This window comes from Lysobacter sp. Root667, assembly GCF_001427715.1.
In the GTDB taxonomy this organism is placed as follows: domain Bacteria; phylum Pseudomonadota; class Gammaproteobacteria; order Xanthomonadales; family Xanthomonadaceae; genus Lysobacter.
The window spans coordinates 1-81,454 of sequence record NZ_LMHF01000002.1; the positions used below are offsets into that span (position 1 = coordinate 1).

Annotated in this window: 57 protein-coding genes, 1 tRNA gene, 1 other RNA gene and 2 pseudogenes; 19 read left to right on the forward strand and 42 right to left on the reverse strand. The window is 67.8% G+C overall.

The features are described from left to right. Together ASD78_RS21355 and ASD78_RS02345 are read right to left on the reverse strand one after the other, a co-directional pair. Window positions 1-1,260 (reverse strand): annotated as a pseudogene (locus ASD78_RS21355) (hypothetical protein); the annotation flags it as partial. Further along, on the reverse strand, window positions 1,148-3,481 hold the full coding sequence (locus tag ASD78_RS02345; RefSeq protein WP_056098169.1) for a DUF6531 domain-containing protein: 2,334 nt from the start codon (window positions 3,479-3,481) through the stop codon (window positions 1,148-1,150). The pseudogene ASD78_RS21355 and the gene ASD78_RS02345, both read right to left, overlap by 113 nt. A gap of 533 nt (window positions 3,482-4,014) precedes the next feature. On the opposite strand from ASD78_RS02345, the gene ASD78_RS20435 reads away from it, so the two are divergent. Next, entirely contained in the window at window positions 4,015-4,416 is a 402-nt protein-coding gene (locus tag ASD78_RS20435) for a hypothetical protein (RefSeq protein ID WP_156087548.1), read from the forward strand. Window positions 4,417-4,600: 184 nt separating this feature from the next. Here the strand turns inward: ASD78_RS20435 and ssrA are convergent. Beyond that, window positions 4,601-4,954, reverse strand: a transfer-messenger RNA (tmRNA) gene (gene ssrA / locus ASD78_RS19760). Between the two features lie 165 nt (window positions 4,955-5,119). On the opposite strand from ssrA, the gene ASD78_RS02355 reads away from it, so the two are divergent. Beyond that, a complete protein-coding gene (locus ASD78_RS02355) occupies window positions 5,120-6,169 on the forward strand; it encodes a nitronate monooxygenase (RefSeq protein WP_056098176.1) in 1,050 nt (349 codons plus the stop codon). Between the two features lie 805 nt (window positions 6,170-6,974). Here ASD78_RS02355 and ASD78_RS02360 read toward each other — a convergent pair. Continuing rightward, window positions 6,975-11,402 carry a DEAD/DEAH box helicase gene (locus ASD78_RS02360; protein ID WP_056098179.1) on the reverse strand — a complete coding sequence of 1,476 codons (4,428 nt, stop codon included), beginning with the start codon at window positions 11,400-11,402 and terminating at the stop codon, window positions 6,975-6,977. A 206-nt stretch (window positions 11,403-11,608) separates the two neighbouring features. Then, complete coding sequence (locus ASD78_RS02365) at window positions 11,609-12,031, reverse strand: CBS domain-containing protein (RefSeq protein WP_162250115.1); 423 nt, start codon at window positions 12,029-12,031, stop codon at window positions 11,609-11,611. Window positions 12,032-12,298: 267 nt separating this feature from the next. Between ASD78_RS02365 and ASD78_RS02370 the strand changes: the two genes are divergently transcribed. Beyond that, the gene (locus ASD78_RS02370; RefSeq protein WP_055899439.1) at window positions 12,299-12,478 is read left to right on the forward strand and encodes a hypothetical protein; all 180 of its coding nucleotides are present in this window, start codon (window positions 12,299-12,301) and stop codon (window positions 12,476-12,478) included. A 111-nt stretch (window positions 12,479-12,589) separates the two neighbouring features. Here ASD78_RS02370 and ASD78_RS02375 read toward each other — a convergent pair whose 3' ends face one another. Together ASD78_RS02375 and ASD78_RS02380 are read right to left on the reverse strand one after the other, a co-directional pair. Continuing rightward, entirely contained in the window at window positions 12,590-12,925 is a 336-nt protein-coding gene (locus ASD78_RS02375) for a BON domain-containing protein (protein WP_082575395.1), read from the reverse strand. 142 nt (window positions 12,926-13,067) lie between these two features. After that, window positions 13,068-13,250, reverse strand: coding sequence for a hypothetical protein (locus ASD78_RS02380; protein WP_055899442.1), 183 nt, complete (start codon window positions 13,248-13,250; stop codon window positions 13,068-13,070). Window positions 13,251-13,491: 241 nt separating this feature from the next. On the opposite strand from ASD78_RS02380, the gene ASD78_RS02385 reads away from it, so the two are divergent. Continuing rightward, on the forward strand, window positions 13,492-13,968 hold the full coding sequence (locus ASD78_RS02385; protein ID WP_056098239.1) for an MgtC/SapB family protein: 477 nt from the start codon (window positions 13,492-13,494) through the stop codon (window positions 13,966-13,968). A 3-nt stretch (window positions 13,969-13,971) separates the two neighbouring features. Here ASD78_RS02385 and ligD read toward each other — a convergent pair whose 3' ends face one another. Together ligD and ASD78_RS02395 are read right to left on the reverse strand one after the other, a co-directional pair. Then, window positions 13,972-16,431, reverse strand: coding sequence for a DNA ligase D (ligD, locus tag ASD78_RS02390; RefSeq protein WP_056098181.1), 2,460 nt, complete (start codon window positions 16,429-16,431; stop codon window positions 13,972-13,974). Window positions 16,432-16,467: 36 nt separating this feature from the next. Continuing rightward, on the reverse strand, window positions 16,468-17,376 hold the full coding sequence (locus tag ASD78_RS02395) for a Ku protein (RefSeq protein ID WP_056098183.1): 909 nt from the start codon (window positions 17,374-17,376) through the stop codon (window positions 16,468-16,470). Between the two features lie 206 nt (window positions 17,377-17,582). Here ASD78_RS02395 and ASD78_RS02400 point away from each other — a divergent pair, with 206 nt between their 5' ends. Next, window positions 17,583-18,794 (forward strand): FAD-binding oxidoreductase, encoded by a 1,212-nt coding sequence (locus ASD78_RS02400; RefSeq protein WP_056098185.1) that lies wholly within the window; start codon window positions 17,583-17,585, stop codon window positions 18,792-18,794. 78 nt (window positions 18,795-18,872) lie between these two features. On the opposite strand, the gene ASD78_RS02405 is transcribed toward ASD78_RS02400, so the two are convergent. The 12 genes from ASD78_RS02405 to ASD78_RS02460 all read right to left on the reverse strand — a co-directional run bounded on the left by ASD78_RS02405 (window position 18,873) and on the right by ASD78_RS02460 (window position 31,447). Beyond that, window positions 18,873-19,595, reverse strand: coding sequence for an OmpA family protein (locus tag ASD78_RS02405; protein WP_082559487.1), 723 nt, complete (start codon window positions 19,593-19,595; stop codon window positions 18,873-18,875). 375 nt (window positions 19,596-19,970) lie between these two features. Next, the gene (locus ASD78_RS02410; protein ID WP_235566429.1) at window positions 19,971-21,386 is read right to left on the reverse strand and encodes a wax ester/triacylglycerol synthase family O-acyltransferase; all 1,416 of its coding nucleotides are present in this window, start codon (window positions 21,384-21,386) and stop codon (window positions 19,971-19,973) included. Window positions 21,387-21,576: 190 nt separating this feature from the next. Further along, window positions 21,577-23,007, reverse strand: coding sequence for a deoxyribodipyrimidine photo-lyase (locus ASD78_RS02415; protein WP_056098189.1), 1,431 nt, complete (start codon window positions 23,005-23,007; stop codon window positions 21,577-21,579). Window positions 23,008-23,103: 96 nt separating this feature from the next. Then, complete coding sequence (locus ASD78_RS02420) at window positions 23,104-24,741, reverse strand: S8 family serine peptidase (protein WP_056098190.1); 1,638 nt, start codon at window positions 24,739-24,741, stop codon at window positions 23,104-23,106. A 233-nt stretch (window positions 24,742-24,974) separates the two neighbouring features. Next, window positions 24,975-26,051, reverse strand: a complete 1,077-nt coding sequence (gene alr, locus ASD78_RS02425) for an alanine racemase (RefSeq protein WP_056098192.1) — start codon at window positions 26,049-26,051, stop codon at window positions 24,975-24,977. Window positions 26,052-26,250: 199 nt separating this feature from the next. Continuing rightward, window positions 26,251-27,393: a M23 family metallopeptidase gene (locus tag ASD78_RS02430; RefSeq protein ID WP_056098193.1), complete on the reverse strand. Its 1,143-nt coding sequence runs from the start codon at window positions 27,391-27,393 to the stop codon at window positions 26,251-26,253. A gap of 39 nt (window positions 27,394-27,432) precedes the next feature. Further along, window positions 27,433-27,780, reverse strand: a complete 348-nt coding sequence (locus ASD78_RS02435) for an NIPSNAP family protein (RefSeq protein ID WP_056098195.1) — start codon at window positions 27,778-27,780, stop codon at window positions 27,433-27,435. 320 nt (window positions 27,781-28,100) lie between these two features. Further along, window positions 28,101-28,448, reverse strand: a complete 348-nt coding sequence (locus ASD78_RS02440; RefSeq protein ID WP_056098197.1) for a glycine zipper 2TM domain-containing protein — start codon at window positions 28,446-28,448, stop codon at window positions 28,101-28,103. 332 nt (window positions 28,449-28,780) lie between these two features. Then, window positions 28,781-29,242 (reverse strand): nuclear transport factor 2 family protein, encoded by a 462-nt coding sequence (locus tag ASD78_RS02445; RefSeq protein WP_162250116.1) that lies wholly within the window; start codon window positions 29,240-29,242, stop codon window positions 28,781-28,783. A gap of 95 nt (window positions 29,243-29,337) precedes the next feature. Further along, entirely contained in the window at window positions 29,338-29,814 is a 477-nt protein-coding gene (locus tag ASD78_RS02450) for a GNAT family N-acetyltransferase (protein ID WP_056098201.1), read from the reverse strand. Further along, window positions 29,811-30,404 (reverse strand): hypothetical protein, encoded by a 594-nt coding sequence (locus ASD78_RS02455; protein WP_200944117.1) that lies wholly within the window; start codon window positions 30,402-30,404, stop codon window positions 29,811-29,813. Before ASD78_RS02455 ends, ASD78_RS02450 begins: the two co-directional genes overlap by 4 nt. A 170-nt stretch (window positions 30,405-30,574) precedes the next feature. Then, the gene (locus ASD78_RS02460) at window positions 30,575-31,447 is read right to left on the reverse strand and encodes an MBL fold metallo-hydrolase (RefSeq protein WP_056098203.1); all 873 of its coding nucleotides are present in this window, start codon (window positions 31,445-31,447) and stop codon (window positions 30,575-30,577) included. Between the two features lie 246 nt (window positions 31,448-31,693). Between ASD78_RS02460 and ASD78_RS02465 the strand changes: the two genes are divergently transcribed. Both ASD78_RS02465 and ASD78_RS02470 read left to right on the forward strand, forming a co-directional pair. After that, window positions 31,694-32,839 carry a histidine kinase gene (locus ASD78_RS02465; RefSeq protein WP_162250117.1) on the forward strand — a complete coding sequence of 382 codons (1,146 nt, stop codon included), beginning with the start codon at window positions 31,694-31,696 and terminating at the stop codon, window positions 32,837-32,839. A gap of 10 nt (window positions 32,840-32,849) precedes the next feature. Continuing rightward, window positions 32,850-33,674 carry a LytTR family DNA-binding domain-containing protein gene (locus ASD78_RS02470; protein ID WP_055899475.1) on the forward strand — a complete coding sequence of 275 codons (825 nt, stop codon included), beginning with the start codon at window positions 32,850-32,852 and terminating at the stop codon, window positions 33,672-33,674. 42 nt (window positions 33,675-33,716) lie between these two features. Here ASD78_RS02470 and ASD78_RS02475 read toward each other — a convergent pair whose 3' ends face one another. From ASD78_RS02475 to ASD78_RS02505, 7 genes are all read right to left on the reverse strand, one after another. Further along, the gene (locus ASD78_RS02475) at window positions 33,717-35,129 is read right to left on the reverse strand and encodes a replicative DNA helicase (protein ID WP_055899477.1); all 1,413 of its coding nucleotides are present in this window, start codon (window positions 35,127-35,129) and stop codon (window positions 33,717-33,719) included. 302 nt (window positions 35,130-35,431) lie between these two features. After that, window positions 35,432-35,884: a 50S ribosomal protein L9 gene (rplI, locus tag ASD78_RS02480; RefSeq protein ID WP_055899480.1), complete on the reverse strand. Its 453-nt coding sequence runs from the start codon at window positions 35,882-35,884 to the stop codon at window positions 35,432-35,434. Window positions 35,885-36,073: 189 nt separating this feature from the next. After that, window positions 36,074-36,304 carry a 30S ribosomal protein S18 gene (gene rpsR, locus ASD78_RS02485; protein ID WP_055899483.1) on the reverse strand — a complete coding sequence of 77 codons (231 nt, stop codon included), beginning with the start codon at window positions 36,302-36,304 and terminating at the stop codon, window positions 36,074-36,076. A 26-nt stretch (window positions 36,305-36,330) separates the two neighbouring features. Beyond that, a complete protein-coding gene (rpsF, locus tag ASD78_RS02490) occupies window positions 36,331-36,759 on the reverse strand; it encodes a 30S ribosomal protein S6 (RefSeq protein WP_055899486.1) in 429 nt (142 codons plus the stop codon). Window positions 36,760-37,097: 338 nt separating this feature from the next. Next, window positions 37,098-40,208 carry an efflux RND transporter permease subunit gene (locus tag ASD78_RS02495; RefSeq protein WP_056098208.1) on the reverse strand — a complete coding sequence of 1,037 codons (3,111 nt, stop codon included), beginning with the start codon at window positions 40,206-40,208 and terminating at the stop codon, window positions 37,098-37,100. Window positions 40,209-40,218: 10 nt separating this feature from the next. Then, entirely contained in the window at window positions 40,219-43,722 is a 3,504-nt protein-coding gene (locus ASD78_RS02500) for an efflux RND transporter permease subunit (RefSeq protein ID WP_235566430.1), read from the reverse strand. Between the two features lie 16 nt (window positions 43,723-43,738). Next, window positions 43,739-44,869 carry an efflux RND transporter periplasmic adaptor subunit gene (locus ASD78_RS02505; RefSeq protein ID WP_055899495.1) on the reverse strand — a complete coding sequence of 377 codons (1,131 nt, stop codon included), beginning with the start codon at window positions 44,867-44,869 and terminating at the stop codon, window positions 43,739-43,741. Window positions 44,870-45,190: 321 nt separating this feature from the next. Between ASD78_RS02505 and ASD78_RS02510 the strand changes: the two genes are divergently transcribed. Continuing rightward, entirely contained in the window at window positions 45,191-45,598 is a 408-nt protein-coding gene (locus ASD78_RS02510; RefSeq protein ID WP_055900155.1) for a cytochrome c, read from the forward strand. Between the two features lie 11 nt (window positions 45,599-45,609). Next, entirely contained in the window at window positions 45,610-46,047 is a 438-nt protein-coding gene (locus ASD78_RS02515; RefSeq protein WP_055899498.1) for a cytochrome c, read from the forward strand. A 212-nt stretch (window positions 46,048-46,259) separates the two neighbouring features. Here ASD78_RS02515 and ASD78_RS02520 read toward each other — a convergent pair whose 3' ends face one another. Beyond that, window positions 46,260-47,963 (reverse strand): hypothetical protein, encoded by a 1,704-nt coding sequence (locus tag ASD78_RS02520; RefSeq protein WP_056098212.1) that lies wholly within the window; start codon window positions 47,961-47,963, stop codon window positions 46,260-46,262. A gap of 19 nt (window positions 47,964-47,982) precedes the next feature. Then, window positions 47,983-48,579 carry an NfuA family Fe-S biogenesis protein gene (locus tag ASD78_RS02525; protein ID WP_055899504.1) on the reverse strand — a complete coding sequence of 199 codons (597 nt, stop codon included), beginning with the start codon at window positions 48,577-48,579 and terminating at the stop codon, window positions 47,983-47,985. Window positions 48,580-48,710: 131 nt separating this feature from the next. On the opposite strand from ASD78_RS02525, the gene ASD78_RS02530 reads away from it, so the two are divergent. The 4 genes from ASD78_RS02530 (at window position 48,711) to ASD78_RS02545 (ending at window position 50,935) form a co-directional block, all read left to right on the forward strand. Then, window positions 48,711-49,052, forward strand: a complete 342-nt coding sequence (locus ASD78_RS02530) for a 4a-hydroxytetrahydrobiopterin dehydratase (RefSeq protein ID WP_055899507.1) — start codon at window positions 48,711-48,713, stop codon at window positions 49,050-49,052. Between the two features lie 8 nt (window positions 49,053-49,060). Next, on the forward strand, window positions 49,061-49,498 hold the full coding sequence (locus ASD78_RS02535; RefSeq protein WP_055900158.1) for an energy transducer TonB: 438 nt from the start codon (window positions 49,061-49,063) through the stop codon (window positions 49,496-49,498). Window positions 49,499-49,649: 151 nt separating this feature from the next. Beyond that, window positions 49,650-50,432 carry an energy transducer TonB gene (locus ASD78_RS02540; protein ID WP_056098214.1) on the forward strand — a complete coding sequence of 261 codons (783 nt, stop codon included), beginning with the start codon at window positions 49,650-49,652 and terminating at the stop codon, window positions 50,430-50,432. A gap of 62 nt (window positions 50,433-50,494) precedes the next feature. After that, window positions 50,495-50,935: a hypothetical protein gene (locus ASD78_RS02545; protein WP_056098216.1), complete on the forward strand. Its 441-nt coding sequence runs from the start codon at window positions 50,495-50,497 to the stop codon at window positions 50,933-50,935. 55 nt (window positions 50,936-50,990) lie between these two features. On the opposite strand, the gene ASD78_RS02550 is transcribed toward ASD78_RS02545, so the two are convergent. Beyond that, window positions 50,991-51,950: an RluA family pseudouridine synthase gene (locus ASD78_RS02550; protein WP_055899516.1), complete on the reverse strand. Its 960-nt coding sequence runs from the start codon at window positions 51,948-51,950 to the stop codon at window positions 50,991-50,993. 517 nt (window positions 51,951-52,467) lie between these two features. Here ASD78_RS02550 and rne point away from each other — a divergent pair. Next, entirely contained in the window at window positions 52,468-55,944 is a 3,477-nt protein-coding gene (gene rne / locus ASD78_RS02555; protein WP_056098218.1) for a ribonuclease E, read from the forward strand. A 239-nt stretch (window positions 55,945-56,183) separates the two neighbouring features. On the opposite strand, the gene ASD78_RS02560 is transcribed toward rne, so the two are convergent. After that, window positions 56,184-56,831, reverse strand: coding sequence for a response regulator (locus ASD78_RS02560; RefSeq protein ID WP_055899522.1), 648 nt, complete (start codon window positions 56,829-56,831; stop codon window positions 56,184-56,186). Between the two features lie 143 nt (window positions 56,832-56,974). On the opposite strand from ASD78_RS02560, the gene ASD78_RS02565 reads away from it, so the two are divergent. The 4 genes from ASD78_RS02565 (at window position 56,975) to ASD78_RS02580 (ending at window position 60,895) form a co-directional block, all read left to right on the forward strand. Next, a complete protein-coding gene (locus tag ASD78_RS02565) occupies window positions 56,975-57,880 on the forward strand; it encodes a M28 family peptidase (protein WP_056098220.1) in 906 nt (301 codons plus the stop codon). Window positions 57,881-58,163: 283 nt separating this feature from the next. Beyond that, window positions 58,164-58,967 (forward strand): isocitrate lyase/phosphoenolpyruvate mutase family protein, encoded by an 804-nt coding sequence (locus ASD78_RS02570; RefSeq protein ID WP_056098222.1) that lies wholly within the window; start codon window positions 58,164-58,166, stop codon window positions 58,965-58,967. A gap of 91 nt (window positions 58,968-59,058) precedes the next feature. Beyond that, on the forward strand, window positions 59,059-60,426 hold the full coding sequence (locus tag ASD78_RS02575; protein ID WP_082575399.1) for a phospholipase D-like domain-containing protein: 1,368 nt from the start codon (window positions 59,059-59,061) through the stop codon (window positions 60,424-60,426). Between the two features lie 226 nt (window positions 60,427-60,652). Further along, the gene (locus ASD78_RS02580; protein ID WP_055899531.1) at window positions 60,653-60,895 is read left to right on the forward strand and encodes a hypothetical protein; all 243 of its coding nucleotides are present in this window, start codon (window positions 60,653-60,655) and stop codon (window positions 60,893-60,895) included. 223 nt (window positions 60,896-61,118) lie between these two features. Here the strand turns inward: ASD78_RS02580 and ASD78_RS20440 are convergent, their stop codons facing one another. The 3 genes and pseudogenes from ASD78_RS20440 to ASD78_RS02590 all read right to left on the reverse strand — a co-directional run. Continuing rightward, window positions 61,119-61,883 carry a hypothetical protein gene (locus ASD78_RS20440; protein ID WP_156087549.1) on the reverse strand — a complete coding sequence of 255 codons (765 nt, stop codon included), beginning with the start codon at window positions 61,881-61,883 and terminating at the stop codon, window positions 61,119-61,121. 387 nt (window positions 61,884-62,270) lie between these two features. Beyond that, window positions 62,271-62,360 (reverse strand) — tRNA-Ser (locus ASD78_RS02585). Between the two features lie 172 nt (window positions 62,361-62,532). After that, window positions 62,533-63,411: pseudogene (locus ASD78_RS02590) on the reverse strand (LysR family transcriptional regulator); the annotation flags it as partial. A gap of 118 nt (window positions 63,412-63,529) precedes the next feature. On the opposite strand from ASD78_RS02590, the gene ASD78_RS02595 reads away from it, so the two are divergent. Beyond that, window positions 63,530-64,114 (forward strand): NAD(P)H-dependent oxidoreductase, encoded by a 585-nt coding sequence (locus ASD78_RS02595; RefSeq protein WP_056098226.1) that lies wholly within the window; start codon window positions 63,530-63,532, stop codon window positions 64,112-64,114. A 702-nt stretch (window positions 64,115-64,816) separates the two neighbouring features. On the opposite strand, the gene ASD78_RS02600 is transcribed toward ASD78_RS02595, so the two are convergent. The 7 genes from ASD78_RS02600 to ASD78_RS02630 all read right to left on the reverse strand — a co-directional run bounded on the left by ASD78_RS02600 (window position 64,817) and on the right by ASD78_RS02630 (window position 77,129). Further along, the gene (locus ASD78_RS02600; RefSeq protein WP_056098228.1) at window positions 64,817-68,014 is read right to left on the reverse strand and encodes a discoidin domain-containing protein; all 3,198 of its coding nucleotides are present in this window, start codon (window positions 68,012-68,014) and stop codon (window positions 64,817-64,819) included. Between the two features lie 167 nt (window positions 68,015-68,181). Beyond that, complete coding sequence (locus ASD78_RS02605) at window positions 68,182-69,003, reverse strand: carbohydrate ABC transporter permease (protein WP_056098230.1); 822 nt, start codon at window positions 69,001-69,003, stop codon at window positions 68,182-68,184. Beyond that, window positions 69,003-69,881: a sugar ABC transporter permease gene (locus ASD78_RS02610; RefSeq protein WP_055899546.1), complete on the reverse strand. Its 879-nt coding sequence runs from the start codon at window positions 69,879-69,881 to the stop codon at window positions 69,003-69,005. Before ASD78_RS02610 ends, ASD78_RS02605 begins: the two co-directional genes overlap by 1 nt. Next, window positions 69,878-71,143 (reverse strand): sugar ABC transporter substrate-binding protein, encoded by a 1,266-nt coding sequence (locus ASD78_RS02615; protein ID WP_235566431.1) that lies wholly within the window; start codon window positions 71,141-71,143, stop codon window positions 69,878-69,880. The genes ASD78_RS02610 and ASD78_RS02615 overlap by 4 nt, the downstream gene beginning before the upstream one ends. Window positions 71,144-71,264: 121 nt before the next feature. After that, complete coding sequence (locus tag ASD78_RS02620; protein ID WP_055899549.1) at window positions 71,265-72,911, reverse strand: glucoamylase family protein; 1,647 nt, start codon at window positions 72,909-72,911, stop codon at window positions 71,265-71,267. A 111-nt stretch (window positions 72,912-73,022) separates the two neighbouring features. After that, window positions 73,023-76,028 (reverse strand): TonB-dependent receptor, encoded by a 3,006-nt coding sequence (locus ASD78_RS02625; protein WP_056098233.1) that lies wholly within the window; start codon window positions 76,026-76,028, stop codon window positions 73,023-73,025. Window positions 76,029-76,100: 72 nt separating this feature from the next. After that, the gene (locus tag ASD78_RS02630; RefSeq protein WP_056098235.1) at window positions 76,101-77,129 is read right to left on the reverse strand and encodes a LacI family DNA-binding transcriptional regulator; all 1,029 of its coding nucleotides are present in this window, start codon (window positions 77,127-77,129) and stop codon (window positions 76,101-76,103) included. Between the last annotated feature and the right edge of the window lie 4,325 nt (window positions 77,130-81,454).

Sequence of the window (81,454 nt, forward strand, 5' to 3'; positions counted from 1 at the left end):
CTGGCCGGCGGCGTCATAGCCGTAGTGCAGCGACAGGCCGCCGCTGGCGTTGTCCTGGATCGTCTGGGCACGGTAGTCCAGGTCGAGGCTGCGCGACAAGGTGCGTCCGTTGCCGTAGGTCCAGCCGGTGGCGGGGCCGAACGGCGCGTAGCTGACACCGTTGAGCAGTACGGTGCGCGGGCCCTCGACGGTCAGACCGATCTCGGTGACGCGGCCCAGCGCGTTGCGCACATAGTCGACGACCGCGCCGTCGGGATAGGTGATGGCCTGCAGGCGGCCGGCAGCGGTGTAGGCGTAGCGCGTTACCAGGGCCGAACCGCTGCTGTAAGGCTGCTCCTTGCGCACTACTTGCCCGAAGCGGTCGTAGCAGAAGCGGGTGACGCGGCCTTCGCGGGTGGTGGCGCTGGTCAAACGGCCCTGGGCATAGGTTTCGCCGGTACCGCAGCCGGCGTGCACGGTGTCGTAGCCGTAGGCCACGCTGGGCGGGCCGAACGGCGTTTCGGCCACCAGGGTCAAGCGGCTCAAGGCATCGTAGGCGTAGGTGCGCGGCTGGCTGTCGTTGGCGGCCTGGCGGGTAGCCAGATTGCCGGCGCTGTCGTAGGTGTAGGCGGTGATGCCGGTGTCCGGGCTGGTGAGTGCGGTGACGTCGCCGAAGCCGTTGTAGGCATAGCCGGTGTTCAAACCCTTGGGGTCGGTGACCTGGGTGACCTGATCCAACGCGTCGTACTGGTACAAGGTTTCGGCGGCGATGCCGCCCGGGTCCTGGACAGTGCGCGAGACGCGGTTGAGCGGGTCGAAGTCGTGGTCGACCACGCGGCTGAGCGGGTCGGTGACCAGGTTGGGGTTGCCGTCGGCGTCATAGGTGGTGCCGGTGATGTGGTTGCCGGCGTCCTTGTGCTGCGTCTGCTCGCCCAGGGTGTTGTAGGCGCGGCCGAGCTGGCGGCGCAGCACGGCGCCGCCGTCCTTGGTTTCTTCCTTGGTGCGGTTGCCGGCGGCGTCCAGGGTGTAGTGAATGGTGTTGCCGGCGTTGTCGGCGACGTCGGTCAGGCGCTGGGCGGCGTCGTAGGTGAAGACGACATAGCGACCGTCGGGCTGGGTCAGGCGCTGGACCAGGCCGGTGGGTTCGTAGATCGCGGAGGTGATCCGATCATCCGTTTCGCTGCCGGCATTGGGGCCGCGGACCTTGGTGGCGGTGAGCCAGCCGCGCGGGTGGTACTCGTAGTCGGTGACCACGTCGGACACGTCCTTGACCGACAGCACCCGGCCCTGGGCGTCGTACTGCAGCACCTCGGTCACCTGCCCCAGCGCGTTGGTGGTCTTCCACAGGTCGCCCTTGCGGTGCGGGCAGGTCGTGGGCGCGGACGCGCAGCCGGCGTCGTCGCTGGGGTAGTAGGGTCTTCCACAGGTCGCCCTTGCGGTGCGGGCAGGTCGTGGGCGCGGACGCGCAGCCGGCGTCGTCGCTGGGGTAGTAGGCGTAGGTGGTGACGTCGCTAACGTCCGTGCGTGGGCCGTCGATGGACTTGAGCAGGCCCAGCAGCGGGCAGGTGCTGTTGCTGGCGGCGACGTCGACGGCTTCGCAGTAGGCGTAGGCCGTGGTGCGGGTGGCGTTGGTGGTGGTGTCGCGCACGGTGACCGAGGTCGGCTGCTGGCGTGCGTTGCGGGTGATGCGGGTTTCGCGGTTGCCGACCAACGTCATCAGCACGCGGTTGGTCGCCAGCTCGGTGCGCTGCTCGGTGGTGCGCGCCTGCGCGGTGCCCTGGGCCTCGGTGACGGTGTGCTTGCGCACCGTCAGGCCGGACGGCGTGTCGGTGAGTTCGGCGTACTCGTGCTTGGTGACCGTGCCGTTGCGGTCGGTGACGGTGTCGAGGCGGCGGCGGAAGTCGGTGGACTCGGGGTAGTAGGTGTAGCTGAGGGTGGTGGCACCGTTGTTGACGGAGGCGACCTTCTTCGGGGCGCCGCTAGGCGGGGCCGCGGTGAAGGTATAGGTGTTGGTGCGCTGGAGCGGATTGGTGACGGTGGCCGTGCCCGAGGGGCCGTAGTCCAGCAAGGTCGGGGCGCCCACCAGATCGCCGCGCACGCTGTAGTCCGCACGCGCTTTGGCATCGTAGTCGTAGGTGCTCAGACGGCGGTTGTCTTCGGCCGTGATGCCGGTGAGCAGTGCCGGGAACGACGCCGATGCGTAGTGGTAACGCAGCTGTGCGCCGCCGCTGTAGGTCGCCGTCTCGACCTGCCCGGCCGCGGTATAGGCATAGCTCGCCAGCACGGTGCCGGCGGAACTGATCGACGCGACCGGCGCATTGCCCTTGTTCGAGGCATAGGCGATGTCGAGCGTGCGGCCGCTGCTGTGGGTCAGCGTGGTCAACCGTTGCAGGCTGTCGTAGGCATAGCTCAGCGTGGAGCCGTCGTCGTAGCGCTGCTGCAGCAGGCGGCCGTCGGCATCGAAGCTCAGCACGCGGTCGGCGCGGTACAGCGTCCACTGCGCGCCGGCGGCGACCAGACGATCGCCGCCGCCATCGCTTGCCTCGTAGGCCGCGCCCACAGGCTTGAACGGCGTGTGCACCCCGTTCTCGTCGACCAGACCGTAGTGCAAGGTCGAATTGCCGCTGAGCGGATCGGTGCCGATGGTCAGACGGATGTTGTGCGAGTGCGTCCAACCGTTGCCGAAGCCGCCGCCCGCTGACGAACCGGTGGAGTTGTAGCGGCGCTGGAACGACACCCAGCCCAGGTCGAAGTCGCGCGTGGCCTCGGTCTTGTTACCGCTGCCCGGCTGGCAGTCCTCTTCGTTCGGGCACATGCGCACCGGCGCGCTGGCATAGGTCATCTCCGACCCAGGCACGCCGGCGCAGGCCTGCTTGGCCGCGCTCCAGGCATGCACGGTGATGTTCGGGCACTGGATCGAACGGTTGCGCAAGATCGAGCCGTTCTCGTTCGTGCTGGTGCAATTGCCGGGCGAGCCGACCGCATAGCTGGCCGTGTAGGCGGTGTTCTCGTTCAGGCTCTGCCCATTGTCCCAACTGCTGTCCACCTGCCAGTTCGGCGACACGGTCACGACGGTGGACGCCGGGCAGCCCTGCCCCACGCTTTCCGCATCCAGGCGCTGCGTGATCTGGTCCACGACCATCTGCAAGGTCGCGTTCGGCTGCTGCGGGTCGAGCAGGGTGTGATGGCTCCACTCGCCTACTACCGGCGGCACGCGTTCGAACTCGTACTGGTAGATCGTGCGGTCGTCCAGCACGGTCTGCTGGGTCACTTCGAAACTGAAGGGGCCATAGGGCAGCGAGAAATCATGCAGGCTTTCCATGTCCTGCTGCACGGCGCGCTCGGTGGCGTGCGGGCCGTTGAACGCCCAGTCGCTGACCCAGACCTGCCCGATTTCCTGCGCCGAGGCGGCGCCAGCCAGCAGCGACAAACACCCGAGTGCGACGGCCGCCCAGCGCGTACGCGCGGCGGTGCGGTGGCGGTTCAATCCTTCGTAACCCATACCATCCCTTTTTCGAGTTGTCTGCGCCGGCCTAGCGGACGGCGCGGGTGTTGCCTACGTACGGCACCGGGCCGCACGCACGAATGCATTACACGACGACCCCGTCGCCCGGACTGCGACAGGTTGAGCGCGAAATCGGACAGCGCCGAGACAGGCGCACGACGGACGCGCGACCCGCGGCGAATCGTTGCGATGGGGCCGACGGCGAACGGCCGGCCGATCCACATTCCATATGCATCACTGCTTTGCTCCCCTGTGGGCTGCAGCGGTTCCTTGCGTCGCCGCGCGCGGAAGAGTCCGGGAGCGACGTGAGGCCAGCTTCAAGGAGCGCCGACTGCGCCGTCAAGTGCCGCGCCCAAGCTTCGAACCTGCTTGAAGTGTGCCGGCAGGCCGGAGGCGCCCGGCATCGCAAACGACAGTTGCGTCGGTAACGCCGCTACCGATCGTCGTGTGCCAAAAAGCACCATCGGTAAATAGAAAAGACATTCCGTAAGGCGATTGAGTCTTTCCGGATCAGGATGAAGTGCTTCCGGATGGGCCGGATCGCCTTCCCGATAACGGTCCAGCCCTTCGCGAACAGGTCGAAGGCGTTCGCGAAGGGCGCGCGGGTGTTCCGGAAAGCGGCGGCGGCCTTCGCGAAGCCGATGCGGCCCTTCGCGAATCGCCGCAGCACACTACGGAAGGCTGTCGGCGGCTTCGGTAGTACGGCAATGCCTTACGCGAAGCCGGCGCGGGTTTTCGCGAACCACTGCGGCGCCTTACGCAAAGCCGCCAATGGCTTCGATAATACGGCCAGGCTTTACGCGAAACCGGCGCTGCCCTTCGCGAACCACTGCGGCGCCTTCCGCAAGGCCGCCGACGGCTTCGGTAACCCGGCAAACGCCTTACGCGAAGCCGGCGCTGCCCATCGCGAAGGGGCGAACGCCCTTCGATAAGGCCATCGAGGATCAGCGCCGGTCAACGCGCTTTCCATTAGGCATGGGGCTCCATTAGCCCTTAAGTGAACGGCGCCCGCCCTATCCGCTGAGATTCCCGCAACCGCGGGACTGCATGAAGCAGAAAGGGCCGGAAGCCTTGGTTGGCTTCCGACCCTTTCTGAGCCGTCCTGAGACGGATGTATGGTGGAGGTGGGCGGAATCGAACCGCCGTCCGAAGGCACTCCATCCCCGGCACTACATGCTTAGCGCTCCGTTAGATCTCGCCCCCGGACAGCACGGCGCGCAAAGCGCATCCGGGAACCAGCCTGTTTTGGGTTGACCAGGGATTGACAGGCAACCGTCCCCAGCGATTCCGTGATGATGACCCTACGCTGCGAGCACGGACACAAGCAGTTTCGGGGCTTACGCCTTAAGCGGCGAGAGCGTAGTTGTCGTCGTTGGCAACTAAAAGTTTGCAGCTGGATTTACGAGGAAAGCTACCCCCTCGGCATGCGCCAAGCGATTTTGCAACCCCCGTCGAAGCCAGTGCACCCCCGGGGACAGCTAACGCTGACCCGATCAGTATAGGGACGGCGGGCGCATTCACAAGCGCGGCGACGGCGGCGGTTCATCTGGGCGGCTGCGGCGCGCTCACGGCCGCAGTGCGCCGTCTGTGCCGATAATCCGCAAGATGCCCCCTGCCTTCGCGGACCCCCCAGCCATGACGCTACGCGACCTGCTCGGACTCGATTTCCCGCTGATCCAGGCGCCCATGGCCGGCTCGCAGGGCAGCGCGCTCGCGCTAGCGGTCTGCAATGCCGGCGGGCTGGGCTCGCTGCCGGCGGCGATGCTGAGTCCGGCGAGTTTGCGCGAGGAGCTGACCGCGATCGCGGCGCAGACCGACCGTCCGTACAACGTCAACTTCTTCTGCCACACGCCGCCCGCGGCCGATGCCGATGTCGAGGCGGCTTGGCGCCAGTCGCTGCTGCCCTATTACCGGGAGTTCGGGATCGATCCGGACGCCGGCGGCGCGGCGGTGGGTCGGCGCCCTTTCGATGCCGGGGCGGCGGAGCTGCTGGCGCAGTTCCGGCCGCGCGTGGTCAGTTTCCATTTCGGCCTGCCGGCGCCGGAACTGTTGGAGCGCGTGCGCGCCTGGGGCGCGACGGTGCTGGCCTCGGCGACCACCGTCGAGGAGGCGCGCAGGCTGGAGGCGCACGGCGCCGATGCGGTGATCGCGCAGGGGCTGGAGGCCGGCGGGCACCGCGGGCACTTCCTCGACATGGACCTGAGCCGGCAGCTGAGCACCTTCGCGCTGGTGCCGCAGATCGCGCGCGCGGTACGGGTGCCGGTGATCGCCGCCGGCGGTATCGCCGATGCGGACGGGGTGGCGGCGGCGATGCGTCTGGGCGCGGCCGCGGTGCAGGTCGGCACCGCTTACCTGCTCTGCCCCGAAGCCACCACCAGTGCGGTGCATCGCGCCGCGCTGGGCAGCGAAGCGGCCGCGCATACCGCGCTCACCAACCTGTTTTCCGGGCGCCCGGCGCGCGGCATCGTCAATCGTTTCATGCTGGAGCGCGGGCCGATCAGCGCGTTGGCGCCGCCCTTCCCGCTCGCCGGTGGTGCGCTGGCGCCGATCCGCGCGCATGCCGAGGCACAAGGCAGCGGCGATTTTTCGCCGTTGTGGTCGGGGCAGAATGCGAGCGGCTGCCGTGAGATTCCGGCGGGCGAATTGACGCGGGAGTTGGCGCGGGGGTTCGAGCGCGTAGTTTGAGTCTGCTTCCTGTGGGAGCGGCGTAAGCCGCGATTGCGTGGCCGCGGACAGCGCTAGTCTCCGATCGCTGCTGTCGACATTCTTTTGTGCTATCGCTGCAGAGCAGTTCGCGCGCTTTTCATTGTCGCGGGGGAAAGGCGACGCGTCGATTATGGCGGGTCTGGCGCGCTTCGAGAGTCGCGATGCAGGTGCGGGGTCGCGATCGCGGCTTACGCCGCTCCCACAGGGTGCTTGGGAAGGTGCGTCGTTGGTGGAGGTCGCGGTCGCGGCTTACGCCGCTCCTACAGGGTGGCTTGGGGAGGTGCGTCGTTGGTGGGGGTCGCGGTCGCGGCTTACGCCGCTCCTACAGGGTGCTTGGGAAGGTGCGTCGTTGGTGGGGGTCGCGGTCGCGGCTTACGCCGCTCCCACAGGGTTCTTGGGAAGGTGCGTCGTTGGTGGGGGTCGCGGTCGCGGCTTACGCCGCTCCTACAGGGTGGCTTGGGGAGGTGCGTCGTTGGTGGAGGTCGCGGTCGCGGCTTACGCCGCTTCCACAGGGTGTTGGGAAGGTGCGTCGTTGGTGGGGGTCGCGGTCGCGGCTTACGCCGCTCCTACAGGGTGCTTTGGGAGGTGCGGCGTTGGCGGGGGTTCGTGGTCGCGGCTTACGCCGCTCCTACAGGGTGCTTTGGGGAGGTGCGTCGTTGGTGGGGGTCGCGGTCGCGGCTTACGCCGCTCCTACAGGGGGCTTTGGGGAGGTGCGACGTTGGTGGGGGTTCGTGGTCGCGGCTTACGCCGCTCCTACCCCGGGGCGCGAAATGGGGGTGAAGGCTTAACGCAGCGCTTCGGCCAGGCCCGGGGGATACAGGGCGGTGTCGGGGTCGGCGGCGGTGCCGCGGCGGCGGACCAGGGCCTGGCGTACGCGTTCGGCGTCGGCCGGGGTCACTTCTTCTTCGATCATTTCGACCTTGCCCGCGCTCAGGCAGGCGATCGGCAGGCCGTCGCGGAACAGTAGGCGCGCGCCCGGCAGGCGGGCGACGCGGTCGCCTGCCAGTACGGTGCCGGCCAGGTTGAGCGGGTCCATCGCCGAGACGCAGATCAGTTCGCCGCTGTCGGGGCGCTGGCGTACCTTGCGCAGCGCGCCGATCGCGTCGGGCAGCGCGAACTGTTCGCCCGACATGCCGTCGACGAAGCGGCCGCCGCGGATTTCGCCGCGCGCTTCCCAACGCCGGTACACGCGCAGCAGGTCGCGCCACGGCGGCAGCCAATTGGCTTCGCGCTCGATCAGGCGCCAGAACACCACGCCGTAGCGGTTCAACAGACTGCGCGCGGCGTGTTCGACGGTCTCGGCGTCGATGACCGGCGCGGGCGAGCCGTCGTCGGCCGAACGCGGGGTCAGCGACCAGCGGCCGGCGTCCTGGATGCCGAACATCGGCGTGCGACGGCTGCGGCCGCCGCGCGTGCCTTCGCGCTTGGACGGCGGCACCAGCAGCGCGCGCAGGCCGGCGTAGCTGTCGCAAGTCACGCGCCCGCGCGCGACCAGTTCGCCGAGCGCTTCTTCCAGTTCAGTCTTGAGCAGGTGCGCGCCGCGTTCGAGTTCATCGAAGAAGGAGGCGCCGCGCACGCGCAGGCAGTCGACCACCTTGGCCGCGCGCGAGGACAGCGGCGCCTCGTCGGCGCGGCCGGCGGTCAGCGACGACCACACCGCCAGGTCGCGGCGCGGCAACAGCACGATCGGGGTCTGCCGCACCGAGGGCGCGGCGGCGTTGCTGGCGGCGTCGCTACGCGCCGGGCGCAGCCGCGCCCAGGTCACGCGGCCGGCGCCGCACAGGTCGTCGAGCCAGCCGCTGGCGTAATCGGCGATGCGCGCGCTCAGCAGCTCGCTTTCCCAGGCCGCGGCCGGCGCCTCGTAGCCCTGCAACTGAGTCAGCACCGCCTCGACCGCGTCGCGGCCGCTCATGCGGGTGGCGGCGGACACGCGCTGCCAGTCGAACAGGAAGCGCACGAAGTCGCGCGGCGACACCGGTTCGATCTCGCGGCGCAGACGGCCGACGGTGTAACGGTGGATGCGCGCGAGCAGGTGGCGCTCGCACCACTCCTCGTCGCCGCCTTCGCTGCTCTGGCGGCTGAAGCGGCCGCGCATCACGTAGCCCTCGCTCTCCAGCCGCGCCAGGGCGATCTCCACCGCCACGCTCGGCTGCCGTAACGATGACGCCAAGGCCGGCACCGTGGCCGGGCCCAGGCCGGTCAGGCGCGAGCGCAGCCATTCGGCGAGCACGGCCTCGGCCTCCCAGGCGACGGCGGCGTATTCGGCGGGCACGTCAACTTGCGGCGCCCAGCGCGCCTCGGCGAACAAGGCGCGCGCCTGCGGCAGGGTCTCGGTCGCGATCCACAGCGCAGCTTCGTCGCCGGCGTCGAGGGCGGCCTGCAGCCGGGTCGCGCGGCCGGCCCCGGCCAGGGCCTGCAGCCACGCCAGCCAGCCGTGCGCGCGCGCCTCGCCGTCTTCCACGTAGCTCAAGCCGATCAAGGCTTCGTGCATCTCGTCGGCGTTGCGCGCTTCCGGCCAGGCCTCGGCGCGGACCGCGGCGATGGCTTCCGGATCGAGGCGGCCGAGGTCGTCGGCGCTGTCCGGATCGGTATAGCGGCGGCTCATCACCGCCTGGGTGCGGCGTTCTTCCAGCGGCGCGTCGTCGAGGAAGGCGTAAGGGCGCGCATTGATCGCCTCGGCCGCGATCGGCGACGGGCCGGTGACGTCGCGCGCGATCACCCCGACCTCGCCGCGTTCGAGCCGGCCCAGCAGCCGCAGCCAGCCGGCGGCGTCCATGGCCTCGTACAGGCAGTCGTGCAAGGTCTGCGCGACCAGCGGATGGTCGGGCACCTCGCGCTCGCCGGCCAGGTTCTCGGCGCAGGCGACCTGGTCGGGGAACACGGTCGCGAGCAGGTCTTCGCTCTTCATGCGCTGCAGCTGCGGCGCCACCTTGCGCCCGCCGACGAAGCGCGGCAGCGCCAGCGAGGTGGTCGCGTTCCAGCGCCAGCGCACGCCGAACAGCGGCGCGTCCAGCAGGGCCTGGATCAGCACGTCCTGGGCGCTGGCGCTGTGCAGGTAACGGGCGACTTCGAGCAACGGAAAGCTGTGGCTGGTCGACAGCGACAGCACGATCGCGTCCTCGGTCGCGGCCGCCTGCAGTTCGAAATTGAACTTGCGGCAGAAGCGCTTGCGCAGGGCCAGGCCCCAGGCGCGATTGATGCGGCTGCCGTAGGGCGTATGGATGACCAGCTGGGTGCCGCCGGACTCGTCGAAGAAACGTTCCAGTACCACCGTGTCCTGGGTCGGCACCGCGCCCAGGGCGTAGCGCGTGCGCGCCAGATAGTCGACCAACTGGGTCGCGGCGTCCTCGCCCAGGCCCAGCTCGCGCGCGATCGCGGCAGCGACCTGTGCGTGCACCTGCGCCAGCGTGGCCGGGTCGGGTTCGCCGTGCGCGGCCAGTTGCGCGTCCACCATGCCGCGCAGCCGCGACACGCCCAGCGACAGTTCGTCGCTGCGGCCCGGCGCTTCGCCCAGCCAGAACGGGATGTTCGGCGGCGCGCCCTGCGCGTCCTCGACCCGTACCCGGCCCGGCTCGACGCGCAGGATGCGGTAGCTGGCGTTGCCGAGCTGGAACACGTCGCCGGCCAGGCTTTCGACCGCGAAGTCTTCGTTGACGTTGCCGATGGTGGTCGATTGCGGCTCCAGCAGCACGGCGTAGTCGCCGGTATCGGGGATGGTGCCGCCGGAGGTCACCGCGGTCAGCGCGCCGCCGCGGCGCGCACGCAGGCGCCGGTGCACGGCGTCGCGATGGACGTAGCCGGCGCGTGGGCCGCGCCGGGTGGTGAAGCCCTCGGCGAGCATGCGCACGACTGCGTCGAAATCCGCGCGCGCCAGCCGCGCATACGGCCAGGCCTGGGTCAGGCGCGCGTACAACGCGTCCTCGTCCCACTCGCGCGAAGCGACCTCGGCGACGATCTGCTGCGCCAGCACGTCCAGCGGCGCGACCGGCACTTCCAGCGCGTCGAGTTCGCCGCGGCGCACGCAGTCCAGCAGGGCCGCGCATTCGACCAGATCGTCGCGCGACTGCGGGAACAGCCGGCCCTTGGGCACGCCGCCGACGTGGTGGCCGGCGCGGCCGACGCGCTGCAGGAAGGCGGCGATCGCGCGCGGCGAGCCGAGCTGGCAGACCAGGTCGACGTCGCCGATGTCGATGCCCAGCTCCAGCGACGCGGTCGCGACCAGCACCCGCAACTCGCCGCGCTTGAGCCGTTGTTCGGCATCCAGGCGCAGTTCGCGCGAGAGGCTGCCGTGGTGCGCGGCGACCGCGTCCTTGCCCAGAAGCTCGCCGAGATGGCGGGCGGCGCGTTCGGCCATGCGCCGGGTGTTGACGAAGACCAGGGTGGTGCGGTGTTCGGCGACCAGCCCGGCCAGGCGTACATAGACCTGGTCCCACTGCTCGTTCGACATCACCGCGCTGAGCGGCGACGGCGGCAGTTCCAGGGCCAGATCGCGGCGCTTGTCGTAGCCGATGTCGACGATCTCGCAGTCGGGCCTGCCGTCGGCGGCGATCGCGCCGGCGCCGACCAGGAAGCGCGCGACCTCCTCGATCGGTTTCTGCGTCGCCGACAGGCCGATGCGCGCGATCGGGCGCTCGCACAGGGCCTGCAGGCGTTCCAGGGTCAGGGCCAGATGGCTGCCGCGCTTGCTCGCGGCGACGGCGTGGATTTCGTCGACGATCACCGTGCGCACGGTCGACAGCATGGCGCGGCCAGATTCGGAGCCCATCAGCACGTACAGCGACTCGGGCGTGGTCACCAGCAGGTGCGGCGGTTGCTTGCGCATGCGCGTGCGCTCGCCGGCGGGGGTGTCGCCGGTGCGCACCGCGCTGCGGATACCGGGATCGGGCCGGCCCATGCGCGTGAGCTGCTCGCGGATACCGGCCAGCGGCGCGTCGAGGTTGAGGTGGATGTCGTTGGACAGCGCCTTCAACGGCGAGACGTAGACCACCACGGTCTCGTCGGGCAGCCCGCCCTGCTCGTCGGCCTGGCGCACCAGGGCGTCGATCGCGGCCAGGAACGCGGTCAGGGTCTTACCCGAACCGGTCGGCGCCGCGACCAGGGTATGGCGGCCGGCACGAATCGCCGGCCAGGCCAGAACCTGGGCCTGGGTCGGCGCCGGGAAGGTCGCCGCGAACCAGGCGGCGACGGCGGGATGGAAGGCGGTCAGTGGCATGGCGCGCGGCGCGGTCGCTGCTGCGGGAATCCGGTGGGGGCCGGTTCCGGTATGGGGGCGGCCGGGACGTTTCGGAAGGATAGCGCCGTGGCGGCGGCGGAACGCCGGAGCGGCTGCCGGGGCAGCGTTCAGCGCCGCGCGCCCTGTCCGACGATGTCCCGAGTCTGCCCTGCCCCCGTCTCAGCGACTGCGACTGCGCCGCCCGCTCAGCCGGGCGGCATCGAGACCTCGCGCACCACCTCGGCGGTCGCCCGGCTCTTGCCGGCCAGGGCGATGTCGGCCAGCGAAACGATGCCGGCCAGACAGCCCTCGGAGTCGACCACCGGCACGCGCCGGATCCGCGCGCGCTCCATCAGGTCGATGCAGTCGCGCAGGTCGGCGTCGACGCCGACGGTGCGCGCCGGCGCGGTCATGGCATCGCCGGCGGTGGCGCTGCCGTCGCCGCCGGCCGCGACGACCCGCACGGTGATGTCGCGATCGGTGATCACGCCCATCGGGAACCCGCGCGCATCGAGCACGGGGATTTCGCCGCAGTCGTAGTCGGCCATCATCTGCGCGACCTCGCGCAACGGCGTGGTCACGTAGCACGAAGCCGGGTTGGGGGTCATGTAAGCGCTCACAGTGGCCATGCGGACTCTCCTTCGGTTCTGGTGTGCCGCACTGCCGGCACGGAAATTCAGCAATCGAGATGCTCTGCAATCGAACACCGCAGTGGATCCGGGCCGCCGGCCGGCAGCCCGGTGCGGACGCGGTGCGTAACGCAAGCCGGCCCGATCAACGGCCATGCTGCGCCTGGCCGTGTGTACGGCGCGTCCGCGCCGGCCGTTGTATCCTCGGCCCGGTATGCGTCCTTGACGCGATACGCCCTGCGATGCGACATCAACGGAGAGAACGCCATGACGACCAAGCTGGACAAGCCGCTGCGACGCGAACTGGAAATCGGCGACAAGCTCTACACCCTGACGATCGACGGCCACGGCCTCAAGCTCACCGAGAAAGGACACCGCAAGGGCATCGAACACAGCTGGAACGACATCATCGGCGACGACAAGAACGCTTCGTCTCCGAGCGACTGATCGCCCTGGCCGCGACGGCGACGGTTCCCGCCGTCGCGGCCTTGCGCATCGCGACCGAATCCCGCGATGCCATGCATTACGATGCCGACGCCTGCCGTCGGCGCGTCGACGTCATTTCTTGGCGACCATCAGGCCCTTGGCGTCGACGTTGCGCACGCCCTGCACGTTCTTGGCCACCGCTTTCGCCTTGTTGATCTGGGCCTGGCTGTCGACCTTGCCCGACAGCGAGACCACGCCGTTCATGGTATGGACGTCGATCTTGAGGCCCGACACGTCCTTGGCCGCCAGCAGTTCGGTTTTGACCTTGGTGGTGATCCAAGTGTCGCTTACCGGCTGACTGGACTCGCCGGTCGGCGCGGGTTGCGGGTGTTCCTGGGCAAGTGCCAGCGCCGGCGCGATCGCGATCAGCGCGGCGGCCAGAAGGGAAACATTGAGTTTGCGAATCATGTGCGTGCTCCTGAGGAAGGGATGCCGGCGCGAACGATGCATTCGGGACGCGGCGGACGATTACGGCGATTGCCAGGAGGTGGGCGCCGCGGACGGAGGCACGGCATCGAGGCGCGATGCCGAATGACTCGGTGGCGATGACTCAGTGGTGGCTCTTGCGACCGGAGCCGGACTTCTTGCCGCCGCCGTCCTGCTTGTTGACGGTCGCCCAGGCGCGTTCCTCGGCGGTTTTCTCGGACACGCCTTCCTTGCGATAGCCCTCTTCGATATGTTGGGCCTGACGCTTTTGTTTGTCGGTGTAGGCGGATTTTTCTCCACGGGGCATGGGGGCTCCTCCCGCCGGAACCATCCCGGCGTGAGTGCGACCGTAGTCCGCATGCGGTAAAGGCGACGCCACGATTGTGTTAGCGAGTCCGTGGACACAGCAAAGCGGTCACGATGCGCTCACGAATGCGGCGCTATCACTTCTTTATCGCAGTCAGGGAGCATGCGCGTGCATTGCATTTCGCATCATCGCCACGATCATGAATGCGCCGGCGCGGATGAACGCGCGCGCATCGCCGGGCATGGACATCGCTGAACAGTTCCGCGTCCTGGTCGACACCGCCTACGCGATGGGCCTGGGCGGGCTGATCGGGCTCGATCGCGAGATGAAGAATCGCCCGGCGGGCTTCCGCACCCACATGCTGGTCGCCGGTGCGGCGGCGCTGCTGATCGGCATCGGCCAGCTCGGCCTGACCGATCCGCGCCACCTCGCCAACGATCGGATCGCCGTCGATCCGCTGCGCCTGGTCGAAGCCGTGGTCGCGGGCGTGGCATTCATCGGCGCCGGCACCATCTTCTCGCGCCGCGGCGGCAACGCGGTCGCCTGCATCACCACCGCCGCCTCGCTGCTGATGGTCGCGGTGATCGGCATCGCCGCGGGCTTCGACTACCGCTTGCTGGCGCTGGCCGCCACCCTGCTGACCCTGGCGGTGCTGAGCCTGCTGAACGCGTTCGAACGCCGCATGGCCGCGCGCGCGCCGCGCAAGGACGACGCCTGAGCTTCACAGTTTCGGCAGGCGCTGGCGCGCACTCGCGAAACCTTCCCAGGGATCGGCGCGCAGGCGCGCGGCGCGGCGCTGGGCCTTGGCCAGATCGAAGGCATTGGGCGCGCCGACGCGCGCGAGTTCGTCCCAGCGCAGCGGCATCGCCACCGGCGCGCCGGCGCGCGCGCGCAGCGACCAGCTGGCCACGCTGGTGGCTCCGCGCGCGTTGCGCAGCCAGTCGATGAAGATCCGGCCCTGGCGCTTGGCCTTGGACGCGGTGGCGACGTAGCGCAGCGGCGTGCGCTCGACCATCGCGTCGGCGAAGGCCTCGCAGAAGTGCTTGACCGCGGCCCAGTCCGGGCCGCGCTGGATCGGCACCACTACATGCATGCCCTTGCCGCCCGACAGCCGCGGCCAGCTGCGCAGGCCCAGTTCTTCGAGGCGGTCGCGCACATCGCGCGCGGCGCGCTTGAGCTCGCTCCAGGGCACGTCCTCGTCCGGATCCAGATCGAACACCAGCCGGTCCGGGCGCTCGACGTCGTCGACCTTGGCGCCCCAGGGGTGGAACTCCAGGGTGTTCATCTGCACCAGCGCCAGCACGCCCTCCACGTCGTCAACGTAGACGTAGTCGGCGCGGCCAGACGACTCCTTCAACGCGATCGCATGCACGCCCGCGCCGAGGCTGTCGGCGTGATGCTTCTGGAAGAAGCAGCTGGCGCCGACGCCATCCGGGCAGCGCAGCAGCGAGATCGGTCGCTGCGCCAGCTCCGGCAGCAGCCAGGGCGCGACCGCTTCGTAATAGGCCGCGACCTGAGCCTTGCTGATGCCGTCCTCGGGAAAGACGATGCGTTCGGGATGAGTGAGCTTGGTGGCAGGCATGGCGGCGGAGTCCGAAGGCGGTGTTAGATCGTCGCGCACGCGCAGGAAGCTGGCCTGGCGCACCAGGCCCTCCTTGCCGCGGCCGCGCGAGTGGATGTCGACGGTCAGGCGCGGCGCGACCCAGGTCACGCTGGCGGCGGAGAACGGCACGTGCCCGGGCAGCTTCACGGTCGGCGACCGGCGGCGCAGGGCTTGCAGGCGTTGGGTCAGCGTGCGCAGTTGTTCGTCGCTGAAACCGCTGCCGACGCGCCCGACGTAGCGCAGCCCGCCGCGCTCGGAGGTCGCCAGCAGCAGCGAGCCGAAGCCTTTGCGGCTGCTCTTGGGCGGGGTGTAGCCGACCACGACGAAGCTTTCGTCGGCGACATGCTTGAGCTTGATCCAGTCGCCGCTGCGGCCGCTGCGGCCGCCGCGGTACGGCGCATCGGCGCGCTTGCTGACGATGCCTTCCAAACCCGCATCCAGGGCGGCCTGGAATACCTGCGCGCCGGCGCCGTCGATATGTTCGCTGAAGGCCAGCAGCGGCGTGGGGTCGGCCGCCAGCAGGTCGCGCAGCAGCGCGCGCCGGTCGCGCAGGGCGCAGGCGCGCAGGTCGACGCCGTCCAGGTAGAGCAAATCGAACAAGACCAGGCGCAGATCGTCGTTGTCGCCACGTTCGAGCTCGCGCTGCAGGCGGGCGAAATCGCTGCGACCGTCCGCGTCCAGCGCGACCAGTTCGCCGTCGACGATGAACTGCGCGGCCGGGAGTTCGCCCAGGGCCGCGATCAGGCGCGGCAGGCGTTCGGTCCAGTCGAGCGCGTTGCGCGATTCCAGCCGGACCGCGCCGCGCCGGCCGTATCCGAGCATGCGGTAGCCGTCCCATTTGACCTCGTGCAGCCAGTCCTCGCCCACGGGCGCGGTCGTGCGCAGGGTCGCCAGCTGCAATTCGACCGTGTCCGGCATCGTGGCGACGCGGGCGCCGGCGCAGGCCAGGGCGCGGGTCTTCCAGCGTTTGCCGGCGGTACGCGGAGCGGCCTTGGCGGCAGCCTTTTTCTTAGTCGCGGGCGGCTTCGGCTTGGCTTGGACGCGCGTGCGCACCGGTTTCGCCGATCCCTCGAGCAATCCGTCGGCATCGATGTCGCGCGCGTAACGGTCGGAGCGCTTGATCAATAACCACTGCGGCTGCCGGCCCGAGGGCCGCGTACGCACCAGGGTGTAGCGACCGTGCAGGCGCTCGCCGTCTAGTTCGAACTCGAGCTTGCCGGCGCCGATCTGCTCCAGGGGATCGCCCTCGGCTGACCAGCTTCCGCGATCGAACAGATCGACGTGGCCGGCGCCGTAGTGGCCTTGCGGGATGTCGCCCTCGAAGCTGGCGTAGGCCAGCGGATGGTCTTCGACCTCGACCGCGAGCCGGCGCTCGCCGGCGCGCAGCGAGGGCCCCTTGGGCACGGCCCAGCTCTTGAGCACGCCGTCGACTTCGAGGCGGAAGTCGTAGTGGCGGGCGCGCGCATGATGCAGCTGCACCACGAAGATCGGCGCGCGGCCCCGGCGCGCCTGCGCCTGCGCTTCGGGCTCCGGAGTCTGGCCGAAGCGGCGCTTGCGCGCGTAGTCGCGCAGGCTCACGCGGCCCCCGTGGCGCCGGCGCCCGCCGCGGCCACGTCAGGCCGTCTTCTTGCGCGCCGGACGCCGGGTCGCGCGCTTCTTGGCCGCGGCCTTCTTCGCCGGCGCGGCCTTAGTCGCCTTGGCAGTCTTGGCCGGCGCCTTGCCGCCCTTCTTCTCCAGGCTGCGCTTGAGCAGCTCGGCGAAGTCGATGACGTTGGTGGCGGCGTTCTCGGGCAGCGATTCTTCGGGCTCGCCCTTGCGACGCACGACCTTCTTGGCCTTGACCCGTTGCTCGATGACCTTGTGCAGGCGCTGGCGGAAGTCGTCCTTGTAGCTTTCCGGCTTCCAGTCCGAGCTCATCGACTTGATCAGCTCTTCGGCCATGGCGACCTCGCGGCTGGAGATCTTCCACTTCTCCAACTTGCCCTGCGGCAGCTTGTAGTCTTCCGGGTCCACCAGCTCCTGCGAGAAGCGCAGGATCATCAGCAGCAGCGCGTCGCCCTTGGGCATCACCGCGGCCAGATATTCGCGGGTGCGAATCACCACCCGGCCGATCCCGATCTTGCCGGTGCGGCGCAGCACTTCGCGCAGCAGCACGTAGCCCTTCTCGGCTTTCTTGCCCGGCTCCAGCACGTAGGGTTTTTCGTAGAACTCCGGCCCGATCGCGCCGGCATCGACGAAGCCGTCGATATCCACGGTTTCCTTGTGATCCGGCGCGGCCGCGGCGATGTCGGCCTCCTCGATCACCACGTAACTGCCCTTGTCGTACTCGAAGGCCTTGACGATCTCCTTCCACGGCACCTCCTCGCCGGTTTCGGCGTTGACGCGCTCGTAACGGATGGGCGCCTTGTCGCGACTGTCGAGCATGCGGAAATGCAGGTCGACGCGGCGTTCGCCGGTCATCAGCTTGACCGGGATATTGAGCAGACCGAACGAGAGCGTGCCGGTCCAGATCGGGCGAGCCATGAGGCGTCCTCCGCGAAGGGGACCGCCGCGCGCGTCGAGCGAGCCGGCGGCCGAGGCGGCCTACTGTGCCTCCCTCGCCGTCGAACCCGGGTGAAGCGGATGAACGCCGGCGAACCTGCGCTCACCCTGCCACGACGGCCGATCGGGTGTGCTGTGCCCTGCTTTCCGTCGACGGACCCGCGCATGACCCAGTTCCGCGCATCGCCATGGACCTGAAGAGCGGCTACCCCTATTGGGCCGTGCGCAACGGCCTGATGCATGCGTTTCCGGCCCTGGACGGCGATGCGCGCTGCGACGTGGCGGTGATCGGCGGCGGCATCAGCGGCGCGCTGATCGCCGACGAACTGGCGCGCCACGGTCACGAGGTGATCGTGATCGAGCAGCGCGACGTCGGCTGGGGCAGCACCGCGGCCAGCACGGCGCTACTGCAGTACGAGATCGATACCCACCTGATCGACCTGAGCGAACGCTACGGCGAGGACGCCGCCGCCCTCGCCTACCGCGCCTGCGGCGACGCGGTGATGGCGCTGCGCGAGCGCACGCGCGGCCTGGGCGGGGTCGACTTCGCGCGCGTGGACAGCGTCTATTGCGCGAGCAAGCAGCGCCATGTCTACGTGCTCAAGCACGAACTCGCGCTGCGCCGCCGCCACGGTTTCGACGTGCGCTGGCTCAATGCCGCCGATCTGCACGAGCGTTACGGCCTGCATGCGCCCGGCGCGATCCTCAGCAGCCTGGGCGCACGCGTCGATCCCTACCGCATGACCTACCGCCTGCTGATGCGCCTGGCCCGGCAAGGCGTACGCGTGTACGACCGCAGCGAGATCGCGGCCATCGAACCCGGCGCCCGCACGGTGCTGCTGCGCACGCCGCAGGGCCACGTAGTGCGCGCGGCGCAGGTGGTGATGGCGACCGGCTACGCAGGACAGCGCTGGCTGCGCCAGCGGCTCGCCCGCAACCACAGCAGCTACGCCTTCGTCACCGATCCGATACCCGCGGCCGAGCTGCGCGGGCTGGACCGGACCATGGTCTGGGAATCGGCGCGGCCCTATCTCTACCTGCGCGGCACCGGCGACGACCGCATCATCGTCGGCGGCGAGGACGATGCGATCGACGTGCCGGCCAAGCGCGACGCGCGTCTGCACAAGAAGACGCAACGCTTGGTGCGGCAGGTCGCGCGGCGCTTTCCGGGCCTGGAGCTGGCGCCCAGCTTCGCCTGGGCCGGCACCTTCGCCGAAACCGAGGACGGCCTGCCCTTCTTCGGTCCGCATCAGCAATACGGGCCGCGCGTGCATTTCGCGATGGCCTACGGCGGCAACGGCATCACCTATGCCGAGATCGGCGCCGGGCTGCTGCGCGCCGTGATCGAACGCCGGCCGCACCCGCTGGCGGAGCTGTTCTCGTTCCGGCGGATGGGCTGAGACCGACGTTGCCCGGCAACGCGAACGGGCCGCTTTCGCGGCCCGTCCGGTGCAGCTTCGAGGCTAACGACGCGTGGTTCAGGAGCGCAACGGCACCAGGGTGATCTCGACGCGGCGGTTCTGGGCGCGGCCTTGCTCGGTATCGTTGCTGGCGATCGGGCGGGTCTTGCCGGCACCGGTGAGGATGAAGCGGTCGCGGACCAGGCCGCGCGACATCAGGTAGTTGCCGACCGAAGCGGCGCGTTGTTCGGACAGGCGCTGGTTGACCGCGTCGCTGCCGATGCTGTCGGTGTGGCCTGCGACCTCGACGATGGTCTGGTTGTACTCCTGCAGGGTCGAGGCGACGTTGTCGAGCACCGGATAGAACTGCGAGTCGAGCTGGGCGCTGTTGAAGGCGAAGGTGATGTTGCTGGGCATGTTGAGGGTGATGTTGTCGCCCTGGCGGACCACGTCGACGCCGGTGCCGGCCATGCGGTCGCGCAAGGCGCGCTCCTGGCGATCCTGGTAGTTGCCGATCGCGGCGCCGGCCAGGCCGCCCACGCCCGCGCCGACCAGGGCGCGCTGGCGGCGTTCGGTGGCGTCGTCGCCGCTGAGCAGACCGGCCGCGACGCCGGCGAGCGCACCGATAATGGCGCCCTTCTGGGTCTTGTTCATGCCGCCCTGCTGCTGCGGGGGCGGGTACTGGCCCGGCGGGTACTGCTGCGGCTGGCCGCCGTAGTAGCCACCGCCGCCGGTGGCGCAACCGGCGAGCGCTGCGGTCATCGCAGCGGCGGCCAGCACGATCTTGATCTGGGTTTTCATGGGGGTTTTCCTCAGCTGAACTCGGCAGGGCACAAGCTAATCACGCCGGCGTCGCGGACGGGTGACGGGCGCGATCGCCAGTTCAGCTGTCAGTTCGGCTGTCGGCCCAGTACGTGGCGCGGGTCGCGGGACGTCTGTGGGCCCGGAGTGAACTGCGATTGCGCAGGTTCGGTGGCGATTCGCATCGCGACTTACGTCGCTCCCACAGGAAGCGGTGGTGTCGCGAGTGTGGGGGCTGGTCGCGGCTCACGCCGCTCCTACCCCGGGGCGCGGCGAATGCGTGACGAGGGCGTGAGTTGCGGCCGCGCGAATCGACCGCGGCGCGCGGGTGCGATTCGCATCGCACCCGCTCGTGGGGATACTAGGCTCCGGCGCTCAGGCGTCGAGCGGCACCAGCGCATCGGCGCCGGCGGCGTCGAGGGTGCGGTCCCAGTTGCCCATCAGCGCCAGGTACAGCAGCTTGTCGAACTCGGCGCCGAAACGGCTGATCACGGCGTCGGGATCGGGGATCAGCTTGGCGTCGGCGATCAGGCCGAAGTGGACGCGGCCGTTGTAGCTGAGGATGGAAATGCCGACCCCGATCGAACCGGTCTGCGGCACCCAGAACATCATCTCGCGCAGGGTGCAGCCGGCCAGGTACAGCGGCTGCTGCGGCCCGGGCACGTTGGTCGCGACCGCGGTCGCCTTGCGGCTGAACAACTCCAGCGCCAGCCCCTGGACCTGCGACGGCGCCATGCCGAGCGCAGCCAAAAGTCCAAATGCGACAATGGCTTGGCGTGAATTCTTAAGGTTATTCATGCACTCGGCGACGCGCTCGATCCGGCGGATCGGATTGCCCTCGCCGACCGGCAGCTCCAGGAACACCAAGCCGAAATGGTTGCCGAGTTTCTTGGCGTGTTCGAGCGGGCGCAGGTTCACCGGCACGGTCGCGCGCAGGGTCACGCCGTCGACGTTGTCGCCGCGTTCGATCATGTAGTTGCGCAGCGCGCCGGCCGCGGTCGCCATCAGCACGTCGTTGACGGTGCAGTCGCAAGCGCGGCCGACCGCCTTCACTTCTTCCAGGTCCAGCGGTTCGGCCCAGGCCACGCGCTTGCTCACGCCGAGCTTGCCGCGCAGCAGCGAGGGCGGGTCGTCGGACAGCGCCAGGGCGTTGAGCAGTTCGCGCGCGATCTCGCCGCCCTCCTTGGCCAGCATGCCGGCCAGGGTCGGGTCGCGGTACATCTCCATGCCCTTCTCGAGCGCGCGCGAGCCCAGCTTCATGTAGCGGTCGACCGCGCCGACCCGGCGCGCGACTTCGGCGCCGTCGGTCTTGAGCCAGGCATGCGCCAGATCGCTGCCCTTGGCCGGTTCGCGGGTGGTGTCGGTCAGCGACAACAGCACCTGGACCAGGGCGATGCCGTCGGCATAGCTGTGGTGGATGCGCGCGACCAGCGCCGAGCCGCCGTCGTAGCGTTCGATCAGGTGGAACTGCCACAGCGGCCGGCTGTGGTCTAGCGGGCTGGATGCGAGCTGGCTGACGAAGCGTTCCAGGCCGCGCTTGCCGGCGCGCCCGGGCAGCGCGGTCAGCTGCACGTGCCAGTCGAGATCGAAATCCTCGTCGGTCTGCCAGGACGCGCCTGCCGGCGTGTCGACCGCCTTCTGGCGGAAGCGCGTATAGGCCAGGAAGCGCTGTTTGACCACGCGCCGCAAGGCGTCGATCGACATCGGTTCGGCGAACATCAGCACGCCGGTGATCATCATCGGATTGGTCGGTCGCTCCATGCGCAACCAGGCCGTATCCACTCGCGACATCGGTTCGCGACGCGCTCGTTTGCGCGGTTCTGCTGTGGCCATGCGCCCTCCAAGCGTCTGCGCCGAGTGAATCACGCAGCCGCGAGCGGCGTCAACGCGGGTGTGCCCGATTCGAGATCGGGACGTGGAGATCGCGCGGCGACGCGGGTCGAATCGCCGGGCCGCTACCGCGCCGCCGAATCGCCGCGCCCTACTCTCGCTGCTTTCGGTAGGCGGCCAAGGCCGCGTCGCGGCCGGCGGCCAGGTCGACCAGCGGCCGGGCCGGATAGTCCGGAGCCAGGCGGCGCAGCGTCGCCGGCTCGCGCCAGGGCGCAAAGCGCAGCGGCACCGGCAACGCCGCCAGTTCCGGCAGCCAGCGCGCGATGTAGCGGCCCTCGGGGTCGAACTTCTCGGCCTGGGTTACCGGATTGAACACGCGGAAGTACGGCGCGGCATCGGCGCCGGTGCCGGCCACCCACTGCCAGCCCAGGGTGTTGTTGGCCAGGTCGGCGTCGACCAGGGTGTCCCAGAACCAGCGCGCGCCGTGGCGCCAGTGATAGCGCAGGTGTTTGCTCAGGTAGCTGGCGACGATCATGCGCACGCGGTTGTGCATCCAGCCGGTGTGCCAGAGCTCGCGCATGCCGGCGTCGACGATGGGCACGCCGGTGCGCCCGTGTTGCCAGTCCTGCAGGCGCGGCTGCGCCAGCCGGGCCCAGTCGAAGTCGTCGAAACGCGGGTTGAAGTTGCGCTCCGGAGTGTGCGGGAAGTGATGCAGCAGGTGATGGGCGAATTCGCGCCAGCCCAGTTCGCGGATGGCCGCGTCGATATCGCCGGCGCGCGTGGCGCTGCGTTGCGCCTCCAGCGCCGCGACCACGCGCCAGGGCGCGATTTCGCCGAAGTGCAGATGCGGCGACAGGCGCGAGGTCCCGACCCGATCGGGGCGGTCGCGCTGTTGGGCGTAGCCTTCCAGCGCACCATCGAGGAAGGTCTCCAGCGCCTCGCGCGCGCCGGCCTCGCCGGGCGTCCAGTGCTCCCAGAAGCCGCGGTCCCAGTCCGGCGACGGCAACAGCTTCAGCGCCGCCAGCGGCACGCCTTCCGGCCCCTGCGCGCTGGCGGGCAGGGCCGCCGGCGGTTCCCAGGTCGGCTGCAACCGCCATGCGGCCAGCGCCGCGCGCCAGAACGGAGTGAACACGCGGTAGGGCTCGCCCTGCTTGGTCGCCAGTTGCCAGGGCTCGAACAGCAATGCGCCGTTGTGGCTTTCCGCGCGCACGCCCTGGCGGCGCAGGGTCTGCTTGATGCGGGTGTCGCGCTGCTCGATCGCCGGCTCGTAGCGGCGGTTCCAGTACACCGCCTCGGCGTCGGTCGCCAGCAGCAACGACTGCAGGGTCGGCAGGCTGGGGCCGACGAAGCGGCGCAGGTGCGAGCCGCGCGCGCGCAGTTCGCGATCCAGCGCGGCCAGCGAATGGTGGCGCCAGGCATCCGACGCCGCGCCCGGGCGCCAGTCGCCGTGTTCGTCGGGGGCGTGGATGTAGATCGGGATCGGCGTGTAGCCGTCGTCCAGCGCGGCCCGCAGCGCCGGGTTGTCGGCCAGCCGCAGGTCGTTGCGGAACCAGACCAGCGCGGTGGCGTCGGCGTCGGGCATCGCTGGACCGGGGCAGTCGAGGGACAGCCAGTATGCCGTTCCGCCGTGCCCGCGACGGACGGGGCCCGGCTGGGCCCCGTCCCCATTGCGTGACGCTTATTGCGACTGCAGCTCGGTGATCGCGGCCTGGGTCTGGACCAGGCCCCAGCCGGTGTTGTTGTCGAAGCCGGCGGCGTCGATGTCCTTGGCGGTCGTGTACAGGGCATCGCGCACCTGCGCCGCGGTCGCGGTCGGCTTGGAGCTCCACACCACCGCGGCCACGCCGGAGACGTGCGGCGTCGCCATCGACGTGCCGCTCATGGTCTCGTAGGCGGTGTTCGATACCGACGGCGTAGCGTCGACGGTCGCGGTCTGTCCGGCCAGGTTGGCGACGATGGTCTCGCCGTCGGCCTTGCTGATGCCCACCGCGGGCAGCGTGGTGGTGACCGGGTTGCTGTTGGCGTCGTACATGCCGATGCGCAGATCGCCGGCGACGTTGTTGTAGATCACCACGCCCAGGGCGCGGCCGGTCTTGGCCTTGGTGATCTTGTCGACGAAGGTGTTGGTGCCGCGCTGGCAGACCACGATCTTGTTGCGCCAGGTGTTGGAGGAGGCCTGGCACAGGCCGCCGTTGACCCAGCCGGCGCTGGCGGTGGTCTGCTTGGAACCGGCGACCGGAATCGCGGCGAAGCTGGACGCGCCGACCACCAGCGGATCGTTCTTCATCGGGTAGGTGCTGAGCGTGTCCACGCCCGGCGCGGCCACGTCGACCGCGGCGTTGAACTGCGAGAAGGCGGCCTTGACGTTGGCCGAGTCCACCGCCGCCACCGACACCACGCTGGGGTAGGACGCCGGGTAGCTGAGGCTGGCATCGCCGGCGTTGCCGGCCGCGGCGATGCTGAGCACGCCGTTGTTGGCCAGGGTCTGGAACGCGTTCTGCTCGGTGACCGAGCTGCTCGCGCCGCCCAGGCTCATGCTGATGATCTTGGCGCCGGCGGCGTCGCAGCGGTTGGCCGCATCGACCAGGGTCGACGAGTAGGTCCAGCTGCACTGGCCGTGGACGCTGCCGTTGGTGCCGTTGCTGCCGAAGATCTTGACGATGTGCAGCGAGACCTTGCCCGGGCTCACGCCGACCACGCCGGTGTTGTTGTTGGCCGCGGCGATGGTGCCGGCGACGTGGGTACCGTGGCCGCAGGTGTCGGTGTCCCAGCCGGCCGGGTAACCGGTGATGGTCATGCCGGCGAAATCTTCGTGATTCTTGTTGAGGCCCGAGTCGATCACGCAGACCTTGATGCCGGCGCCGGTGGCAGCGCCCGCGTCGAGCACGCCGTCCTGGTTGGCGTCCCACACATTGCGCGCCTGCACCTGGTCGATGCCGTAGGGCACACTCTGCGCCTGCAGATAGCGCGGTTGGTCGATCTCGACCGATTCCACATCGGGGTTGCCGCGCAGGGCCTTGATGTCTTCCGGCGAGGACAGGGTCATCACCGCGCTGTTGAGGCGGTCGAACTGGTAGTTCAGCACCGCGTCGCCGCCGCGCGCTGCGCTCAGTTTGCCGCGCAGCGCCTGGATGCGCTGGCCCAGGCTCTGGGTCGAGGCACCGGCGCTCTTGCCGGCGGCGGCGCTGGCGGTGCCGGCCTTGAACTTGACCCAGACGCGGTTCGGGTTGGGTTGCTCCTGCGCCGCGGCGGCGGTGGCAGCGACCATCGTGGCCAGGCCCAGGCCCAGCGCGTACATCAGCTTGCTCTGCTTCATCGATACCCCACGTGGAATGCCGGTCGCACTCCGGGCGGAGCGGCTTGCTGCTCGGGCGCGTCGTAGCGCCCGATCAACCGACCTTTATCCAAACGGGAAAATATCGCGCCCCCCCTACCTGCCGGGGGATATCCCTCAGGATCTATGACCGGATTCTCGTTTTAGAGAATGCCTCGGCGGCCGCGGTGCACCAAGAATCCACATGCCGGAGCCGAGGCCGGCGCACGGGCGCCTCAGCTCTCGACGAAACGCACCCGGCGCGTGATCGAGCAGGTCAGCTCGTAGCCGATGGTGCCGGAGACTTCGGCGATGCGTTCCACCGGCAGTTCCGGCCCCCACAGCGTCACCGGATCGCCGACGCGGGCCTCGGGGATGCCGCGCAGGTCGATGGTCATCAGGTCCATCGAGACGCGGCCGATCACCTGCGCCGCGTGGCCGCCGACCAGCACCGGCGTGCCGGAGGGCGCGGCACGCGGGTAGCCGTCGCCGTAACCGATCGCGGCCACGCCGACGGGCATGTCTTCGGGGCATTCCCAGGTCGCGGCGTAGCCGATGCGTTCGCCGCGCCGCACCCGGTTGACCGCGATCAGGCGCGTCGACAGGGTCATCGCCGGACGCAGGCCGAAGTCGGCGCCGGTGGTGCCCTCGACCACCGACATGCCGTACAGCGCTCCGCCGGGACGGATCCAGTCGGCGTGGGCATCGGGCCAGCCCAGCACGGCGGCGGAGTTGGCCAGCGAGCGCGCGCCGTCGAGGCCGGCGGTGGCCTCGGCGAAGGCGCGCAGCTGCGCGCGCGTTTGCGGCTTGTCGAATTCGTCGGAGCTGGCGAAATGGTTCATCAGCACGATGCCCTCGGCCACGCCGGGCAAGGCCGACAGGCGCGCATGCGCTTGGCGCACGTCCTCGGGCGCGAAGCCGAGCCGGTGCATGCCGGTGTCGATCTTGAGCCAGCAGCGGATCGGCTCGCCGTCGGCGGCCTGCTCCAGCATTTCGATCTGGCTGGCGTGGTGGACCACGGTCTCGACGCCGAGCCGGCGCAGCTGCGGCAGGTCGTCGGCTTCGTCGAAACCCGACAGCAGCACGATCGGTTGCGACAGGCCGGCCGCGCGCAGGCGGTCGGCATCGGACAGGGCCGCCACGCCGAAGGCGTCGGCGCCTTCGAGCGCGCGCGCGACCCGTTCCAGGCCGTGGCCGTAGCCGTCGGCCTTGACCACCGCCATCACGCGGCTGTGCGGCGCGCGCGCGCGCGCCTGGGCGAGGTTATGACGCAGGGCGTCGGTGTGGATGCTTGCGGAGGTGGGTCGTGCCATCGCGCTAGTTTATCGGCTGGCGCGTTGCGCGGGCTGTCGGGCTGGGGTGGGCGCGGGTTCCGGCAGGCAGGCGGGATGCGCTGCGGCAGCCTGCCCCATATCGGCGACCGGTCTGGGCAAGGAGGTCGCCGGTTCGGCGCGAGGTCCGGCCTGGATGCCGTGGGCGCCCCTCTCCCGGCGGAGAGAGGTCCGGGTTCGCTCAGTCGTTGAATTCGACGATCGTGTTCGGGGCCGGACGCTCGTGCTCGCGAGTGAGGCGCTGCCCGGCTTGCGGCGGGGTCCAGGGGGCTTTGCCCAGCTTGGACAGGTCCGGGTAGCTGCCCAGCACGCGGAAGCGCTGGAACTCATACGCGACCCCTTCCGCACCCAGCGGCGAGGCGCGGTCGGCGACATGGAAATGCAGATGCGGGCCGGTCGAATCGCCGGTGAAACCGAGCGCGGCGACGACCTCGCCGCGGCGCACGCGCTGGCCCGGCGCGACCCGTACGCTGCCGGGCTTGAGGTGTTCGTAGAACGCGTAGCGGCCGTCGCCCAGGTCCAGGGCCAGGTAGTTGCCGGTGGCGTCGCCCAGCGCCTGCTTGCCATGTTCGGACACGCGCGCGGTTTCGGTCACGTCGTCGCGCACCGCGACCACGGTCGCGTCGGCGACGGCCAGCACTGGCGCGCCGTAGCCGTAGGCGTTGGCGACCAGGTCGGGGTCGCCGTCGGCGCTGCCGCCCTGCGCGTCGAGCTTGACCCAGTCGATCGCGTAGCGGCCCGGAATGCGGGCGCGACCGTCGACGGTGTAGATCACCCGACGGTGGCCACGCGGCCAGTCCGGATGGTGGATCGCGATCCAGGGGCCGCCGCTCACCGGCGGTCCCAGCATCAGCGTCGCGGCCTGGGCCACCGGCGTATCGCCGCCGACGACTTCGACCGCCGCCCCGCTACCGGCGGGCGCGTAGTGGATGCGGTGATCGAGCCGGCGCGGCAGCGGCGCGCCGGCGGGCAGCGCGAGTTCCAGATACAGCACGCCGCGCTGGCCCGGCTCCAGCGTGCGCGCATCGCTGCCCTGCACCGCCGCCAGACGATCGAAACGGCGCACGAGCGCGTCGCCCGCGTAGTTGGCCAGGGGCGCGCCGCGTTCGGCGTCGCGCGCTTCCACGCCCAACAGTTGCAGGGGTTCGCCGCTGAAATTGCTCAGGTGCAGTTCGTAGACCAGCACCGATGCGCCCTCGATCCGCACCGGTGCCGGCACTGCCGGCACCTGCAGGTCGAAGGATTGGCGCAAAGGCGCCGTGCGATCGGTCGCGGCGGCGCCGCTGGCGAACATCAGCAAGACGGCGAACGCGAGGTTGCGCATGGGGCGGGGGTTCCGGGAATAGGAGGGGCGCAGGCCGCGTCAGGCGGCGCTAGGATCGGGCTCGCGCAGTTCTTCGATAGCGGCGTCCGACAGCCACAGCAAGGTATTGAGGTAATCCTCGATGCAGGCCACGATCCCGGCGCGCGGGCCCTCGCGCCACGCCGGCGAGCCGTAGAAGGCATCCTGCTGCGCGATCAGATCGGCGTGGTCGCGGTAGGCGCGGATCAGGAACCAGCTTTCGTGCTCGTGCTCGCTGCGCCCGAACGCGACCACGTCCATGCCGTGCTCGCGCAACATCGGCAGCGCGCGCGTGCGCATCGCGTCCTGGAACCGCGCCGCCGTGTCCGGCTTGAGCCGGTAGCTGCGGATTTCGATCAGTCGCTTCATGGCCGCGTTCCCGAGGTGATCGGCTGCGGATGCTGAGCGAGGGGGCTGCGGTGCGCAAGTCGCTACGGTCATGGTGCACGGGCGGTCCGGCTTCCTGCGGGAGCGGCGTGAGCCGCGATTCGGCGCGGGATGCAGCTGCGTTATCGCGGCTCACGCCGCTCCTACAGGGGAAGTCCGACGTTCTGCGATCAGGCGTGGCCTCCCTGCCGCGGCCTGGTTTCAGCTTGCTGCCACTGCCTCGCTGCCGCAGCCGAACGCCGACGCCCCAAAACGAAACGGGCCGGCATGGCCGGCCCGTTCGCTGCAGACGAATCGTGCGCTCAGTCGCAGCGGCGCTCGATCACGGTCTCGGTCTTGTTCTGCTGGTTTTCCTGGATCTTGCGCCCGACCAGGGCACCGCCGACGGCGCCGGCCGCGGTCGCGACCTTCTTGCCCTTGCCGCCGCCGACCTGATTGCCGAGCAGGCCGCCCGCGACCGCGCCCAGGGCGGTACCGGCGATCTTGTGCTCGTCCTTGATCTGCTTCGGACGCTGCACCTCGACGTCGTAGCAATGCGGCTGCCTCGGCGCCGGCTTGGCCTTGGACTTGGTCTGCGCGGTGGCCGCGCCGGTCGCCATGACGCAGGACATCAGGGCGACGGCGATCGTGGATTTGAGCTTAGCGTTCATGGGGATTCACCGGAGTGGAGAGAATGGTCACGGCAACATGCGCCGGGGCTTGTCACGATCGCGTTAAGCGGCGACGTGCCTGGGCGACAGTCTGGCGCGTGCAGTCTGAACCGTCGCATGCCTGCGCACCGCAATCGCGATCACATTCGCGCAAACGGGCAGCGGCGTCCTGATCCGGCAGTGCGCCCTGCTCCGCTCATTCCGCACGCGATCGGCCTACGCTGGGCATCGTGGCGACAAACCGTTTCGATCGCGTCAGGCCAGCGATGACCGAGGCCGGCGCAGACCCCGACAAGCGTCGGACGCTGCCGCGCCCCCAGGAGCACGATGGCTCAGGGCTGCGGGCGCGCGACCGCCCCCTCGCCCGCCAGCGCTTGCGGCACGCGGGTCACCTGCGTGTACACCATCCGCCAACCGCCGTCCCGTTTCGCCCAGACATGGACGATGCGGATCAGGCGAGTCTGGTGTTTACCGTCTTGCGTCCAGCTCAAATTCACGACCCCGCCGATCACCGCGGCGTCCGCCCAGACGATTTCGACCGGCTGCTCCATCGCATAGGGATCGATCTTGAATCCGGGCATACGGAAATCGGCGAGCGCCTGCTGTTTGTTCTCCACGCTGGCGTCCGAATTCACCAGCACGTAGTCGTCGGCGAACAGACGCGAGAGCGCCGGAATATCGCCGCCTATGGTCGAGCGGTGGTAAGCCGAAACCGCCTTTTCCAGCTCCGGCGGCAGCGGCGCCGCGGATGCCGACGCGGCGCTCGCGGCGAGCAGCATGACGGCGATCTTCAAGACGACCCCGTGGCCGTACCTCATCGCCAGACCCGCCCGCCGAGACTGCGCGAGCTTCTGGAACATCGGCTTCGCTGAGATAGCTGCCATCGGATTCACTCCCTGTCCGCGTAGTCGTACACGATGAATCCCTCGTTGACGGCCACTTTGTCGTACAGACGACGGCCGGCGACGTTGGTCGCGTGGGTTTGCCAATAAACGCCCTTGGCGCCTGCCGCCTCCGATTCCCTGCGCACGCCTCGAATCAGGGCCTTGCCGATGCCCCGGCCGCGCTCGGACTCGACCACGTACAGATCGCGCAGATAGCAAACCGGCTCGAGCTGCGTGGTGCTGCGATGGAACAGGTAGTGGCTCAGCCCCTGCAGGCGCCCCTGCGCCTCGGCGACCAGCGCGAAAACCGGTTCGTCCGGATCGAGGAAACGTCGCCACACGGCCCGGGTAATCGGCATCGGCAGCGCGCTTTCGCCGGCGCGGCCGTAGAAGGCGTTGTAGGCGGTCCACAGCGGCAGCCAGGCGGCGAAATCGTCGTCGCGGACGCAGCGAACCTGGGCGGCATTCGATGGAAGGTTCATTTCGCGCGCGTATCCGTGGCGATCCAGTTCACTTCCCAGGTCCTGCCGCCGTCGGCGGAAAAGGCCTGTTCGAACTTCGCGGAGTCGGGGCCGATATCGAAGATCACGAAACGCACCAGGATGGCGCGTCCGTTCAAGGTCTCCGACGAATAGAACTCGCCGCGCCCGTCGCGGAATTCGCCGACAGTCGGGATCGTCATCGTCCCCGCCGCCGAGTTGGCGAAGTTGAGGCTCCATTGCCGCGACTGCGGGTTGTAGAGTCGCAGCGACCCGGCGAGGATCTCGCCCGCGCTGCCCTTGACGTCGAGTTCCACCCAGTTCGCGCGCCCGCCCCAGACTTTGCTGACCGTCGTCGTGCCGGAGTACTCGACCCACTCGTCGGATCCGGTCAGGGGCCGCAGGCGTCGCCTGAGATCGGTCTTCCACAGGCCGATTTCCCAGTCGAAGTCCCGCTGCCCATCCCGTGGCGCCGGAACGGCAGCGGCCCGCTCGGTAGCTGGTGGCGTCTGCGCGACGACGCCAAAAGGCAAAAGGCCGGCGGTCAGCGCGCAAGCGGTCAGCAGGGAACGGATCGGGGCATGCATTTTCATCGTGAGGTTCCTGTCCGGTTCTGTGTTGCATCGAAGCCTTAGGTTGCGCTTTGGTGCGGCGGTCGATATCGCGTGTACGGCCTGCGCATGCCGTCGGTACGAGGCTGCGAAGAGCACGCCCTCCCCATCTCGCGGCCATCCGGCCGTCGCCCGTGCCCGCATGCCGGCCGCTACACACCCATCGCGATTTCCAGCAGAACGCGCCAGGCGTTCATCGGCAGCCATTCCTTGTATCCATCCCAAGTCTGGTACTGCGGCAGCGCGACGGCGTTCGGAACCTGCATGAACGGCGTGCCTTTCTTCAACTCGGCAAGAATCGCCGCCCTCAGATCCTGGAGATACTTCAGTTGATCCGCGACGCTGGACCTCGGCCCTACCGGCGCGTTGTGGGCGTACATCACCCGATCGAAATCGAGCTTGTCGATCTCGGCGAGCGTGCGCTCCCATTCCTTGGGAGAGAAGTCCGGCATATAGGTGAACGCCACCCGCTCCGGCACCACCAGATCGACCGTGTAGATCGCTTTCTCGCGCGGAAACCGGAACACGGTCATGCCTTCGCCGTGGTTCGGACCGAAGTACAGAAGCTCGACCCGACTTTCCCCCAGCCGCAGTTCCGAGCTGGATCCGGACCAGGTTCTGTCGGGCATGACCACATCCGGGCTGGGGTGTTCCTCGAGCCAGCGGGCGGTGGCTTCGTGGCTGATGATCGCCGCACCCTCCGCCTTGAACACTTCGCCCCCGCTGATGTGATCGTAGTGGTTGTGCGAATAGATCAAGTACCGGATGGGCTTCGCCGTGAGCTTGCGGATCGCCTGGAGCGATGCCGCGGCGAAATCCTTGTCGAAGCTGTCCATGACGATCACGCCGTCGTCGGTGATCATGAAGGCGTTGAAGGCCATGCCGGCGCCGAAACTGTAGAGCCCCGGCGCGACCTCGGTCGTCGTGTACGGGGGACGCGCCGCGACGGCGCCGCTGAAGGCGCCGAGGCCCAAGGCGAGCGCAGCCATGACCAGCAATTTTCCGAACAGACGATGGGTGGACATGCTTCGCGACCTCGTTTTTCCGGACTGCATAGCGCATCGGCCCCGACTTCGCGGCCCCGCTGCGCTCACGTCCTATGAGGCGGCATCGGGCCGTGCCGCGGGAAGCCTCGCCGCACGCGTTCGTCCCTGCCCTCGACGCGTTCGTCCCCGCAGCCTCGCTCCAGGCTGCGCAAGGCTTCCATCGCCGGCCAACAGTGCGATCATGCGGCCATGGGCGACATCCCGACTCCGGCTATCACGGCCCGCATGCGACCGCTGTCGGACTGGACCATCGACGCGGGGAATCGCCCGGGCCTGAAAGCCCGCGACCTCGCTCTGCTGGCGGCGATCTGGGCCTACGTCACTCTCTCGAATCTGCTGTTCGGCCTGAGCATGGCCACCAGTCTGGCCACGATCGGCGTCACCCACGTGTTCTCGCCCTGGGACGCGCGCCTGCTCCAGCACCTGCTGTTGTTTCCGGCCCTCGTCGGCTGCGCCTGGTTGTCGCGGCGGATCGGCTGGCAGCCCGGATGGCGGGCCTGGCCTTTGCAACTGCTGCTCGGCCTGGGGTTCGCCATGCTGGCCGACCCCAGCCTGCAACTCGGCGACCGCCTCGCCGGCGTTCCGCAATCCTTGATGCCACCGACGATCGCTCCGATCGAGGGCCCGCTGGACAAGCAGCAGCTCCTGTTCATCGCCGCATCGACCAGCCTGCTGCTCAGCTATGCGTTCTGCCTGGCGCTGCTGACCGGCTTCGACCTCTACCGCCGTTACCGCGACTCCCGCCTGCGTACCGAGGCGCTCGAACGGGCCTTATCCAGCGCGCACCTCGCCGCGCTGCGCATGCAGCTTTCGCCGCACACGCTGTTCAACCTGCTGCACACCATCCGCGGCAACATCAGCTGGGATCCGGCCGCCGCGCAGACGATGGTGGTGCAACTCGGCGACCTCCTGCGGCGCCTGCTGCGCCAGGGCGAACAGGAACTCTCGCGCCTCCAGGATGAACTCGAATGCGCGCGCCTGTATCTGGACTTGCAGCAGCACCGATTCTCGGACCGGCTGCGCTTCGCAATGCCGGAGCGCGCGTCGCTGCCCAGCGCCTGGGTGCCGAGCCTGATCCTGCACCCGCTGGTCGAAAACGCGGTCGTGCACGGCATGGCGCACCATACCGCGCCGGTGTCGATACGGATCGAGGTCGAGAGCGAGCGCGATGAACTGGTGCTGCGGGTCTCCAACACGGTCGCCGCCAACGCAGCGGCTGGCACGGACGGTACGAGCGGTATCGGCCTGAAGAACGTCGCCGAACGCCTCGCGATCCAGTTCGGCGAGCGCGCGAGCCTGCGCACTGGCGTCGGGGCAAGCGGCCAATGGCTGGCGCAGGTCCGCATGCCGATGCTGCGGGTCGAGAGCTGAAGCCGCCGCGATGCAGACCGCCGACCCGGATCGCGCGCTCTCGACCATGGACGTGGTGATCGTCGACGACGAACCGGCGGCGCGACGGGCCCTGCGCGAATGCTGCGAACGCGAAACCGACCTGCGCGTGGCCGGGGAATACGGCGATAGCCGCAGCGCATTGGAAGCCTTGCAGGCGCGACCGCCCGACTTGCTGTTCCTGGATGTCGAAATCGACGCCATGAGCGGCATCGACCTGGCGCGCGCGCTCGATCCGGCCACGCTGCCGCAGATCGTTTTCGTCACCGCCTACGACCACTATGCGCTGGATGCCTTCGAGGTCAGCGCGGCGGACTACCTGCTCAAGCCGTTCGACGACGACCGGTTCCGGGCATCGCTGGCGCGCGTGCGGCGCAGGCATGCGCAGCAGGACGTCGCGCAGCACCGTCGCGCGCTCGCCGCGCTGCTGGAACGCCTGCAGGCGGTCGAGCATGCGCCCGCACCGGACCGGGCCCGGATCATCGTCGAGTTTCGCGGACAGATGCGGGTGATCGACACCTGCGACGTCGAAGTCGTCGAGGCCGACCGCAATTACGTCGTGCTCACCGTCGGCCGTGAGGCCTGCACCACGCGCGGCACGCTGCAGCAGGCGGAGTCGTCCTTGCGTTCGCAACCGTTCATGCGGATCAGCCGCTCGTGCCTGGTCAACATGAATCACGTGCGTCAGGTCGACCGGACCCCGCGCGGCGACCTGATCCTGGTGCTCGCGGGCGGGCGGACGGTGACCAGCAGCGAAAGCTATCGCGAGCCGCTGCGCGAGTATCTGAACCGCATGCGGATCGGCTTGGAGGGCTGACGCCGCTGCGGGTAGCGCGACCGTCGGCTCCCGCCGCGCGGCTTACTCGAAAGCGCCCACCGAGTCGTGGCTCAGGTTGTCGAAGCGGGTGTATTCGCCGAAGAACTTCAGCTTCAACGAGCCGGTCGGGCCGGAACGCTGCTTGCCGATGATGACCTCGGCCAGGCCTTTGTCCGGCGAGGTTTCCTTGTTGTAGTAATCGTCGCGGTAGATGAACACGATCACGTCGGCGTCCTGCTCGATGGCGCCGGATTCGCGCAAGTCGGCCATCACCGGGCGCTTGTCGGCGCGGGTTTCCAGCGAGCGGTTGAGCTGCGACAGCGCGATCACCGGCAGGTTGAGTTCCTTGGCCAGGTGCTTGAGCGAGCGCGAAATCTCGGAAATTTCGGTGGCGCGGTTCTCGCTGTTGCCGGGCACCGACATCAGCTGCAGGTAGTCGATCACGATCAGGCCCAGGTCGTGCTCGCGCTTGAGGCGGCGCGACTTGGCCCGCAGCACGTCCGGCGACAGGCCCGGGGTGTCGTCGATGAAGATCTTGGCCTCGCGCAGCTGGCGGATCGCGCTGGTGACGCGGCTCCAGTCCTCGTCCTCGAGCTGGCCCGAACGCAGGCGCTGGGCGTTGACGCGGCCGACCGAGGAAATCAGGCGCAGCGCCAGCTGGCTGGCCGACATTTCCATCGAAAATATCGCCACCGCCTTCTTGCTGCGAAACGCGGCGTACTCGGCCATGTTCAGGGCCAGCGTGGTCTTGCCCATGGCCGGACGCGCGGCCAGGATCAGCAGGTCGGTGTTCTGCAGGCCCGCGGTCATCTCGTCGAATTCGGTGTAGCCGGTCGGCAGGCCGGTGACGCTGCCGCCGTTGGCGTAGCGCGTCTGCAGCACGTCGAAGGCTTCCGACAGCGCCTTGTTGACCGGGGTGAAGTCGGTGCGGCCGCGCGCGCCGGCTTCGGCGATCGCGAACACTTCCTGCTCGGCCTTGGCCAGGATCTCGCCGCTGTCGCGGCCGTCGGGCTGGAAGCCGTCATTGACGATGCCGGTGCCGACCTCGATCAGCTGCCGCAGCACCGCCTTGTCGCGCACGATCTCGGCATAGGCGGCGATGTTGGCGGCCGAGGGCGTGGTGCTGGCCAGCTCGATCAGATAGGCGCCGCCGGCGACCTGCTCGGACAGGCCCATCGAATCGAACCACTCGCCCAGGGTCACGGCGTCGAAGGGACGGTTCTTCTCGGCCAGCTCGCGGATCGCGCGGTAGATCAGCTGGTGGTCGCGGCGGTAGAAGTCTTCCTCGACCAGCTGATCGGCGACGCGATCGTAGGCGTCGGGCGCCAGCATCAGGCCACCGAGCACGGCCTGCTCGGCCTCGACCGACTGCGGCGGCACGCGCAACTGGTCGATGCGCTGCTCGGCGCGAGTTTCGAACCGCTTTTCACCGCGGAATCCGCTTCGTGCGCTCATCTGTGTCGCGGTCCTCGCTGAGCGGCCGTCTGGTGCGGCCGTTGGTATCGGGGGCGGTACGTCGGCCCTCATGGGCCCCGGCCGGTCGCACATCGTAGGGGCGAATGCCCTGCCGGCGTTGCAGACAAGCCTGTGGCGAAGCTGTGGATAAGAGGTGGGCAACTTTCCCTCTATCGCACGCTTCGGTCTCATCGGCTGCGACGATAGCCGCCGCCGCGACGGCAGGCGCTCAGGCGCGCGACCGCCGCAAAAACAAAGGGCGCCTCGCGGGCGCCCTTCGTCCTACGCCACGTCGGCTCGGATCAGGCGACTTCGCCTTCGATCACGACCTTGACGGTGACTTCGACGTCCGCATGCAGGTGCAGCAGGATGTCGTATTCGCCGGTGCGACGCAGCGGGCCTTCGCCCATGATCACTTCCGACTTCTCGACCGGGTGGCCGTGCTTGGTCAGGGCCTCGGCGATATCGCGCGGGGTGACCGAACCGTACAGCTTGCCTTCGGTGGAAGCGTTGGCGTGGATCGTGACCGACACGTCCTCGAGCTTGGCCTTGCGGCCTTCGGCGCCGTCGAGCTGCGACTTGGCCTTGGCCTCGTACTCGGCGCGCTTGGCTTCGAACTCGGCCAGGTTGGCGGCGGTGGCCGGCACGGCCTTGCCCTGCGGGACCAGGAAGTTGCGGCCGTAGCCCGGCTTCACGTTGACCTTGTCGCCGAGGTTGCCGAGGTTGGTGACTTTCTGCAGGAGGATCAATTGCATGGGTGTGCTCCGTATTCGTTAGCGGGCCTGTAGGTCCGCAGCGAGGTGCGCTGTCCGAAAAGGCTTTGTGCGGGTCCGGGCCGCTGTCGCGGCCCTCACCCCTGCCCTCTCAGCTTCGGACGCCTTACGGGCGCCGCCAGCGGGAGAGGGGGACAAAGGGTTCGCCCACGAGCGGGCGAACATCCTTACTTAGGCGTTGTGGTTGTCGGTGTACGGGATCAGCGCGAGGAAACGGGCGCGCTTGACGGCCGTCGACAGCTGGCGCTGGTACTTCGACTTGGTACCGGTCACGCGGCTCGGCACGATCTTGCCGGTCTCGGTGAGGTACTGGCGCAGGGTGTTGAGATCCTTGTAGTCGATCTCTTTCACGCCTTCGGCGGTGAACTTGCAGAACTTGCGGCGGCGGAAGAACTTGGACATGGTGCGTTGCTCCTAAGAGGGTGCGATCAGGCGGCTTCGGCGTTGTCTTCGGCGCTGTCGGCGGTGCCGACTGCGCTGTCGCTGTCGTCGTCACGACGACGGCGCTCGCCGCGCTCGGGCTTGTCGCCCTTCTCGTCCTTGAACTTCATGATCAGGGACTGTTCGGTGTCGGCCTCGTCGCGCTTCATGACCAGGTGACGCAGCACCGCGTCGTTGAAACGGAAGCCGTCGACCAGCTCGTTGAGCACGGTCTGGGTGACTTCGATGTTGAGCAGGACGTAGTGGGCCTTGACCAGGTTCTCGATCGGGTAGGCCAGCTGACGGCGGCCCCAATCTTCGAGACGGTGGATCTTGCCCTCGCCGGCTTCGATCAGCGACTTGTAGCGCTCGATCATGGCCGGGACCTGCTCGCTCTGGTCCGGGTGGACCAGGAATACGACTTCGTAATGACGCATCGTTGTTTCCTTGTGGGTGTCGGCCCGTCATCGGGCCGGTTCAGCCCCCCGCCACCGTGGCGAGTAGGTCGCCGGGCGCGGTAGGGCAAGGGTCCTGCGACGGCACGGGGCCGCGCGGGAGCCGGAAATTATGGCAGGGTCAAGGGCTTAGGTGCAAATCGGGGCTGGGAGACCGGGCCCGGGGGGCTTCGGGGCGGGAGCGGTGCGGGCCGCGACCTGCTCGGGTCCCCCGTGGTGGCGTGGTCGCGGCTTACGCCGCTCCTACCCCACGGCCCGGCGATCGGAGCTGGGCACCCTGCCCAGGACCGCCCGTTCAGGGCGGCCCCGGGACGCGGGGCTTATTCGACGTGCAGGGCCGCGACGGCCGCGCCCGGCAGCGACGGCTCGGCCGGCTTGCCGCGGGCCCGGCGCAGGGTCCGGGCGCTGCCATTGCGCAGGTCGTCGAGGATCGCGTAGATCGTCGGCAGGAACAGCAGGCTGACCAGGGTCGAGAACGCCAGGCCGCCGGCGATGGCGCGCGCCATCGGGTAGTAGGCCGGCATGTCGTTGCCGCCGCTGGTCGACAGCGCGATCGGCACCATCGCCAGGATCGCCGTGCCCATGGTCATCAGGATCGGACGCAGGCGTTCGCGGCTGCCCTCGACCAGCGCTTCGGTGCGCGACAAGCCGCGCCGGCGCAGGTTGTTGATGTGCTCGATCATGACGATGCCGTTGTTCACCACCACGCCCATCAGCACCAGGATGCCGATGAAGGACATGATCCCGAACGTGGTCCCGGTGATCCAGAACAGCCAGAACACGCCGAACACCGAGAACAGCACGCCGCTCATGATCGCCGCCGGGAACAGCAGCGACTCGAACACCGCCGCCATCACCACGTAGATCATGATCAGGGCCAGGGCCAGATTGAACAGCATCTGGCCCATCGCGTCGTCCTCGTCCTCGAACGCGCCGCCTTCGAAGGAGTAGCTGTAGCCGGCCGGGAACGAGACCGCCTTCAGGGTGTCCTCCATCGCCTTGCGCGCTTCCGGCACGGTGGCCTTGTCGGCCAGGTTGGCCTGGATCGTCAGCGTGGTCTGGCGGTTGGCGCGGCGGATCTCGGTCGCGGCCGGACGCACGCTGACGTCGACCATGCTCAGCAGCGGCACGGTACGGCCGTCGGGGGCGCGCACGGTGAACGAGGCGATGTCCTCGACGCCGTAGTTCTCGGCGCCGGCGAAACGCACCCACACCGGCACTTCGGTCTCGCCGCGGCGGAACTCGCGCAGCGGTGCGCCGCGCAGGGCCAGGCCGACGAAGCGCGAGACTTCCTGTGCGCTGAACCCGAACGACGCCGCGCGCTCGCGGTCGACCCGCACCGCCAGCTCGCTGTTCTGGTCGCCGGCGTCGACGCGCACGTCGCGCAGTTCCTTGCGCTTGGCCAGGATCGGAACGATGTCCTTGGCGACCTCGGCCAGCGTCTGGGTCGAGTCGCCGACCAGTTGCACCTGCACGTTCTTGCCCGGCTGGCCGCCACCGCCGCCCGGCCCGCCCTGGTCGCCGATGCCGATGTCGGCACGGGCCGATTTCGGCAGCGCCTTGCTGAGCGCGTCGACCAGCGGTTTGGTCTGGCTGATTTCCTTGGTGTCGAAGGTGACGCGGGTGCCGGCGCCGCCGCTCTCGCTGTAATACGAGTAGACCTGGGTGATGTGGAATTTCTTGCGGTTGGCGTCCAGGAAGTTCTCGATCCGCAGCACCTCGTCCGACATCTGCTCCTTGGTGTAGCTGCCCTTCCATTGATAGAAGACGTTGACTTCGCCGCCCTCGTCGCCGCCGAACATGTCGAACTTGGTATGGGTCGCCGGGAACACGCTGACCGCGATGATCAGCACGATGCCCAGCACGCTCCAGCCGCGGTGGGCCAGAGTCCAGCGCAGAAAACGCGCGTAGCGCGTCTGCAGGCGCGGGATCAGGCCGCGCGTGTTGTTGACCGTGGGCGGGGTCTTCAGGCGCGCCGAGATCATCGGGATCAGGCTGACCGCGACCAGCCACGAGGCCAGCAGCGAGACCGAGATCGTGATCGCGATCTGGGCCATGTAGATGCTGAGGAAGTTGCGATCGCCGAACAGGTTGGGCAGGAACACGATGCAGTGGCACAGGGTGCCTGCCGACAGCGCGATGGCGACGTGGCGGGTGCCCAGAATCGAGGCCAGGCGCGGCTGCTCGGGCATCTTCTCGCGTTCCTGATAGATGCTCTCCACCACCACCACGGCGTTGTCGACCAGCATGCCGACCGCCAGCAGCAGCCCCATCATCGACAGGATGTTGAGGGTGACCCCGGCGAAGTACATGAAGCCCAGGGTCATCACGAAGCAGATCGGAATCGCCAGGGTCACCATCAGCGTCGAGGGCCAGTGGCGCAGGAAGAAGAACAGCACCGCGATCGACAGCAGCAGGCCGATGCCGCCGGCCTCGGCCAGATCGAGCAGCGAACTGGTGACGTTCTCGCCCTGGTTCTCGATGATCTTGACCTGCACGCCGCGCAGCGAGGGCTCCTTGCGGATGTCCTCGACCTCCTGCAGCGCCAGCCGCGAGACCTCGACCAGGTTGGCGTTGCGCTCCTTGAAGATGTCCAGGCCGACCGCGGGACGGCCGTCGAGGCGGCGGCCGTAGTCCATGCGCGCCGGCTTCATGCGCACATCGGCGATATCGCCCAGACGGGTGCCGTTGCCGCCGATCACCAGATCGCGCAGTTGCTGCAGGTCGGTCACCTCGCCCACCGGCTGCACGCGCAGGCGCTGGCCGCCGTCGTCGATCTGCCCGGCCGAGACCGAGAAGTTCACCGCCTGCAGGCGCGTGGTCAGATCGTTGAGGCTGAGGTTGTGGGCGGTCAGGCGGTCGGGCTGGATCGCGATCTCGACTTCGTTCGGCGGCGCGCCGGAGACCTCGACCCGGGCCACGCCGGGCAGACGCTCGATGCGGCGCTTGAACTCGCGGTCGATCAGGTCGTAGGCGCCGGTGAGGTCGGTTTCGCCGGCCAGGCGCACCTTCAGCACCGGCTGATCGGTGGTCGAGAACTTGAGCACGAAGTAGCGCTGCAGGTCCTCGGGCAGGTCGGCGCGGATCGCGTCGATGCGCTCGCGCGCCTCGGACGCGGCGATCGCCACATCGCGGTCCCAGTTCGAGAACTGGATGAAGAGGTTGGCGCCGTCCGCGCGCGCACTGGCATCCATGCGCTTGATGCCGGTCATGGTCGACAAGGACTCTTCGACCGGACGCAGCACGGTGCGCTCGACCTCTTCCGGGGTCGAGCCGGTGTACGGCATCTGCACGAAGATGAAGGGCGGCGATACCTCGGGGAACGCTTCCAAGGGCAGCCTGATCGCAGCGATCAGGCCGACCACGAACAGCGACACGAACAGCATCACCGCAGTGACGGGTCGCTTGATGCTGAGCTCGGCGATGCTCATCGGGCGCTCCTCAAGCCTGGCCCGGAGCGGGCGGATCGACCAGCGGGGTCTGCTCGTCCTCGATCAGCTCGGCCGCGGCGCGTTCCTCGCGGCGGGTGCGGCGCGCACGTTCGCGGTAGTACTCGTCGGAGCGGCGGTCGAGCAGGTCGTACACCACCGGGATCACCACCAGGGTCAGCAGCGTCGACACCAGCAGGCCGCCGATCACCGTGATCGCCATCGGCGAGCGCACTTCGGCGCCCTGACCCACCGCCACCGCCAGCGGCAGGAAGCCGAACAGGGTGCACAGCGTGGTCATGATGATCGGACGCAGGCGCGAACGCGCGCCTTCGATCAGCGCCTCGCGCTTGGACACGCCCTGCTCGCGCAGCTGGTTGACCTTGTCGATCAGGATGATGGCGTTCTTCACCACCAGGCCGACCAGCAGGATCAATCCGATGAACACCACCACCGACACCGGCGAGTTGGTGAGCAGCAGCGCCAGCACCGCGCCGACCAGGGCCAGCGGGATGGTGAACAGGATCACGAACGGGTGCAGCAGCGACTCGAACTGCGAGGCCATCACCAGATAGACCAGGAAGATCGCCAGGCCGAACGCGAACAGCAGCGAGTTGATCGATTGCTGCAGTTCCTCGCCCTGGCCGCCGATGTGCATGCGCACGTCCGGGAGCGGATTGTCGGCGACCATCTTCTGCACCTCGGCCACGGCGCCGCCGAGGTCGATGTCGCGCAGGTTGGCCGAGACGATCGCCACCCGCACCTGGTCGGCGCGGTGGATTTCGCTGGGACCGGTGGTGGAGATCACGTCGGCGACCGAGTCCAGGGTCACCGGGCGGTTGCTGCCCGGGTTGACGATCAGGCGGCGGATGCTCTCGACCGAGGCGCGATCGGATTCGCGCGCCCGCACCAGCACGTCGATCTTGCGATCACGGAAGCTGTAGCGGGTGGCGACGTCGCCGCGCACCTTCTTGACCACCACGTCGGCGATCTGGCGCGTGGTCAGGCCGAGCGCACCGGCGCGTTCCTGGTCGAAACGGATCTGGATCTCCGGGAAGCCCTGCTCCACCGTCGACTTGACGTCGGCGTAGTGCGAATTGGCGCGCAGCATCGCCGCCACACGCTGGCCGGCGTGCTGGATGGTCTCCACGTCCTGGCCGCGCAGCTCGATTTCCAGCGGGGTCGAGAACGAGAACAGTTCCGGACGGCTGAAGTCGACCTGGGCGCTGGGATGGGCGCGCATGGTCTGGCGCAGGCGCTCGGTCTCGGCGGCTTCGATCTCCTTGCTGCCGCCGTCGGCCATGACGATGCTGAGCTTGCCGATGTTCTCGCCGCTCTCGGTCGGGTTGGCGTCCAGGCGCGTGCCGCTGCCGCTGACGCCGAACAGGGCGCCGACGCCCGGGTCCTTGGCGTGCTTTTGCTGCAGTTCGCGCACCAGGGCGTCGGTCTCGCGCAGCGGCGTGCCCGGGGGCAGCTTGACCGTCATTTCGAAGCGGTCCTGGGCCAGTTGCGGGATCAGGTCGGCGCCGAGCATCGGCACGGCCAGCAGGGTCAGCGCGAACGCCGCCGCGGCCGAACCCAGCACCAGCCACGGCCGGCGCATCGCGCTGGGCAGCAGGCGCAGGTAGCCGGCCTCGGCGCGGCTGTAGGGCCACATCGCGATGTCGCTGGCCTTGCGCATGATCGGGCCGACCACGGCGACCAGGCCGCGCCACAGCCGCACGAAGAACCAGGCGATGCCGAAGAACGCACCGCGGCCGGCCACGCCGATGCCGTGGCTGGTGGCGGCCAGCGGCTTCTGCAGCTTGGAATCCGGCTGCCAGCGCGGATGCGGCGGCTCTTCCGGGAACGCCATCGGCGTACGGTCCTTGAGCGCGCTCAGCATCGGGATCAGGGTCATCGACACGAGCAGCGAGATGCCGATCGCCAAGGCCACGGTCAGGGCCTGATCGCGGAACAGCTGTCCGGCGATGCCTTCGACGAACACCAGCGGCAGGAACACCGCGATGGTGGTCAGGGTCGAGGCGACCACGGCCATGCTGACTTCGCGGGTGCCGGCGACCGCCGCCTGGAGTATGCCCAGCCCGCGTTCGCGGGCCTTGGCGATGCTTTCCAGCACCACGATCGAGTCGTCCACCACCAGGCCGGTGGCCAGCGCCAGGCCGCCCAGCGACATCACGTTGAGGCTCAGCCCCAGGCGGTCCATGAAGAAGAAGGTGGTGATGATCGAGACCGGCAGCGACAGGCCGACCACGAAGGTGCTCCAGCCGTCGCGCAGGAACAGGAAGATGATCAGGATCGCCAGGAACGCGCCGATCACGCCGTCCTTCTTCACTTCGGAGATGGAGTGGCGGATGAACTGCGATTGGTCGTCGATGGTGGTCAGTTCGACGTCCGGCGGGATCTGCGCCTTGATCTGCTCCAGGCGGGCCTGGATCGCATCGGCGGTGGCGACGGTGTTGGCGTCGCCTTCCTTATAGATGGCCAGTTCGACCGCTTCCTTGCCGGCCATGCGGATGATCGCCTCGCGCTCCTTGAAGCCCTGGCGCACGTCGGCGATGTCCTTCAGGCGCACCGGCATGCCGCCGGCGACCGTGCTGCCGCCGCCGGAGTTGGCGCTCTGCACCGAGGCCGCCGCGGCCATCGCCGCCGCGTCGCCGCTGGAGGCCGCGATCGCCGCCATCTGCGCTGCCGCGTTGGCGGCTGCGTTGTCGCCGCCGCTCTGGGTGGTGACCAGCATTTCGCGGATTTCGGGCACGCTGGCGAACTGGTTGACCGTGCGCACCAGGTAGCGCTGCGAACCTTCTTCCAGGCGGCCGCCGGAGATGTTGATGTTCTCCTGCTGCAGGCGCTGGATCACGGTATCGATCGGCAGGTTCAGCTGGGCCAGCTTCTGCTGGTCGATGTCGACCTGGATCTCGTCTTCCAGACCGCCGCCGACCTTGACCGCGGCGACGCCTTCGACCGGCTCCAGCTTCTTCTTGAGGTCGTCGTCGGCATAGCGGCGCAGCGTGGTGAGCTGGCGCACCGAATCGCCGTCGGTTTTGGCCGACAGCGCCAGGCGCAGAATCGGCTCGGTCGAGGGATTGAAGCGCAGCAGCACCGGGGCCTTGGCCTCCAGCGGCAGTTGCAGCACTTCCATCTTGTCGCGCACCTCCAGGCTGGCCTGGTCCATGTCGGTGCCCCAGGCGAACTCGAGCACGACGTCGCTCTGGCCGGTGCGCGAGACCGACTTGAGCTTGCGCAGGCCCTTGACCACGCCGACGGCCTCTTCGACCGGCTCGGAGATCAGGGTCTCGATTTCCGACGGCGCCGCACCGGTGTACTCGGTGCGCACGGTCAGGGTGGGATAGCTCAGGTCGGGCAGCAGGTTGACCTTGAGGTCGCGCAGCGCGATGAAGCCGAACAGGATGAAGGTGATGGTCACCATCGCCACCGTGACCCGGCGGCGCGTGGAGAATTCGACCAGATTGAAGGAACCGCCCTCGTGGGCGTGGGTCTTGGGAGGCGGGGTCACGATGGGGTCTCCGCCCTTACTGCTTCGGCTTGTCGGACTTTTCGGCGGCCGCGACCTGCTTGGGCGCGTTCTTGCCGATCAGCTGCACCACGGTGCCGTCGCGCAGCGCGGTCTTGCCCGCGATCACGACCTGGTCGCCCTGCTTGATGCCGGCGCGGACCTCGGCCCATTCGCCGTCGAGGTAACCCAGCTTGACCGGCACACGGGCGGCCTTGGCGTTGCGGATCACGAACACCGCCGGGTCGCCCTCGCCTTCGAGCAAGGCGATGCGCGGCACCACCAGCGCGTCGGCGCGGTTGTCGTAGTCGATGCGGATGCGGCCGAACATGCCCGGCTGCAGCGTCTCGCCGCCGGCGAAGGCGCAGACCACGCGGAAGGTGCCGCTGCCGGAATCCACCACCGGCGCGACGCGATCGACCGTGCCCTGGAACACCTTGCCCGGCAGCGCGTCGACCGCCAGCTGCACCGGCAGCCCGGCCTTGAGCGTGGCCAGTTCGCGCTCGGGCACGTTGAGCGTGGCTTCCAGGCGCGAGGTGTCGACGATGCGGAAGATCGGGGTGTTGATCTGGACGAAGTTGCCGGTCTTGATCGAACGCGAGGCGATCACACCGGAAATCGGCGCCTGCACGTTGGCGTAGGAGAGTTCCAGGTTGGCCAGGCGGTTGGCGGCGCGCGCGTTCTCGAGGTCGTAGCGCAGCTGGTCGTTGTCGTTGGCGCTGAGCAGCCGCTGTTCGGCCAGCTGCTTGGAGCGGGCGAAGTTGGCCTCGAGCTTGCGCATCTGGGCCGAGGTCTGAGCCACCTGCAGCTCCGAGCGCGCCGAATCCAGGCGCACCAGGGTCTGGCCGGCGCGCACGACCTGGCCTTCCTCGGCCATCACGTTCAGGGCCACGCCCGAGGTTTTGGCGACCACCTGGGACTCGCCCCGGGGTTCCAGCGGCGCGGTGCCGGTGTAGCTGGCGGAAATCGCCCGCCGCGAGGCCTGGGCGACCTCGACCGGGACGGCGTCCGGCGCCTTCTCGCCGGCCTTGGCCTGCGCCTCGCCGGCCCCGCCACCGCCCTTGCAGGCCGTCAGGGCCAGGGCGCAGGACAGCGCGAGGAGAGCGACACGGGCGACCCCGGCCTTACGGAATGTGGTGTTTTGACGCATTTCAGACGACCCCGATGGCTGAACTTGCTAGCTGGAACCGGCGCTTGTGCCGGTGTTGTATATAGGTATATCACCCACCTCCGAAAACGCATCCGCCGAAGGTCATGGTGACTGCCGCCATGCTCTCCGCACCGCCGGCCACACCTCCGGTCAACGTGCGGCGCGCGGATGATCGGCACACCTCACATATGCGATGCGTCCAGGGACGACTTCGTTGCATCCGCATCGCGGGCTATACTTGCGGACTTATGCGCGGTCATGACCGTGCACAGCCAGCTACAACTCTTTCGCTAGCCATTCGAGATTGCGGATTACGACATGATGCGACCGCTGACGATCGCCGCCTGCTTTGCCCTCACCATCGCCGCCGCACTCGCGGCGAACGCCGAGGACAAGGCCGCCCCGGCCGCCACTCCCGCCGCTCCGGCAGCGGCCACCGCCGCTCCGGCTCCCGCCGCCAAGGCGCCGACCATCCAGGGCAATGCCGACACGGGTCGCCAGCTGACCTACACCTGCCAGGGTTGCCACGGCGTCACCGGCTACAAGAACGCCTACCCGAACTATCACGTGCCGAAGATCGTCGGCCAGTCGCCGGAGTATCTGGCGAACGCGCTGAACGAATACAAGAAGGGCGCCCGCAAGCATCCGACGATGCAGGCCCAGTCCGAGAGCTTCTCGGACCAGGACATCGCCGATATCGCCGCCTTCCTTTCGACCGCGAAGCAGTGAGCAGACGCCCCATGACGACCAAGCACCTCGCCATCGCCCTGTTCGCCGCATTCGCCGTGTCCGCCTGCTCGCAGGGCGACACCCCGGCCGAGCATTCCTCCGCCGACCGCGCCGAAGGCCACACCTCTTCCTCGTCCGGCCTGCCCGCCGGCCGCATCGCCGAAGGCGAAAAGCTGGCCGGCACCAAGGGCGCGGCCAGCGGCCAGTCCTGCGTGGACTGTCACGGCGCCGAGGGCAATGCCCCGATCGACGCGACCTACCCGAAACTCGCCGGCCAGTACCACGACTACATCGCCCACTCGCTGCAGATGTACCGCGACGGCGACCGCGAGCACGCGCTGATGTCGAACCAGGCCAAGGGCCTGAACGACCAGCAGATCGCCGACCTCGCCGCCTACTTCGGTTCGCGTACCAAGAGCGACCTGCACGATCTGCACAACGTGCACTGAGCCCGGCGCTCAGGTGGCATCGAAAAGGCCCGCGCATGCGGGCCTTTTTGTTGGCGCGGGGTAGGACCAGCTCGGCCGTCGCCCTCCCTCAAATCGCGACTTCGCTGCGGCGAAAAACGCCGCCCGGAGTTCGTCGCCAGCCACACGCGGCAACGCAACTTCGCCCGAGGCTAGCCGCCACCTGCACGCTAGCGACGGGGACGAAGCCCGCCCTACCCGCCCGGCGGCGGCTTCACGCTGCCGTTGTCTTCCTGCAGGCCGGGCTTGAACGGGATGTCCGGCGGCGGGCGCGCGATCGCCGGCTGCTCGTTGAGATTGGGGTCGTTGATGCTGCAGGCGCCGCCCAGGGCCAGCAACGACACGCCGCAGACGATGCTCTTGCTGGTGCCCGGGATCGGGATCGCGACTTCCTTGAAGCCCTTGCGCACCCACTCCTGCAACAGGGTTTCGTTGGGGCGCCAGTACTTGTCGAACGCGGTCGGCTCGTAGTCGGTGGGCTTGCGCCGCAGCCAGGTGCCGGCGCGGTCGATGTTCTTGATTTCCTGGGTGATCGTGCCCGGCGGGAAACCCGGCGACGCCGAACCCGGCTGTTCGGCCAGGCGCACGCTGCCGTCGCTGTTGAACAGGCCCGGCTTCTCGCCGCGCTGGCCGCCCGGCGCGTTGCGGGTCGACTGGCCCCAGTCGTCGCCGCGCTTGGGCGTCGGGAAGCTGCCCGGCGCCGGCGTGGCCTTGGGACCGGCGCCGCCGGCGGTGGCGTCCGGACGCGTGCCGCTGGGCCGCGGCGTGCCGGCGCTGCTGGGCGTCGCCGTTGCGGGCGCGGCAGTTGTCGGCGCCGCCGTTGAAGGCGCAGTCGAAGAAGAGGCCGAAGCGCTGACCGGCGCGGTGGCGGCCGGTGCAGCGGTCGCGGCCGGCGGCGCGGGAATGTCGCGCGTCCGCACGTTGGGCGTGGTCGTGCGCAGTTCGCGCGCGGTGGTGGCCTGGGCCGGCAATTCGCGCACCGGCGCGCGCTGCAGCGGCGCCGGCACCTCGCGTGCGGCCACCTCGGGCAGGCGCGAGTTCAACGCAGGCGCGGTGAGTTCGCGTTGCGGCAGTTCGCGCCGGATCGGCTGCACCGGTTCGGACACCTCGGCCTGGCGCAGTTCCTGGGTCGGCGCCGACAGTTGCGGCGCGGCGATCGCGGTCTCGGTGCGGCGCTTGGTCGGCGGCAGGGTGAACACCGTGGTTTCGGTGTTCGGCACCGGCTCGCTGACCGCGACCGGCTGCTCCACTGTCGGCGGCGGCAGCTGCGGTTCGGGTACGTCGCGCTGCGGGATGTCGGGCACGGCCGCGTCCAGGGTCGGGCTCGGCAGGGGCGGCGATTCGGCGCTGGCGGCCACAGCCGATGCCGCATCGGCGGGTGCCGGCGCGGCCTGGGTGGCGGATTCCTGCGGCTGCTCGCTGGGCTGGTCGGGGCCGCCGCCGGGTTCCTGCGGCGTGCCCACGCCGATGTATTCGACCTGGACCACAGTCTCGCCCTCGGGCGGCGGCGCCGGCCGGCCGAGGAACTGCAGATACATCAGCCACAGCAGCATGCCGCCGAAGAAGATGTGCCAGAGCACGGTGGCGCAGACCGCGAACCAATGCGTGCCGCGGTTCTCGCGCTCCGGCGGTTGCCATTGCTGGCGCCACAGGGTCGCGAAGGCCTGCCAGCGATTGAGGTCGCCGACCCGGCGCGGCGGTTGCGCCAGCGGCCGTTGCAGCAGTTGCTCGACCAGGGAATCGGCGGTCGCGCCGGTGACCCGGCCGATGCGCTCGCCCATGGCCGCAAACCAGATCGCCCAGCCGGGCGGGAACTCGCCGGGCCGGACCGAATCCCGACGTACGCTCAAACGCAGCCTGCGCTGCAGGGCTTCGATGAGTTCGGCGGCGGAGTACATCTACGGCGCCGAGCCGAACTCAGGCCGCCGAATCGCGGCGGATGTAGGGAGCGTCGCCGGTTTCGTGGTCGGTGGCGTCGCGTACCGCGGTCACCCCGGGCACCTTACTCATCAGGGTCTTCTCGATGCCCTGCTTGAGGGTGACGTCGGCCATGCCGCAACCGTGGCAGCCGCCGCCGAAACGCAGCATGACCACGCCGTCGGCGGTCACTTCCTGCACCGAGACGTGACCGCGGTGCTGGGCCAGCTGCGGATTGATCTCGTGCTCGACCAGCCAATGCACGCGCTCGACCAGCGAGGCCGACTCGGCCGGCGCCTCGCCCTTGATCTTGGGCGCGCGGATCTGCAACTGGCCGCCGGTGGCCATGGTTTCGTAGTCGATCTGCGCGCCGTCCAGGTACGGGACGCTGGCCGCATCCAGCCACACGGTGAAGCCTTCGCAGTCCACCGCCCACTCGTCGCCGGACAGATCGCCGGGCTCGGCGAATTCCAGGCGCACGTCCGCGCGCGGCGTGCCGGCGTGGACCGCCGACAGGCGCACGCCCAGGCCCGGCAGCGCCTCGCGCTCGAGCAGCTTGCGGAAATGGGTCTGCGCGGATTCGGAAATGTTGATCATGGGGCTATTCTAACGGGGTCCGTGTCGCGTGAAGACACACCCCGACGGCCGCGGCCGCCCGGCTTGCGAGTTCCATTCAGGCAAGCCCGATCGCCCGTGCAGCCCCGGCGCCGCTTAAGGAGCGCAAGCCCATGAACGACCTGATTCCCCTAGCCCAGGCGCACTGCCTGGCCCGCCGCGGCAGCGAACACCGCCTCAGCGAAGCGCGCGTGCGCGAACTGCTGCCGGAAGTGCCGGGCTGGGAACTGGCCGAGGACGGTCACGCCCTGGTGCGCACCTACCGCTTCGACGATTACTACCGCACGATGGCGTTCGTGAACGCGCTCGCGTTCATGGCCCATCGTGAGGACCACCACCCCGACCTGGGCGTGCACTACGACCGCTGCGTGGTGCGTTACTCCACCCATGATGTCGGTGGCCTCAGCGAGAACGACTTCATCTGCGCCGCCAAAGCCGACGCGCTCATCGGTTGATCGCCGCCATGCCCAAACTCTATCCGCTTCATTCCCGCCCACTGCTCGCGCTCGCCGCCGCACTGGCCCTGACCGCGTCGCTCGCCGCCTGCCAGAAGCAGGCCGGGGAACCGGTCATCCGTTCGACCGAACCGGTCGCGCTGGACACCCCGCCACCCGCGTATCCGATGGAACTGGGTTGCGAGGACGTCGGCGGCCAGGTGGTGCTGTCGGTCACCATCGGCGTCGAAGGCAAGCCGACCGTGATCCGCATGGTCCGCAGCAGCAAGGTCCAGCAGCTCGACGACGCCGCGGTCGCGGCGGTGCGCGGCTGGACCTTCCGCGCCGCCACCCGCGACGGCAAGCCGGTGCCGGTGCCGATCCAGGTGCCAGTGACCTTCACCCCGCCGCAGGTGCGTCCGGAATCGTGCTTCGCCTACGACGAAGAGAAGAAGAACAAGCTCTGAGCCGAACCGTGCGCGAGCGCCATCGCGTGTCGCGCACGGTCTGTCGCAAAACCGGCGCAGGCGCGCCGCAAGCGGCCGCGTATCGGCGATCATCGGCCGCTCCGCCGCGTCAGCCCGCAACGCAACGAGACCTGGGGAGGCCTCGATTCAAATGTCCCGCAGCCATGCCCGCGGCGTTACCGCTGTGCTCGCGCTCGCCCTGCTGTCGCCGTTCGCCGGCCTGCATGCGCAAACCCCGCCGCCGCCCCCTCCGCCGGACTGGGACGGTGTCACGCCTCTGCCGGCCCCGCGCGTGGCCGGTCCGCGTTTGCGTCAGCGCGACCCCGAGATCAAGCGCCCGATGCGGGTGAGCTACCCCGACGCCCAGGCCTGCTTACGCATCTCCGGCACCGCCATCGTGATCGTCGCCATAGACGAGAAAGGCCAGGTGCAGGACGTCTACATCGAGCGCAGTACGCGCGACCGCATGCTGGACCGCGCCGCCATGAACGCCGCGCGCGAGACGCGCTGGTCACCGGAGATCTTCAACGGCAAGGCCGCGCCGTCGCGCGTGCGCATCCCGGTCGACTTCGTGCTGCCGCCGGTTTCGTCCGAAAGCTGCCAGCGCGTGAGCGTGGCCCTGATCGACGCCGAAGGCGCCGCGCAGCTGACCCCGCCGCCGGCCGGCCAGCCGCTGCGCGCCAAGATCGGCCTGTACGTGCCCAAGCCGCTGCAACTCGAGCTGATGCTGCGCCGCGCCGACCCCAACGCCGGCACCGATCCCAGCCTGTATCCCGTCGTGCACGAAGAGCGTCGCGCCCTGGAACGCCCCACGCGCGCCGAGTTCAGCAGTTTCGACTACGCCACCCCACAGCCGCTGAGCGCCGGGCGCTACCTACTGGAGGTCCGCGTCGATGGCGAACTGCGCAGCAGTACGGTGATCGAGGTACGCTGAGCGTGCGCCCGTGCCCGTGCCCGTGCCCGTGCCCGTGCCCGTGCCCAGCAATAGAGTCGAACATGCGCGAGCAGCAACATTGGTTCGTCGTGACGATCGCGATCGGCGTCGTGCTGATCGCGTCCTGCAGCGTTACCACCCGGCCCCGCTACGCACCAGACGCTATCGCACTCCCGCCCGACCCCGAGCCCAGCTTCGAAACCATCGCTCCGGCGCAACTGCCGCCCGGCGAAAAGATGAAAGTGCGCTGGAACACCACCGATCTTGTCGGGTTGCTGAAGCGGCAATACCCGGCACTGAAGGCCGAGCGCGCCTCGCTGACCCAGATGCCGCCGAGCCTGATCCTGGTCGACCGCGTCCCCTATCGTCGGGTCGAGTTCTCTTATCTGGACGAAGCGACGACCAACATGCACGGCGCCTGCGGCCAGAACATCATCCTGTGGATGGCGGCATCGGGCGACGTCGCCCGCATCTACGTGTCCGACATGAGCTGCCCGATCTAGGCTGCTGAACACCGGCGCCGTTCGACGAAGCTGCCCCTGGGAGATCTCTCTCCCCTCACCCCAAGCGATCCAGCACGTCGATCAGCTCCGGCGCCAACGGCGCATTCAACAAATACGGCTCGCGCCCGCCGTCGAGGGCGAACTCCAGCGTCGAGGCGTGCAGGAACAAGCGCCGCAGCCCGGCCTGGTCGCGCAGGCGCTTGTTGGCCTCCGGATCGCCGTACTTGTCGTCGCCGGCCACGGCATGGCCGATGTGCTGGGCGTGGACGCGGATCTGGTGGGTGCGTCCGGTCTCGATCCGGACCTCGCAATAGGACTGCCCGCCGCGCCGCTCCAGCACCTTGAAGTGACTGAGCGAGGCCTTGCCGTCGCGGTGGACCTGAACGTGGCGCTCGCCGCCCTGGCGCAGGCCGATGTGCAGCGGCGCGTCCACGCTCATCACTCCGTCGGGCAGGCGCCCGGTCAGCAGAGCCAGGTAGCGTTTGGCGATACCGCCGTCCTCGCGCATCAGGGCCTGCATCTCGGTCAGCGCCGAACGCTTCTTGGCCACGATCAGCAGCCCCGAGGTGTCGCGGTCCAGGCGGTGGACCAGTTCCAGGGTCTGGCCCGGGCGCAGCGCGCGCAGGGTTTCGATGGCGCCGAAGCTGATCCCGCTGCCGCCGTGGCTGGCGACGCCGGAGGGCTTGTTCAGGGCCAGCAGGCGCGCGTCCTCGTAGACGATGGCCGCGTCCAGGGCGTCCATGAAGCCCTTGGGCGGCGCGGCCTTTTCTCCGACCTCACTGAGACGGACCGGCGGAATGCGCACCTCGTCGCCGGCCTCGAGCTTGCGCTCGGCCTTGGCGCGGCCGCCGTTCACGCGGACCTGGCCGGAACGGACCAACTTATAAATTAATGAACGCGGCGCCCCTTTGAGTTGGCCGAGCAGGAAGTTGTCGAGCCGCTGACCTTCACGATCATCTGGCACACGAATGGTGCGGGCGCCGGGGCCCGTGGCGGTGTTGGCTGGAGAGGTCATCCGGAAAGCGTTATCTGTTACACTCGCGACGCGAGATAAGGTTTTGATTTCGCTGGGAGTTGTCCCGCAGGTCGCGCCAGAAGGGCATGACCGCAGGATTGGGCCGAAAGCCCCTCTTCGCGATTCCGGTCCGCGTCTAACCACTGCCCACGGGGTAGCCATGTTAGCAGCGACGGTCCGGCGGAACCCGCCCTCGCCCGGTGGTTCTCCCGCAGGGGCGACGCCATCGCGATGAACACGACCCGTGCGGCGCCCCGGTTCAAACCGAAGGCTGCCGCCGGGCCCCCCGCCCCGAGCGACGTTCGCGTCGCCGGTCCGAAAGCAGGCAACAAAGAAATAAGCGCTCCCGCGGCGTGCCGTGGTGTAGAAGCGCTGGTAGTGGGAGTTTCGCCGGCGCGCGCCGGGCGCAGAGCGGTTCGCCGCCCTGCTGCGTACAGGCCGCGACGGCGGAGCTTCGGTTCCCAGATAGCGAAACGCCATGGCGTTCCGCGCGGTAGAGCGCGCGAGGAACGCAACAATGAAGCGCATGCTGATCAATGCGACGCAGGCGGAAGAACTGCGCGTCGCGATCGTCGACGGCCAGAACCTGTACGACATCGACATCGAACAACCGGCCAAGGAACAAAAGAAGTCCAACATCTACAAGGGCCGCATCACCCGCCTCGAGCCCTCGCTCGAAGCGGCGTTCGTGGAATACGGCGCCGAGCGCCACGGCTTCCTGCCGCTGAAGGAAATCTCCCGCGACTACTTCCAGGCCGGCGTCGACCATAACAAGGCCGGCCTGCGCGAACTCCTGCGCGAAGGCCAGGAAGTGGTGGTCCAGGTCGACAAGGAAGAACGCGGCAACAAGGGCGCCGCCCTGACCACGTTCATCTCCCTGGCCGGCCGCTACATGGTGCTGATGCCGAACTCGCCCACCGCCGGCGGCGTTTCGCGCCGGATCGAGGGCGACGACCGCGCCGCCCTCAAGGAGGCGATGGACAAGCTCGCCATCCCCGACGACATGGGCGTGATCATCCGCACCGCCGGCGTCGGCCGCGACGCCGAAGAGCTGCAGTGGGACCTGGATTACCTGCTGCAGGTCTGGAAGTCGATCGCCGAAGGCGCCCTGAGCAAGCCCTCGCCGTTCCTGATCTACCAGGAATCGCGCCTGATCATCCGCGCCCTGCGCGACTACATGCGCCCGGACATCGGCGAAATCCTGGTCGACACCGACGAGATGTACGCCGAAGCGCGCGATTTCGTCGAACAGGTCATGCCGCACAACCTGCGCAAGCTGAAGAAGTACGGCGACGACACCCCGCTGTTCAACCGCTTCCAGATCGAATCGCAGATCGAAAACGCCTACGAGCGCACCGTGCGCCTGCCCTCCGGCGGCGCCCTGGTGATCGACCAGACCGAGGCCTTGACCGCGGTCGACGTGAACTCGGCGCGCGCCACCAAGGGCGGCGACATCGAGGAAACCGCGTTCAACACCAATCTGGAAGCGGCCGAGGAAGTCGCGCGCCAGATGCGCCTGCGCGACCTCGGCGGCCTGGTGGTCATCGACTTCATCGACATGTCGTCCAACCGCCACCAGCGCGAAGTCGAGAACAAGCTGCAGAACGCGCTCAAGCAGGACCGCGCGCGCGTCCAGATCGGCCGCATCTCGCGCTTCGGCCTGCTCGAACTCAGCCGCCAGCGCCTGCGCCCGTCGCTGGGCGAATCCAGCCAGCTGGTCTGCCCGCGTTGCGACGGCCACGGCCGCATGCGCAGCGTCGAGTCGCTGTCGCTGTCGATCCTGCGCGTGGCCGAAGAGCACGCCATGAAGGAGAACACCGGCCAGGTGCTGGTGCAGGCCCCGACCGAGATCGCCAACTACCTGCTCAACGAGAAGCGCCGCGCCCTCAGCGAGATCGAGCAGCGCCACGATTCGCCGATCGTGATCGTCGCCGACGATCAGCTGGAGACCCCGCACTACGAGGTCACCCGGATCCGCGAGAACGAGATCGGCGAAGAATCGAGCAAGCCCAGCTACCAGCGCGGCACCCCGCGCAAGCTGCCGACCCACGCCCTGACCAAGGCCCATCTGAACATCCCGGATGCGCCGATGGTGACCAACGTCAAGCCGGCCCAGCCCGCTCCGACGCGCGAGCCGCGCGAGGAGCCGGTCGTGGCGGCCGTCGCCGCGCCGGTGGTCGTGGCAGCGCCGCAGGTCGGCCTGTTCGGCCGCCTCATGAACCTCTTCCGCGGCGGCCAGGCCGCTGCTCCTGCCGCGCCGGCCCCGGCCGCACGCACCCAGGACGGCCGCGGCCGTAACGATCGCAACGACCGTGGCGGCCAGCGCCGCGACGGCCGCAACGAAGGCCGCAACGGCAAGGGCGGCCGCGATGGCGCCCGCCGCGACGAGCAGCGCCGCGACAAGCCGCAGCAAGCCCAGGCCCAGGGCGGCCAGCCGCAGCCCAACCGCGCCAAGCAGGAGCAGCCGGCCAAGCCGCAGCAGCAGCCGCAACAGCCGAAGCAGCAGCAACAGCAGCAGCCGAAGCAGCCCAAGCCGCAGCAGAACGAAGAGCGCGCCGCCAACGCCCAGCCGCAGCAGCAGGCGCAGGCCAACAACGCCCCGCGTCCGCCGCGCGAGCCCAAGCCGGCCCAGGCCCAGCCGCCCAAGCCGGCCGAAGTCGATGCCGTGAACGCCTCTGCGATCGCAACCGCCGCCGCCCTGCCCGCCGTCGCTGTCGCGACCGGCGAAGCCGTGGCCGCCGCGGAGACGATCCAGCGCGAAGCCGCAGTCAACACCAGCAACGAGAACGGCGCCGCAGCCGACGACGCTGCCGGCGAAGGCAGCGGACGCCGCCGTCGCGGCCGTCGCGGCGGCCGCCGCCGCCGCCGCGGTGCGGGCGAAGCCGGCGCCGCCGGTGAAGCACAGTTGCACGACGACGTCCTGAGCGACGACGAGGACGACGCCGGCGACGAAGCCGGCGCGGCTCCGGTCGCCGCCGCGAACCGCTCGCAGCCCGAGTTCGACTTCGACGACGACCATTCGGCACCGGCCAAGCCGGCCGCCCCGGCCGCCAGCGCCAACGCGACTCCGGCCGTGGCGAACGTCGCCGCAACCGGCGCCGCCGTCGCTGCGCCGTCGTTCGCCGCCGAGAGCAAGCCCGTCGAAACCCGCGAGCCCGCGCGCTTCGAACCGGCCGCCGCCGAACGCATCGAACCGGCCCAGCCGAGCTTCGCTGCACCGTCGGCGCAGGCACCGGTCGCCGCCGCTCCGGCTGCTGCCGCACCGGTCGCAGCCGCTCCGGTCGCCGCCGAGTCCGCGGTTGCCGAGTCGGTGACCGCCAGCCCGGTCGCCGCCACGCCGGCCGCGGTCGAGCCGGCACCGGCCGTCGTCGCCGCCGAGGCCATCGCACCGGCGCCGGCGACCGCTCCGGCCGCCGCCGAAACCGTCGCGCCCAAGGCCTACGAAGCACCGAAGCCCTACGAGGCGCCGAAGGCTTACGAGGCCCCGAAGGTCGAAACCCCGAAGGCCTATGAAGCTCCGAAGGCGTACGAGGCACCGAAGCCCTTCGAGGCGCCCAAGCCGGTCGCGGAAGCACTGGACGACGGCCCGATCGTGCCGAAGTTCCTGCAGCCCACCGCGTCCAAGGCCGACGCCCCGGTTACGACGCCCGAATCGACCGTCGTGGTCGAAGCCGAGATCGTGGAACCGGCCGTGGTCGAACCTGAAGTCGTACCGGCTCCGGTCGCGGTCGAGGAGACCGTGGTCGAGAAGGTCGTCCCGGCCGCCACTCAGCCGATCGAAGCCGCCACGCCGACCCCGGCCCAGGCCGAAGTCGACAAGGTCGCCGAGCCGCGCAGCGAAGCCGCACCGTCGCTGCCGCACACCGCCAGCCTGTTCGACCCGGTCCCGCAGGCGCCGCGTCCGACGACCCCGGCCCCGGCCGCGCCGGATGCCGCGGTCGAAGGCCAGGCCGCTGCCGAAGACAAGCCGGACGACGACGCGCACCGCGCCTGATCCGCGCGACATCGCAGTAACGCAAACGGGCCGCGCAATGCGGCCCGTTTCTTTTGCATCGTCCGATTTCTTTTGAATGCCAGGCTTCTTTGCATCGGACGCATTCTCTGCATCGTCCGACCCGGTCCGACCGTCGAGGCATCCCCCGCGCATCGCCCGCGCGACACGAAGCCGCGCTGGACGGACCGTGCCGGATAGCAAAGAAAACCTGCGCCGCGCGATCGCGGCCGCGCCGCCCGCTACAACGCGTGCGCCGGATCCGCCAGCCCGTACTGGCCCGCCAGCCGCGCCAACGCGATCGTGTCCTCCACCGCCAGCTTGTTGAACAGCCGGGTCTTGTGGGTGTTGACGGTCTTGGCGCTGAGGCTGAGCTTCTTGGCGATCTCTTCCTGGCGCAGGCCCTGCACCAACAGCAAGGCGATCTCGATCTCGCGCGGCGACAGTTCGTCGAACGGCGACGCGCCACCGTCGGATTTCGCCAGAGCGATGTTCTGCGCGATCGTGCTCGACAGATAGCGCTTGCCGCGCGCGACATCGCGCACCGCGCGCAGCAGTTCGGCCGCGTCGCCGCCCTTGTTGACGTAACCCGACGCGCCGGCGGCGAGCAGGCGCTGCGGCATCGGCCCGTCTTCGAGCACCGACACGATGATCACGCGCGTGCCGTGGTCGCCCTTGATCACGCGCTCGGTCACTTCCAGACCGCTGTAGCCGGGCAGATGCAGATCGCACAGCACCACATCGGGGCACAGCTTGCGGATTTCGGGCAGCGCGATCTCGCCGCTCTCGGCGTCGCCGACGACCTCGATGTCGGTTTCGGCCGACAGAATCATGCGCAGGCCGGCCCGCACCAGCGCGTGATCGTCGACGAGATAGACGCGTATCGTCATGCTGTCCCCGGCCGCAGTCGGCCCATTGCGAGCGAGGCTACGCGGCACCCGCGGGGCACGCAAGCCGGCGCGAACCTATGGCACATTCGATCAATTCGCACGCTGTGCAAACTGCAGTCAAACCGTTGGGCAAAGGAATCCACATGCCACACAAAACCCGCCTCGTCGCGCTCACCCTCAGCCTCGCGATCGCCGCCTGCGCGCAGACCCGGCAAACGTCGCAGCTCGCGCCGCCGCCCAGTGTGGACGCTGCCGCCCAACCGGCCGCAGCGAGCTGGCTAGCCGACGTGAGCGCGATCTCGGACGGCAGCGTCGCCGGCGACCGCCGCAGCGCGATCCAGCGCCGCCTGCACGGCATGGGCGTGCAATGGCGCGGCGTGCCGTTCGCTGCCGGCGAACATCGCGGCGAGAACCTGCTCGCCGACGTATCCGGTGCCGCCGATGCGCCGCTGCTCTTGCTGGGCGCGCATTCGGACAAAGTCGACGCCGGCCACGGCGCCACCGACAACGCCTCCGGCAGCGCGGTCGTGCTGGCCCTGGCCGAACGCTTCAAGCGCGAACCCTTGCAGCACCATCGCGTCGCGGTCGCGTTCTGGGATCTCGAGGAGCGCGGCCTGCTCGGCGCCAAGGCCTACGTCGCCGACGGCGCGGTCAAGCCGGCCCTGTACGTCAATTTCGACGTATTCGGCTGGGGCGACACCTTGTGGATGATGACGCCCGATCCGAACCAGCCGCTGGTCGCGGCCACGCGCGAGGCCAGCGACGCCGCCGCGCTGGGCCTGTCCGCCGGCGACAAGTACCCGCCGTCCGACCACCTCGCCTTCGTCAAGGCCGGCTGGCCGGCGGTGTCGTATTCCCTGATCGGCGCCGGCGAAATCCAACTGATCCTGGACGCCTACGCCGGCAAGAAGAACAAGACCCAGGCCAAGGTCATGCAGGTGATCCACAGCGACGCCGACACCGTCGGCCAGATCGAGCCGGTCGCCGCCGCACGCGGCGTCGCTGCGATCGAACAGGCGCTGCGACGCTGGGACGCACAGTCGCAATAAGCGCCCCATGCGCTCGCGGCTATACCCGTCGCGAGCGCGAACCGACGGCACGGCGAGCTCCCGGAATCGCGATGCGCGTACACCCGGCGATTGCAGCACGGGCTATCGTTCCTCTCGAAGAGGCACGGCTGCCGGCGCGGCCGAGTCCCGACACACGGCGCGTACCGCGACAGCGATCGCGCCGCGCAAGCCTCGCCGCGGCCCTGTCCGAATCCGGCGAGTCCGCGACGCAGCGATCTGTCAGCATTGCCCTCTTTCCGCACATCCTTCCCCGGAGCACGCCATGACCGACCACGCCGAAACCTTCCGCCGACTGCACGAGGACGGCCTGCTCCTGCTCGCCAACGCCTGGGACGCAGGCAGCGCACGCCTGATCGAAAGCCTGGGCGCACGCGCGGTCGCCACCACCAGCGCCGGCGTGGCCTGGGCGCAGGGCTATGCCGACGGCGACCAACTGCCGGTCGAACGCCTGTACGCGACCGTCGCCAGCATCGCCCGCGCGATCCGCGTGCCGCTGAGCGTGGACGCCGAGGGCGGCTATTCCGACGATCCGGTCGCGGTCGGCGCCACCGTCGCGCGCCTGGGCGCGCTCGGCGCGGTCGGCATCAATATCGAGGACGGCGCCGGCGAACCCGACGCGCTGTGCGCCAAGATCGAACAGATCAAGCGCGCCTGCGCCCAGGCCGGCGTCGAGCTGTTCGTCAACGCGCGCACCGACGTCTATCTGCGCGGACTCGCGCCCGAAGGCGAGCGCGTGGCCATGACCCTGGAGCGCGCGCGCCGCTACCGCGATGCCGGCGCCGACGGTCTGTTCGTGCCCGGGCTCAAGGACCGCGGCCAGATCGGCGACGTCGTCACCGGCACCCCGCTGCCCTTGAACCTGCTCGCCCGCGTCGGCCTGCCCGCCGCCGAGGAACTGCAGACCCTGGGCGTGCGCCGCCTCAGCGCCGGCTCCGACCTGGCCGAAACCATGTTCGGCCGCACCGCCGAACTCGCCGCCGGCTTCTTCCGCGACGGCGATTCTGCTCCGCTGTCCGCCGGCGCGATGCCCTACGGCAAGATCAACGCCCTGTTCGGCGAGCGCTGAGACCACGCGAGGCGCTCACGCCGCGCCGGTGTACATTGCCCGCAACGCGCATGCACCGGCCCACGCCGGCGCGGCGCGCTGAGGCAGACGCATGTTCCACTTGCTGACGGGCACCTTCGCGCACCTGGCCGCCGCCGCATTGGCGGTGCTGATCTACGTCCTGACCACGCGCGTCGCGCAGGAGCGGCGCGCCCCCGCGGCGGCGATCGCCTGGGTGATCGGCCTGGTCCTGCTACCCTATCTGGCGCTGCCGCTGTATCTCGCGTTCGGGCGCCGCAAGCTCACCCGCGAACGCATCCATATACGCGCGCACCTGCCCTCGCAATCGCACTGGGCGGCGGAACTGCTGGTGTCGTTCGGCCTGCCCGCGCCTGCCCGCGCCACCACCCGCTTCGACGCCGACGGCGCGGCCGCGCTCGCCGCCGTGCTCGCCCTGATCGAAAGCGCGCAACGCAGCCTGGACGTCTGCAGCTTCATCCTCGGCCGCGACGCCGTCGGCGCGCGCGTGCTGCAGGCGATGGCGCAAGCGCAGCAACGCGGCGTGCGGGTGCGGCTGCTGCTGGACGGCGTCGGCTCGCTGCGCGCCGACCGCTCCGCATTGCGTGCCCTGCGCCGCAGCGGCGCCCAGGTCGCGTTCTTCCGCAGCCTGTTCGAACGCCCCGACGGCGCGCCGCGCAACCTGCGCGATCACCGCAAACTCGCGATCGCCGACGGCCGGCGCCTGTGGAGCGGCGGCCGCAATCTCGCCGCCGAATACTTCCACGACCGCCCCGGACGACCGGCCTGGCTGGACCTGTCGTTCACCGTCGAAGGCGCGGTCGCCGCCGACGCCGCCGACCGTTTCGAGCGCGACTGGCGCAAGGCGCTGCACCAACCGCAACCGCCACCGGCCCTGCCCGCGCCCGCCGAACCGCCCGGCCCCGCCGCGGCCGCGCAATTCCTGCCCAGCGGCCCGGAACTGCCCGAAGACAGCGCCCAGGCCCTGCTGATCGCCGGCGGCTTCCGCGTGCGCCGGCGCCTGCTCGCGATCACGCCCTACTTCGTGCCCGACGACGGCCTGCAGCTGGCGCTGAAACTGGCCGCGTTGCGCGGTATCGAAGTCGACATCGTCCTGCCGGCGCGCTCCAACCACCGCCTCGCCGACCTCGCCCGCCGCCGCTCGATGCGCGAACTCGCCGCCGCCGGCGCGCGCTTCTGGCTGCACCCGCACATGCTCCACGCCAAGGCGGTGGTGTTCGACGACGACCTGGCCATGTGCGGCTCGATCAACCTCGACCTGCGCAGCCTGTTCCTCAACCACGAGGCCTCGGTGCTGTTCTACGGCCGCGCCGAGATCGACTGGCTCGCGGCCTGGATCGAGGCCCGCCGCGGCGAAGCCCAGCGCCACGAACCCGGCCCCGCCGGCATCGGCATGGACCTGCTCGAAGGCGCGGTGCGCGCGGTCGCGTTTCAGCTCTGAGCGTGGCGGCGGCATTCCCGCGCCTACCTTGAGGCCCTTTCCGGCACTCAATTAACGATATGAATCACATTTTTTACATGGAATCCGACGGATGCTGGTCGAGTCTCCGCACTCGCCTTGCAGCCGCCATCGCCGATACCCCGTCGAAGCTTTCACGTTCTATCCCTTGCCTGTGGACGATGCTGGGCACTGGCCTCAGGCACCAAGAATCGGAAGCACGTACGACATGACGAATCAGGAACGCCGTCAGCCCAACACCGAATCCGACGCCGAACTGCGCGCCGGCCTCACCCACGAACAACTCGCCGCCCTGGTGACGCTGGAGCACTTCCGCTGGCACCTGCGCTTCGTGCGCCGCCCGATGTTCCGCGACCCGATACCGGTGGTGTTCCACGCCGACGGTCGTTACGCCGTGCTGGAACCGGATGGGTCGGTCAACGAAAATCCCGGCTTCGATATTCGTAAGTGATACGTATGGCGCGCTAGCCAATCGATATGGGCATGCACCATCTCTGTGACGAACCCTATCGACCCGCACTTAGGCCGGCGGACCCCGGAGTCATTCTTTTCCTTGTTCGCCTTCGCCTCTTGGCCTCAATTTTGGCCCTTCCGCATGCGACGGGCTTAGGGCACCGTGCATGCACAAATAAGCCCTAGAAGTGACTGCGCGCGGATACTAGGCATCGAATGCACTAACCTGTCACATCACTACTCTCATCTTCGTCCGCTTCCGGATCTGGCTTTTCCTCTTCGAGATACCAGTAGTCGACGTTGACAGTATTGCTGCTGCTCATTTTGAGGATTACATACTCGCCCGGTATTGGGATCCAACCGCCGGATTGGTAGCTCTCTTCACCAGAATTCATCTCTTCTTGCGAAGGTCTTTTCAATGTTCTCCGAACAGCACCAATCAAAACAACTCGTTCCAATTCGCCGTCCGCCGACACCTTAAAATCTTTGAGCATTCCTGCAAACAGGTGAGCCACGCCACCGATTTGCATGTCAGTAGTCAGCCATAGCATGTCAGCCTCATGCCGCAGAAGGTCGTACCAATCTGCACGACGATTCGCCTTTAGTAGGCCATTAGCTAGCTTCCCCACCCCCCATGCACTGAGAGTCGTGGCAAGAAAATAGGCAGCGATCTCAGCCCAGCTCTCTCCAGCAGTCGAGAGGGCTCGGGCGTATGACTGCGACTTCGTGTCGCCGAGCAGCAGAACCAACGCCTGCTCAACGTCTGGTTTAGGGAAACATACCCAAATAGACAGAGCGTACGCCACGCTAATACTCAGCGTATGCATCAAGAGCGCGGCTGGGAATGCTAGAACGAAACCGGTACTCAGCTGCCCATCGAAAGGTGATGGCGATTTAGTGCTGAAGAGTCTCGTCAAACCGAAGACAAACACTATTCCTGGGAGGACATAAATCAACCCAAGAATCACACTCCCTGTGAAATTCATTAGACTCTATCGCTTGACTGGCATCTTCTTCGAACTCGTCGAGCCGACGGTCGTCTTGCGATCTGTGCTGAGAGTGAGTCCATGAGACACGAACTTGCCCGTAGCGGATGATCTCGCTTCAAGAATTCTGTTTGCCGTATCCCGGGCGCGGTCCGGGGAGGAAAACAAGCGCTCAATCACTGTTGGGTTGTACTTAGCTTTTGCAGAAATCGACTTCATGCACGCTACCTGTAGTCGGCTTGTTAGAACGGAAGGCGATGCAGAGACAGTGCAAGTACACAGTCGCAAAGTCCGCGACAATCCACAAGCCCCGACATGAACGCACTAGGCCTCACATGGCGGAAACGCTACAGAGCCAAGCATAAGTACATGATTTTACTAAACATTTGGCGGAGAGAGTGGGATTCGAACCCACGGAAGGTTTAACCCTTCGGCGGTTTTCAAGACCGCTGCCTTAAACCACTCGGCCATCTCTCCGTAGCGGGGTCGCGGCGCCGGGCCTGGCCGGCGGCGCCGCGGGATTCTCTCACGCCGGGGTCTTGCTGCGCGCGTGGGCGTGGGCGTCGTTCTTGGCGACGCCGTCGGGGCACGGGGCGCCCTTGATGTCGCTGCACTGCAGGCGTGCGGATTCGACCAGCGACGGGGCTTTTTCGGCCAGGAAGTCGATGAACACGCGCACCGCCGGCAGCAGGCCGCGGCGCGAGGCGAACACGGCGTGGAAGATGCCCTGCGGCAGGCGCCAGTTCGGCAGCACCACTTCCAGTTCGCCGCGGCGCACGGCTTCGGCGCAGACGGTTTCCGGCAGCAGGGTGATGCCCACGCCCTGCTCGGCCAGCGCCATCAGCATCGGGAAATCGAAGCCCATCACGCGCGGCTTGAGTTCGACCCGGCGCACTTCGCCGTCGGGGCCGTGCAGTTCCCAGCGCTGGCGGGCGTCGTCCTCGCTGATGCTGAGCGTGACGTGGTCGGACAGCTCGTCGGGGTTCTGCGGCCGGCCCATGCGGGTCAGGTATTTGGGGCTAGCGACCAGCAGTTCCTGGATCTGGCCGAAGCTGCGCATCACCAGGCTGCCATCGTCGTCGAGCTTGGAGCGCACGCGCAGGGCGACATCGATGCCTTCGTTGATGATGTCGACGCGGCGGTTGCTGACGTGCAGCTGCACGCGCACCTGCGGGTATTTGGCGAGGAATTCGGGCAGCAGCTTGGGCAACTGCTGCTGGGCCAGGCCGACCGGCACGCTGACGCGGATCACGCCGCGCGGTTCGGCGCTGAGGCGGTCCACCACTTCGCGTGCGGCCTGGGCCTCGGCCAGCATCGACTGGGCATGGCGGTAGACGCTGTTGCCGACGTCGGTCACGGCAAAACGGCGCGTGGAACGCTGCAGCAGGCGCACGCCCAGGTCGGTTTCGAGCTGGCTGATGCGGCGGCTCAGACGCGACTTGGGGATGCCCAGCGCGCGCTCGGCGGCGGCGAAACCGGCGTGGTCGACGACCATCGCGAAGTAGTAGAGGTCGTTGAGATCGTGCATGGCGGTAGTTCCGTATTCAGAACAGTAAGTGATATTAAACTATCTTTATCCCAAATTTGCAACAACCTAAAGTGTGCCTCAACGCGGCATCGCCGCTCCCTGCCCACCGAGGCACACCATGAAACTCCTGCACATCGATTCCAGCGCCCTGGGCGCCAATTCCGTGACCCGTGAGCTTAGCGCGGCCGTCGTGGCACGCTGGCAGGACGCGGTTCCGGGGCTTGCAGTGGAGTACCGCGACCTCGACGCCGAGCCGATCCCGCATCTTACCGGCCGCTCGCTGGCCAAGGCGGACCCGGCCGAAGCGGCCGACGCCGAGCGCACGATCCAGCAGTTCCTGGACGCCGACGTGATCGTGATCGGCTCGCCCATGTACAACTTCGGCATCAGTTCGACCCTGAAGGCCTGGATCGACCGCGTCGCCGTCGCCGGCCGCAGCTTCCGCTACACCGAAGCCGGCCCGGAAGGGCTGGCCAAGGGCAAGCGCGTGATCGTCGCCAGCGGCCGCGGCGGCATCCACACCGATGCGCCCAGCGACTTCCAGGAGCCCTACCTGCGCCAGGTGCTCGGTTTCCTCGGCATCGACGAGGTGGAATTCGTGCGCGCCGAGGGCGTGGCGTATTCGCCGCAGCATCGCAGCGATGCGCTCGCCGGTGCGCACGCGTCGATCCGGACGCCGACGCCGCTGCGCCTGGCCGCCTGAGCCCGGCCACCCGCCCCCCTCGCCGGCGCCCTCCCCTCGCCGGCACCGCGCCGGGCCTGTACGCAGGCCCGGCGTTTTTGTTTGCGGGAGAAGGCGATGCGCGACGGACGGCCCGCAGCTTTGGGGTAGGAGCGACGTGAGTCGCGATCGCGCATCCCCGCTAGCTCGTGCAAATCGCGACTCACGTCGCTCCCACAGGGATCGCTACGCAAGGCGGGGCGCAATGTCGCCTCCGATTACTGCGCCAGCTCGACCGTCATCTGCGCGGGCACGCGCTTTCTGTGGGAGCGACGTGAGTCGCGATCGCGCATCCCGCTAGCTCGTGCAAATAGCGACTTACGTCGCTCCTACAGGGATCGCTACGCAAGGCCGGGCGCAATGTCGCCTCCGACTACGGCGCCAGCTCGACCGTCACCTGGGCGGGCACGCGCTTTCTGTGGGAGCGACGTGAGTCGCGACCACGCATCCCCGCCAGCTCGTGCAAATCGCGACTCACGTCGCTCCTACAGGGATCGCTACGCAAGTCGGGGGGGCAACGTCGCCTCCGACTACTGCGCCAGCTCGACGGTCACCTGCGCAGACATGCGCCTTCTGTGGGAGCGACGTGAGTCGCGATCGCATCCCCGCTAGCTTGTGGAACTCGCGACTCACGTCGCTCCCACAGGGATAGCGATGCAAGTCGGGGCGCAATGTCGCCTCCGACTACGGCGCCAGCTCGACCGTCACCTGAGCGGGCACACGCTCGATGCGCAGCTCGCCGTTGCGCCATTGCGCGAGCTTGCCGTCGATCCGGGTAGCGCCCGGCGCCTGCGGATACGGCCAACTCAGCACCACCCCGCCCGGCGGCGGGGTCAGGCCGGGCTTGAGGCTCAGCTGCACGCGCTTGCCCTCGCGCCGCAGGGCATAGCCCAGCGCACCGTAGGGCGTACGCAGGCCCTGGACCGACACGCCCTCGCCGTCCAGCCAATCCGCGGGCAGGCCGGCGCCGATCACCAGCGCATCGTCCAGGTCGCGGGTGTAGGCGAACAGGTCCAGCGCCGAACGCACGTAGTCGGACTCGACCCAGGCGTGCGGCAGGTCGCCGACGAAGAAGGTTTTGCGCGGCGTGCGCGAGACCACTTCGGCCCACTGGTTCCAGGCCCGCGGCTGCTGGTCCTTGAAGAAGAAGTCCAGCGCCTCGTGCGCGCGCCCGCGCCAGCCCAGGCGCACGAAGCTGCCGATGGTGCGCAGTTCGTAGGGCGTGTAGTCCTTCCATTCGCGGCGGCCGTCGCGGCGGTCGACGAACTCCTTCCAGTAGCGCTCGAAGGTATTGCGCAGCAGCGGCTCGGGCAGGCGGCCCTGCTCGCCGCCGGGCGCCAGCGCGATCGTGGTCGAGGTGGCGTCGAAGTCGCCCAACTCGGCCGCGCCGGGGATGAAGTCGATGCCGCGGTCGCGGGTGGCCGCGGCGATCGAGGCGTAGAGGTCGTCGCGGAACTGGTCGCGCGAGGCCGCGAAACGCCGGGCTTCCTCGTCCTTGCCCAGCCATTGCGCGATCTCGACCGCATCCTTGTAGCCACGCAACGCCCAGAAGTTGTCCCAGTACGAGTGCATCGGCTTGGCCGAATAGCCCTCGTGGCTGATCGAGGCCGGCATCATGCCGTAGAAGGCGGGGTTCTTCGCGCGGTTGGCCTCGGTGCGCTCGCTCAGGCGCAGCTCGTCCATGTATTTCACCGCGCCGGCCACGTGCGGCCACATCGCTTCGAGCAGGGCGCGGTCGCGGCGGTAGCGGTAGACCTCGGCGACGGTGAAGATCAGCTCGCCGTGGCTGTCGTTCTCCGGCACCGGATCGCTGCCACGGTCGTCGACGCAGCACGGCACTTTGCCGTTGTCGAACTGGTACGGCGCGTACCAACGCAGGAATTCCTCGGCCACGTCCTCGCGGCCCATGCGCAACAGGCCTTCGCCGATCATCGCGCCGTCGCGGATCCAGGCGCGCGAGTACGAACGCGTACCCGGCTGCAGGCGCGGGCCGACGCGGCTGATCAGCATGTGCGCCAGACCGGTGCGCAGGGTGTCGACGATGCGCTGGCCCTGCTTCGGTACGGAGATGCGCACGCGGTCGAGTTTGTCGCGCCACTGTCCGGCGACCAGGGCCTGGGTCGCGACCAGTTCCTCCACGCCCGCGAATGCGCCGCTGTCCTGGCCCGACAGCGCGCTGCTCCAGCCGAACTCGCGGGTCTCGCCGGGCGCCAGTTCGACGCTGTAGAACAAGGCGCCCGAGGCCAGGCCGGTCGGGTCGTTCTGGAACTCGGTCGCGGTGCTGCCGCCCAGGCGCTTGAGGATCTCGCCCTGGGCGGTGCAGTTCGCACAGACCTCGTTCCACGGCATGCGGGCGAGCCTGGCGACGATCTCGCCGCCGTCGAAAGCGCCGACCGCCGCGACGTCCGCGGCGGTGGCTTGAACGCGCCGCGCCGATGCGGCCCCGGCCGGGCCTTCGACGCTGAAGCCATGCGCATCGGCGCGCAGGCTGCGGATCGCGCTCACGCCGCCGACGGTGTTGAGGAACTGGCTGGGCGGATTGACCTGGAACGGCCGCGCCGCCAGCACGAACACGTAGCGCCGCTTCGACGCGCTGGTGTTGCTGAGCCGATAACGCCCGTACAGCCGCGAGCGTTCGCGCGTGCCCTGGGCGAAGGACGTCACCGTCAGGCCGAAGTCCGGATGGGCCCAGTGCACCGAAGGAATCGGCAGGTAGCCGTCCTGCAGCGACTGGCTGATCTTCGCATCGGCCCAGGTCGCCAGCTTGCCGTCGCTGATCACGAACGGCTCGACACTGAAAGCGCCCTTGCCCAGTTCGATCGCGCCGTCCTCGCCGATCAGGCCCTGATCCTCGCCGCCGTCGACGCCGACGATGGTCCAGTACGGCTGCTCGCCGCTGAACCCGCGCGGATAGCGGCCGCGCGGCTGGTCCTGGGCGACGGCGGCGACGAAGTCGTTGATGGTGGCCGCGAACGACAGCGGCCGCACGCTGAGTTCGGCCAGTCCGAAGCCCGGCCCCATGCCTTTCTCCGGCTGCAGGCGCAGGTAGCGCGCTTCCGATTCGGGCAGCGCCAGGTAGTCGCTGCCGCCGTCGCCGCCGTGCACGCTGCGCGCCTCGCGCCACTGCCGGCCGTCGTCGGACAGCTGCAAACGATAGTCGGAGGCGTACTCGTCTTCCGCCCAACGCAGTACCACGCCGCCGAATTCGCGCTTGCGGCCCAGGTCGAGGGTCAGGGCCGGGTCGGTGGCGAAGCCGGCGCGCCATGCGGTCCTGGGATCGCCATCGACGGCGAATTCGGCGCGGCTGCCCTGAGCTGCGGTCGTCGCGACGACGCGGCCGGTCAGCGGCGAGCCGTCGTCCTTGGGCAGCGGCTCGAACGCGAGCTGATCGAAGCAGATCGAACCCTTGCCGCCGCTGCTGTTGTAGATCGTGAATTCGAGCTTGGCGCTGCGCCGCAGGGTCGGGTCCGGTGCCGGGCCCCAGGCTCGGCTGATGTGGCGCTGCTTGTAGACCACCGGCGTCCACTGCTGCGGGAACTCGTAGCGGGGCCGGTTGACCCACCAGACGTTGTCGCCGCTGTCGTCGACCAGCTTGAGCTGCAGATCGTTGACCGGCGAGTCGCCGCGCAGGCGGAACGAGAACGCATAGTTGTCCGGATACTGCATCGGCAAGGCGCGCTGCAGGCCGACGTAGCCGGACACGCCGTTGAAGTCGTAGTCCAGGCAGACCGCCTTGCCCTGCGCGCCGTCGGCGATGAGCAATCGGCCGCTGACCTGATTGGAGGCGACGACGGTCCAGGGGGCGGTGGATTCGAAGTCGTCGAGGACGCGGGCTTGCGCGGCGGCGGATTGACTGGCGAGCAGCGCAGCGGCGAAACACATCCCGCCCAGCCCTCGTTTTGCAAAGGAAGAAACCACGGCGCCGGATGCCGGTGCTTGCTGTGGAGCCACGCCGGTCTTCCCCCTTTGCCACAGAGAGACCAAGGGGCATGCACTCTTCGACCACCGCGCCAAACTCGCCAACATCCCGCTCCCTCTGCGTGCGTGCCTCAACCCTTGACGCTGCCGACCAACAGGCCCTGCAGGTAGTAGCGCTGCAGCACCAGGAACAGCAGCAGCACCGGCAGCACCGTGACCACCGAGCCGGCCATCATCAGCTCGTTGTCCTGCACGTGTTCGCGCGACAGCGACGCCAGCGCGACCGGCAGCGTCTGCAGGCTGTTGTCGCTGAGCACGATCAGCGGCCACATGAAGTCGTTCCAGGCGCCCAGGAAACTGAAGATCGCCAGCGTCACCAGGATCGGCTTCAAGGCCGGCAGCACGATCTGGAAGAAGATCCGGAACTCGCCGGCGCCGTCGATGCGCGCGGCCTCCAGCAGTTCGTCGGGAATCGAGCGCGCGTACTGCCGCACCAGGAAGATCCCGAAGATCCCGGCCATGCCCGGCACCACGGCGCCGGCGTAGGTGTTGATCAGGCCGATCTGCTTGAGCATCAGGAACAGCGGCATCATCGTGACCTGGGCCGGGATCACCAGGGCCGCCAGCAGCGCGCGGAACACGCGTTCGCGGCCGGCGAAACGCAGCTTGGCGAAGGCGTAGCCGGCCATGGTGTTGAGCAGCAGCGCGATCAGCGTGGTCATGGCCGCGATCAGGAAACTGTTGAGCAGGTAGCCGCCCATGCCGATGCGTTCGAACAGCTCGTGGTAGTTGCCCAGGGTCGGATGCGAGGGCAGCAGCGGCGGCGGAAAGCTCGCCGCCTCGCCGGGTTGCATCAGCGACACCGACAGCATCCACAGCAGCGGCGCCAGGCTCAGCACCGCCAGGCCGAGCAGGAGGCCGTTGACGATGGCGCGGGCCAGACGCGGGCTCATCACTCCACCCCCTTGCGGCGCGCGAACCAGAGCAGGCCGCTGGTGACCGCGGTCATCAGCACGAACAGCAGGAACGCGACCGCCGAGGCGTTACCCAGGTTCCACCATTTGAAGCCTTCTTCGTACATCAGGTACAGCACGCTGACCGTGCTCTGCAGCGGCCCGCCCTGGGTGATCACATAGGGTTCGGCGAACAGCTGGAAATAACCGGCGAGGGTCAGGATGCCGACCAGCACCAGCACCGGCCCCAGCATCGGCAAGGTCACGTGGCGGAACTGGCGCCAGGGCGATGCGCCGTCGATGCGCGCGGCTTCGTACAAGTCCTCGGGAATGGCCTGCAGACCGGCGAGGAAGATGATCATGTTGTAGCCGAAGTTCTTCCACACCGCGAACAGGATGATGGTCGGCATCGCCCAGGTCGGATCGCCCAGCCAGTCGACCGGATCGATGCCCAACCCCGACAGTGCCCAGTTCACCAGGCCGTAGCGGGTATGGAACAGATAGCGCCAGATCACCGCCACCGCGACCACCGTGGTCACCACCGGCGCGAAGTACGCGGTGCGGAAGAACGGCTTGAGGTAGCCGAGTTTGGAATGCAGCAGCAGCGCCGCGCCCAGCGACACCGCGATCGACAAGGGCACGCCGACCACGACGAAATACAAGGTGTTGCCGAGCGCGCGCCAGAACAGCGGGTTCTGCAGCAGGTTCAGATAGTTGTCGAGACCGACGAAGCGCAGATTGCCGATGTCGGCCAGCGCATAGATGTCGAAATCGGTCAGGCTGAGCGCGAGCGCGGCCAGCACCGGCAGGCCGAAGAACAGGCCGATCACGGTCAGCGCGGGGCCGGCGAACACCCAGCCGGCGGTCGAGGCCTTCATCGCCCTGCCCCCGCCTGCGCCGCGGCCTGGTGATCGAGCATCCAGCGCCGCTTTTCGAGGATCAGGTCGGTGCGGCGGTCGAGTTCGGCCGCGGCCTCGTCCACGCTGAGGCGACGGTTCGCGAGCAGCTCGCCGACCAGCTTGATCTCCATGGCGATGCGCTCCCATTCCGGCACCTTCGGCGTCGGCCGCGCGCGTTCGAGCTGGTCGCGGTAGGCGCGCGCATAGGGATCGTCGGTCAGGGCCGGCGCGTTCCAGGCGCTGCGGCGCGGCGGCAGGTTGCCGGTCAGGCCGTGGAAGCGGATCTGGGTGTCGGTCCGCGACAGGTATTCGACCAGCTTCCAGGCCGCGTCCTGGCGCTTGGAGCCGCGGAACACCACGAAGCTGGCGCCGCCGGCGACCGAGGCGCCGGGGCCGTGCTCGCCGGGCAGCGGCATGGTCATCCAGTCGCCCTGGACGTCGGCCGGCAGGCGCTTGCGGAACTCGGCGATGTTCCAGGGGCCGTTGACGTAGTAGCTGAAGTAGCCGCGTCCGAACTCGTTCCAGACGTTGGCGACCTGGGTGTTGCTCAGCAGCGGCGCCCAGCGCTTATCGAACATTTCGCGATAGAAGCCCAGCGCGCGCTTGAAGCCCGGGCTGCGGAAATTGCCGTAGCGGCCGTCCTCGCGCAGCAGCGGATCGGGCGACTGGATGCCCAGGTTGAGCAGCGGCTCGGGCTCGTTGAGCGGCAGCAGGATCGCGTAGCGCTCCGGCCCGACTTCCTGCTTGATCGCGGCCATCGCCTGGCGCCACTGGTCCCAGGTTTGCGGCGGGGTCTTGATTCCGGCGCGCTCGGCGATGTCGCGCCGATAGAACGGGATCCGCGTCTCCACGTACCAGGGAACCGCGTAGGTTTTGGCGCCGATCACGCCGCTGTCCCAGGCGCCGGGGAAGTAGTCCTGCACGGACAGCGACGGCGTCGCCGCGATCCGCGCGTCCAAGGGCTGCAGGGCGTTGAGCAGCGCGAACTCGGGAATCCAGGTGTTGCCGATCGCGCAGACGTCGGGCAGCGAGTCGCCGGCGAACGCGGTCAGCAGCTTCTCGTGCGCGGAGATGATCGGCAGCTGCTGGATTTCGACGCGGATGCCGGGGTTGAGGCGTTCGAACTCCGGGATCAGCTGGGCGACGACTTCGCCTTCGTAGCCCATCGCCCAGAAGCGCACTACCTCGCGCCCGTCGCCCTGGCGCGTGCATGCGGCGGCGAGCATGCAGGCCAGCAGCACGCACAGCCAGGCGATGCCCGCTCGCAGGCGTCGCGCGCGCGCGGGTCTCGCGTGCGGGGGTTTCGCACGCGCGCATGTGCTGCGATCCGGCGATGTGGGGGACGGGCGCATCATCGCCAGCTTAGTCCGGCTGCTGCTTGGGCGCCTGGGCCTCGTTGGCGCGGCCCGCGCGCGATTCCGCCTCGCCCAGCGCACGCGCGGTCGCGGCGGCCTTCTCGGCCTGGGTCTGCGGCTTGGCCGCGGTCGCGGGCAGCGCTTCCTTGCCGTCGGCCTGCGCCTTCGGCGGCTCCAGCCATCCGCCCTTGAAGCCCGCGCGTTCCAGGCCGGAGCGGATGTAGGGATTGCGCTTCATCACGTTCCAGACGAAGTCGTTGCGGTAGTTGGCGATCATCGCCAGGATCGGGCCCTGATCGATGCCGATGTAATCGCTGGCCACCCAGCCCTCGTTCGGCACCACGCGCCCGGTCTTGAGCGGGATGTCGTACTTGAAGCTGGGATTGAACGAGTCCAGGAAACCGTAGCTGGAGTACAGGTACTCGCCGTAGCGCTCGTGCATGGCCACGGTGCTGGGGATCACGATCTCCGGCGCGAACGGCAGCGAGGCGATCGCCGCGGTCGGGGCGATGGTGCCGTCGTCGAAGTTCTCGCGCAGGCCGGCGCCGCGCGCCGAGTAGTGGCGGAACTGGCGCTGCTCGCCACGGTATTCCTGCAAGGTCTGCTGCGGTCCGTCGCTGGCGGTCAGGCCCCAGACCTCCGGGCCGTAATCCTCCCACTTCATCGGGTTGGCGATGGCGTAGGCGCGCTGGGCGTAGGCGGCGCGGCGGCTGTTCTCGAAATAATCGATGCCGCGCTCGCGCATGTACTCGTCCTGGATGCCGCGGAAATCGATCCAGACGTGGCTGTACTGGTGGCCGAACAGCGGGCCGAAAGCGAGGAACTCTTCGCCCTGATAGACGCCCCAGACGTCGTTGTAGGTGCGCGACCACACGGTCCACGCATCCGGGCTGACCGGATGACTGGGCGAACCCAGCGCCAGCACGTACAGCAGCATGGCCTCGTTGTAGCCGGTCCAGTCGTGCTTGATGAAGCCGCTCTCCGGGAACCAGCCCATCGACACCAGCGGCTTGTTCTTCTGCAGCCAGGTCCAATCGACGCGGCGGTAGAGCGTGTCGGCGATCTCGCGGATCTCCTTCTCGCGCGGCTCGTCGCGGTCGTAGTAGGACTGCGCGAACAGCACGCCCATCATCAGCAGCGCGGTGTCCACGCTCGACAGCTCGACCCAGCTGTCGTAGCGCTCGCCCTTCTGCATATCGAGGAAGTGATAGTAGAAGCCGTTGTAGGTGCCCTTGCCGGTGCGCTGTGGCCCCGCGGGCATATCGCGGAAGAACTTCAGCGTCAGCAGCGTGCGGTCGACCGCCTGGCTGCGGCTGACCCAGCCGTTCTCGACCCCGATCGGATACGAGGTCAGCGCATAGCCCACCGAGGCGATGCTGGCGAACGGACGCGAGGGATAGCGGTCGGGGGTGAGCCCGTTGCGCTCGTTGGTGGTGTCCCAGAAGAACTGGAAGGTGCGCTTTTCGATGTCGCGGAACAGCGGCGGCAGTTCCATCTTGGTCGCCTTGAGCGGCTCGACCTCGATATCGCCTGTGGACGCGACCGGATAGGTTTGCGACGAAGGTTGGTTGCGCTGGCAACCCGCGAAAAAGGTCAGCGACGCCACCAACAGCATCGTGATCAGGAAACGCGGAGCGGAAGCGGCTGACGGCATGAAGCGATGGCCTGTGTTGACGGGGCGACCGAAACGCGGCCGCGAATGGGGGTGTGGGGGTCGAGCTACGCCTCGCCTGCCGCCCGGTGAGGGGCGGCAGGCGGATGCGGTTTACCAGCTGATGCCAAGGGACAGTTTGAATTCGCGGGTGGGCCGTTCGATGTCGGTACCGCGGTTGCCGTAGGTCGGATCCGGGCTGCCATTGAAGCCGCGCCAATTCGAGTACTCACTGTAGTTGCGCCAGTTGAATACATTGAGAACGTCGCCACGGACGCGAACCTTGAGATTGGTTCCGGTGTCCCATTCCTTCTGCAAGGCGACGTCGAGCTGGCGGTAGCCGATGGTTTCGTCCGGCACGAACGGATCGAAGTAGCAGTTGCCCGGCGCCGTCGTCGCGTAGCAGTTGATCGCCTCGTAAGCTTTCGGACTGGCCAGGGTCAGCTTGCCCGACAGCATCAAACCTTGCGCCAGATCGTAGATGCCGGTGGCTACCAGGCGATGACGCGGAATGCCCAGCGCGCGGGTGAAAGCCACATCGTCCAAGTTCGGATAGTCGAACGAGAACTGGTCCGAATTGCTGCGATTCTCCTTGGCGTCGCTATAGGTGTACGCAATGCTGGCGCCCCATCCAGATTCGCGGGTATAGGGTTTCTCCAGCGACACGAGAACCGAGTTCAGACGTGTTTCCACCGCATTGTCACCGAGGAAGAAGCGGCCCCAGCCGGGCAGCGACTCACCCCAGGGCTGGCCGCCCCAATCCAGGGCCGGGTTGTTGCGGAACTGGCCGTTCGGATAACGATTACCCATCGTGAACAGGATGCCGTCGTGGCTGAGGATGTGCAGCAACGTGACCGACGAATTCCATTCGTGCCCCATGAAATTGAAGGCGTTGCGCATACCGATACTGAACTGATCGGAATACGGGGTCTTAAGATCGTTGTTGAGCAGAAAGACTTCGGCACCGTTGTTCGGATTAGCCGCGGCGATCGCTGCCAGATTCGCCGGATCCAGCAAGCTCGGATCCCAGTTCAAACAGGTCGGACTGATCGTGCAGGTGTGCCCAGGCGTGTTGAAGTTCAATTCGTAGCGCTGGAACGCCAGACGGTACTTCTCGTAGGAGAGATAATCGAACTGGTTGCGGTTGTAGGACCGTCCTGCGCCGCCGAAGATCACGTGGCGCTGATCGGCGAACAAGTCGTAGGAGAAGCCCAGGCGCGGCTGCCAACCATCCTTGAACGCCTTGCGGTTGTTGCCGGTGCTGATGTAGTCGTTGTAGTTGTAGTTGACGTTCGCGTTGTTGATGTTCGGCCACGCTTGCAGCGCCGAGACCAGACTCGCCGGGGTCACGTGGTCCTCGTAGCTCGGGGTCTGCTCGTAGTCCCAGCGCAGGCCAAAGTTGAAGGTCAGATGTTCGTTGACCTCCCAATCGTCCTGGATGTACAGGCCGAGCTGCTTGCTCTCCGACTCAACAGTGGTCGGATAGCCGTTGCCGGAGGCTGTGAACTGGACGAAGTACGGCACCGTGGCGCTACGCGTCATATCGTAGCGGAACTGCGGCGTATAGGGGCTCTGCTCGAAAGCAGTGATGTCGATGCTCTTGTACTTGATGCCGGCCTTGATGGTGTGGCCTTCGAAGCCGAAATAGGTGAAGTCGTCCTGGAATGCCCAGCCCTTCTGGCCCTTGTCCTGATAGTCGCCGCCGCCGCCGGCGATCAGAACCTCTTCCATGGCGGGGTTGTTCACGTTCTCTTCGCCGCGACGCGGAAGGAATAGGCGGTAACCGTTTTCGATCAACCTCGGACGGGGACCGAACGTAACGTCCTCGAAGGTGATGTGAGCGTCATTGAGCCATTGGGAGGCGCTGTACTGGTAACGCAGATCCAGTCGCGTCTCCTCGCCCGTCTTGAGCGTTCCCGCCGACGCCAGCTTGGTTCCGCCGATGTTGGTGAGCTCGTCCTCTTCACGGCGCTTCATAGTGAATTCGAGCAGGTGCGCGTCGCCGATCGACCAATCGATCTTGCCAAAGTACAAATCTTCCTTGAAAGGCGCACTGGTGGTGTTGCGCGCTTGGTCCTGCAGATTGGCCGGCAGTGCTTCGATGGGGACCTGGCGGCCCGGCACCACGGCGCGCGGAGAGTTGTACTCCTTGGCCTCGTAGGCGAAGAAGAAGTGCATCGCATCCTGGAGGATCGGTCCGCCGAAGGCGACGCCGTATTGCTCCTGCTTGGACTGCGGCTTGGTGTTGATGCCGCGTTCCTCGCGTACCGTCTCCGAGGTCCAGTCGTCGGACGTGCGATCCCAGAAGAAGTCACCGTGGAACTCGTTGGTACCCGAACGCGTGACAGCAGTGATTCCGGCACTGCTGAGCTGGTCGTACTCGGCCTTGTAGTTGGACGTGATGACCTTGTACTCGGCGATGCCCAACTGCGGGAACGGATTGCCGCGGCTGGAGTCCTGACCGGTAATGCCTCCTTTAAGTACGTAGTCCTTCTGGCCTACACCGTCGATGAATACGTTGATGCCGCTGGACAACTGCGGACCGCTGCGCAACGAGGTCGAACCTTCCGTGCCCGTGTTGAACTGGACGCCAGGCACGATGTCCGCGAAGGCCAGGAAGTTACGCGAGGCCTGCGGCAACGACTCGATCTGCTTGTTGGAAACGTAGGTCGCTATTTCCGACGTCTTGGTCTCGAACACCGGCGCAGCGGTCACGGTCACCGCGTCGATGTTTGTCGCTTCGGTAGACGGCGCGGTCTCGGCCACGCCTCCGGTCGACAGGTTCACGGTCGCGGTCTGGCCGACCTGCACGGTGATGGTCTTGGAATTCGTCTGACCTTCCGCGCTCACGTCGATGCGGTAGGTGCCCGGCGGCAGGCCGGCGACCGCGTAGCCGCCGTTGGCGGTGGACTGGACGCTACGGGTCAGGCCGGTCGCGACGTTGGTCGCGGTGACCTTGGCGTCCGTCGCCGGCGCCGAATCCACGGTCACCTGACCACGGATCGTGGCGGCGGTGGACTGGGCGAAGGCGGCGGGGGCGGCCATCGCCAGGCAGCTGGCCAGGGCGCAGGCTAACAATCTCGGCGTGGGCCGACGGGTGGATCGGTAATACGGCTTCATATGCTTTCCCTCTCTCCAAGAAGCATTCGAGCTGAGTTGTAAACGGTTACATCGATGGGCAAAAAAAGGCGATCACGCGCTTCCGCTGCGCTTGGCTTCCGCGGGCACGCTGGAGGCGCGCACGATCAGTTCCGGACTGAGGGCTTCGCGGCCCTCGCCGGGCAAGGCTTCGCCGGCGACCTGGGTCAACAGCAGGCGCGCGGCGCGCGCGCCCAGTTCGGCGATGTTGACCCGCATGGTGGTCAAGGTCGGGTGCACGTACCGGGCCAGGGGGATGTCGTCGAAGCCGGCCAGGGCGATATCGCGCGGCACGTCCACGCCGCCCTGGGCGAACACGAACAGGCAACCCAGGGCCATCATGTCGTTGGCGGCGAACACCGCGTCCGGGCGTTGCTTGGACGCCAGCAACGTCAGCCCGGCCTGATGCCCGGAGGCTTCGTCGAAATCGCCCGGCAACACCCATTCTTCGGCGTCGGGCAGCAGGCGATGCAGTGCGTCGCGATAGCCGCGCAGGCGCTCGTGGGCGTCGAAGTTGTCGCTGGGGCCGGCGATGAAGGCGATGCGGCGATGCCCGGCGGCGACCAGGTGCTCGACCATCGCGACCGCGCCGCCGTAGTTGTCCACGCCCAGCGACAGCACGCCGGCGGTCGCGTGCTGGGTGTTGATCAGCACCGTCGGCAGGGTCGGCGCGAGTTCCTCGGCCAAGGGGCCGGGCGTGGCCACGAACGGCGACATCACCAGCAGACCGTCGACGCGGCCGCGCATGGCGCGCAGCGCGGCGCCCTGCTCTTCCGGATGGCCGTGGTAGCTGGAGACCAGCAGGTGCAGACGGTGCTCGCGCGCGATCTGGTCGATGCCGCGCACCAGTTCGGAGAAGAATTCGCCGTGCAGGTCCGGCAGCACCACGCCCAGAGTCTGGGTGCGGCGGCTGCTGAGGCTGCGGGCGGCGGCGTGCGGGGTGTAGCGCAGTTCGTTGGCGGCGGCGAGCACGCGGCGACGCACTTCCTCGGCCACGTTGCCGTGTCCGTTCAGGGCCCGCGATACGGTGGCCACCGATACCTGGGCCACTCTCGCTACATCTTTGATGGTTACGCTGGTCACGCCCTAGACCGCCCCTCCGCGGTTGGGATGCGGGGCCGACTGTAAACGTTTTCAAACGCGAGTGTAAAGCTCTCGTTACCAAAGCATGATGCTGCGACGCACAAGCCAAGAGTGGCAAGACACCGCTCCGCTTCACAAGCCCACGGCAACAAGGCCGTACGCAATTTGGTCACAAAATTTAAGTGTTGACTTAAACGCAGGTCCGCATAGTAATGCGGAGTACGAGCATGTCCGCTCGAATCTCAGGGCCAGGGGAATTCCGTGAGCAAGTCCATCATCCGCATACTCGCGGGCATTCTGGTGTGCGCAACGCCATTTTTTGCATTAGCGCAGCAAGGTGAAGTGCCGCCAGAATACTATGAAACGCACCTCGGACAGGCGAGCCAAATCAATGCTCTAGGCTCAGATCTTTTTGGAGATAGGACTAACCTATCTAACGGCAGCACCACCTTCAACGCGACGGACGTCAGCCTTAAGACCAATAGTGGTTTACCGATGTCAATCGGGCGTCGCCTAGATCCCAATGAGATCACCAGAAGTGTCCGCGGAGATGGCGAGAAAGACCCTGCGTCACAAGTATTTGGAAAATATTGGGAGCTCGACATCCCATTCATCAAAGGAACGTTCGACACTCGTTATGGATGGGTTACTACGTGGGATAACGGACAGACTAGATGCTCCAAATTTGAGCCGGATGCAGTAGTTGGTCTAGGGCCATTTTCCATCTACACATATGATGCGGACAGGTATTGGAACGGAAATCACGTAAATATTCCGAACATCGGTCAGGAAGAATTCCTACATCCGCAACAAGCAGCTGCCAGACCCAACAACGGCGATTCATTCTACGCAGTCACAAAGTCAAACTGGTGGGTCAGTTGTTTGCCATCGATCAAGAATGGGCCGGGACAAGGGTTTAAGGTAGTCCTTCCGAATGGCACAAAATATTACTTCGACTGGATCGCCTCCCGATCGACTGCGCACATACTTGATAGCCGATGCCGCGTCTTTCGGGGCGGAGATTGCTCCACGGGCATAGCGGTCCCGAGATCCGACTACTACATGTATGCAACACGCATCGAGGATCGCTTCGGCAATTCGATCACCTACGCATTCGATCCAAACAATCCATTTCGCCTAACCGCGATAACTTCAAGTGACGGCGCATCCATTGCGGTCAACTATGGAAGCAATGGAAAAATCGCCGGCATATCTTCAAATGGGCGCGTTTGGTCCTATTCCTATGCACAAACATTGGCAAGTGTCATCCAGCCAGATGGCGGAACTTGGACATATCAGTATGACGGCCTAGATCTCATCACATTTGACAATCGAAACATATGGAGCGGATGCGTCCTAGACCCTGGAACCATGAAATCCACTGTTGCGCCAGGAGCCGGAGAAGCTGCCTCAATAACGATTGGTCATCCATCAGGTGCAGTTGGCTCATTCATCCTTCGCCGCCTAGTCCACGGCACAAACCGTACGCCCGGAGACTGCACTTACATATCGGAATCCGGAATGGGCGTAACGATCTACTACGAAAAATTCTCCGGCCCGCTTAAGGCATACAGAGCCGTTTCCCTATCAAGCAAGACCATTCACGGACCAGGCCTAACCCCCATCAGTTGGACATACAAATACTTCCCAACATGGAGCTGGCTCTCAGAATGCCCGGAAGCAACCAGTTGCACGAGTCCAACTCGCACTGACGTTATTAATCCAGACGGAACCATTCAGCGACATTATTTTGATAGCAATTTCGACACTGCAGGACAGGCGACAAAATCAACCATTGAAGAAGCCGGGGTAGAAAAACGAAGAATAGAGAATTCATATCTACTCAACGCCAATGGGCAGACATTCCCAAACGCTTTCGGAACCCCCGCGCGACGCGACCTGAGCGCATACTCTTATTCAAATCGCCCGATTTACAACTCAACTGTTAGCCAAGATGGCGTCACCTACACAACCACCACTAATAATTTCGACTACTTTATCTATCCACTATCGATCACTAGATCGAACACTCTAAACGGGGGTTATAGCCGCACTGATACCACCATCTATCACAACAATCTTTCTAGCTGGGTGCTGGGCCAAATCGCTTCGGTGTCGACTAGTGGAATGATCCCGACGTCGACGACCTACGATTCCGTCACAGCATTGCCGTTGACCCACTCCGCATTCGGCATACTCCGCCAAACCCTGACCTATAACGCCGATGGCACGGTAGCCACGATCAAGGACGGCAACAACAACGTCACCACATTGTCGAACTGGAAGCGCGGCATCCCCCAGACCATCCAGCACCCGGCCACACCCGAATCGCCTTCGGGCAGTACCGAGTCGGCGGTGGTCAACGACGCCGGTTGGATCACGTCCACCACCGACGAGAACAGCTACACCACCAACTACCAGTACGACACGATGGGCCGCATGTCTCGGGTCATCTACCCGACTGACGACTCCGTCGCCTGGAACGATAAGCTGTTCCTGTTCGAGCAAATCAACCAGGATGAATTCGGCATTCCGGCGGGCCATTGGCGCAAGATCGTCCAGCAGGGCAACTACCAGCAAGTTACCGTTTTCGACGCGCTATGGCAGCCGAAGTGGGCATACCAGCGTGATCTCTCCAACAACGATGCCACCTTCAGCCTGGTGAGCAAGACCTACGACGCCGACGGTCGCGTAACGTTCGCCTCGTATCCGCGCAATCCTTACGCCGACGGCAACTGGGTCATCGACACTGGCATCTGGACCACCTACGACGCCCTGGGCCGGGTCAAGAAGGTTGAGCAAGACTCGGAGTTAGGCAAGCTCGCTACGACCACCACTTACGAGGTAGGTGGCGATATCACGGTGACTAATCCGCGTAACCAGGCCACTCGTACCCGCTACGCGGGTTGGGACCAGCCGACCACCGACTACCCCATCCAGATCATCCACCCCGAAGGCGCCACCACCATCATCGACCGCGACGCGACCTACTTCCTGCGTCCGAAATCGGTCCTGCGCTCGGGCACCTATGCGGGTCAGACCGTCCAAGCCCTGCGCAAGTACTACTACGACGGCGTCAACCGCCTGTGTCGTACTGACGAGCCCGAAACTGGCTCCACGGTCCTCGGCTATGACTACAACGACAACCTGACCTGGTCGGCCGCCGGCGTGTCCGGCCTGAACTCGGTCGATTGCGATCACCTGGCCGCGTACAACTCCGGCCGCGCGGTCAACCGCAGCTACGACGCCCGCAACCGCCTGCACCAAATGGGCTTCCCCGACGGCCTGGGCAACCAAACCTGGACCTACACCAAAGACGGCCTGCCGGCGACGATCACCACTTACAATGACGCCAATAACACTGGCACGGTGGTTAACAGCTACGGCTACAATAGGCGGCGCCTACTGACGTCGGAAACCAGTGGTGAGCCCAGTTACTACACTTGGCCCTTGAGCTACGGCTATGACCAGAACGGCAACCTGGCCTCGCAGACCTACCCGACCGGACTAGCGCTCACCTATAGCCCGAATGCCCTGGGCCAGCCGACCCAGGTCGCAACCGCCCCGGGCAGCGCCACCGCCGGCACCTACGCCACCGGCGTCAGCTACTACCCCAACGGGGCGATCAAGCAGTTCACCTACGGCAACGGCATCGTCCAYACGATGATCCAGAACGCYCGTCAGCTGCCGCAGACCACCCAGGACGGCAGCGTCGTGGGCTTCACCAATCTCTACGATGCCAACGGCAACACCACCCTGATCGATGACCTGGTCCAGGGCCAGAACTTCAAGCGTTACCTYAGCTACGACGGCCTGGATCGCCTGACGTCGGCCGGCTCGGCGATGTTCGGCGGCAGCACGCACTACATCAACTACGGCTACGACGCGATCGACAACATCCGCAGCGTCAGCCACCCGGGCGTGCGCGAGCACAGCTATTGGTACGACACGAACAACCGCCTNCGTCAGCTGCCGCAGACCACCCAGGACGGCAGCGTCGTGGGCTTCACCAATCTCTACGATGCCAACGGCAACACCACCCTGATCGATGACCTGGTCCAGGGCCAGAACTTCAAGCGTTACCTTAGCTACGACGGCCTGGATCGCCTGACGTCGGCCGGTTCGGCGATGTTCGGCGGCAGCACGCACTACATCAACTACGGCTATGACGCGATCGACAACATCCGCAGCGTCAGCCACCCGGGCGTGCGCGAGCACAGCTATTGGTACGACACGAACAACCGCCTGACCAATGTCCAGAACAGCGGCGGCGCCAGCGTGGTGGGCCTGAGCTACGACGTGCAGGGCAATCTGAACAACAAGAA

Excerpts from the sequence above, each read along its gene's own strand:
- ASD78_RS02610 (WP_055899546.1), bottom strand. The coding sequence starts at position 69,881 with ATGAAGGCCTCGACCGCCGGCTGGGTGTTCGCCGGCCCCGCGCTGACC.
- ASD78_RS02345 (WP_056098169.1), bottom strand. The coding sequence starts at position 3,481 with ATGGGTTACGAAGGATTGAACCGCCACCGCACCGCCGCGCGTACGCGC.
- ASD78_RS02465 (WP_162250117.1), top strand. The coding sequence starts at position 31,694 with ATGCGACCGCTGTCGGACTGGACCATCGACGCGGGGAATCGCCCGGGC.
- ASD78_RS02535 (WP_055900158.1), top strand. The coding sequence starts at position 49,061 with ATGCCCAAACTCTATCCGCTTCATTCCCGCCCACTGCTCGCGCTCGCC.
- ASD78_RS02355 (WP_056098176.1), top strand. The coding sequence starts at position 5,120 with ATGACGCTACGCGACCTGCTCGGACTCGATTTCCCGCTGATCCAGGCG.
- ASD78_RS02520 (WP_056098212.1), bottom strand. The coding sequence starts at position 47,963 with ATGTACTCCGCCGCCGAACTCATCGAAGCCCTGCAGCGCAGGCTGCGT.
- ASD78_RS02570 (WP_056098222.1), top strand. The coding sequence starts at position 58,164 with ATGACCGACCACGCCGAAACCTTCCGCCGACTGCACGAGGACGGCCTG.
- ASD78_RS02565 (WP_056098220.1), top strand. The coding sequence starts at position 56,975 with ATGCCACACAAAACCCGCCTCGTCGCGCTCACCCTCAGCCTCGCGATC.
- ASD78_RS02375 (WP_082575395.1), bottom strand. The coding sequence starts at position 12,925 with ATGATTCGCAAACTCAATGTTTCCCTTCTGGCCGCCGCGCTGATCGCG.
- ASD78_RS02380 (WP_055899442.1), bottom strand. The coding sequence starts at position 13,250 with ATGCCCCGTGGAGAAAAATCCGCCTACACCGACAAACAAAAGCGTCAG.
- ASD78_RS20435 (WP_156087548.1), top strand. The coding sequence starts at position 4,015 with ATGGGCCGGATCGCCTTCCCGATAACGGTCCAGCCCTTCGCGAACAGG.
- ASD78_RS02365 (WP_162250115.1), bottom strand. The coding sequence starts at position 12,031 with ATGGCCACTGTGAGCGCTTACATGACCCCCAACCCGGCTTCGTGCTAC.
- ASD78_RS02540 (WP_056098214.1), top strand. The coding sequence starts at position 49,650 with ATGTCCCGCAGCCATGCCCGCGGCGTTACCGCTGTGCTCGCGCTCGCC.
- ASD78_RS02450 (WP_056098201.1), bottom strand. The coding sequence starts at position 29,814 with ATGAACCTTCCATCGAATGCCGCCCAGGTTCGCTGCGTCCGCGACGAC.
- ASD78_RS02400 (WP_056098185.1), top strand. The coding sequence starts at position 17,583 with ATGGACCTGAAGAGCGGCTACCCCTATTGGGCCGTGCGCAACGGCCTG.
- ASD78_RS02370 (WP_055899439.1), top strand. The coding sequence starts at position 12,299 with ATGACGACCAAGCTGGACAAGCCGCTGCGACGCGAACTGGAAATCGGC.
- ASD78_RS02405 (WP_082559487.1), bottom strand. The coding sequence starts at position 19,595 with ATGAAAACCCAGATCAAGATCGTGCTGGCCGCCGCTGCGATGACCGCA.
- rpsF (WP_055899486.1), bottom strand. The coding sequence starts at position 36,759 with ATGCGTCATTACGAAGTCGTATTCCTGGTCCACCCGGACCAGAGCGAG.
- ASD78_RS02625 (WP_056098233.1), bottom strand. The coding sequence starts at position 76,028 with ATGAAGCCGTATTACCGATCCACCCGTCGGCCCACGCCGAGATTGTTA.
- ASD78_RS02495 (WP_056098208.1), bottom strand. The coding sequence starts at position 40,208 with ATGAGCATCGCCGAGCTCAGCATCAAGCGACCCGTCACTGCGGTGATG.
- ASD78_RS02525 (WP_055899504.1), bottom strand. The coding sequence starts at position 48,579 with ATGATCAACATTTCCGAATCCGCGCAGACCCATTTCCGCAAGCTGCTC.
- ASD78_RS02575 (WP_082575399.1), top strand. The coding sequence starts at position 59,059 with ATGTTCCACTTGCTGACGGGCACCTTCGCGCACCTGGCCGCCGCCGCA.
- ASD78_RS02395 (WP_056098183.1), bottom strand. The coding sequence starts at position 17,376 with ATGGCTCGCCCGATCTGGACCGGCACGCTCTCGTTCGGTCTGCTCAAT.
- rne (WP_056098218.1), top strand. The coding sequence starts at position 52,468 with ATGAAGCGCATGCTGATCAATGCGACGCAGGCGGAAGAACTGCGCGTC.
- ASD78_RS02600 (WP_056098228.1), bottom strand. The coding sequence starts at position 68,014 with ATGTGTTTCGCCGCTGCGCTGCTCGCCAGTCAATCCGCCGCCGCGCAA.
- alr (WP_056098192.1), bottom strand. The coding sequence starts at position 26,051 with ATGGCACGACCCACCTCCGCAAGCATCCACACCGACGCCCTGCGTCAT.
- ASD78_RS02580 (WP_055899531.1), top strand. The coding sequence starts at position 60,653 with ATGACGAATCAGGAACGCCGTCAGCCCAACACCGAATCCGACGCCGAA.
- ASD78_RS02505 (WP_055899495.1), bottom strand. The coding sequence starts at position 44,869 with ATGCGTCAAAACACCACATTCCGTAAGGCCGGGGTCGCCCGTGTCGCT.
- ASD78_RS02430 (WP_056098193.1), bottom strand. The coding sequence starts at position 27,393 with ATGCGCAACCTCGCGTTCGCCGTCTTGCTGATGTTCGCCAGCGGCGCC.
- ASD78_RS02605 (WP_056098230.1), bottom strand. The coding sequence starts at position 69,003 with ATGAGCCCGCGTCTGGCCCGCGCCATCGTCAACGGCCTCCTGCTCGGC.
- ASD78_RS02515 (WP_055899498.1), top strand. The coding sequence starts at position 45,610 with ATGACGACCAAGCACCTCGCCATCGCCCTGTTCGCCGCATTCGCCGTG.
- ASD78_RS02360 (WP_056098179.1), bottom strand. The coding sequence starts at position 11,402 with ATGCCACTGACCGCCTTCCATCCCGCCGTCGCCGCCTGGTTCGCGGCG.
- ASD78_RS02385 (WP_056098239.1), top strand. The coding sequence starts at position 13,492 with ATGGACATCGCTGAACAGTTCCGCGTCCTGGTCGACACCGCCTACGCG.
- ASD78_RS02460 (WP_056098203.1), bottom strand. The coding sequence starts at position 31,447 with ATGTCCACCCATCGTCTGTTCGGAAAATTGCTGGTCATGGCTGCGCTC.
- ASD78_RS02410 (WP_235566429.1), bottom strand. The coding sequence starts at position 21,386 with ATGTCGCGAGTGGATACGGCCTGGTTGCGCATGGAGCGACCGACCAAT.
- ASD78_RS02470 (WP_055899475.1), top strand. The coding sequence starts at position 32,850 with ATGCAGACCGCCGACCCGGATCGCGCGCTCTCGACCATGGACGTGGTG.
- ASD78_RS02560 (WP_055899522.1), bottom strand. The coding sequence starts at position 56,831 with ATGACGATACGCGTCTATCTCGTCGACGATCACGCGCTGGTGCGGGCC.
- ASD78_RS02455 (WP_200944117.1), bottom strand. The coding sequence starts at position 30,404 with ATGAAAATGCATGCCCCGATCCGTTCCCTGCTGACCGCTTGCGCGCTG.
- rpsR (WP_055899483.1), bottom strand. The coding sequence starts at position 36,304 with ATGTCCAAGTTCTTCCGCCGCCGCAAGTTCTGCAAGTTCACCGCCGAA.
- ASD78_RS02510 (WP_055900155.1), top strand. The coding sequence starts at position 45,191 with ATGCGACCGCTGACGATCGCCGCCTGCTTTGCCCTCACCATCGCCGCC.
- ASD78_RS02475 (WP_055899477.1), bottom strand. The coding sequence starts at position 35,129 with ATGAGCGCACGAAGCGGATTCCGCGGTGAAAAGCGGTTCGAAACTCGC.
- ASD78_RS02620 (WP_055899549.1), bottom strand. The coding sequence starts at position 72,911 with ATGCCGTCAGCCGCTTCCGCTCCGCGTTTCCTGATCACGATGCTGTTG.
- ASD78_RS02530 (WP_055899507.1), top strand. The coding sequence starts at position 48,711 with ATGAACGACCTGATTCCCCTAGCCCAGGCGCACTGCCTGGCCCGCCGC.
- ASD78_RS20440 (WP_156087549.1), bottom strand. The coding sequence starts at position 61,883 with ATGAATTTCACAGGGAGTGTGATTCTTGGGTTGATTTATGTCCTCCCA.
- ASD78_RS02435 (WP_056098195.1), bottom strand. The coding sequence starts at position 27,780 with ATGAAGCGACTGATCGAAATCCGCAGCTACCGGCTCAAGCCGGACACG.
- rplI (WP_055899480.1), bottom strand. The coding sequence starts at position 35,884 with ATGCAATTGATCCTCCTGCAGAAAGTCACCAACCTCGGCAACCTCGGC.
- ASD78_RS02415 (WP_056098189.1), bottom strand. The coding sequence starts at position 23,007 with ATGCCCGACGCCGACGCCACCGCGCTGGTCTGGTTCCGCAACGACCTG.
- ASD78_RS02550 (WP_055899516.1), bottom strand. The coding sequence starts at position 51,950 with ATGACCTCTCCAGCCAACACCGCCACGGGCCCCGGCGCCCGCACCATT.
- ASD78_RS02440 (WP_056098197.1), bottom strand. The coding sequence starts at position 28,448 with ATGAACGCTAAGCTCAAATCCACGATCGCCGTCGCCCTGATGTCCTGC.
- ASD78_RS02545 (WP_056098216.1), top strand. The coding sequence starts at position 50,495 with ATGCGCGAGCAGCAACATTGGTTCGTCGTGACGATCGCGATCGGCGTC.
- ASD78_RS02420 (WP_056098190.1), bottom strand. The coding sequence starts at position 24,741 with ATGAAGCAGAGCAAGCTGATGTACGCGCTGGGCCTGGGCCTGGCCACG.
- ASD78_RS02595 (WP_056098226.1), top strand. The coding sequence starts at position 63,530 with ATGAAACTCCTGCACATCGATTCCAGCGCCCTGGGCGCCAATTCCGTG.